The 110558-nt window shown below is 50.9% G+C and carries 131 protein-coding genes, 17 tRNA genes and 2 rRNA genes (2 of these 150 running past the window's edge); 24 read left to right on the top strand and 126 right to left on the bottom strand.

Annotation, left to right across the window (positions count from 1 at the left end):
• The 9 genes from tpiA to clpP all read right to left on the bottom strand — a co-directional run.
• Window positions 1-589, bottom strand: the 5' portion of a protein-coding gene (tpiA, locus tag ACZ5FK_RS15115) for a triose-phosphate isomerase (RefSeq protein WP_464805684.1). It extends 173 nt beyond the left edge of the window; only the first 589 of its 762 coding nucleotides appear in the window; its start codon is at window positions 587-589; the stop codon falls past the left edge of the window.
• Window positions 590-604: 15 nt separating this feature from the next.
• Window positions 605-1786 (bottom strand): phosphoglycerate kinase, encoded by a 1182-nt coding sequence (locus tag ACZ5FK_RS15110; RefSeq protein ID WP_464807451.1) that lies wholly within the window; start codon window positions 1784-1786, stop codon window positions 605-607.
• A gap of 187 nt (window positions 1787-1973) precedes the next feature.
• Window positions 1974-2978, bottom strand: coding sequence for a type I glyceraldehyde-3-phosphate dehydrogenase (gap, locus tag ACZ5FK_RS15105; RefSeq protein WP_464805683.1), 1005 nt, complete (start codon window positions 2976-2978; stop codon window positions 1974-1976).
• Between the two features lie 20 nt (window positions 2979-2998).
• On the bottom strand, window positions 2999-4033 hold the full coding sequence (locus ACZ5FK_RS15100; RefSeq protein ID WP_464805682.1) for a sugar-binding transcriptional regulator: 1035 nt from the start codon (window positions 4031-4033) through the stop codon (window positions 2999-3001).
• 112 nt (window positions 4034-4145) lie between these two features.
• Window positions 4146-4376, bottom strand: coding sequence for a glutaredoxin family protein (locus ACZ5FK_RS15095; RefSeq protein ID WP_464805681.1), 231 nt, complete (start codon window positions 4374-4376; stop codon window positions 4146-4148).
• A 108-nt stretch (window positions 4377-4484) separates the two neighbouring features.
• Window positions 4485-5303: a TPM domain-containing protein gene (locus ACZ5FK_RS15090; protein WP_464805680.1), complete on the bottom strand. Its 819-nt coding sequence runs from the start codon at window positions 5301-5303 to the stop codon at window positions 4485-4487.
• Complete coding sequence (locus tag ACZ5FK_RS15085; RefSeq protein WP_464805679.1) at window positions 5300-5878, bottom strand: LemA family protein; 579 nt, start codon at window positions 5876-5878, stop codon at window positions 5300-5302. Before ACZ5FK_RS15085 ends, ACZ5FK_RS15090 begins: the two co-directional genes overlap by 4 nt.
• A gap of 317 nt (window positions 5879-6195) precedes the next feature.
• Window positions 6196-6597: a hypothetical protein gene (locus ACZ5FK_RS15080; protein ID WP_464805678.1), complete on the bottom strand. Its 402-nt coding sequence runs from the start codon at window positions 6595-6597 to the stop codon at window positions 6196-6198.
• 69 nt (window positions 6598-6666) lie between these two features.
• Entirely contained in the window at window positions 6667-7266 is a 600-nt protein-coding gene (gene clpP / locus ACZ5FK_RS15075) for an ATP-dependent Clp endopeptidase proteolytic subunit ClpP (protein ID WP_464805677.1), read from the bottom strand.
• 187 nt (window positions 7267-7453) lie between these two features.
• Between clpP and ACZ5FK_RS15070 the strand changes: the two genes are divergently transcribed.
• Window positions 7454-7525: transfer RNA gene (locus ACZ5FK_RS15070), tRNA-Arg, on the top strand.
• Window positions 7526-7633: 108 nt separating this feature from the next.
• Here the strand turns inward: ACZ5FK_RS15070 and ACZ5FK_RS15065 are convergent.
• The 18 genes from ACZ5FK_RS15065 to ACZ5FK_RS14980 form a co-directional block, all read right to left on the bottom strand.
• Window positions 7634-7891, bottom strand: coding sequence for an HPr family phosphocarrier protein (locus ACZ5FK_RS15065; RefSeq protein ID WP_464805676.1), 258 nt, complete (start codon window positions 7889-7891; stop codon window positions 7634-7636).
• A gap of 31 nt (window positions 7892-7922) precedes the next feature.
• Window positions 7923-8861 carry a DNA-binding protein WhiA gene (whiA, locus tag ACZ5FK_RS15060; RefSeq protein ID WP_464805675.1) on the bottom strand — a complete coding sequence of 313 codons (939 nt, stop codon included), beginning with the start codon at window positions 8859-8861 and terminating at the stop codon, window positions 7923-7925.
• 73 nt (window positions 8862-8934) lie between these two features.
• Window positions 8935-9897, bottom strand: coding sequence for a gluconeogenesis factor YvcK family protein (locus ACZ5FK_RS15055; protein WP_464805674.1), 963 nt, complete (start codon window positions 9895-9897; stop codon window positions 8935-8937).
• A 4-nt stretch (window positions 9898-9901) separates the two neighbouring features.
• Window positions 9902-10789: an RNase adapter RapZ gene (gene rapZ, locus ACZ5FK_RS15050; RefSeq protein WP_464805673.1), complete on the bottom strand. Its 888-nt coding sequence runs from the start codon at window positions 10787-10789 to the stop codon at window positions 9902-9904.
• Window positions 10790-10794: 5 nt separating this feature from the next.
• Window positions 10795-11271, bottom strand: coding sequence for an NUDIX hydrolase (locus ACZ5FK_RS15045; protein ID WP_464805672.1), 477 nt, complete (start codon window positions 11269-11271; stop codon window positions 10795-10797).
• 284 nt (window positions 11272-11555) lie between these two features.
• A complete protein-coding gene (gene trxB / locus ACZ5FK_RS15040) occupies window positions 11556-12506 on the bottom strand; it encodes a thioredoxin-disulfide reductase (RefSeq protein ID WP_464805671.1) in 951 nt (316 codons plus the stop codon).
• A 98-nt stretch (window positions 12507-12604) separates the two neighbouring features.
• Window positions 12605-14128 (bottom strand): tetratricopeptide repeat protein, encoded by a 1524-nt coding sequence (locus ACZ5FK_RS15035; RefSeq protein ID WP_464805670.1) that lies wholly within the window; start codon window positions 14126-14128, stop codon window positions 12605-12607.
• A 92-nt stretch (window positions 14129-14220) separates the two neighbouring features.
• On the bottom strand, window positions 14221-14748 hold the full coding sequence (locus ACZ5FK_RS15030; RefSeq protein WP_464805669.1) for an acyltransferase: 528 nt from the start codon (window positions 14746-14748) through the stop codon (window positions 14221-14223).
• Entirely contained in the window at window positions 14745-15398 is a 654-nt protein-coding gene (gene ppaX, locus ACZ5FK_RS15025) for a pyrophosphatase PpaX (protein ID WP_464805668.1), read from the bottom strand. The genes ACZ5FK_RS15030 and ppaX overlap by 4 nt, the downstream gene beginning before the upstream one ends.
• Entirely contained in the window at window positions 15391-16338 is a 948-nt protein-coding gene (locus ACZ5FK_RS15020; RefSeq protein ID WP_464807450.1) for a nucleoside recognition domain-containing protein, read from the bottom strand. The genes ppaX and ACZ5FK_RS15020 overlap by 8 nt, the downstream gene beginning before the upstream one ends.
• A complete protein-coding gene (gene lgt / locus ACZ5FK_RS15015; RefSeq protein ID WP_464805667.1) occupies window positions 16331-17137 on the bottom strand; it encodes a prolipoprotein diacylglyceryl transferase in 807 nt (268 codons plus the stop codon). The genes ACZ5FK_RS15020 and lgt overlap by 8 nt, the downstream gene beginning before the upstream one ends.
• On the bottom strand, window positions 17121-18068 hold the full coding sequence (gene hprK, locus ACZ5FK_RS15010; RefSeq protein ID WP_464807449.1) for an HPr(Ser) kinase/phosphatase: 948 nt from the start codon (window positions 18066-18068) through the stop codon (window positions 17121-17123). Before hprK ends, lgt begins: the two co-directional genes overlap by 17 nt.
• 659 nt (window positions 18069-18727) lie before the next feature.
• Entirely contained in the window at window positions 18728-19885 is a 1158-nt protein-coding gene (locus ACZ5FK_RS15005) for a DUF4097 family beta strand repeat-containing protein (protein WP_464805666.1), read from the bottom strand.
• Window positions 19886-19971: 86 nt separating this feature from the next.
• Window positions 19972-22845, bottom strand: a complete 2874-nt coding sequence (gene uvrA / locus ACZ5FK_RS15000) for an excinuclease ABC subunit UvrA (protein ID WP_464805665.1) — start codon at window positions 22843-22845, stop codon at window positions 19972-19974.
• A 41-nt stretch (window positions 22846-22886) separates the two neighbouring features.
• Entirely contained in the window at window positions 22887-24869 is a 1983-nt protein-coding gene (gene uvrB / locus ACZ5FK_RS14995; protein ID WP_464805664.1) for an excinuclease ABC subunit UvrB, read from the bottom strand.
• A gap of 285 nt (window positions 24870-25154) precedes the next feature.
• Complete coding sequence (locus ACZ5FK_RS14990) at window positions 25155-25391, bottom strand: IDEAL domain-containing protein (RefSeq protein WP_464805663.1); 237 nt, start codon at window positions 25389-25391, stop codon at window positions 25155-25157.
• Between the two features lie 95 nt (window positions 25392-25486).
• A complete protein-coding gene (locus tag ACZ5FK_RS14985) occupies window positions 25487-26695 on the bottom strand; it encodes an ABC transporter permease (RefSeq protein WP_464805662.1) in 1209 nt (402 codons plus the stop codon).
• Complete coding sequence (locus tag ACZ5FK_RS14980) at window positions 26679-27428, bottom strand: ABC transporter ATP-binding protein (RefSeq protein ID WP_464805661.1); 750 nt, start codon at window positions 27426-27428, stop codon at window positions 26679-26681. The genes ACZ5FK_RS14985 and ACZ5FK_RS14980 overlap by 17 nt, the downstream gene beginning before the upstream one ends.
• 153 nt (window positions 27429-27581) lie before the next feature.
• On the opposite strand from ACZ5FK_RS14980, the gene ACZ5FK_RS14975 reads away from it, so the two are divergent.
• From ACZ5FK_RS14975 to ACZ5FK_RS14950, 6 genes are all read left to right on the top strand, one after another.
• Window positions 27582-28007 carry an HIT family protein gene (locus tag ACZ5FK_RS14975; protein ID WP_464805660.1) on the top strand — a complete coding sequence of 142 codons (426 nt, stop codon included), beginning with the start codon at window positions 27582-27584 and terminating at the stop codon, window positions 28005-28007.
• Window positions 28008-28112: 105 nt separating this feature from the next.
• A complete protein-coding gene (locus tag ACZ5FK_RS14970) occupies window positions 28113-28637 on the top strand; it encodes a tryptophan transporter (protein ID WP_464805659.1) in 525 nt (174 codons plus the stop codon).
• A 135-nt stretch (window positions 28638-28772) separates the two neighbouring features.
• Window positions 28773-29135, top strand: a complete 363-nt coding sequence (locus ACZ5FK_RS14965; RefSeq protein WP_464805658.1) for a YtxH domain-containing protein — start codon at window positions 28773-28775, stop codon at window positions 29133-29135.
• Between the two features lie 295 nt (window positions 29136-29430).
• Complete coding sequence (locus tag ACZ5FK_RS14960; protein WP_464805657.1) at window positions 29431-30048, top strand: HTH-type transcriptional regulator Hpr; 618 nt, start codon at window positions 29431-29433, stop codon at window positions 30046-30048.
• A gap of 51 nt (window positions 30049-30099) precedes the next feature.
• On the top strand, window positions 30100-30291 hold the full coding sequence (locus tag ACZ5FK_RS14955) for a hypothetical protein (RefSeq protein ID WP_464805656.1): 192 nt from the start codon (window positions 30100-30102) through the stop codon (window positions 30289-30291).
• Window positions 30292-30423: 132 nt separating this feature from the next.
• Window positions 30424-31314, top strand: coding sequence for a peptidylprolyl isomerase (locus ACZ5FK_RS14950; RefSeq protein WP_464805655.1), 891 nt, complete (start codon window positions 30424-30426; stop codon window positions 31312-31314).
• A gap of 46 nt (window positions 31315-31360) precedes the next feature.
• Here the strand turns inward: ACZ5FK_RS14950 and yhaM are convergent, their stop codons facing one another.
• The 8 genes from yhaM to ACZ5FK_RS14910 all read right to left on the bottom strand — a co-directional run bounded on the left by yhaM (window position 31361) and on the right by ACZ5FK_RS14910 (window position 39558).
• Window positions 31361-32299 carry a 3'-5' exoribonuclease YhaM gene (yhaM, locus tag ACZ5FK_RS14945; protein WP_464805654.1) on the bottom strand — a complete coding sequence of 313 codons (939 nt, stop codon included), beginning with the start codon at window positions 32297-32299 and terminating at the stop codon, window positions 31361-31363.
• Entirely contained in the window at window positions 32296-35193 is a 2898-nt protein-coding gene (locus tag ACZ5FK_RS14940; RefSeq protein ID WP_464805653.1) for an ATP-binding protein, read from the bottom strand. The genes yhaM and ACZ5FK_RS14940 overlap by 4 nt, the downstream gene beginning before the upstream one ends.
• Window positions 35194-35197: 4 nt before the next feature.
• On the bottom strand, window positions 35198-36415 hold the full coding sequence (locus ACZ5FK_RS14935) for a metallophosphoesterase family protein (protein ID WP_464805652.1): 1218 nt from the start codon (window positions 36413-36415) through the stop codon (window positions 35198-35200).
• A gap of 97 nt (window positions 36416-36512) precedes the next feature.
• The gene (locus tag ACZ5FK_RS14930) at window positions 36513-37781 is read right to left on the bottom strand and encodes an ABC transporter permease (protein WP_464805651.1); all 1269 of its coding nucleotides are present in this window, start codon (window positions 37779-37781) and stop codon (window positions 36513-36515) included.
• Window positions 37774-38673, bottom strand: a complete 900-nt coding sequence (locus ACZ5FK_RS14925; RefSeq protein ID WP_464805650.1) for an ABC transporter ATP-binding protein — start codon at window positions 38671-38673, stop codon at window positions 37774-37776. The genes ACZ5FK_RS14930 and ACZ5FK_RS14925 overlap by 8 nt, the downstream gene beginning before the upstream one ends.
• Window positions 38674-38730: 57 nt before the next feature.
• Window positions 38731-39033 carry a DUF2178 domain-containing protein gene (locus tag ACZ5FK_RS14920; RefSeq protein ID WP_464805649.1) on the bottom strand — a complete coding sequence of 101 codons (303 nt, stop codon included), beginning with the start codon at window positions 39031-39033 and terminating at the stop codon, window positions 38731-38733.
• Between the two features lie 13 nt (window positions 39034-39046).
• Entirely contained in the window at window positions 39047-39358 is a 312-nt protein-coding gene (locus ACZ5FK_RS14915; RefSeq protein WP_464805648.1) for a DUF2178 domain-containing protein, read from the bottom strand.
• A gap of 2 nt (window positions 39359-39360) precedes the next feature.
• Window positions 39361-39558 carry a helix-turn-helix transcriptional regulator gene (locus tag ACZ5FK_RS14910; protein ID WP_464807448.1) on the bottom strand — a complete coding sequence of 66 codons (198 nt, stop codon included), beginning with the start codon at window positions 39556-39558 and terminating at the stop codon, window positions 39361-39363.
• A gap of 187 nt (window positions 39559-39745) precedes the next feature.
• Between ACZ5FK_RS14910 and ACZ5FK_RS14905 the strand changes: the two genes are divergently transcribed.
• On the top strand, window positions 39746-39931 hold the full coding sequence (locus ACZ5FK_RS14905; protein ID WP_464805647.1) for a YhzD family protein: 186 nt from the start codon (window positions 39746-39748) through the stop codon (window positions 39929-39931).
• Between the two features lie 75 nt (window positions 39932-40006).
• Entirely contained in the window at window positions 40007-40387 is a 381-nt protein-coding gene (gene mgsA, locus ACZ5FK_RS14900; protein WP_464807447.1) for a methylglyoxal synthase, read from the top strand.
• Window positions 40388-40412: 25 nt separating this feature from the next.
• On the opposite strand, the gene ACZ5FK_RS14895 is transcribed toward mgsA, so the two are convergent.
• The 6 genes from ACZ5FK_RS14895 to ACZ5FK_RS14870 form a co-directional block, all read right to left on the bottom strand.
• Entirely contained in the window at window positions 40413-41231 is an 819-nt protein-coding gene (locus tag ACZ5FK_RS14895; protein ID WP_464805646.1) for an STAS domain-containing protein, read from the bottom strand.
• 185 nt (window positions 41232-41416) lie between these two features.
• A complete protein-coding gene (locus ACZ5FK_RS14890; protein WP_464805645.1) occupies window positions 41417-42196 on the bottom strand; it encodes an enoyl-CoA hydratase in 780 nt (259 codons plus the stop codon).
• A 116-nt stretch (window positions 42197-42312) separates the two neighbouring features.
• Window positions 42313-43818, bottom strand: a complete 1506-nt coding sequence (locus tag ACZ5FK_RS14885; RefSeq protein WP_464805644.1) for a coproporphyrinogen III oxidase — start codon at window positions 43816-43818, stop codon at window positions 42313-42315.
• Window positions 43819-43922: 104 nt separating this feature from the next.
• Window positions 43923-44273 carry a YlbF family regulator gene (locus ACZ5FK_RS14880; protein ID WP_464805643.1) on the bottom strand — a complete coding sequence of 117 codons (351 nt, stop codon included), beginning with the start codon at window positions 44271-44273 and terminating at the stop codon, window positions 43923-43925.
• A gap of 13 nt (window positions 44274-44286) precedes the next feature.
• Window positions 44287-45429, bottom strand: coding sequence for a DUF445 domain-containing protein (locus ACZ5FK_RS14875; protein WP_464805642.1), 1143 nt, complete (start codon window positions 45427-45429; stop codon window positions 44287-44289).
• A gap of 86 nt (window positions 45430-45515) precedes the next feature.
• Window positions 45516-46163 carry a VOC family protein gene (locus tag ACZ5FK_RS14870; RefSeq protein ID WP_464805641.1) on the bottom strand — a complete coding sequence of 216 codons (648 nt, stop codon included), beginning with the start codon at window positions 46161-46163 and terminating at the stop codon, window positions 45516-45518.
• A 135-nt stretch (window positions 46164-46298) separates the two neighbouring features.
• Here ACZ5FK_RS14870 and ACZ5FK_RS14865 point away from each other — a divergent pair, with 135 nt between their 5' ends.
• The gene (locus ACZ5FK_RS14865; protein WP_464805640.1) at window positions 46299-47315 is read left to right on the top strand and encodes a hypothetical protein; all 1017 of its coding nucleotides are present in this window, start codon (window positions 46299-46301) and stop codon (window positions 47313-47315) included.
• Window positions 47316-47332: 17 nt separating this feature from the next.
• Complete coding sequence (locus ACZ5FK_RS14860) at window positions 47333-48112, top strand: helical backbone metal receptor (RefSeq protein ID WP_464805639.1); 780 nt, start codon at window positions 47333-47335, stop codon at window positions 48110-48112.
• Between the two features lie 40 nt (window positions 48113-48152).
• On the opposite strand, the gene ACZ5FK_RS14855 is transcribed toward ACZ5FK_RS14860, so the two are convergent.
• A complete protein-coding gene (locus ACZ5FK_RS14855; protein WP_464805638.1) occupies window positions 48153-48545 on the bottom strand; it encodes a ferritin-like domain-containing protein in 393 nt (130 codons plus the stop codon).
• A gap of 71 nt (window positions 48546-48616) precedes the next feature.
• Between ACZ5FK_RS14855 and ACZ5FK_RS14850 the strand changes: the two genes are divergently transcribed.
• A complete protein-coding gene (locus tag ACZ5FK_RS14850; RefSeq protein WP_464805637.1) occupies window positions 48617-48820 on the top strand; it encodes a YheE family protein in 204 nt (67 codons plus the stop codon).
• Between the two features lie 47 nt (window positions 48821-48867).
• On the top strand, window positions 48868-49017 hold the full coding sequence (locus ACZ5FK_RS14845) for a hypothetical protein (protein ID WP_464805636.1): 150 nt from the start codon (window positions 48868-48870) through the stop codon (window positions 49015-49017).
• Between the two features lie 141 nt (window positions 49018-49158).
• Here ACZ5FK_RS14845 and ACZ5FK_RS14840 read toward each other — a convergent pair whose 3' ends face one another.
• The 4 genes from ACZ5FK_RS14840 to ACZ5FK_RS14825 all read right to left on the bottom strand — a co-directional run bounded on the left by ACZ5FK_RS14840 (window position 49159) and on the right by ACZ5FK_RS14825 (window position 54424).
• Complete coding sequence (locus tag ACZ5FK_RS14840; protein WP_464805635.1) at window positions 49159-50412, bottom strand: MFS transporter; 1254 nt, start codon at window positions 50410-50412, stop codon at window positions 49159-49161.
• A 153-nt stretch (window positions 50413-50565) separates the two neighbouring features.
• The gene (locus ACZ5FK_RS14835) at window positions 50566-52317 is read right to left on the bottom strand and encodes an ABC transporter ATP-binding protein (protein ID WP_464805634.1); all 1752 of its coding nucleotides are present in this window, start codon (window positions 52315-52317) and stop codon (window positions 50566-50568) included.
• A 1-nt stretch (window position 52318) separates the two neighbouring features.
• Window positions 52319-54058 (bottom strand): ABC transporter ATP-binding protein, encoded by a 1740-nt coding sequence (locus tag ACZ5FK_RS14830; protein WP_464805633.1) that lies wholly within the window; start codon window positions 54056-54058, stop codon window positions 52319-52321.
• 123 nt (window positions 54059-54181) lie between these two features.
• A complete protein-coding gene (locus ACZ5FK_RS14825) occupies window positions 54182-54424 on the bottom strand; it encodes a hypothetical protein (RefSeq protein ID WP_464805632.1) in 243 nt (80 codons plus the stop codon).
• A 444-nt stretch (window positions 54425-54868) separates the two neighbouring features.
• Between ACZ5FK_RS14825 and ACZ5FK_RS14820 the strand changes: the two genes are divergently transcribed.
• The gene (locus tag ACZ5FK_RS14820; protein WP_464805631.1) at window positions 54869-56191 is read left to right on the top strand and encodes a hemolysin family protein; all 1323 of its coding nucleotides are present in this window, start codon (window positions 54869-54871) and stop codon (window positions 56189-56191) included.
• Between the two features lie 56 nt (window positions 56192-56247).
• Here ACZ5FK_RS14820 and ACZ5FK_RS14815 read toward each other — a convergent pair whose 3' ends face one another.
• Window positions 56248-57792 carry a GNAT family N-acetyltransferase gene (locus ACZ5FK_RS14815; protein ID WP_464805630.1) on the bottom strand — a complete coding sequence of 515 codons (1545 nt, stop codon included), beginning with the start codon at window positions 57790-57792 and terminating at the stop codon, window positions 56248-56250.
• A gap of 128 nt (window positions 57793-57920) precedes the next feature.
• Between ACZ5FK_RS14815 and ACZ5FK_RS14810 the strand changes: the two genes are divergently transcribed.
• The 3 genes from ACZ5FK_RS14810 to ACZ5FK_RS14800 are packed head-to-tail and all read left to right on the top strand — an operon-like array spanning window position 57921 to window position 59685.
• Complete coding sequence (locus ACZ5FK_RS14810) at window positions 57921-58346, top strand: disulfide oxidoreductase (protein WP_464805629.1); 426 nt, start codon at window positions 57921-57923, stop codon at window positions 58344-58346.
• 2 nt (window positions 58347-58348) lie between these two features.
• Complete coding sequence (locus tag ACZ5FK_RS14805; RefSeq protein ID WP_464805628.1) at window positions 58349-58837, top strand: thioredoxin family protein; 489 nt, start codon at window positions 58349-58351, stop codon at window positions 58835-58837.
• Complete coding sequence (locus ACZ5FK_RS14800) at window positions 58834-59685, top strand: RluA family pseudouridine synthase (RefSeq protein WP_464805627.1); 852 nt, start codon at window positions 58834-58836, stop codon at window positions 59683-59685. Before ACZ5FK_RS14805 ends, ACZ5FK_RS14800 begins: the two co-directional genes overlap by 4 nt.
• 37 nt (window positions 59686-59722) lie before the next feature.
• Here ACZ5FK_RS14800 and ACZ5FK_RS14795 read toward each other — a convergent pair whose 3' ends face one another.
• Together ACZ5FK_RS14795 and ACZ5FK_RS14790 are read right to left on the bottom strand one after the other, a co-directional pair.
• A complete protein-coding gene (locus tag ACZ5FK_RS14795) occupies window positions 59723-60667 on the bottom strand; it encodes a methyl-accepting chemotaxis protein (protein ID WP_464805626.1) in 945 nt (314 codons plus the stop codon).
• An 88-nt stretch (window positions 60668-60755) separates the two neighbouring features.
• Window positions 60756-61586: an aldo/keto reductase gene (locus tag ACZ5FK_RS14790; protein WP_464805625.1), complete on the bottom strand. Its 831-nt coding sequence runs from the start codon at window positions 61584-61586 to the stop codon at window positions 60756-60758.
• Window positions 61587-61728: 142 nt separating this feature from the next.
• On the opposite strand from ACZ5FK_RS14790, the gene ACZ5FK_RS14785 reads away from it, so the two are divergent.
• Window positions 61729-63027 carry an NCS2 family permease gene (locus tag ACZ5FK_RS14785; protein ID WP_464805624.1) on the top strand — a complete coding sequence of 433 codons (1299 nt, stop codon included), beginning with the start codon at window positions 61729-61731 and terminating at the stop codon, window positions 63025-63027.
• Between the two features lie 251 nt (window positions 63028-63278).
• Here the strand turns inward: ACZ5FK_RS14785 and trmL are convergent, their stop codons facing one another.
• Window positions 63279-63764 carry a tRNA (uridine(34)/cytosine(34)/5-carboxymethylaminomethyluridine(34)-2'-O)-methyltransferase TrmL gene (trmL, locus tag ACZ5FK_RS14780; RefSeq protein WP_464805623.1) on the bottom strand — a complete coding sequence of 162 codons (486 nt, stop codon included), beginning with the start codon at window positions 63762-63764 and terminating at the stop codon, window positions 63279-63281.
• 3 nt (window positions 63765-63767) lie between these two features.
• Window positions 63768-64907: a tRNA epoxyqueuosine(34) reductase QueG gene (gene queG, locus ACZ5FK_RS14775; protein WP_464805622.1), complete on the bottom strand. Its 1140-nt coding sequence runs from the start codon at window positions 64905-64907 to the stop codon at window positions 63768-63770.
• Between the two features lie 52 nt (window positions 64908-64959).
• On the opposite strand from queG, the gene ACZ5FK_RS14770 reads away from it, so the two are divergent.
• Window positions 64960-65649 (top strand): B3/B4 domain-containing protein, encoded by a 690-nt coding sequence (locus ACZ5FK_RS14770; protein WP_464805621.1) that lies wholly within the window; start codon window positions 64960-64962, stop codon window positions 65647-65649.
• A 287-nt stretch (window positions 65650-65936) separates the two neighbouring features.
• Here ACZ5FK_RS14770 and ACZ5FK_RS14765 read toward each other — a convergent pair whose 3' ends face one another.
• Window positions 65937-66734 (bottom strand): helix-turn-helix domain-containing protein, encoded by a 798-nt coding sequence (locus ACZ5FK_RS14765; protein ID WP_464805620.1) that lies wholly within the window; start codon window positions 66732-66734, stop codon window positions 65937-65939.
• 45 nt (window positions 66735-66779) lie between these two features.
• Complete coding sequence (locus tag ACZ5FK_RS14760; protein ID WP_464805619.1) at window positions 66780-67157, bottom strand: hypothetical protein; 378 nt, start codon at window positions 67155-67157, stop codon at window positions 66780-66782.
• Window positions 67158-67311: 154 nt separating this feature from the next.
• Here ACZ5FK_RS14760 and ACZ5FK_RS14755 point away from each other — a divergent pair, with 154 nt between their 5' ends.
• Together ACZ5FK_RS14755 and ACZ5FK_RS14750 are read left to right on the top strand one after the other, a co-directional pair.
• Window positions 67312-67521: a helix-turn-helix domain-containing protein gene (locus tag ACZ5FK_RS14755; protein WP_464805618.1), complete on the top strand. Its 210-nt coding sequence runs from the start codon at window positions 67312-67314 to the stop codon at window positions 67519-67521.
• Between the two features lie 97 nt (window positions 67522-67618).
• Window positions 67619-68263, top strand: coding sequence for a hypothetical protein (locus tag ACZ5FK_RS14750; RefSeq protein WP_464805617.1), 645 nt, complete (start codon window positions 67619-67621; stop codon window positions 68261-68263).
• Window positions 68264-68335: 72 nt separating this feature from the next.
• On the opposite strand, the gene ACZ5FK_RS14745 is transcribed toward ACZ5FK_RS14750, so the two are convergent.
• From ACZ5FK_RS14745 to ACZ5FK_RS14485, 53 genes are all read right to left on the bottom strand, one after another.
• Window positions 68336-69070: a peptidoglycan recognition protein family protein gene (locus ACZ5FK_RS14745; RefSeq protein ID WP_464805616.1), complete on the bottom strand. Its 735-nt coding sequence runs from the start codon at window positions 69068-69070 to the stop codon at window positions 68336-68338.
• Window positions 69070-69318 (bottom strand): phage holin, encoded by a 249-nt coding sequence (locus ACZ5FK_RS14740; RefSeq protein WP_464805615.1) that lies wholly within the window; start codon window positions 69316-69318, stop codon window positions 69070-69072. Before ACZ5FK_RS14740 ends, ACZ5FK_RS14745 begins: the two co-directional genes overlap by 1 nt.
• Before the next feature lies 1 nt (window position 69319).
• Window positions 69320-69721, bottom strand: a complete 402-nt coding sequence (locus tag ACZ5FK_RS14735; RefSeq protein ID WP_464805614.1) for a hypothetical protein — start codon at window positions 69719-69721, stop codon at window positions 69320-69322.
• A gap of 343 nt (window positions 69722-70064) precedes the next feature.
• On the bottom strand, window positions 70065-70367 hold the full coding sequence (locus ACZ5FK_RS14730) for a hypothetical protein (RefSeq protein ID WP_464805613.1): 303 nt from the start codon (window positions 70365-70367) through the stop codon (window positions 70065-70067).
• Between the two features lie 66 nt (window positions 70368-70433).
• Window positions 70434-70571: a CD1375 family protein gene (locus ACZ5FK_RS14725; RefSeq protein WP_464805612.1), complete on the bottom strand. Its 138-nt coding sequence runs from the start codon at window positions 70569-70571 to the stop codon at window positions 70434-70436.
• Complete coding sequence (locus ACZ5FK_RS14720) at window positions 70571-70759, bottom strand: hypothetical protein (RefSeq protein ID WP_464805611.1); 189 nt, start codon at window positions 70757-70759, stop codon at window positions 70571-70573. Before ACZ5FK_RS14720 ends, ACZ5FK_RS14725 begins: the two co-directional genes overlap by 1 nt.
• Window positions 70756-72861, bottom strand: a complete 2106-nt coding sequence (locus ACZ5FK_RS14715) for a DNRLRE domain-containing protein (RefSeq protein ID WP_464805610.1) — start codon at window positions 72859-72861, stop codon at window positions 70756-70758. Before ACZ5FK_RS14715 ends, ACZ5FK_RS14720 begins: the two co-directional genes overlap by 4 nt.
• Before the next feature lie 2 nt (window positions 72862-72863).
• Window positions 72864-73526: a hypothetical protein gene (locus tag ACZ5FK_RS14710; RefSeq protein WP_464805609.1), complete on the bottom strand. Its 663-nt coding sequence runs from the start codon at window positions 73524-73526 to the stop codon at window positions 72864-72866.
• Window positions 73519-73821 carry a hypothetical protein gene (locus ACZ5FK_RS14705; RefSeq protein WP_464805608.1) on the bottom strand — a complete coding sequence of 101 codons (303 nt, stop codon included), beginning with the start codon at window positions 73819-73821 and terminating at the stop codon, window positions 73519-73521. The genes ACZ5FK_RS14710 and ACZ5FK_RS14705 overlap by 8 nt, the downstream gene beginning before the upstream one ends.
• Window positions 73822-74499 carry a hypothetical protein gene (locus ACZ5FK_RS14700; RefSeq protein ID WP_464805607.1) on the bottom strand — a complete coding sequence of 226 codons (678 nt, stop codon included), beginning with the start codon at window positions 74497-74499 and terminating at the stop codon, window positions 73822-73824.
• Complete coding sequence (locus tag ACZ5FK_RS14695) at window positions 74496-75677, bottom strand: baseplate J/gp47 family protein (RefSeq protein WP_464805606.1); 1182 nt, start codon at window positions 75675-75677, stop codon at window positions 74496-74498. Before ACZ5FK_RS14695 ends, ACZ5FK_RS14700 begins: the two co-directional genes overlap by 4 nt.
• Window positions 75670-76026 carry a contractile injection system sheath initiator gene (locus ACZ5FK_RS14690; RefSeq protein ID WP_464805605.1) on the bottom strand — a complete coding sequence of 119 codons (357 nt, stop codon included), beginning with the start codon at window positions 76024-76026 and terminating at the stop codon, window positions 75670-75672. Before ACZ5FK_RS14690 ends, ACZ5FK_RS14695 begins: the two co-directional genes overlap by 8 nt.
• A 3-nt stretch (window positions 76027-76029) precedes the next feature.
• Window positions 76030-76548: a Gp138 family membrane-puncturing spike protein gene (locus ACZ5FK_RS14685; RefSeq protein ID WP_464805604.1), complete on the bottom strand. Its 519-nt coding sequence runs from the start codon at window positions 76546-76548 to the stop codon at window positions 76030-76032.
• Complete coding sequence (locus ACZ5FK_RS14680; RefSeq protein WP_464805603.1) at window positions 76545-77330, bottom strand: phage protein; 786 nt, start codon at window positions 77328-77330, stop codon at window positions 76545-76547. Before ACZ5FK_RS14680 ends, ACZ5FK_RS14685 begins: the two co-directional genes overlap by 4 nt.
• Window positions 77323-77643: a phage baseplate plug family protein gene (locus tag ACZ5FK_RS14675; protein ID WP_464805602.1), complete on the bottom strand. Its 321-nt coding sequence runs from the start codon at window positions 77641-77643 to the stop codon at window positions 77323-77325. The genes ACZ5FK_RS14680 and ACZ5FK_RS14675 overlap by 8 nt, the downstream gene beginning before the upstream one ends.
• A complete protein-coding gene (locus ACZ5FK_RS14670; RefSeq protein ID WP_464805601.1) occupies window positions 77640-78170 on the bottom strand; it encodes a phage baseplate protein in 531 nt (176 codons plus the stop codon). Before ACZ5FK_RS14670 ends, ACZ5FK_RS14675 begins: the two co-directional genes overlap by 4 nt.
• Window positions 78170-80386: a phage tail protein gene (locus ACZ5FK_RS14665; RefSeq protein ID WP_464805600.1), complete on the bottom strand. Its 2217-nt coding sequence runs from the start codon at window positions 80384-80386 to the stop codon at window positions 78170-78172. Before ACZ5FK_RS14665 ends, ACZ5FK_RS14670 begins: the two co-directional genes overlap by 1 nt.
• A gap of 200 nt (window positions 80387-80586) precedes the next feature.
• Complete coding sequence (locus ACZ5FK_RS14660) at window positions 80587-80874, bottom strand: hypothetical protein (RefSeq protein WP_464805599.1); 288 nt, start codon at window positions 80872-80874, stop codon at window positions 80587-80589.
• A 24-nt stretch (window positions 80875-80898) separates the two neighbouring features.
• Window positions 80899-81297: a phage structural protein gene (locus tag ACZ5FK_RS14655; RefSeq protein ID WP_464805598.1), complete on the bottom strand. Its 399-nt coding sequence runs from the start codon at window positions 81295-81297 to the stop codon at window positions 80899-80901.
• Window positions 81294-82319: a DUF3383 family protein gene (locus ACZ5FK_RS14650; protein WP_464805597.1), complete on the bottom strand. Its 1026-nt coding sequence runs from the start codon at window positions 82317-82319 to the stop codon at window positions 81294-81296. The genes ACZ5FK_RS14655 and ACZ5FK_RS14650 overlap by 4 nt, the downstream gene beginning before the upstream one ends.
• Complete coding sequence (locus ACZ5FK_RS14645; protein ID WP_464805596.1) at window positions 82306-82821, bottom strand: phage neck terminator protein; 516 nt, start codon at window positions 82819-82821, stop codon at window positions 82306-82308. Before ACZ5FK_RS14645 ends, ACZ5FK_RS14650 begins: the two co-directional genes overlap by 14 nt.
• Window positions 82808-83077, bottom strand: a complete 270-nt coding sequence (locus tag ACZ5FK_RS14640) for a hypothetical protein (RefSeq protein ID WP_464805595.1) — start codon at window positions 83075-83077, stop codon at window positions 82808-82810. The genes ACZ5FK_RS14645 and ACZ5FK_RS14640 overlap by 14 nt, the downstream gene beginning before the upstream one ends.
• A gap of 71 nt (window positions 83078-83148) precedes the next feature.
• Window positions 83149-83607 carry a hypothetical protein gene (locus tag ACZ5FK_RS14635; RefSeq protein WP_464805594.1) on the bottom strand — a complete coding sequence of 153 codons (459 nt, stop codon included), beginning with the start codon at window positions 83605-83607 and terminating at the stop codon, window positions 83149-83151.
• Window positions 83607-83999: a head-tail connector protein gene (locus ACZ5FK_RS14630; protein ID WP_464805593.1), complete on the bottom strand. Its 393-nt coding sequence runs from the start codon at window positions 83997-83999 to the stop codon at window positions 83607-83609. Before ACZ5FK_RS14630 ends, ACZ5FK_RS14635 begins: the two co-directional genes overlap by 1 nt.
• Window positions 83977-84240 carry a hypothetical protein gene (locus tag ACZ5FK_RS14625; protein ID WP_464805592.1) on the bottom strand — a complete coding sequence of 88 codons (264 nt, stop codon included), beginning with the start codon at window positions 84238-84240 and terminating at the stop codon, window positions 83977-83979. Before ACZ5FK_RS14625 ends, ACZ5FK_RS14630 begins: the two co-directional genes overlap by 23 nt.
• A gap of 46 nt (window positions 84241-84286) precedes the next feature.
• On the bottom strand, window positions 84287-85477 hold the full coding sequence (locus ACZ5FK_RS14620; protein WP_464805591.1) for a phage major capsid protein: 1191 nt from the start codon (window positions 85475-85477) through the stop codon (window positions 84287-84289).
• Between the two features lie 21 nt (window positions 85478-85498).
• Entirely contained in the window at window positions 85499-86149 is a 651-nt protein-coding gene (locus ACZ5FK_RS14615; protein ID WP_464805590.1) for an HK97 family phage prohead protease, read from the bottom strand.
• Window positions 86150-86164: 15 nt separating this feature from the next.
• On the bottom strand, window positions 86165-88186 hold the full coding sequence (locus ACZ5FK_RS14610; RefSeq protein WP_464805589.1) for a phage portal protein: 2022 nt from the start codon (window positions 88184-88186) through the stop codon (window positions 86165-86167).
• Between the two features lie 13 nt (window positions 88187-88199).
• On the bottom strand, window positions 88200-89762 hold the full coding sequence (locus ACZ5FK_RS14605) for a terminase large subunit (protein WP_464805588.1): 1563 nt from the start codon (window positions 89760-89762) through the stop codon (window positions 88200-88202).
• Window positions 89755-90282, bottom strand: a complete 528-nt coding sequence (locus tag ACZ5FK_RS14600) for a P27 family phage terminase small subunit (protein WP_464805587.1) — start codon at window positions 90280-90282, stop codon at window positions 89755-89757. The genes ACZ5FK_RS14605 and ACZ5FK_RS14600 overlap by 8 nt, the downstream gene beginning before the upstream one ends.
• Window positions 90283-90502: 220 nt before the next feature.
• On the bottom strand, window positions 90503-90859 hold the full coding sequence (locus ACZ5FK_RS14595; protein WP_464805586.1) for an HNH endonuclease: 357 nt from the start codon (window positions 90857-90859) through the stop codon (window positions 90503-90505).
• Between the two features lie 12 nt (window positions 90860-90871).
• Complete coding sequence (locus ACZ5FK_RS14590) at window positions 90872-91096, bottom strand: hypothetical protein (RefSeq protein WP_464805585.1); 225 nt, start codon at window positions 91094-91096, stop codon at window positions 90872-90874.
• A complete protein-coding gene (locus ACZ5FK_RS14585; protein ID WP_464805584.1) occupies window positions 91089-91376 on the bottom strand; it encodes a hypothetical protein in 288 nt (95 codons plus the stop codon). The genes ACZ5FK_RS14590 and ACZ5FK_RS14585 overlap by 8 nt, the downstream gene beginning before the upstream one ends.
• Before the next feature lie 176 nt (window positions 91377-91552).
• Complete coding sequence (locus ACZ5FK_RS14580) at window positions 91553-91999, bottom strand: hypothetical protein (protein WP_464805583.1); 447 nt, start codon at window positions 91997-91999, stop codon at window positions 91553-91555.
• 1 nt (window position 92000) lies between these two features.
• Window positions 92001-92222: a hypothetical protein gene (locus ACZ5FK_RS14575; RefSeq protein ID WP_464805582.1), complete on the bottom strand. Its 222-nt coding sequence runs from the start codon at window positions 92220-92222 to the stop codon at window positions 92001-92003.
• Window positions 92222-92617 (bottom strand): RusA family crossover junction endodeoxyribonuclease, encoded by a 396-nt coding sequence (locus ACZ5FK_RS14570; protein WP_464805581.1) that lies wholly within the window; start codon window positions 92615-92617, stop codon window positions 92222-92224. Before ACZ5FK_RS14570 ends, ACZ5FK_RS14575 begins: the two co-directional genes overlap by 1 nt.
• Window positions 92614-92916 carry a MazG-like family protein gene (locus ACZ5FK_RS14565; protein ID WP_464805580.1) on the bottom strand — a complete coding sequence of 101 codons (303 nt, stop codon included), beginning with the start codon at window positions 92914-92916 and terminating at the stop codon, window positions 92614-92616. Before ACZ5FK_RS14565 ends, ACZ5FK_RS14570 begins: the two co-directional genes overlap by 4 nt.
• 387 nt (window positions 92917-93303) lie before the next feature.
• Entirely contained in the window at window positions 93304-95529 is a 2226-nt protein-coding gene (locus tag ACZ5FK_RS14560; protein WP_464805579.1) for an AAA family ATPase, read from the bottom strand.
• A 495-nt stretch (window positions 95530-96024) separates the two neighbouring features.
• Window positions 96025-96159, bottom strand: a complete 135-nt coding sequence (locus ACZ5FK_RS14555; RefSeq protein ID WP_464805578.1) for a hypothetical protein — start codon at window positions 96157-96159, stop codon at window positions 96025-96027.
• Window positions 96156-96317 (bottom strand): hypothetical protein, encoded by a 162-nt coding sequence (locus ACZ5FK_RS14550; protein WP_464805577.1) that lies wholly within the window; start codon window positions 96315-96317, stop codon window positions 96156-96158. The genes ACZ5FK_RS14555 and ACZ5FK_RS14550 overlap by 4 nt, the downstream gene beginning before the upstream one ends.
• Window positions 96314-96490, bottom strand: a complete 177-nt coding sequence (locus ACZ5FK_RS14545) for a hypothetical protein (RefSeq protein ID WP_464805576.1) — start codon at window positions 96488-96490, stop codon at window positions 96314-96316. The genes ACZ5FK_RS14550 and ACZ5FK_RS14545 overlap by 4 nt, the downstream gene beginning before the upstream one ends.
• Entirely contained in the window at window positions 96490-96783 is a 294-nt protein-coding gene (locus ACZ5FK_RS14540) for a hypothetical protein (RefSeq protein ID WP_464805575.1), read from the bottom strand. Before ACZ5FK_RS14540 ends, ACZ5FK_RS14545 begins: the two co-directional genes overlap by 1 nt.
• Window positions 96780-96956, bottom strand: a complete 177-nt coding sequence (locus tag ACZ5FK_RS14535) for a hypothetical protein (protein ID WP_464805574.1) — start codon at window positions 96954-96956, stop codon at window positions 96780-96782. Before ACZ5FK_RS14535 ends, ACZ5FK_RS14540 begins: the two co-directional genes overlap by 4 nt.
• Complete coding sequence (locus ACZ5FK_RS14530; RefSeq protein WP_464805573.1) at window positions 96953-98539, bottom strand: DEAD/DEAH box helicase; 1587 nt, start codon at window positions 98537-98539, stop codon at window positions 96953-96955. The genes ACZ5FK_RS14535 and ACZ5FK_RS14530 overlap by 4 nt, the downstream gene beginning before the upstream one ends.
• 18 nt (window positions 98540-98557) lie before the next feature.
• Window positions 98558-99157: a hypothetical protein gene (locus ACZ5FK_RS14525; protein ID WP_464805572.1), complete on the bottom strand. Its 600-nt coding sequence runs from the start codon at window positions 99155-99157 to the stop codon at window positions 98558-98560.
• A 22-nt stretch (window positions 99158-99179) separates the two neighbouring features.
• Window positions 99180-100280 (bottom strand): ATP-binding protein, encoded by a 1101-nt coding sequence (locus tag ACZ5FK_RS14520; RefSeq protein ID WP_464805571.1) that lies wholly within the window; start codon window positions 100278-100280, stop codon window positions 99180-99182.
• Window positions 100280-101578 carry an AAA family ATPase gene (locus ACZ5FK_RS14515; protein ID WP_464805570.1) on the bottom strand — a complete coding sequence of 433 codons (1299 nt, stop codon included), beginning with the start codon at window positions 101576-101578 and terminating at the stop codon, window positions 100280-100282. The genes ACZ5FK_RS14520 and ACZ5FK_RS14515 overlap by 1 nt, the downstream gene beginning before the upstream one ends.
• A 20-nt stretch (window positions 101579-101598) precedes the next feature.
• Window positions 101599-102351 (bottom strand): hypothetical protein, encoded by a 753-nt coding sequence (locus tag ACZ5FK_RS14510; protein WP_464805569.1) that lies wholly within the window; start codon window positions 102349-102351, stop codon window positions 101599-101601.
• A gap of 5 nt (window positions 102352-102356) precedes the next feature.
• Window positions 102357-102779, bottom strand: a complete 423-nt coding sequence (locus ACZ5FK_RS14505; RefSeq protein WP_464805568.1) for a hypothetical protein — start codon at window positions 102777-102779, stop codon at window positions 102357-102359.
• A gap of 67 nt (window positions 102780-102846) precedes the next feature.
• On the bottom strand, window positions 102847-103161 hold the full coding sequence (locus tag ACZ5FK_RS14500; RefSeq protein ID WP_464805567.1) for a hypothetical protein: 315 nt from the start codon (window positions 103159-103161) through the stop codon (window positions 102847-102849).
• A 332-nt stretch (window positions 103162-103493) separates the two neighbouring features.
• Complete coding sequence (locus tag ACZ5FK_RS14495) at window positions 103494-103829, bottom strand: hypothetical protein (protein ID WP_464805566.1); 336 nt, start codon at window positions 103827-103829, stop codon at window positions 103494-103496.
• Window positions 103826-103999 carry a hypothetical protein gene (locus ACZ5FK_RS14490; RefSeq protein ID WP_464805565.1) on the bottom strand — a complete coding sequence of 58 codons (174 nt, stop codon included), beginning with the start codon at window positions 103997-103999 and terminating at the stop codon, window positions 103826-103828. Before ACZ5FK_RS14490 ends, ACZ5FK_RS14495 begins: the two co-directional genes overlap by 4 nt.
• A gap of 1 nt (window position 104000) precedes the next feature.
• The gene (locus tag ACZ5FK_RS14485; protein WP_464805564.1) at window positions 104001-104327 is read right to left on the bottom strand and encodes a DUF771 domain-containing protein; all 327 of its coding nucleotides are present in this window, start codon (window positions 104325-104327) and stop codon (window positions 104001-104003) included.
• A gap of 60 nt (window positions 104328-104387) precedes the next feature.
• Between ACZ5FK_RS14485 and ACZ5FK_RS14480 the strand changes: the two genes are divergently transcribed.
• Entirely contained in the window at window positions 104388-104738 is a 351-nt protein-coding gene (locus ACZ5FK_RS14480) for a hypothetical protein (RefSeq protein WP_464805563.1), read from the top strand.
• A 20-nt stretch (window positions 104739-104758) separates the two neighbouring features.
• Here the strand turns inward: ACZ5FK_RS14480 and ACZ5FK_RS14475 are convergent, their stop codons facing one another.
• Both ACZ5FK_RS14475 and ACZ5FK_RS14470 read right to left on the bottom strand, forming a co-directional pair.
• Window positions 104759-105022 (bottom strand): GIY-YIG nuclease family protein, encoded by a 264-nt coding sequence (locus ACZ5FK_RS14475; RefSeq protein ID WP_464805562.1) that lies wholly within the window; start codon window positions 105020-105022, stop codon window positions 104759-104761.
• 89 nt (window positions 105023-105111) lie between these two features.
• On the bottom strand, window positions 105112-105360 hold the full coding sequence (locus ACZ5FK_RS14470; protein ID WP_464805561.1) for a helix-turn-helix domain-containing protein: 249 nt from the start codon (window positions 105358-105360) through the stop codon (window positions 105112-105114).
• Between the two features lie 150 nt (window positions 105361-105510).
• Here ACZ5FK_RS14470 and ACZ5FK_RS14465 point away from each other — a divergent pair, with 150 nt between their 5' ends.
• Both ACZ5FK_RS14465 and ACZ5FK_RS14460 read left to right on the top strand, forming a co-directional pair.
• Window positions 105511-106158 (top strand): LexA family protein, encoded by a 648-nt coding sequence (locus ACZ5FK_RS14465; protein WP_464805560.1) that lies wholly within the window; start codon window positions 105511-105513, stop codon window positions 106156-106158.
• 78 nt (window positions 106159-106236) lie between these two features.
• A complete protein-coding gene (locus ACZ5FK_RS14460; RefSeq protein WP_464805559.1) occupies window positions 106237-107334 on the top strand; it encodes a site-specific integrase in 1098 nt (365 codons plus the stop codon).
• A 148-nt stretch (window positions 107335-107482) separates the two neighbouring features.
• Here the strand turns inward: ACZ5FK_RS14460 and ACZ5FK_RS14455 are convergent.
• The 18 genes from ACZ5FK_RS14455 to ACZ5FK_RS14370 form a co-directional block, all read right to left on the bottom strand.
• Window positions 107483-107563 (bottom strand) — tRNA-Leu (locus ACZ5FK_RS14455).
• A 31-nt stretch (window positions 107564-107594) separates the two neighbouring features.
• A tRNA-Cys gene (locus tag ACZ5FK_RS14450) sits at window positions 107595-107668 on the bottom strand.
• Window positions 107669-107676: 8 nt separating this feature from the next.
• Window positions 107677-107751, bottom strand: a tRNA-Gly gene (locus tag ACZ5FK_RS14445).
• A gap of 3 nt (window positions 107752-107754) precedes the next feature.
• Window positions 107755-107826 (bottom strand) — tRNA-Gln (locus tag ACZ5FK_RS14440).
• Window position 107827: 1 nt separating this feature from the next.
• Window positions 107828-107903 (bottom strand) — tRNA-His (locus ACZ5FK_RS14435).
• Window positions 107904-107937: 34 nt separating this feature from the next.
• Window positions 107938-108013 (bottom strand) — tRNA-His (locus ACZ5FK_RS14430).
• A 24-nt stretch (window positions 108014-108037) separates the two neighbouring features.
• Window positions 108038-108111 (bottom strand) — tRNA-Trp (locus ACZ5FK_RS14425).
• A gap of 7 nt (window positions 108112-108118) precedes the next feature.
• Window positions 108119-108203, bottom strand: a tRNA-Tyr gene (locus ACZ5FK_RS14420).
• 7 nt (window positions 108204-108210) lie between these two features.
• Window positions 108211-108286 (bottom strand) — tRNA-Thr (locus ACZ5FK_RS14415).
• A gap of 11 nt (window positions 108287-108297) precedes the next feature.
• Window positions 108298-108373 (bottom strand) — tRNA-Phe (locus tag ACZ5FK_RS14410).
• A 9-nt stretch (window positions 108374-108382) separates the two neighbouring features.
• Window positions 108383-108458: transfer RNA gene (locus ACZ5FK_RS14405), tRNA-Asp, on the bottom strand.
• Between the two features lie 3 nt (window positions 108459-108461).
• A tRNA-Met gene (locus ACZ5FK_RS14400) sits at window positions 108462-108536 on the bottom strand.
• Between the two features lie 17 nt (window positions 108537-108553).
• A tRNA-Val gene (locus ACZ5FK_RS14395) sits at window positions 108554-108629 on the bottom strand.
• A 159-nt stretch (window positions 108630-108788) separates the two neighbouring features.
• Window positions 108789-108863, bottom strand: a tRNA-Glu gene (locus ACZ5FK_RS14390).
• Window positions 108864-108882: 19 nt separating this feature from the next.
• Window positions 108883-108973: transfer RNA gene (locus tag ACZ5FK_RS14385), tRNA-Ser, on the bottom strand.
• Between the two features lie 6 nt (window positions 108974-108979).
• Window positions 108980-109054 (bottom strand) — tRNA-Asn (locus ACZ5FK_RS14380).
• Between the two features lie 45 nt (window positions 109055-109099).
• Window positions 109100-109215, bottom strand: a 5S ribosomal RNA gene (gene rrf / locus ACZ5FK_RS14375).
• A 253-nt stretch (window positions 109216-109468) separates the two neighbouring features.
• Window positions 109469-110558: ribosomal RNA gene (locus tag ACZ5FK_RS14370) — 23S ribosomal RNA — on the bottom strand; it runs 1845 nt beyond the window's last position.

The following is a 110558-nucleotide window of genomic DNA, read 5'->3' as shown; positions in this document are numbered from 1 at the left end:
GCTTGCGGATGACGCCGCGGATTTCCCGGCAGACTTCATTCGCATCCTCGCTCGTCGCGGTCTTCCCTGTGCCGATCGCCCAAATCGGCTCGTACGCGATGACCGCTTGTGCAGCCTGCTCCGCATCGATTCCGGCAAACGCTTTCTCCACTTGGCTTGATACGCGTTCGACCGTCTTTTCCGCTTCACGCTCCTCGAGTGATTCGCCGACGCAGACGATCGGCGTCAAGTCATGGCTGAACGCGGCTTTCACTTTCCGGTTCACCGCTTCATCCGACTCGTTGAAATATTGCCGGCGCTCCGAGTGGCCGAGGATGACGTAGCGGACGCCGAGATCCTCCAGCATGACAGGGCTCACTTCCCCTGTGAATGCGCCTTCCGCCTCGTCGTGCATCGTCTGTGCGCCAATTGCGAGACTTGTGCCTTTCGCATGCTTTACGAGTTCATTCAGGAAAAGAGCAGGGGGACAGATGACCGCGTCGCAAGCCGCCGATTCCGGCAGACGCCCCTTCACCTGTTCCACAAATCCCAGCGCTTCTCCAAGCGTCTTATACATTTTCCAGTTGCCTGCGATGATCGGTTTACGCAAAACCCATCTCTCCCTTCACTTATCGTTTAACGCTGTGACGCCCGGCAAGTCCTTGCCTTCCATGAATTCAAGGGACGCGCCGCCGCCAGTCGAAATATGGTCCATCTTCTCTGCCACGCCGAATTTCTCGACAGCCGCTGCCGAATCGCCGCCTCCGATGACCGTATAGGCAGGTGTTTCCGCCATGGCGTCCGCTACCGCTTTCGTCCCGCCTGCAAACGGCTCCATTTCAAAGACGCCCATCGGCCCGTTCCAGATGACGAGTTTCGATCCCTTGATGACATCCGCATATTGCTGCGCAGTCTTCGGCCCGATATCAAGCCCCATCCAGCCGTCCGGAATCGAATCGATCTCGACCGTCTGCACGTTCGCGGACGCTGAGAACTCATCCGCGACAACTGCGTCGACCGGCACGAGCAGATTCACGCCCTTTTCCTTCGCTTTTGCCAGGAATGAAGCGGCAAGCTCGATTTTGTCCTCTTCGACAAGTGAATTCCCGGTGCTGTATCCTTGCGCGCGTGAGAACGTATAGGACAATCCGCCGCCGAGCAGAAGATTGTCGACTTTATCCAGCAAATGGTCGATGACGCCGATCTTGTCTTTCACTTTTGCGCCGCCGATGATTGCCGTGAACGGGCGCTGCGGATCGGAAAGCGCCTTGCCCAGGACATCCAGTTCCTTTTCCAGCAATAAACCGGATACCGCCGGCAGATGTTCCGCAATGCCAGCTGTGGAAGCATGGGCGCGGTGTGCGGCTCCGAACGCGTCATTTACGAAGACATCCGCGAGTCCCGCGAATTCCTTCGCAAGCGCCGGATCGTTCTTCTCCTCGCCCGCATGGAAGCGGACGTTCTCAAGGAGGATCACATCGCCGTCCTGCATCCCGGAAATCGCCTCTTGCACTGTTGCACCCGCCGACTCATCGAGCTTCGTGACATTCTTGCCGAGGAGCTCGGACAGGCGCTCGCCCGCCGCCGTCAAACGGAATTCCTCTTTCACTTCACCTTTCGGCCGGCCGAGATGGCTTGCGAGAATGACTTTCGCCCCTTCGCCGATCAAATGCTCGATCGTCGGAACAGCGGCCCGGATGCGTGTATCATCGGTGATCCGTCCGTCCTCCATCGGCACGTTGAAATCAACGCGGCAGAAGACACGCTTGCCTCTAAGTTCAATATCCTTCATCGTCTGTTTTGGCATCATGGAAAACAGCGCACCTCCATATGTAATATGTAAATCCGGCGCCTTCCGGAAGCATTTTCCGGAATACCGCCTGTCCGCCCTATCATACCATATTGTGTTTATCCGTTCCCCAGAAAACGTCGGGGAAAATTCATGCAATATGAAAACAAGCAGGCGCCATCGATGCGGCGCCTGCTTTCATTGATTACAAACCTTGTTCTTGCATATAGAGCGCGAGGTCGATGCAGCGTGCAGAATAGCCCGATTCGTTGTCATACCAGGAAACGACTTTGACCATATTGTTGTCAAGGACCATCGTCGAAAGGCCGTCCACCGTGGATGACGCCGTGTTGCCGTTATAGTCGCGGGAGACGAGGGGGATTTCATTGTAGAACAAGAATCCTTTGAGTTCCCCTTCCGAAGCCTCTTTAAGCGCTGCATTCACGTCGTCGACCGTAACGTCTTTGCCGAGGTCAGCAACAAAATCGACGAGGGATACGTTCGGCGTCGGCACGCGGACCGCCATGCCGTCGAGCTTCCCTTTAAGCTGCGGAATGACCTTTGTCACCGCAGAAGCCGCGCCAGTTGTTGTCGGAATCATCGACTCGGCAGCAGCACGCGCACGGCGGTAATCCGAATGCGGCAAGTCGAGGATGCGCTGGTCATTCGTATACGAGTGGATCGTTGTCATGAGACCGCGCTTGATGCCGAATGTGTCGTTCAGCACTTTCACGACAGGCGCAAGGCAGTTTGTCGTACAGGATGCGTTGGAAACGACATTATCTTCTTTCGGATTGTAATCCGTATGGTTGACGCCCATGACGAGCGTTTTCACGTCGCCTTTCGCAGGGGACGACAGGATGACTTTCTTCGCGCCCGCCTCGATGTGCTTCTGAAGGCCTGCCGCATCGCGGAACACGCCTGTCGACTCGATGACGACGTCGATACCGAGATCTTTCCACGGAAGGTTCGACGGATCTTTCTCAGCGAAGACGCGGATCTTCTCCCCGTCCACGATCAGATGGTTCTCATCCGAGCCCACTTCCGCATCGAAGATTCCGTGAACCGAGTCATACTTCAGCAAGTGGGCCAGCATTGCGCTGTCTGTCAAATCGTTGACCGCAACGACCTCGATACCATGCTTCTTCGCCTCGCGGAACACAAGTCTGCCAATACGTCCAAATCCGTTAATCGCCATTTTCAATGCCATGTTAATGACCTCCACATAATTTATTTTAGTAACAGCCGCTTCATTTCTTCCGCAGCTCCTTCATCTGTAATCAAAATCGTCTGCTTCGGCGCACTCGCAAGATAGGAAAGGATCGCTGCCGCTTTATCCGATCCGCCCGCCACCGCCATGATGAGAGGCACATCCTCAAGCTGTTCCAGCTGGATTCCTACTGTCCGCAGTCGATGGACAACTTCTCCGTGCCGGTTGAAATAATAGCCGAACGCCTCGCCCTCCGCACAGCGATCACGCAGAAGCGCAAGCTCCGCATCGGCGGAATCCCGGACCGCCGCCATTTTCAGCGCGTCCCCGATCCCGTGGATGACACAATCGGTCTTTTCATACAATGCCAGCATCTGTTGCGCCTCCGGTTCTCTCTGGACCACTTCATGCGCCTCCGCACTGAGCGTCTCAGGATAGTAGAACGTCTTATACGACGCGCCCGTGCGCTCCGCGAACTGCGCCGCCAGGATATTCGCCTGCAGGCCGATATCATCGCCGACGCCGCCCCTAGCTGCGATGAAACGCAGATGCTCGCTGCCTGGAAGCTTCCCCATATACGGCGGAATGGAAGCGACCGTGCTGCCGCCGGTGACTGCGACGATCCGGCCATCCGCAATCCCTTTTTTGAATACGGCCGCCGCCTCCTGGCCAATCGCGCTGCGCACCGTCTTGTTGCTCCGGCAATCACCAGGCACGATCCGGACATCCCGGATGCCGAGCGTCTCCCGTAAGGAGCGGGCGGCTGAATGGCGGAGCGACCAATTGTCCATACTGGAACGGAGCTCAGTGAGCACCGCGGCGCCTTCCTCCGTGATCCATGCGCCTTCCTTGTCGATCCGGATGAGAAGACTGTTTCGGAGCGTATCAAGCGCACTTCTCGCTTCCCTCTCCGACAGCCCCGCCAGCTGGCCGACCTGCCGCCTCCCAATCGGCCCGTTCCGCTCGATCAGTTTCAACACATCGTAACGCTGCTGCATCACTTCCATCAGTTCCGGAACGAGTTTCCGTTCTGCTTCAAACAAGTTGGAATCCAATGAAAGCACCTCTTCCTCGCTTGCTGGGTAAATATCGTCCCGCCTACTAAATTTATGTCCCACCTAAACCAAAAAAATATACTATGCGTTTAGTATATACCCAATCCGTTTATTATTCAAACAGATTGAGTATATCCACATAGCCGATCGATCCGTACAGCACCGGATCCCCATTAATCTCGATGACAGGAATCATCAGCATATACTTTTCATGGCTCACGTCGTCGTCGAGAATATTGACCGCCGTCCACGATAGCGGCACATCTTCCGCGGCCAGCTTCATCATCGACTCCGCCTCGTCACAGAGCGGACAGCCAGGCTTCGTATAGAATGTCACATGCATCGGTTTTCACCTCTTCAGTTGGATTATATGCCGGCTTGCGGGCGTTCGCAAGGCGTAGAGGCAAATGAAAAGCGGACATCCGGGGAATCCAGGATGTCCGCTTTCTATTCACCAGCTTCTGCCGGCGCCGCCTCCTCCTCCGGAACCGCCGCCTCCGCTGAAGCCTCCGCCGCCGCCAAAGCCGCCTCCGCCTCCGGAACCACCGCCGAAGGAGCCTGGGAAGAAGATCGGGCCGCCGCGTCCGCGTCTCGTGCCGTTTCCGCCGCCTCCGCCGCCTCCGCGGCCGCTGAAGAACATGCGGTAGAGGACATAGATGATGATGAAGACGATAATCGGATTAAAGCCGATGCCTGTGTCATTTTCAATTTCCCGCACTGGCGCAACATCTCCGTCAAAACCGTATTCTGCCGCAATCTCGTTATAGAACATTTTATAGGCTTCTGTAATCGCTACATTCGGCTGCGGGTTGCCGCCGTCCAGATAAGCTTCTTTCACGGTATCAATGATCCGACCGACTTTGCCGTCAGGCAAGGCGCCCTCGAGGCCGTAGCCGACCGACAGATAGAAGTAACGCTTGTCGGTGTTATCCCTTTTTTCTGTCGTGACGACAAGCAAAGCCCCATTGTCTTCGCCTGCTTTTCCAAGTTTGTATTTCCGCAGCGCTTCCACTGCATACTCCTCGACGGCTTCATCCCCGATATTCGGGATCGTCAGCACGGCGAGCTCAGCGCCAGTCGCATTATCCAACGATTGGCCATACCGGTTCAATTCCGCTTTCTCCTGCGCCGTTAAAACGCCTGAATGATCCTGCACATACAAATCACTACTGTTCCACGGAGGGATATCCGCTGCCGATGCCGCTCCGGGTAAGATGGCCGTCAGCAAAACGGCCAGCAGTGCGATGAAGCCGAAAGCCCGCCGTCTCACTTATCGCCGTCTCCGAAGTCCACTTTTGGCGCTTCGGATGCAGCAGGATCCGCTCTGAAATATTCCTTCTTGTCGAAGCCGAAGACGGAAGCGACGAGACGCCCCGGGAACCGCTTCGTCTGGCGATTGTAATCCGCCACGACATCGTTATAGTCTTTTCTGGCGACAGTGAGCCTGTTTTCCGTTCCCGCCAGTTCATCCATCAGCTGAGTGAACTGCTTATCTGCCTTAAGATCCGGATATTTCTCCTGGATGACGAGCAAGCGGCCAAGCGCCGTGCCTAAATTGTCATTTGCTGCAGCCTGCTCTTCGGGTCCGCGTGCGCCCGCAAGCCGGGAGCGTGCATCAGCAATATCTTTGAATACCTTCTCTTCGTGCGAAGCATACCCTTTTGCTGTACTCACGAGGTTAGGGATCAGATCCATCCTCCGCTGCAACTGGTTATCGACCTGGGCATACGCCTGATCGACGTTCTCCTCAAGGTTCACGAACTTGTTGTAGCTTGGCACCAGTATGATGGCCAGCACCACAATGATTCCGATAATGATTGCTAAAGGTCCAAGCATCTTTTTCATTCATACCCACTCCTTCTCCGTCTCTATAAATTCAATGTACCCGCCCGTGTGCTCACGCGAAACGTTCTTACTAGTGTATACCGTTTAGCGGGCGAAAAAGTTTCATGGAATTTTCACGGCGCGGAAAGACGAAGGGACCCCCCTGCCGTTTTCCGCCGCGATTCATGCACTTTGCAAATTAAAAGCAGTTCATCAAAAATAGCCGCCGCCCGGTAGAGTGGCATTGCTTCGTTCGGCAAGGCGATTGCTTCGTTTCCAGCATCGATTGCTTCGTTCGCCGAGGAGATTGCTTCATTCCAGGCACCGATTGCTTCGTTCTAGAGCCTGATTGCTTCTTTCCGGCCCCTTATTGCGCAAAATCGCATCAAAACGGCTTCCAGCACACCGTTATATGGCGTTGCTTCGTTCGGCAAGGCGATTGCTTCGTTTCCAGCATCGATTGCTCCGTTCGCCGGGAAGATTGCTTCATTCCAGGCCTCGGTTGCTTCGTTCCTGGGCCTGATTGCTTCTTTCCGGCCCCTTGTTGCGCAAAACCCCGCCGTTTCAGCTTCCAGCACCCCGTTACACGCCGTTGCTTCGTTCGGCAAGGCTATTGCTTCATTTCCAGCACTGATTGCTTCGTTCGCCGGGGAGATTGCTTTATTCCAGACCTCGATTGCTTCGTTCCAGAGCCTGATTGCTGCATTCCGGCCACTTATTGCTTCGTTCGCGGCCACCATCACACACGTCCTCTTAACCTGCGGCCCCAAACAAAAAAGCATCCCCTAGTAAGAGGATGCCCGAAAATCTTATTTCATGTCTTTCATGTCGCTGCGCGTGATGATATGGTCGATGAGACCGTATTCTTTTGCGCGTTCCGCTGTCATGAAGTTGTCACGGTCTGTATCTTTCGCAATGACATCGATCGGCTGGCCTGTGCGTTCTGCGAGGATGCCGTTCAATTTCTCGCGCAAGAACAAGATGCGTTTTGCCGCGATTTCAATTTCTGTCGCCTGTCCTTGTGCTCCGCCAAGCGGCTGGTGGATCATGACTTCCGCGTTCGGAAGCGCATAGCGTTTTCCTTCTGTTCCTGCGGTGAGGAGGAACGCACCCATCGATGCCGCCATGCCGATACAGATTGTCTGGATGTCCGGCTTGATGAACTGCATGGTGTCATAGATCGCCATACCCGCAGTGATGCTGCCGCCCGGGCTGTTGATGTAGATGGATACGTCTTTCTCCGGATCTTCCGCTTCCAGGAAAAGAAGCTGCGCGACGATCGAGTTCGCAACGTTGTCGTCAATCGCACTGCCGAGCATGATAATCCGGTCTTTCAGCAAACGGGAATAAATGTCATACGCGCGTTCTCCGCGATTCGTCTGTTCAATGACTGTAGGAATTAGGTTCATTTCATTTCCTCCTTCAGGGTGTATACTAATCGGTCTGTTGAAATTGTATTTCAACCGTGTTCTAATCATACCTATTATAGTCAACAATGGTCAAATATAATGCTTTTAAATTCCCTATTGCATTCTTTCCACATTGGCGCTATAATAAAACTTGTCCGCTAGAGAAGCAGACAGCAACTATTGATTTGCCCTCGTGGTGCAATGGATAGCACGCAAGATTCCGGTTCTTGAAATGTGGGTTCGACTCCTGCCGAGGGCGTCCTAAGACATCTTGTCCTGATTCAATCAGGGCGGGATGTTTTTTTATTCCCTGATTCATATGAAATAAAAGGCTGCAGTCGACAAAACCCCACAGCCTCTCCTCTGATCAAATTTCCTTTTCCACCATCGCGGCGAGCATCTCGACCGCTTTTTCCTCGTCCGAGCCGTCTGCGATCAATGTGATCGTCGTCCCTCTTGCGATTGCGAGGCTCATGATGCCCATGATGCTTTTCGCATTCACCTGGCGCTCGTCCTTCTTCAAGAATACATCCGCCATGAAGCGGTTCGCTTCCTGGACGAATAGGGCGGCTTGGCGTGCCTGCAAGCCTGTCTTCAATTTCACTTCTACTGTTTTTTCCTCCATGCCTACGTCTCCTCTCATTTCCTTCTGGCTCTCAAATGCCTCCGCCGCGCAGTTTATCCGCGATTTCCTCAATCTTGCGGAGCCGGTGGTTGACGCCCGATTTACTGACAGGCCCTCCTGAAACCATTTCCCCGAGTTCCTTCAGCGTGACATCCTGGTTCTCGACGCGCAGCCGCGCGATTTCCTGCAGGCGGTCAGGCAGCTGGCCGATGCCGATCGTTCTTTCAATATATTTGATGTTCTCGACTTGGCGCTGCGCCGCGCCGATCGTCTTGTTCAAGTTGGCCGTTTCGCAATTGACGAGGCGGTTGACGCTGTTCCGCATATCCCGCAAGATGCGGACATCCTCGAACTTCATCAGCGAGACGTGCGCGCCGATCAGTCCGAGAAAATCGGAAATCTTCTCCGCTTCCTTCAAGTAGGCGATAAACCCTTTCTTCCGTTCAATCGATTTCGCATTCAAATAGTAATTGTTCATCAAATCGACAAGCGCTTCACTATGCTCTTTGTAGAAAGAGAACACTTCCAGATGATAGGAGGACGTCTCCGGATTATTCACGGAACCTCCCGCCAGGAACGCGCCGCGCAAATACGCGCGTTTGCAGCAATCCTCCCGTACGACCTCTTCCGCGATATCGTGGTTCACCTGAAACGCGCCCATCATAATATGCAAGTCCTCCAGCAGGGGTTTCGCCCCCTCCCGTATCCGGCATATGTATACATTATTCTTCTTCAGCCGCATCTTCTTCCGCACGAGCAGCTCGACCTTATAAGGATACAACCTTTTCAAATTGGAATACAGCCGCCTCGCGATCGCCGCGTTTTCCGTCTGGACGTCCAGGCTCAGCTGCCTGTTCGAGAAAGACAGCGCTCCATTCATCCGGATGAATGCTGATATCTCAGCTTTCACGCAGCAGTCATCCGACTCGATCTGCGTCAATTCCTTCTTCACTTCTGCCGCAAAAGACATATTGTTCCCCTTTCCCGGCACTAAGTCGCTCTACTTGAACGCCGTTACATTCTTTATCGCACTCTTCACCATCTCATTCCGAAATACGATCCATGACCCAGGCGGCCACCCGGTCCGCGTCATGCATCACCCTGTCCTCTTCCACGATGGAAATGGGTTGTACGCAAATCTCCGGAACCAGTTGGCCAAGCTTGTCAATATCATTCTCCACTTGCCATACTTGCTTCGCCAGCCCGGCTGCAGCCAGTTCATCGGTCAGATCGGTCCCGTTCAGCAGGACAATATCAATGAACGGCTGTCCGGCATGCGCATGCAAAGCTGCCACATGCTCGGATGCAGTATACCGGTATGTCTCCCCCGCTTGCGTTGTCAGATTGGAAATATAGATCTTCTTCGCCCGCGCTTCAAGGACCGCTTTCCGTATATTCGGGACAAGGATCGTCGGGATGATGCTCGTGTACAGACTGCCCGGTCCAAGCAGGATCAGATCGGCGTCCAGGATGGTCTTGACAGTCTCAGGAAGCGGTTCCACTTCTTGAGGCGACAGGTAGACACGCCTGATTTTGCTTCCATAGACAGGTATTTTCGATTCGCCTGTCACAATCGTCCCGTCATCGAGCTCGGCATGCAGCGTCGTCCGCTGATTCGCCGCCGGCAGCACTTTCCCTTTAATGTTCAGGACGCGGCCCATCTTCTCGATTGCCCGGGCGAAATCCCCCGTGATATCGGTGAGCGCGGCCAGCATCAGATTTCCGAGTGAATGGCCTTTCAGGTCGTCCGAAGTCGAGAAGCGGTACTGGAACATCTTCTCGATCAATGGCTCAACATCTGAAAGCGCTGCCATAACTTGGCGGATATCACCAGGTGGTGGAATATCGTACAGATCCAACAATCGGCCCGAGCTGCCCCCGTCGTCCGCCACCGTCACGACGGCTGTCAGATCGACGGGATACTTCTTCAATCCCCGGAGCAAAGTGGACAATCCGGTTCCGCCACCGAAGACGACAATTTTTTTCATTTTACCGGATTGCTTCATGTTGTCAACCCTTTCTTTTCTCAACATCCCGGTGCGTGATGAGCGTGCGATACTCCTCTTGGAACCGTTTCCCGAAATACTCGGCGAGTGTCACGGACCGGTGCTGGCCGCCTGTGCAGCCGAACGCGATGACCACCTGTGATTTCCCTTCGTTCTTATATTGCGGGATGAGGAACTTGAACAGATCGTACAATTTGTCGATCAGCAGTTTTGTATCGTTCCACTTCAGGACATACTCCGACACTTCGCTGTCAAGCCCGGTCAATGGTTTCAATTCCTGTATATAGTACGGGTTCGGCAGGAAACGCACATCGAACACGACATCCGCATCGATCGGCATCCCGTGCTTGAAGCCGAACGAGATGAAATTGACCGTGAACGCAGCGCCGCCCTTTGTGGAAAACTCCGCGATGATCTTCTCCCGCAATTCGCGCGGCTTCAGCAAGGATGTATTATAGATCGAACGGGCGCGCCCTTTCAGCTCCTGCAGCAGGCCCCGCTCCATCTGGATGCCGGACAGCGGCAAACCGCCTTCCGCAAGCGGATGCGAGCGCCGCGTCTCCTTATAGCGCCGGACGAGCGTCGCGTCCTCCGCATCGAGGAACAGCAGCTGCGCCGTAACCCCTTCCCGCTGATTCAAATCATCCAGCGCGCCGATGAGTGCTTCAAACAGGCTGCCGCCCCTCGTATCCATGACAGCCGCAATCCTGCGCATCTTCATATCCGATTTCATCATCAGATCGAGGAACGTCACCATCAGTTCGGGCGGGAGATTATCGATGCAATAAAATCCGAGGTCCTCAAAGCTTTGCATGGCGACGGTCTTCCCGGCACCCGACATCCCTGTGATGATGACGACTTCGACGTCGCTGTTCGGCATTTCATTTCCCATGTATCTCAATCACCCTCCGTTGAATTCTGCAATTCGGCCTTCAGCAGCCGGAATTCTTCTGTATAATAAAACGTCCCGTACTGGGTGCCTGCCTCCTGGACCGCAAACAGCAGATTCATGCGGTCGCCTTCCGCCATCGGAAGGGTGTGCAGCGCCTCCACCGGATGCCATTCGAGAATCCCCTCGCGGTTTGATTCATACGGCACGCCCGTGAGATCCTTTGCGAGGAATGTGAACAGCATCCACTCATCCTTCAGATCTGTCCCACTCTCGTCCATGATCATCATAGTGAAAACGCCCTTCAGATGCGGATCGGTCGGCACAGCGCCGGTCTCCTCCGTGAATTCACGGATTGCCGCACCTTGAACTGATTCACCCGGATCCATCTTGCCGCCCGGAGCGACATACCAGCCTCTGCGCGGTTTCTTCAGTAATAAAACTTGCCCGTCTTTCAGAACAAGCAGATTTGCGATTCTTTGCATAATAAATCCTCACTTTTCCCGCGATGCATAGTTCTAGTATACAACGTTTTCAATTGAAACGACAAAAAAAGAAGGCCATCCGCGGACAAGCCGCCGGATCGCCTTAAAGAATATAGTAAAAAGGGGGGTCAATTGAATACTATTATCATAGCCGATTCGTATGTCATTCCCATTACAAGCATATTAAGGTTTGATTAAGATGGGCCCCCCACCCGCCAGCAAAACAAAAAAAGCACAGGCAAAGCCAAAACGCCGCTCTGCCTGCACTGAGATGATTCATCTACTTATACTTGTGCACCGATTTCATCGGCCAGCTCTTCCACGTACTTCTGCACGTTCTGCGCGGCGATACTGCCGTCGCCTGTCGCTGTGACGACTTGGCGGAGCGTTTTCGCACGTACGTCGCCTGCCGCATAGATGCCAGGGACTTTCGTCTCCATCTCTTCATTCGTCACAACATAATTGTGTTCGTCCAGGATGCCGAGGTCTTTGAACGGCGCTGTGAGCGGGTCCATACCGATGTAGATGAACATCCCTTCCGTCTCGAATTCGCGTTCCGAACCGTCGACAGTCGAAAGAAGTGTGACCGAACCGATCTTGCCGTCCTTCTCGTTAACGGATTTCACGGTCGTGTTCCACATGAATTCGATCTTGTCGTTTGCGAAAGCACGGTCCTGCAAGATCTTCTGCGCGCGCAATTCATCGCGGCGGTGGATGATCGTCACTTTCTTCGCGAAGCGGGTCAAGTAGACGCCTTCCTCGACAGCGGAGTCTCCGCCGCCGACGACGATGATTTCCTTATCTTTGTAGAACGCCCCGTCACATACCGCACAGTAGCTGACGCCGCGGCCTTGGAGTTCCTTTTCGCCCGGAATGCCCATCTTGCGGTATTCAGCACCTGTTGTGATGATGATGGAACGTGTCTTATATTCTTTCTTTCCTGCTTTGATCGTCTTGTATTCTTTGCCGTCGATGATCTCTTGCACGTCGCCGTACGCGTATTCAGCGCCAAAACGCTTCGCGTGGTCGAACATCTTCTTCGACAGATCAGGTCCCAGGATCGATTCGAATCCAGGATAGTTCTCAATCTCTTCCGTATTCGCCATCTGGCCGCCCGGAATGCCGCGTTCCAGCATCAAAGTGGACAGATTTCCGCGCGATGTATAAACAGCAGCCGTCATGCCCGCAGGCCCGGCGCCAATAATGATGACGTCATAAATCTTCTCAGTTGTCATGTCGTATAATTCCTCCTCCGATACTAACATACCCTGCACAAATGATATAAGATTGTTCCGCTGCCTTCAAACTTTCTGCCTGATTCGACAATTTCTGCTCACGAATTGAAATGGGGCAGGAATTCAATTAGCTCCCCAACATATTTTGTGAGAGTCGAGACGGAAATACCATAGCGCTGGGCAACCGACGTCTTCGTCACACTTTCATGCCGGGACGACAGGAACATATAGTCAGCCGCCGCAGCAAGCGCCGCCGGGTTCTTGAACGGATATGCCTTGACGAGCGCCATCTCGCAGAGCGTGAACCACATCTGCAGCAGATGGGTCCCCTGCTTATCAAGCGGCATGTACTGCTCATACAGCAGATCAGTCGCCTCCAGCGCCCGCAGGAACGGTTTATCGAACCCGCTTTCATCCGTGAACTGGTATTGCAGGCTGTGCGCGAGGAAAAGCTGCTCATAGACACTCAGCTTCGCTACATCGATATAGCTTGGGTGGGAGATGATCTCCTGTTTATGCGCCGACTTGCCGAGCAAGTAAAACCCGAGCATCCGCTCGCTGCGGTATTTATTGCCGATTTTGCTTAGCAGGAATTCACGATCCTGCTCATACGAATCCGGACGCACGCCGGCCTCGACATCCTTCCACGGCTCAAATCCCGCCTTCGTCGGATCCAGTTCCACAAGCTTCGCATACGCCTGCTTCGCAACTTCTTCGTGACCTGAGAAATACGCGGAATGCGCCAGCCAGAAATAATAGCCCGCATCGCCCTCGAATCCCCGCTTCTGCAAGCTCCTGAGCCAGTTGTACGCCTCTTCATGCCTGCCGACAAGCGCGAATGTCGCTCCGAGCTTATACCGCTGCTCGAACTGGTACGGTTTGATCTTCAGCAGAAGGTTGAGCATCGAATCGAGCTTCTCCTTATCTTTTTCATAATAATAAAAGACAGCGAGATTGCACAGCGCATGCAAGTTCCCCTTGTTTTGCCTCAGCACTTCACCAAGCAGCTCCTTCGCAGGCTCGATCTTGCCGATATAGAAATACGCCAGCGCCAAGTTGTTGTAAGCGGCCCAAAACTCCGGATAGTCGGTGATGATCGCTTCCAGCATTTCGACCGCTTCCTCGAACTCGCCTTCTTCCATGAGGCGCCTTGCCTTCTCCTGCAGGAAATACACTTCGCCGTCCTGCATTTCTTCGTCGTGAAAGAACGCTTCCTCCTGCTCCGCAAAGTCGATGATCTCCATCGACTCATCCGCGAGCGGACCGTCGGGAGCGAGGGCGATATACTTCTCTGCATAGATCTTCGCGTCCCTTAGCAAGCCGAGATGCGCATGGACCTCCGCGAGATAGAAGACGATCTCCTCCTCGTCCGGGTCAAGCCCGTGCGCCGCCTGCAGCAGGTCGTACGCCTCCTCGAACTGCCCTTCTTCCATGACAAGCACGCCGTAATGCATGAGGATCGCCGGATCATTCGGATTCAGTTCCACCGCCCGCTTGAAATACTTATGGGCATCGGAGAACTTTTCACGATTCATCGCCTGCAATCCCTTTTTATAATAAAATTCACCATCCGGGATAAATGAAATGACTTTACGATTCATGTTGCCTCTTTTCTTTTCCAATCAGATTCCTCCGAAAAAAGCAGAAGGAACGTCCATTATGCCGTCCCTTCTCGCAAACTCGTTCCATTATATCATAACTTCTGTACGCGTCATCATTTATTGACATTTTGCGCACGCCTCCGCTCCGCCATCTGTTCCGCCGTATAGATGATGCGCACCGGGTTGCCCCCCGCAAGCGCACCTGCCGGAATGTCGCGGTTCACAAGGGACGCCGCCGAGACGATCGCCCCGTCGCCGATCGAGACGCCGGGCAGGATCGTCGTATTCGCACCGATCATCACGCGGTCACCGATCTCGACATCACCGAGACGATACTCATCGATCAGATACTCATGCGCCAGGATGGTCGTATTGAAGCCGATGATCGAGTTCTCGCCGACCGAAATGCGTTCCGGAAACATCGTATCCGGCACGACCATGAGCGCAAACGACGTCTTCTTGCCGATCTTCATGCCCAGAAACGTGCGGTAGAGGAAATTTTTCATTGGAATGAACGGCGTATACCTGCCGATCTGGATGATGATGAAATTCTTGGCCACCTTGAAAAAGGAGACCGTCTTGTAAATATGCCAGAGGGAGTTTGCATCGCCTTTTGCGGGATACCGCTCCGTCCGTCTCACATCGCTTCACCGCGTGCGATTTTCAGCAGTTCCTCCATATGGTGGACGATGTAATCAGGCTCCAGCGCCTGAAGGAAATCGACACCTTTCAGCGACCATGCAACACCCGCCGTCCGGACGCCTGCATTCTTGCCGCCTTCGATATCATGGGAATTATCCCCGATCATGATCGCTTCGTCAGCTGACACACCGAGCCTTTTCAGCGCCAGCAGGACCGGTTCGGGATCCGGCTTCGGATTTCTCACATCATCGAGCCCGATCACCGTATCGAACAGCTCCTCGATCCCGAGCAGCTTCAGCCCCCGCATGACCATGTCATTCCGCTTCGTCGACACGATCGCAAGCTTCATGCCCATGTCTTTAAGTGAGCGGATCGCGTCGGACGCCCCTTCGAATTCCTCTACTAATTCATCATGATGCTCGATATTCCATTCACGGTATTCCGTCACAAGCTGCTCCGCCTTCACGGGATCGACCGTGCCGAACGACTCCATCAGCGTAGGTCCCATGAACGGAAGGATATGCTCCCGCAAATACTTGCCGGGATAATGCCTGTCGAGCACCGACTGGAATGTCTGGATGATCAATTCATTCGTGTCCATCAATGTTCCATCAAAATCAAATAAAAACGCCTGTAGCGGCTTAGCCATTTGCAACTGCCTCCTTCTCCCCAATCGGCGCCCGCTCTTTCCAGGCGAACGCCACGATGACCGTCAGCAACACAGCGACCGCAAGCCGTATGAGCAAGAGCGGCCAAACCGGAATGCCGAGGGGAATGAAAATTAATGTATCTTCAATAACCGCGTGACAAGCGACCAGGAAGATGAACGAAAGCGTCGCGTCCCTCTTGCTGACGCCGTCTTCCTGCACCGCCTGGATCATGATGCCTGCGCCGTACGCAAGGCCGATGACAAGACCTGCGACAAGCGTCATCGAAGCATTCGGCTTCACGCCGATCAGCCTCGTCAGCGGCGCTAGGCCGCTTGAAAATTTCTGCAAGTAATTGCGGTCTTTCAGGAATTGCACAATGATCATGAGCGGAATGACGATCATCGCAAGCTGCAACACGCCGAAAGACGCTTTCTCAAGACCGAGCAGCCCGATCTGCAGCCAGCCGTCCGGTGCTTCGGTCGCGACCGGCGCCATGCCATACTTCGCAATCTCCCCGCCGCCTTTCCACACAAGGTTGATCAAAATGGCGGAAACCGAGGCAAGCCCGAAGCGGACGACGAGCACAATCCACAGCTTGACGCCCGTCTTCAGCGCCACACCCGTCTCTATGAACATATTGTGCGCAAAACTGAGCATGACCGCCAGGATGAAAACTTCCTTCACTGTCAGATCGAGTGACAGGATGCCAGCGATGCCCGCGTAAAGATTCAGCGCGTTGCCGAGGACAAGCGGAATCGCCGCCTCACCGCTCAATCCGAAAAGCCCCATAAATGGGGAAATCAATTTCACGATCCACGGCAGCACAGGGGTGTGCTGCAAGATGACGAGAATGATCGTCACCGGAAAAATGATCTTGCCGAGGGTCCAGGTCGTCTTCAGACCGGCCCCTAATCCATTTTTCAAAGTCCCTTTAAGCATCTTCATATCTCACTTTCACTTTTTGAATGAAACGCCTATACACAAAGAGCCCGATGCCGGCGAGCACTGCGATGATCGAAACGATCTGCGCCGCCCTGAGGCCGCCGCCGTACAAGCTGTCCGTCCGCATGCCTTCAATGAAATACCGGCCGATCGAGTACCAGACGAGATAGAAGAAGAACACCTCTCCCCGCTTCAGATTCAGCCGTCTTAAGACGAGCACGATGATGAGACCGACGACATTCCACAGCGATTCGTACAGGAATGTCGGATGATACGTGACACCTTTGATCGTCATTTGATCCATGATCCAATCAGGGATGATCGTATTTTCCAGGAACTTCTCGGAAACCGGGCCGCCATGCGCCTCCTGGTTCATGAAATTCCCCCACCTGCCGATGATCTGGCCGATCAAAATGCCGGGAACCGCGATATCCGCCACTTTCCAGAACGAAATCCCGCGTTTCTTCGTATAGATATATGTCGTCAAAAAGGCACCGATCAGCGCCCCGTGGATGGCGATGCCGCCCTCCCAGATCTTAATGATGTCGCCAGGATGATCCTTATAAATATCCCATTGAAAAATGACATAGTAAATCCGCGCCGAAATGATCGAGATCGGAACAGCCCAAATGAGCAGGTCTGTCAGGAAATCAGGGTGCATCCCCCGCTTGACCATCTCCCGCTGCACGACGATAAACGCCAGCACAATCCCTAATGTTATTAGTATTCCATACCATCTGATCGAGATGGGGCCAAGTTCAAACGCTACCGGATTTATTTCAAGTAGATGAAACATCGCCTTCTCCCTCCTTCCGTGAAATCTCCTGCGCCAGCCGGTTCGTAAAGTCTTCCGCCGCATTGAAGCCAAGCCGTTTCATGCGGTAATCCATCGCCGCCACTTCGATAATGACGGACAAATTCCGGCCCGGCCGCACAGGAACCGTCAGCTTCGTCACCTCAGAATCCATGATAACCAGCTTCTCTTCATCAATTCCAAGGCGGTCGTACATTTTCTCAGGATCCCATACTTCGAGATCGATCGCGAGCAAAATCCGCTTGTCATCCTTGATGGCACTCGCCCCGAACAGCATCATCATATCGATGATCCCGACTCCGCGAATCTCCAGCATATGATGCAGCAGCCGCGGCGCATTGCCGATCAGCACATTCTTCGCCACCTGCCGGATCTCCACGCTGTCGTCCGCCACAAGCCGGTGGCCCCGCTTCACTAACTCAAGCGCCGTCTCGCTCTTGCCCACTCCGCTTTTCCCCGTCAGCAGCACGCCGATGCCATAGACATCCACCAGCACGCCGTGGATCGTCGTCATCGGCGCCAGCCGGCCCTCCAGGAAATTCGTCAGCATCCCCGAAAACCGGGTCGTCGGATTATCCGTTTGCAAAACCGGAATCTGCTTCAGCTCAGCCGCTTCCACCAACTCAGGCGGCGCCGGCATCCCATGAGCGACAATGATCGCAGGCGTCTCATCCGAACAAAGCTGCGCCGTCCGCATCGACCGCTCGCCAGCAGTCAGCTCACGAAAAAAAACAAGCTCCGTCTTGCCAAGCAACTGCACCCGCGCCGCCGGATAATACTCAAAAAAACCGGCCAGCTCCAGCCCCGGCCGCGATATATCACTCAACGTGACAGGCCGATCCAGCCCAGCCGCCCCCGCTAAAAGTTCAAGCCCAAACCGCTCCTGAATATCCCGCACAATCGCAGTCACAATCCTCACCCCTCCATAAACATCTACGCACCATTTTACCACGAACCCGGCCAATAAGTATGGATTCCACTTGAAATGATCGAGCAGAACATTCAGCAGGCAGGCGCAATCGACTGGCACGGCCGAACACGCTTTGGAATAACGGGGCCGCCGTTCAAAGCAATCACCTTTTACATGGACAATCAAACAGGCAGCCAGCCGCGTCCAGCCAATCCAAGCAATCCCCCGGCCAAACGAAGCAACAGCACCCGCTTTCGAAGCAACATCACACGCTTATGAAGCAACACCACAGCCGTTCGAAGCAATAGCGCCCGCTTTCGAAGCAACCACGCACCTGTTCGAAGCAATCACTCAGCTAAACGAAGCAATCCCCTCCTGCCACTGATAATCAACAAGGCATGCAGCCTCGTCACCTCAATATAAGCAATCCCCCAGCCAAAGAAGCAACAGCACCCATTTTCGAAGCAACACCACACGCTTATGAAGCAACGCCCCAGCCGATCGAAGCAACAGCGCTCGCTTATCAAGCAAACTCTCGCCAAAAGAAGCAATCCCCCGGCCAAACGAAGCAATCACGCCCACCGCTCCCTCTCAATCCCCCCACCGCGCCACACCAAAAAGCCGCCTGCGGATTGATCCGCGGCGGCTTGCCGGTCTTTTTATCAGTTAACGTTATAGCACACAATGACCGAACCCGTCTTCGTTTCGCCTGCAATGCGAAGAGGCGCGCGTTCTTCGTCGGTCCCTTTCTGGAATCCGATGGAACGGTACATGAACTGCTCGTTGGTCGTCGAGCGGTGGACGTCCTGCAGCTGCAGGTCTAGCCGGCCCATGTTCGTCGTGATTTCACCAGCGAGCGGAATGTCGGACGGCACGTAGATTTCCACCGATCCGCTGACCGTTTTCGCATCGAGCAGCCGGGCATTACGGTTGGTCGTCGTGATGACGACGTGGCCGTTCAATGACTTGCCCTCTGCGTTTTTGATATCACCGCTGATGTACACACGACCGTTCATCGCTTCCGCAGACAGTGTCTCGCCTGTAATATTCTTCGCTTGGATGGCGCCGTTTCCTGTCTCCAGCTCTGCTTCCTTGAAGTTGGAACCGGAAATATCGATTTTCCCGTTCCCTGTCTTCGCATACAGGTTTGCCGCATGGAGGCCGGATGTCTGGAGCGTTCCGTTCAGCAGACGAACTGACAGTTTTTCATAGTCTTTCTCCGGCACGTGAACTGTCACATTCACTTGGATGAGCTTCATATCGCTGACGAACCGAAGCTTATCGTCGTCTTTGACGAAGATCATCTTCTTCAGGAATTCATCCTTCGCTTCGTCTTCGGTTTTATTGTTGAATGACTTCACCGCGAACTCCGCTTTCACTTCCTGCTCTTCGGTCGGAATGATCGTGAAGCTGCCGTTGCTGATATCGACGATGATCTCTTCGATGCCTTCTGCCGTTTTTGTAGAAGAATGCGTGAAGGACACACCGCCGCTGAACGGCGTTTCGAAATCGAAGGACTTCACACGCTCGACAGCTGTCTGCATGAACTGCATGAAGCGCTCCCCGACATGGCCCATATCGTTCCGCAAGTTCTCGATGAACTCTTCCGCCGATTCCTCTTTCGATCTCTTCCGTTCCTGTCCGAATGAGGTGCCGCGGTTATCGTTTCCGCTCTGATTCGTGAAAGAGCCCTCAGACGGTTCAGCAGCTTGGCCTGATGCGGTTCCCTTTTCCATCGCTTCCAGAAGCGTCAGTGCCTCTTCCACGGTGATTGTCCCGTTTTCCACCATCGTCAAAACCCGTTTACGTTCGTTTTCCATTCTTTCCGCCTCCCTATTTTGGGCGGATCGACCGCCCGTCTTAAACAATTTCCTGTTTATCTATACGTTTCGAGTGGGCAGAAGTTTCATTTGGAAGCAGATCCCGCTTTCTCGATCAAGTCCTGCATCCGCTTTTTATCCCGCTCTAGGATCGGCTTCAGATAATGGCCGGTATACGATACATCCGACTCCGCCACTTTCTCAGGCGTGCCTGTCGCGATGATCTGCCCGCCGCGGTCTCCGCCTTCCGGTCCGAGATCGATAATATGGTCGACGGTTTTGATGACATCCAGATTGTGTTCAATGACAAGGACGGTGTTGCCCGAGTCGACTAGACGCTGAAGGACAAGGAGCAGTTTCGAGATATCATGCACATGAAGGCCCGTCGTCGGTTCATCCAATATATAGAAGGATTTGCCGTTCGAACGCCGATGCAGCTCGGACGCCAGCTTCACGCGCTGTGCTTCCCCGCCTGACAGCGTCGTTGCCGGCTGGCCAAGCTGCACGTAGCCGAGGCCGACATCCACGATCGTCTGCAGCTTCCTTGTGATTTTTGGAATGTTTTCGAAAAACACAAGGGCATCCTCGACCGTCATCGACAGCACATCAGCGATATTCTTTCCCTTGTAAGTCACTTCAAGCGTCTCGCGGTTGTACCGTTTTCCGTGGCATACTTCGCACGGCACGTAGACGTCCGGAAGGAAATGCATCTCGATCTTGATGATTCCGTCGCCGCGGCACGCTTCGCACCGGCCGCCTTTGACGTTGAAGCTGAAACGGCCTTTCTTGTAGCCGCGCACTTTCGCCTCATTCGTCATGGCGAAGACGTCCCGGATATCATCGAATACGCCCGTATAGGTGGCCGGGTTGGAACGCGGCGTCCTGCCGATCGGCGACTGGTCGATGTCGATCACCTTTTCCAGTTCCTCCAGACCCTCGACCGACTTGTAGGCACCCGGTTTCTGCTTCGACCGGTTCAATTTCTGTGCCAGCACTTTGTACAGCACTTCATTCACGAGCGTACTCTTTCCGGAACCCGAAACGCCCGTCACTGCGATGAATTCACCGAGCGGGAATGTGGCTGTAACATTTTTCAAGTTGTTTTCGGAGGCTCCTTTGATCACAATCTTCCGGCCGTCCGATTTCCGCCGTTCAAGCGGCAGCGGGATGAATTTCTTTCCGCTCAAATACTGTCCTGTCAGTGAAGCCGGATCGTCCATGATGTGCTGCGGAGTGCCGGCAGAAACGATTTCCCCGCCCGCGACGCCAGCGCCGGGACCGATGTCAATCAAGTAATCCGCCGCCATCATCGTGTCTTCGTCATGTTCCACGACGATGAGCGTATTCCCGATATCCCGCATGCTCTTCAGCGTATCGATCAGGCGGTCGTTGTCCCGTTGATGAAGACCGATCGACGGTTCATCCAAAATGTACAGGACGCCAGTCAGCCGAGAACCGATCTGCGTTGCGAGGCGGATCCGCTGGGCTTCTCCGCCGGACAAGGTGCCCGCCGCCCGGGACAGCGTCAGATAGTCGAGGCCGACATTGATCAGGAAGCCGAGACGTTCCGCAATCTCGCGCAAGATCATATCGGCGATCTGCCGGTCTTTTTCCGACAGTTCAAGATGCGCAAAGAACGCTTCGGCTTCCGTGATCGACAGCTCGGTCACCTGGCCGATATGCCGGCCGTTCAATTTCACCGCAAGCGTCTCGGGCTTCAGGCGGTAGCCATGGCACGTCGGGCAAGGCCGCTCCGCCATATACTTCTCCATCTGTTCCCGGATGTAATCGGATGTTGTCTCGCGGTACCGCCGTTCGACGTTCGCCAGCACACCCTCAAAGTAAATGTTATTGACACGGGTCGTGCCGAATTCATTCGTATATTTGAATTTGATCAAATCATCACGTGAGCCGTAGAGGATCTTATGCAAATCCTCCTCAGGCAGTTCGTTCACCGGATCTTTCATGGAAATGCCGAAGTGCTTGGCGACCGTCTTCAGGAGTTCCGGATAGTACTGCGAACTTGTCGGCTCCCACGGCGCTATCGCATTGTCTTTTAGGGCAAGCGAAGGATCGGGGATGACGAGCTCCGGATCGACTTCCAGCTTCATGCCGAGGCCGTCGCAATCCGGACAAGCGCCGAACGGGCTGTTGAACGAGAACATGCGCGGTTCGATCTCCCCGATGGAAAAACCGCAGATCGGACACGCATGGTGTTCGCTGAATAGAAGCTCTTCCCCGTCGATGATGTCGACAATAACTGTTCCGTCCGCCAAGCGGAGAGCCGATTCCAAAGAGTCGCTCAGACGCGGCTCGATCCCTTCCTTCATGACAATCCGGTCAATGACGACTTCGATCGTATGCTTCTGGTTTTTATTCAGCTCGATATTGTCGTCGAGATCCATCGTTTCGCCGTCCACCCGGATCCGGACATATCCTTGTTTCTTAATATCTTCAATGAGCTTGGCATGTGTCCCTTTCCTGCCAGACACAACAGGCGCCAGTACCTGGATACGCGTGCGCTCCGGCAGCTCCACGATCCTGTCGACCATCTGCTCTACCGTCTGCGAGGCGATTTCGATGCCGTGCACCGGGCATATCGGCTTCCCGACCCGCGCGAACAGCAGCCGCAGATAATCGTAGACTTCCGTCACCGTACCGACAGTCGAACGCGGATTCCGGCTCGTCGTCTTCTGGTCGATCGAGATGGCAGGGGACAGGCCTTCGATCACATCGACGTCCGGCTTATCCATCTGCCCGAGAAATTGGCGCGCATATGCGGACAAGGATTCCACGTATCTCCGCTGGCCTTCCGCATAAATCGTATCAAAGGCAAGAGACGACTTCCCCGACCCCGAGAGCCCCGTCATGACGACGAGCTTGTCCCGGGGAATCGTGACGTCGATGTTCTTCAAGTTATGCGCCCTGGCGCCTTGGATGACAATTTCGTCTTTTTTCATGTGCATTTCACCCTTCAGACTTCAATTCTTGAAGCTCGTACTCATGCTTCAGCTTTCAATTCCAATATCGTATCGCGCAGCTGGGCAGCCCGTTCGAAATCAAGCGCTTTTGCAGCGTCCTTCATCTCTTTCTCGAGCGTGACAAGAAGACCTTCCTTCTCGGCTTTCGTCAGTTTCTTGCCCTGTGTCGCCTTTTCAGCGTATGTTTCCGTCTCTTCGGCGGCATGGGTCGCGCGGATGACTTCACGCACTTTCTTCTGTATGGTCGTCGGCGTGATACCGTGTTTTTCGTTATATTCCATCTGGATTTCGCGCCGGCGCTTCGTCTCCTCGATCGCTTTCTTCATCGAATCGGTATAACGGTCCGCATACATGATGACCTTTCCTTCCGAGTTCCGCGCAGCCCGGCCGATCGTCTGGATCAGCGAGCGCTCTGAACGCAGGAATCCTTCCTTATCGGCGTCAAGGATGGTGACAAGGGAGACTTCCGGGATATCCAGGCCTTCCCTGAGCAAGTTGATGCCGATCAGGACATCGTACGTGCCGAGGCGCAGTTCCCGGATGATCTCGATCCGTTCAAGCGTCTTCACTTCCGAGTGCAGATATTGCACCTTGATGCCGATTTCCTTCAGGTAATCAGTCAAATCCTCCGACATCTTCTTCGTCAATGTAGTGACCAATACCCGTTCGTTGCGCTTTGTACGCTCATTAATCTCATCGATCAAATCATCGATCTGCCCTTCGATCGGGCGCACTTCTATGATCGGATCCAGCAGGCCGGTCGGACGGATGATCTGCTCCACCATTTCCGGGGAATGCTCGATTTCATACGGACCGGGCGTTGCCGATACATAGATCGCATTCTTGCTGTAGCCCTCGAATTCATCGAACGTAAGCGGGCGGTTGTCAAGAGCCGACGGCAGCCGGAACCCGTGGTCGACAAGCACTTGCTTGCGCGCCTGGTCGCCGTTGTACATTGCGCGCACTTGCGGCAAGGTGACGTGGCTCTCGTCGATGACAAGAAGAAAATCATCCGGGAAGTAGTCGAGCAGCGTATACGGCGTTGCACCCGCGGGACGCAGCGTCAAATGCCGGGAATAGTTCTCGATGCCCGAACAGAAGCCCATTTCCCTCATCATTTCAAGATCATAGCGTGTCCGCTGTTCAAGCCGCTGTGCCTCAAGCAGCTTATCCTCGCTGCGCAGCACTTTCAGCCGCTCCTCAAGCTCCGTCTCAATATTGGCGATCGCCTTCACCATCTTATCTTCGCCGGTGACAAAGTGGGATGCCGGGAAAATGGCGACATGGTCGCGTTCGCCGAGGATCTCGCCCGTCAGCGAATCGACTTCCCGCATCCTGTCGATCTCGTCGCCGAAAAACTCGATGCGGATGCATTGCTCATCCTGGGATGCCGGGAAAATCTCGACGACATCGCCCCGGACGCGGAATGTCCCGCGCGTGAAATTGATATCGTTCCGGGAATATTGGATATCGACGAACCGTCTCAGCAGCTCATTGCGGCCGATCTCCATCCCTTTGCGGAGCGAGACGACGTGCTTCCCGTATTCTTCCGGCGAACCGAGGCCGTAGATACATGACACCGAAGCGACGATCAGCACATCGTTGCGTTCGAATAAAGCGGACGTCGCCGAGTGCCGGAGCTTATCGATCTCGTCGTTGATCGTCGCGTCCTTCTCGATATACGTATCCGTGTGCGGCACATAGGCCTCCGGCTGATAGTAATCATAGAAACTGACAAAATACTCAACAGCATTATTTGGAAAAAACTCTTTGAATTCACTATATAATTGCCCTGCCAGCGTCTTATTGTGCGCGATGACGAGGGTCGGTTTATTAATCTCTGTGACGACATTGGAGACGGTGAATGTCTTCCCTGTCCCGGTCGCCCCCAGCAAGGTCTGATGCCGTTTGCCCTCTTTGACACCCGCGACCAGCTTCTCAATCGCAGCCGGCTGGTCGCCTTGCGGTGTGTAAGGGGCCTGCAAATTGAACGTTTGGACCATTCGAGTCCCTCCCTGATTGAATTATTACCATTTTATCATAGACAGCCGCAAACCAAAAGAAATAAGCGAACGTACGTTTTTCAGTTGGAATGAAAGGCATATTGATACGGGCTATGCAGATGATGGTGCAGATGGAATCACCGCATTCCCCTTCATAAGCTCCACACTATGAACGGAAGCTCCCAAACACCTCGCAAGCGGCCTCTCACTATCAATTTCCCTCTCACGTCCCCGCAAAAACAAAACGCCGCGCCAGTTTGAGCCGGCACGGCGTTTCCATTCATTTCAATTCGTTTCATCCAGCTTCAGCAATTCCTTCGCATATAGCGTGAATGCCTGTTCGTCCCGCTCATCGAGAGCCCGGTCGATCGATTCGAGGAGCCGCCGCTTTGTCTGCTCCCGGTGAAGATGGTTGAGGAACAGGTCCATGTAAATTTCATTCAGCAGCTTCTCCGCTTGCAGTGAAGAACTGTTCTTTCCCACGGCTTTTAAAAACTCGGCATATGAATAGTGATTTTCCAATTCCCTCACCCCTATTGCCCTTTTTCCTATTATACATAATCAGGCAATGAAGTTTCAATGTTTTTGGGAATATTCTATTTTTTGAGCCGTTTTGACTATGCGTTGTTCTCCTTGGAGGAAGAACGGATGGTGACTTCCGAAACGGCAATCACCAGCAGTCCGAGTCCCGCTGGCAAGAGGGAAATCCCGCCTGCCGCAAGCCCCGCGATCAGCACCAATGCCGCCTGCAGCCATTGCGCGGAGCGGACCGTTTTCACGATTGCATTTGTCCGGGCGCGCTCGGGCACTGGGAACAGCATATCCATGCGGAAGTCGTCTCCCATCTTCAGCGCGTTGACGAGCTGCACCGCTGTCGCAAACGCGAGGGCTGCCGTGAAGATCGCCGAGACGGCCGGGAACGGGATGAAGACGACGCCGAGCACCGCGAGTGCCGTCAGCCGGACCCATAGCCAAAACATGTCATCCGTCCGGATCAGCGTGCGGCTCACGAGGAACCTTTGCGGATCCGTCTTGCCTAGCACAGCGGATTTCATAAACGCGCCCGCCCAGCTTCTTCTGCTCACAGAACCCTTCAGATGGGGCACATCCGTGAAGTAATTGGCGAACCGGTAAAACCGCATCATCCGGTTCTGCTCCATGCCGATGAAGTGCTCATACGGGAACGGCTTCCTCCTGCTCTGCTTCTTCCAATACAAATTGTAAAACGCGCCGACGACTCCCGCCGCGATCAGCAGGAGAGGGATTTCAGCCAGCACCCCGTAGAGCGCCGCAAAAGCGATTGTATATCGCGCCAGCCGGTCCATCCAGACGTCCTCGCCGTCTTTCGCGCGGTGGAAGGAATATTCGGTTTCCACGTAGATCCATTTCAACAGGACGATCACCACAGCCGCGAAAAGAAACATGATGCCTGAGCCGGTTCCGGTCGCGGACAGCAATGGAACCGCTACGATGAACAGCAGGAGCGGCACAGGAAGCTGCGCGACGAATGAATACCGCAGCGCCCGTCCCATATACGTGCCGAGCTGATTTTCCAGCGGCAATAAAAACACGGCATCCGCGGGCTTCAGCAACGTGGCCGGCGCGGAAAACGCGAGCGGCACACTGAGGATCAAAGCTGTCAGAAGGGCCGCCGGGAACGTATCCGGCACTTCTTTCAGCCAATTGCTGTATGCATATCCGCCGGCGCCAATCGTGAAGACGAGCACAATCGCCAGATGGCCGGTGAACACGAACCGCATATAGCGCTGCACTTCATTCACATAATTGACGAACCGGACGCTCCAAATATCACGCAAACTTTTCATCGTCTTGTTCCTTTGTCATCGCAATATACAGCTCGTCGAGAGTGGCGCCCGGCTTGCCGAATGCGCGCCGCAGATCGTCCATATTCCCTTGCGCGCGCACTTTCCCTTCGTGGAGCAGTATGATCCGGTCGCAATATTTCTCAGCCGTCGACAGGACGTGCGTCGACATGAGCACCGAAGCGCCGCCCTGCTTCCTTTCCGACATCTGGTCAAGAAGGGACTGGATGCCGAGCGGGTCAAGCCCGACAAACGGTTCATCGATGATGTACAAAGACGGTTCAACGAGGAACGCGCACATGATCATCACTTTCTGCCGCATCCCTTTTGAGAAATGTGCCGGAAACCACTTCAGCCGCTTTTCCATCCGGAATTCCTTGAGGAGCCGCTCCGACCGGGCTTCAAAGACCTCACGTTCGATGCCGTACGCCATCGCGGTCAGCTCCAGATGCTCCTGCAGCGTAAGCTCCTCATACAAAATCGGCGTCTCCGGTATGTATGTGAACGCTTTCCGATATTGCTCGCTGTTTTCTTTGAACGTCATGCCGTTGATCAAAACCTCGCCCGCATGGGGATTCATCAGTCCGATGATATGTTTGATCGTCGTACTTTTGCCGGCCCCGTTCAGCCCGATGAGGCCGACGAGTTCGCCGCTTTTTATTTCAAATGATAAATCATGCAGGACCGGTTTCCGCGTGTAGCCGCCCGTCACATGATCGACTTTCAAGATTGACATGTTCCCCCTCCATTCTCATTCCATTTTAGCAAATAAACCGCCGAAATGCTTCTCCGCCAGACGTCACTTTGGACAAAATATGCTACACTATTGAAAATGATGAGTCCGCCCCTTGCAAACTCGCGGATTCCAGACGAAAGGATGTAGATCGCATTGACTTCTTGCATATTCTGCAACATCGCAAACGGCTCCATTCCAGGAGAAATCGTCTATGAGGACGAGCATGTCGTCGCCTTCATGGATATCATGCCCGTGACGAAAGGACATGTCCTGCTTGTGCCGAAGAACCACCGGGAGAATATCTATGACATGACGGAGGAAGAGGCATCGCATCTGTTCGCCGCCGCTCCCCGGATTGCGCAGGCGCTCAAAGACGAATTCGAACCGGCGGGCTTGAACCTGCTCCAGAACAACGGGGCAGCTGCAGGCCAGGCCGTCTTCCACTTCCATATGCACTTCATCCCCCGCTACGATCAGACGGATGGCTACAATTCGCATTGGGATCCGAAAGTGGATGACTTCCCGCAGGAGCGCATTGCTGAAATCGCGGTCGGCATCCGAGAAAAACTGCAAAAGTGATTGTGGATTTTTCTGATAAGTGATAGACTGTTAATACGTTTTCGCTGCCGATCACGAGGATACGGCAGGAGAACCAAAATAAGAATAGCTGAGGAGAGATGAGTTATGAGCACGAAGAATCTGATGCTGATGGCATTGTTAGTCGCTGTCGGTGCCGCTTTGTATTTGGTGATTCCAGGTTACGGTGAGGGCATGAAACCCGATTTCATGCTGACAATGATGATCATCGGCATTTTGCTGTTCCCCGATGTACGCAGCGTATTTTTGCTCGGCGCATCGACAGGTGTCCTGTCCGGAATCTTTACGAGTTTCCCAGGCGGGCTTGTGCCGAACATCATTGATAAGTTCATCACGGCGTTTGTCGTGTATGGCGTAATTCTGATCCTTGGAAAAGCTGCAAAAAAACTGGCGGTCAGCACGGTGATTGTCTGCATCGGCACGATCATCTCAGGCGCCGTCTTCTTGACAGCTGCCATCTACATTTTCGGCGCGAACGTGCCATTCGGCCTGTTGTTCGCAACAGTCGTCCTGCCGGCAGTCGCCATGAACGGGATCGTATTCTTCATCATGTACCCGATCATGACCAATCTGCTGAAACGCACGACGTTCAGAACCGCACTTTCCAGTTGAATGATCACAAGCCTTCCGCCCTTGCGGAAGGCTTTTTCTTTTGTCCTCCCGCTTCTGTATTGCCGAAAGAAACCCCTCCATGTTTTAATGAAGCTATGAGAGGAATACTATTCATATGGAAAGGAGTGTTTCGCAATGAAAGCATCGACATTTTTCTTAGGGCTCGCTGCCGGATCAGTGACAGCTGCCATCACCGTTCTCTATTCCACACCTAAATCAGGCCAGGAGATCAGAACATCCGTCAAACATGCTTCTGCGGACTTGAAATACAAAATGCGCGACGTCAAAGGGAAACTCGCCGACCTTAAGGAGTCCATCACCCACATGACAAAAGAAGCAAAAGAAGTCATCCCCGACACCGTCGAAGGCATGAAAGGCTCCATCATGAAGTGGCAGGAATCCACCGCCTCCAACCAGACCAAACTGCAGAAGGAAATCATGGACATCCAAGCATCCTTGGAGGAACTTGAAAAGACGATTGCAGCGCAGATGAAATAATAGTATCAGGGCTGTCCAGAAAGTATAAAATTCATTACAAGGACCTTTTAAAAATTTCTTATGAGGACGTAGAAAATCGCCAGAAACGGCCGACTCCTGCGGGAACAGCACGAGTCCGAGACCCCGCAGCGAAGCGAGGAGGCTCGGGCCGTGCCCGCGGAAAGCGAGCCGGTTCTGGCGATTTTCGTCTTTTCGGACAACCCCTTTCTTTTTGCAAAAACCAATATTTCTGAAATTCCAACTTCTTTCTTTGTTATTTTCCTGCTATAATGAAAGATAGCTCTAGTAAATAGCAATGGAGGGGTTCATATTGGAAGAACGTTTTTCGCGCAAAGAAGCGATGATCTATAGCCAGCGGGTCGCCCAAATGTCAAAGGCCCTATGGAAGGCGGTCGAACGGGATTGGCAGCAGTGGATCAAACCTTATGACCTGAACATCAATGAACATCATATTTTATGGATTGCCTATCACTTGCAAGGCGCCACCATATCGGATGTCGCAAAGTTCGGTGTGATGCATGTATCCACTGCTTTCAATTTCTCTAAGAAATTGGAGGAACGAGGATATTTAAGTTTCTTCAAAAAAGATGACGATCGCCGCAATACATATATTACGGTGACGGATGAAGGGAAAGTTCTCCTGCAGGAAATGAACGAAAATTACTATGATGTCGATCATGAAATACTGGAAGGATCTCTTCCGATCAAAAGCATTTACGGTAAGTTTCCTGAATTTTTGGAAGTGATGTCAGTCATCCGGAACATATACGGCCAGGACTTCATGGAGATCTTCGAAAAAGGTTTCCAAAACATTGATGAAACATTCAAGGAAGAGAACGGAAAAATCGTTGCGGTGGACTCTCCGAAACAGGATCACAAGGAGTTTGAACTTCACGGTGCCAAGGAAAAATGATTTCCTTTTCCCTACCCTTCTGTTATCATTAAATGGGAACGAGGAGGAGGAATGGATTTGATCCTTATTGTTACAGTCCTATTTTCTTTATTTTATTTATTCCAGATCAACAAAATGACGTTTGCGCTCTGTCAAACACGTGAAATCCCTGAAGAAAAACAGCCTAAAATATATCGGACGGTTAATATTCTCATTACCATCCTGATTTTGTCCTTTTATCTGGAAGTCCTACTAAAGGTATGATTTCTTTCGAAGCGTCCATTCCCTGTTACAGGGAAATGGGCGTTTCATTCGTAATAGGAAACCTTTTTGTCTTCCATACGTTTTTATGGTATAGTATCAACTGTTGTAAAGAAAAGTTAGGAGAGAACGAATATGAAGAAAACACTAGTAGCTTTAACTTTAGCCACTTCCGTATTTGCGTTAGCGGCTTGCAGCGACAAGGCGGCAAACGACGATGAAGTCATCGCATCCACTAAATATGGCGACATCACGAAAGAAGATCTTTACAAAGAGATGAAAGATGCGATCGGCATGCAAGTCGTTGAAAATATGCTCTTGCAGAAAGCGATTGAACATGATTACGATATTCCTGAGAAGGATTTAAAAGCCGAAATCGACAAGCAGAAAGAACAATATGGGGACAACTTCAACATGTTCCTTCAGCAGCAAGGCATCACGGAGGAGTTCTTCGAGAAGAACGTAAAGACGCAGATGCTTCAGAAGAAGCTGGTCGATTCCCTCGCAGTGTCTGATGAAGCGGTCAAGGAAGGCGTGGAGCACGCGAAGACTGAACTTCATGCACGCCATATCTTAGTGGACGACAAGAAGACGGCAGAAGAAGTGATCCAGAAGCTGAAAGACGGCGGAGACTTCGAGAAGCTGGCGAAAGAATATTCCACTGAGCCGGTAGCACAGCAGACAGGCGGAGATCTTGGCTGGTTTGGACAAGGCAAGATGGTCCAGGAATTTGAAGATGCCGCGTACAAATTGAAAAAAGGTGAAATCAGCGAACCGGTGAAGACAAGCTATGGCTACCATGTCATCGAATTGCTTGATACACGTAAAGCCGAGTCTGAGAAGTCCGATGAGGAGATCAAAGCTGAAGTCGAAGATAACTTGAAAGCGAAAGAATTCGAGCAAGTTTTGAACAACCTCGTTGAAAAAGCGGATGTCAAAATCAAAGACAAAGAGTTCGACCATGTCATGGATGTCTATACAAAAAAAGATGACAAGGCTGAAGCAGATAAAGAAGCTAAGAAATAACGATAAAGCAAAAGGCTGCCCCGAATGCGCGGAGGGCAGCCTTTTGTCATTCAAATGTCGGCTTATAGAACGACCGGTTATCCAGCGGGAAGATCCGCTCGGAAAATTCACCGGGCGCCGTTTTCGACATGGCGCGGTTCAGCATATTCATCTTCGCATCGATATTATCGATGTAATGGATCATTTCCGCTTCCTTCAGCATCGGACGTTTCGGGCTGCCCCACTCTTCCTTGCCGTGATGCGACAGGACGAGATGCTGCAGAAGCATGACTTCCTCGCCTTCGATGCCGAGTTCTTCTGCTGCCTTCGCAATCTCATTCACCATAATTGTAATATGGCCGAGCAGATTCCCTTCAACCGTATATTGCGTGCCGACCGGTCCCGACAGTTCGACGACTTTGCCGACGTCATGCAGGATGATGCCTGAATACAGCAGATCCTTGTTCAATGTCGGATACAGTTCAGCCAGCGCTTTGCCGAGTTTCAACATGGAGACGACATGGTCAAGCAAGCCTGATACATAATCATGATGGTTTCGTGTTGCAGCCGGATAGACCATGATGTCCGCCTGGTGCTTTTTCAATAAATGGCGGGTGATCCGCTGAATCTGAGGGTTCTTCATCTCAAAGAAGTATTGCAGAAGCTCTTCGAACAGCGCTTCTTTGCTCTTCGATGCGGACGGCACAAGATCCGAAATGGAAATCCCTTCGTCTTCTTTCGCCGGACGGATGCTCTTGATGCGGAGCTGGTTCTTGCCCCGGTATTCATGGACTTCGCCGCCGACTTTGACGATGGTCGCAGCTGCGTACATCTTCTCCTGCTCTTCGCCGGTATCCCATAGCTTCGCTTCGATATCCCCGCTCTTATCTTGCAGGATCAGCGTCATGAAAGGACTTCCCTGCTGCGTGATGCCTTTCGTCGATTGTTTGATAAGCAAAAATGTATCCACCGCTTCACCGACTTGGTGCTCCAGTATTTTTTTCATTGCAGTACCGCCCCCTTGCCGATTCCTATTTCGGAAACGTCTATTCTTTTCGCTTCAGCTATAGATTCCGCCATTGACTCATGGCATGTGAAATAAATGAACTGATGCACACCTTTCAATCTCTCTATCAAGTTTACCATACGCGCGAGCCGGACGCCGTCAAAATGGACGAACGGATCATCCATGACGATCGGGAAAGGGGCCGCCTGCCGCAAGGAACCTGCAAGGGCGAGGCGCATCGCGATGTATGCCTGCTCTTTCGTCGCCTGGCTCAGTTCTGAAATCGAATACCGTTCACCGGCCGCTGTCACTGCGTGGAACCTTCCGTCTTCGTCAACGGACAGCGCCTCGTATCTGTCTCCCGTCAATTCGGAGAAGAAATCGCCAGCAGCGCGCAGCACCGCAGGCAGCGTATCCTCCTTCAGGTCGGACATTGTACGCCGGATCGCTTCCACGACCGCTTTCTTCTCCGCCCATTCTTTGGCAAGATCCGAAAACTCAGCCCGCTTCATTTCGAATTGCTGCAGCAGCCGCTCATACGTATCCTGATGGACGAGTTCATCCGTCAGATGGACAAGCTCCGCCTTCTCCTCCAGCAAGGACAGCCGTTCATCCGTCAGCTTCGTGATCGCATTCTCTGCCTGAACCGCCTTCTCCTCGATCTCATTCCGCGTGACTCGCGTATCAAATGTCACATGCCGATAAGCCTTCAGCTGACTTCGAATATCTTCCAGCCGTCCCTTGATCTCCGATGTCTCTTCATGGACATCATACGCCTTGTAGAACGCTTCCTCTGTCTTCGCGCCTGCCTCCTGGAAAAGCCCGGACACCTGCTCGCGCAGAGAACCGGCAAGCGAAGCGGCTTCATCCAGATCAGCCCGCAACCTGCTAAGCTCGTCAAGCAGCGTCCGGCGTCTCATTTCGGCTTCTTTCCGCCTTCCCGCCTCTTCCCGCAGCTCCTCGTACAAGGACTCTTCCGCCACAGGACGCCCAAGAGCCTCCACCGCTTCCTCGTGGCGCCGCTTCATCTGCTCTGCCACGTCCGCCCGTCTCGATTCCGTCTCTTTCAGTTCATGGGTTACGTCTTGATAACCGCGGATCATCTTGAACAGATCAGGAACAATGGACGGATCGGGCAGCTCTTCAAACCCGTATTGGCGCAGGAAGCCATGCAGCGCATGCTCTGCGTTCTTCTTCTCTATGAGCCGTTGATCGAAATCAGACAGCGCTGCCGCATATTTCCGTTCTGCAGTCTTCCGCTCCGCGTCAAGTGCTGCCAGGCTGCGTTCATAGGCTGCCACTTTCGAAAAGATTGCTGCCGAACGCCGCTCTTTTTCTTCATGCCTCTGAATAAAAGCTTCCCGTTCCCGGATTGCTGCATCACCGTTTTGCGTACGCGCCGATCGCAGAAGAAATATGCCGAGCCCGGCGAGCAGCACACTTCCGGCCGCAATCACCCACTGGCTGCTGACGATGCCATATACACCAAAGAGGAGGGCAGCCATGAACAGGACGGCAGGAATCTTAGAACCGGTTGCTCTCGGCTCCTTATGGAACTGGACATACGCCCGCGCTTCCGCAAGTTTCTTCTCGATTTCCCGCCAGTCCGCTTGAAACGCCATCTCTTCATCGGATGGGGCTTCCGCCGCCAGCTTTTGCCCGCCATGCTCAAGAGACTCCAGTTCCATCTCAAGCCCATCCAGCTGGCGTTTCGCAAATTCAGCCCTTCCAGCCGCCTCGTCATGCTCACGCAGAATCGTCCGCATCCGCTGCTCCTGCGCAAGAGACACATCCGCCGCTGCCAGGTCCGCAAGCAATCTCTCTTGCGGCAGACCAAGGTCTGCAAGCAGGCGGCGCCTCTTCTCCTCGAGCATGCGCTTCTCATCCGCCAGTGATTTCGCAGCCGAGCGCCAATCATGCCACTCAGATTCCGCGAATAGCAGCCTCTCCACCTCATGGACGGGCAGAAGAGGCAGCTTGCCCAACTCCTCTTCCATCCGCGCCGCCTCTTTCTCAAGCCGTTCATGACGCACAGCCGCTTCCGCGATTCTTTCCTGCAGCGATTCATACCGGCGCTTGCCGTCCGCTGGAAAACCGCCGGTGCCGCCCCCGAGGGCATGGAGCCGATCCGCGAGAAGGGACTCTTTTTCGAATAAAGGCTGCAGCTGCAGATGAAGCGAAAACTTTCGCCGCTCGTCCGCCAGCCCCTTTTCTTCCTCATCGATGGCCCGTAGACGCTCGCCAATCTCCTTCAGCCGATTCATGGCGGGTGCATAGCCTTCCGCCCTCTCACGTTCTTGCTTCACTTTTTGTTCCAGATCTTTCAATTCCGCCAGTTTGACGTTCATCACAGGCACCCGGCCGTTCTTTTTGAACAATGCGCCCATCTCTTTCTCCAGCCGTTCCTCAAGCTTCAGAACCGTATCCACGCCTGTCGTGCCTGAGGCGAGCAGGGTTCTGCTCAATTCGTCCTCATTCATCGATTCGAAGCCTTGCAATTGAAGCAGCGAGAAGGAAAAGACCGATTCGAAAGAAGCCCTGTCATAGCCGCGGAGCAAGGTGCGGACAGCTTCTTCTCCGCCCGTTTTGCCGTCTCCAAAGCGGACAGTCACATCCCCTGCCGCCTTGCCCCGTACGCGTTCGATCACGCATTTCCCGTACTCCGGATCCTCGATGTGCAACTGCCCGCCATATGTACCGCCCTTTTTCGGCTCATACCGCTGCCAGGTGCTGTTTTTCTGCGGGAACCCGAACAACATCTGAAGGATGAACTGCTGGATCGTCGTCTTCCCTGCCTCATTCATCCCGAAAAAGACCGACAGCTTGGAATCGAGATCGATCGTGACATTCTCATGCTTGCCGAATCCATATATCACAAGTTTCCGGATGATCACTGCCTCACCTCATTTCGCTGAGTCCGCCGCGCAGCATTTCATCCGCTGCACGCCGGATTTCGTCATAATCGTCGCCTTGCAAGGGATCCACATATTTCGCCGCCCGTGAATGTCCATAGACATCGCGCAGCACAGTTTTCCATCCTTCCTCATCCCAGCTTTCAAGCTGATCGGCAATCATCTCCACGAGCAGGCTGCCTGCCCTTTCTTCGGATAGGTGCTGCCGGACAAACTTCAGCCGGTCCACCCAGATGAAAGGCTCCTCTTCACCGAGTGCTTCCCGGATCAGTTCCAGCCACTCGTGCGGCTCAGCGCTTTCCAGCAGGCCGGCCGCTTTCTCATCGATTTCCGTGCACGTCAGCTGGATAATGGCACTGCCCGTAAGTTCCTCCCTATCAATTGCCTCTATGCAGCGAGACACCCACTCATCCGCGTGCATGATGCCTTTGCACGCAACGTTGACCTCTTTGAATTCCAGGACGGACTGTGGTACGAACGTAAGAGAAGCCCCCTCCTTGGAAAGCTCCACTTCATAAACCCCTTTAGGGCCCGGCTCATTCCGGTGGCGTCCTTGCAAGTTTCCCGAGTACACGACCGGCGGCTCTTCGGATAGCAGATGCCGGAGATGAATATGGCCAAGAGCCCAATACTCATACCCCTTGGACAGCAGTTCACCTTTTGTAAAAGGAGCATAGACAGCATGCGTCTCGTCTCCCGCAACGCTTCCGTGCAGCATGCCGATATGGACCGCCTCGTCTCGCGCCGCCGGATACCGGCCGATCATCTTCGTCCTCACATGCCGCTCCGGATAGCTGAAGCCATGGATGACAACCCGCTGCCCGCGGATGTTCACTTCCGCCGCCTCGACTTCCGGGCCGAACACATAGACATTTGACGGCAACTGGAAACGTGTCCATTTACCCGCCAAATGGTCGTGGTTTCCGTGGCAGACGAAAACGGGAATCCCTCTTTCCTGAAGCTTCACCATTCCTTCCCGGAAAACTTGCTGGGCTTTCAGGCTGCGGTCTTCCCCGTCATAGACATCGCCAGCAATCAAAACAAAATCAGGCTCCGTGTCGCATGCGTAGCCGATCATCTTCCGGAATGCCGCATATGTGCTTCCCCGTATCTCTTCAAGCCGCTCCAGAGGCACGCCTGTAATCCCTTTGAATGGACTCCCAAGATGCAGATCCGCCGCATGGATGAATCGGATCGTTTCCATCAATTCCCCTCCCTCTCACGAATGTTTGTTCTTATGTTACCATATTTGGGAAAGAAAAAGAAGCCTTCTCCCTATGAGAAGACTTCTTTTCTTTCAATTATTCCTTCCCAAGCTGGATCGCTTTTTTGATATCCTTCAGCGAACGGGATGGGCCGTACATGAGAACCCCTCCGCGATACACTTTCGCTCCGAACCAGCCGAGAAGGAAGATGGTGACCAGCATGATGCCGATCCCAAGCAGCGGCTCCCACACCGGCAAGTTGAGCATGCCGACACGCAGGAACATGACAAGCGGTGTAAAGAACGGGAAGTAGGATGCGTATTTCAAAAATGTCATCTCCGGATTCCCGAGGCCTGACGCTGCAATGATGAAAGCTGCCACAATCAGCATGGTCATCGGGAAAATCATCTGCTGAACGTCCTCGGCGCGGCTGACAAGCGAACCGAGCAGGGCCGCGAGCATCGCATAGAGGAAATACCCGAGCAGGAAGAATATGACCGCATAGACCAGCGTCATGACGTTCACATCCGAGAAATTCAGCATGCTGAGGAATCCTTCCGCCTGATCTCCCATGGCAGACGTTTTGATTGCAATAAAACCGGCAATGCCATATATGATGATCTGCACGATCCCGAGCGTACCAATGCCGAGCACTTTCGCGAACATATGCTTGACCGGCGACACGCTCGAAATGAGGATTTCCATGACGCGCGATGATTTCTCGTTCGCCACATCCGTCGCAATCATGCTGGAATAGAGGATGACCGCAAAGTAGATGACGAACATGAGCACATAAACAAGGATGCCTGCCTGCATCAATTCCTCTTCCGATTTAGCGGAAGGCGAGACATTCTTCTGGTCGAACTGGATCGGCGTGAAAAGCGTCGACACTTGCTCAGGCGACAAGGACAGCGCCTCTGCATTCATCTGCGTCTGCATCGACTGAAGGGCATCCTGGAACTGCCCCGGCAGATCAAAATCGATCAGGCTTTTTGATACATACTCCGCTTCGATGATCCCTGAGCTGTTCAGATCGAGAGTCAAATATGAATCCAGCTCTCCATCCTTCACCCGTTTTTCAAGCTCTGCACCTGTTTCATCCGACTCAATCAGCTTGATGCCTGCATCTTCGCTTGCCAGCGTGGAATCAAGCAGAGGGTACAGCTTTCCGCCGCTTTGATCGACAACGGCGACCTCCGTCTTGCCGCCGTCACTGCCTGTCAGGTCTTTCACTTTGTCGATGACCGTGCCTAAATTCGCAAGCAAGAAGATAGCTGCAACGACCAGGACAGACGTTATGAGAAACGATTTCGATTTCGCCTTGGACGTAAAGGCCTGTTTGAAGATGATCCAAAACTCACGCATATTCTTTCCCCACCTTTGCGATGAAAATATCCTGCAGCGACGGTTCCTCGATTTCGAACTGGCGGATCGGCCCCGCTTGAATCGCTTTCGCTAGGAGAACTTGCGCCACTTCGTCATCCGCGACTTGGAATAGGCCGCCTTCGACCGAATGGGATGCCGCCGTAACGCCTGGGACTTCCGCCAGTCCTGACAAATCATGATCGGACCGGATCCGGACATTCTGCTTGCCAAATGACCGCTTCACATCCCGCAAGGAGCCTTTCACGATCTGCTGTCCATGGTGCATGATGCTGAGCTGTTCGCAGAGCTCTTCGACGTGATCCATCCGGTGGCTCGAGAACATGATCGTCGCGCCGCCGTTCCTGAAGTCGATGATCGCCTGCTTCAGCATCTCGACATTCACCGGATCGAGACCGGAAAATGGTTCATCCAAGATCAGCAGCCGGGGATTATGCATCAAAGCAGCGATCACCTGGATTTTCTGCTGATTCCCTTTCGACAGCTCTTCCACTTTCTTTTCACGGTTCTGCGGGATTTCGAACCGGTCCAGCCATTCGCCGATCGCCCGCTTCGCATCCGCTTTTCTCATCCCTCTTAATTCCCCAAGGAAGATCAGCTGATCCTCCACTTTCATTTTCGGATAAAGTCCGCGTTCCTCCGGCAGATAGCCGATTTCGGGGCTCGTCGAATAGGAAATCGGCTTTCCATTCCACGTGATGGTCCCTTCATTTGCATTCAGAAGACCGAGGATCATCCGGAATGTCGTCGTCTTCCCTGCTCCGTTCGCCCCCAGGAAGCCGTACATCGTGCCATTTTCAACGGTCAATGACAGATCATCCACTGCCGTGAAGTCCCCGAACCGCTTCGTTACATGTTCGATTTGCAAAGTCATTACAAGTCCCCTTTTCTGTTTGCTTAGTTCTGTTTACGGTTCAATCCCCTAGTAGTTTCAAAGTTTTCTGTTCAGGATGAACGCGCTGATGAGATAAGACAGCAGCAGGACACCATATGCCGATAGCACAAGATAGAATGCAAGCTTTGGTCCGTCTGTCAGCAGGAGTGTGATCCACATGCCCGTCAGTGCAATCAAAGTGAGCGCCCAGGAAATATTCCGGGCCAGCGAATGCACCTTTTCATATCGCTCATCGAACATCCGCTTCTTCTGGCCAATTCTCATATACAGGTACAAGACTAATAGAGCAAGGCCTGCCCCCGTCACAAAACCCGCAATTGTCTCCATTGAAAGATCCATACATCTTCTCCTTTCAGTTCTGTTGATCTGCTACGATGGCACCGATCAAATACGAAACCATATGCACGACCCAAATTCCTGTCAGCAGGAAGAACATAAGTCCGGCACCTTCCACTATGATGACAATCATCCAGGCGATCAGGATTGCAGCAGTCGTCACCATCCAGGAAATGGACCGGGCATGCCGCTGGACCGCCGTATACCGTTCATCGAAAGCCCTCTCTCTTTTCATCTTCTTCCGCACAAAATATAAGACTACCCCTGCAATCAGCAGCCCGAGCGGCAAGCCCGCCAGCAGCGTCCACATATCCAGATCTCCATTCATCGTCATTCCTCCTCCGGTATGAATAATTCCTCGATTCGGCACCCGAACAACTTCGCGATCTTAAAAGCGAGGACGAGGGACGGGTTGTAACGGCCCTTCTCCAAAGAAATGATCGTCTGCCTGGAAACGTCCAGTTTCTCGGCAAGATCATCCTGGGTCCATCCGCACTCGGTCCGCCTTTCCTTGATAAAGTTTTCCAGGTCGATATCCTCCCATCCGTTAAATTAGTCAATGTTCCTTTACGTCAAGCAACCTTTACGTAAAGCTTACTTTACCCTATGCGGCATGTCAAGCAACCTTTACAACTTTTTTTTCGAAATGAACGACTGTTCACTTTTTCGCAGTTCATAGTATAATGAAAGAAACCGATAGGGAGGTCTGATCGAAATGCGCACATATAAATTGACGGCTTATGAAAAAGATGGGGAATTGATGGCTAACGAAACATTCACCGCAAGCAATGACGACGAGGCGAAAGAGAAAGGCCGTGCGTTGCTCGAAGAACTGAGTCTTACGGAGCGCACACATCGCCTGGCGTCACCTGCGGGCAAGCTTTTGCTGTTCCATGTGTGATAGAATGGGGAAAAACGAAAGTGGGGACAACGAGTGAATATCGCATTGATCGCCCATGACAAGAAAAAAGATGAAATGGTGAATTTCACCATCGCCTATGAGCATGTCTTCTCGGACTACACGCTGTTTGCGACCGGGACGACAGGCAAACGGATCATGGAAGAAACAGGCCTGGATATCCAAAGGCTCATGTCCGGCCCGCTCGGCGGCGACCAGCAGATCGGCGCCATGATTGCGAAAGGGGAACTCGACCTGATCCTGTTCTTCCGGGATCCGCTCACCGCCCAGCCCCATGAGCCCGACGTCAGCGCCCTTCTCCGGCTCTGCGACGTCTATGGCGTCCCGCTTGCAACAAACATCGCGACAGCCGAGCTGCTCATCCGGGCAATCGAGGAAGGCTACTTCACATGGCGCGAAACAGCCGCCAAATACAAGACAAAAGGACCCGCTCTGTGAGCGGGTCCTTCCTTTATGGTTTCATTCAATTTGTCAAATACGTATGTAATGCCTGCTGCAAGGTGCCGACGGTTTCCGTCTGTGCATCGAAAGACAGGCCTTGCCTGATCATATGGCGCACCACTTCCGGGCGTAGGCCCGTAATGACAGTACGGCATCCCATCATCGCAGCCCCATCGATGATTTTCAGCAATTGATCGATCACCTCGACTTGCATATCAGCGATGCCCGACATATCTAGGAACAATGTACGAATCCGAAGACGGCCCACCTCAAGCAGCACCTTCTCCTCCATCACCTTGGACCGGAAATAATCGATTTCACCGATCAGCGGCAAGATTGCGACGGTCTGTGTGATCGGTATGATCGGAACGGACAAGTTTTCCACAAGCTGGCGCTGGGCTGTCAGCAAGGAATCCTTGTATGTCGAATAATTGATGAAAAACGCATTCAGGAAAAGATCGACACTGTTGTTGATCTGTTTCTCCAGCGTGAAGAAATCGACATCCGCTTCCGATTCCTTCAAAAAGCGTTCCACCAGGACCCACAAAGATCGGCGGATCGCCTGTACCCATTCGAGCTTGAACGCAAGTGTCAGCGAGTAAGTCGCCCAAGCAATCCCTTCCTGCTTGGCGAATGCGCGAAGGTCCTCTTCCCGGTTTTCCAGTATGCATCCGATGAGATGGTGTGCGTTGTTGATCAGGTCAATGTTGCCGATCCGCAAAATATCATCAATCTTATCCCGGACAGTCACCGCCTGGTTCAGCAGTTCCTTCACAAAATCATCTCGGTGGTCATTAAAATAGGCTAGTAAATTCTCATTATCCGATGTTCGGTCCATCATGGGTCTTTCCCTCCCCCTTATGTAGTCCCACCTTATTTTATAACCTTTTTTCAAATGGTTAAAACTATATGCTTTATAGTAAGTTCTGGAATCTCTAAATTACATCCTTCAGGAATTTCCATTGCCTTTTTCATCAAATTTCTAAAAGACCGCTGTCAATGCCGCAGCGGCCTGTTTATACTACTTCATTTCCCCGTGAATGCCGGCTTCCTCTTTTCGACGAAGGCCTGGATCCCCTCCTGGTGGTCCGCCGTCTTGCGCATCGCGACCTGCGCTTCGCTCTCAAGGCGGAGCACTTCATCCAGCTCGTCCAATTTCAATGAATGAAGCAGCTGCTTCGAAGCAATCATCGCCGCGATCGGTGACGACAGCAGCTTTGCTGCAAGCTTCTCTCCGGCAGCATGCGCCTGTCCGCTCGGGACCACTTCGTCAATCAATCCGGCCGCAGCCGCTTTTTCTGCATTCATCACTTCCCCCGACCAGATGAGCTGCTTGGCAGCCGGGATGCCGATGCGCTCCTTCAAGAAGAAATGGCCCGCCCCGTCCGGCACGAGTCCGATGCCGATGAAATTCATCGCCAGCTTGCTGTCCTCTTCTGCAAGCACCATATCACATCCGAGCGCCATGCTGAAACCGAGGCCGGCAGCAGCTCCATGGACCGCCGCAATCGTCACCATCGGCAACCGGTAGAGCGCTTTCGCAAGACGCGACACATCCACCATCACTTTGGCGATGTCCATCGGGCTTTCAGGGTCCACCATTTTCTTAATATCTCCGCCCGCTGAAAAGGCTCTTCCTTTCCCTTCGATGACCAGCACTTGGATATCCGCCTCGCCTGCGAGTGACTCAAACGCCTCTGCCAGTTCCCTCATCATCACATCATCCATCGCATTCATCGCCTGCGGCCGGTTCAGCAGCAGACGCGCGAGGCGTCCGTCCTTCTTCAATTCGATCGTCTTATACATTCCTGTCCATCCCCTTCCCAAACTGAATGACTATTCATTACCTACTATTCGACAAATAGATTGGAACTCCTTCAAAAAATAAATAAAGCCATGGCAACTTACTGCCATGGCCCTCCTCATGTATGCTGAACCGCCGGAAAAATCCGTTCCAGATGTTCAATCTTCTTGTCGATGTATTCCTCGAAAGTCAGTATATATGCAGCTGGGTCCTTCGGGTTCTGGAACTGGGTGATCTTGCCGGTTGCAGGATCCATGAATTTACTGGACGCACCGCACCCGACGCCGATGATGGACTGCACCTCTTCCATGATGAGGATGTTATATAAGCTTTCTTCGCCCGGCTTCGCGTAGCCGACATTCTCCAAGTTGCCGAGGATGTTTTTCTGCCGGTACAGATAATACGGAGCATAGCCGTTCGCTGCGGTCCAGTCCTCGCCCATGCGCGCCATCTGTTCCACCGTCTTGCGGTCCGCGACTTTGTATTTCGTTTTATTGCGCGTCATCTCGGAAGCCCGTTTGAACGACAATGTATGAATCGTAAGGGATTCCGGCTGCATCTTTTCCGTCTCTTCAAGGGAATGGGCGAATTCTTCTATTCCTTCGTTCGGCAGGCCGATGATCAGGTCCATGTTGATGTTCTTCATGCCAAGGTTGCGGCTGAGCCAGAATTTATCGATCGTCTCCTGTACGGAGTGGTGCCTGCCGATCGCCTTGAGCGTCTCATCCGTGTACGATTGTGGATTGACGCTGATCCGGTCGATGCCCCACTTTTTCAGCACTTCGATCTTCTCTGGCGTGATCGTATCCGGGCGGCCCGCCTCGACAGTCACTTCGCGGACAGTTTCCATATGCGGGAACGACTCATGCATCGTCCGGTACAAGGCGTCCATTTCATCCGCCTCGATGCTCGTCGGTGTCCCTCCGCCGAAGTAGATCGTCGTAACATGGATATCCCGGCTCGTGAGCCATTTCCCGATCTCCCGTATTTCCATATGAAGCCCGTCGAGGAACGATTCGACGCGGCCGTTCTTCCGGTGGATGGCATACGCAGGGAATGTGCAGTATGCGCATTTTGTCGGACAGAAGGGGATGCCGATATAAATGCTCACTTCTTCGCGAAGCTCATACAGATCAGGAATCGCACCGAGCTGCACATCCGCAATTTTCGCAAGCAGCTCGCTCTTTTCACGGGAAATGCGATGCCTTTCCATCAGCTGCTGCTGCGCCTCTTCCACCGAAAGGCCTTGCTGGCGATATTTATGGTACAGCTTGGTCGGACGGATTCCCGTCAGGATGCCCCATGCTTGTTTCATCTCCGTCGCCTGCTCAAGCACTTCTAAAAATAAATGGGAATAGACCCTTTTCAATTGTCTCGTCTTCGCTTTGCCGGCCTCGTCCGTCTCCTTCTCCTCGAATTCCGAGCTGAATACGCCGCCCTGCCACTCCAGTGATGCTTTTCCATCTATATGGCCCCGCTCAGCCGTGACACGGAAATCGACAGCAATCGTATCAGCCGCGGGTTCCGCGACAAACTCCGTCTCTTCGAAAAAGAGATCCGCCAAATGCGTGAACATGCGCATCCAGTCATGCGGAAACGGCTGTGTAAGTAATATTGTTTGCAATGAAGTACCAACTTTCCTTTCAAACTTGTGCCTATATTGTATCAGAAATCAATTTGCAGCGCTTCCCAAAAAAAGACGGCCTTCCGCGAGAAGGCCGCCCGATCTTATGAAATCGTCTCGTATAGTTCCTGCACCGGTTTCATGAGGACCCGGTTGATCTCCTCGATGAGGGAGCTCAGCTTCATCTCTGCTTGCAGCAAGTTCATGATCTTTTCGTTCTGCTGTGCGAGCTGGGCTGTTTTCTGTGCGTACTCGAATTCCTCAGGTGCAATGTCTTCCCCTTGCATCTGTTTATCCTGCAGCGTCACTTGAATCTTGCGGAAGCTCTTGAACAGTTCAAGCGCCTGGCCGTCGTTTTGCACTTCAGCGATCGCCTTCTCTACACTTTCGTACTCATCCGTCTTGCGAAGCGATGCTTCCATCCGGTTCACATCATCATAAATATTAACTGCCATTTCAAAATCCCCCTCACGTTGTTAAAAACACGATCAAACCTTGCACGATACCGATCATCCCTCCGAGCAATGCGCCGAGGACGGTGATCATCTTGAATTCCCTCTTAGAAATTCCGAGCACCAGATCTTCCAGGACAGATGTCGGGAATGAATCGACTTGCTCTTTGACGATCTCATCCAGCTTCAATTTGCCGAGCGACACTTCCAATTGCTTCTCGGCCTGATCGAAAGCGAAGGAGACAATCTTCGGAGTGAGATTCTGCTCCACCCACGCTCCGCCTTCCGGCCAGTAATCGCTCACCGTACGGTCAAGCCGCTCTGCTAGCGCCAGTTCCTTTTTAGCATATGACTTGATGGAGAAGAACAGTCCATCCCAGTCAAATCCGCCAATCAGTTCCTCCATCGGCCGCTTCGTCAGCTTGCCCCATTCCTTCTCGAGCAGCGACTGTACAAGTTCGCTTGTCCCTTCAGCAGACAGGAATTTCATCGCTTCCCGCTGCACCTTCTCGACAAGCGAGTTGGAATCGCCGAACAGCATATTGAGCATGCCGCCGAACGTCCCTTTTGATGCGAGGAAATCGTTGATCAGCTTCTGGAACATCACTTTCCCTTCATACGAATCGACAAACCCTTGCGCATTCGTCAGGATGTGCTGCGTTACGCCTGGAATCAATGCTTCCACTTGCCGAAGCCACTTGTCCGGGACGACTTCTTCCACCGTCCCTGTCGTCACCTTGGTGCGGATTGCCCCAAGCTGCCCGTCAATGACGTTCATGATCTTATTTTCGGTTTTCGTTGCAAGTCCAGCCGCTCCTGCAAGAGCGAGCCAATCGTTCAGCGTCTTGTCGCTCTCAAAGACGTATTGATTCACTTTCCGCTGGACAAATTGCTCCGCTTTGTTCTGGACATCCGGCGTCAGCAGCTTCCGGCGGAATGTCTCCGGCGTCAGCAGATAATTCGTCACGGTCTTCCCTAGCTGCACCGCCAGTTCGTCGCGCCGCTTTGGAATCAGGCCGGGCGTGAATGGCAAGCGCCAGTTTCCGATATATTTCGGTTCATGGGGCCGGAACAGCATTTTGATTGCCAAATGATTGGTGAAACCGCCGATCACTGCGCCGATCACCGCCATGAACAGGATGGTCCAAAGAAAATTCACTCGCTTCACCTTTCCCTTATCGCGTTACGCCTCATTATAGCAGAACGGCGGTTGCGAAATAAAGGAAACGCCTCTAGGCAACCCGCTCAGTCCATGTGTTTTCCGCAGCTGTCCACTTTGACGGAAAGGCCGTCCATGACGAGCTCCAGCGGATAGGTGACAGAATCCTTTTTAGAGAAATACCAGCGCCTTCCCGCTGGCACAAGAACGATATACGAATCGCCCGACCCGATGAAGTTAAGTCCTTCCGGATCGATTTCCCCGCCTTTCCTAAGCGGCAGGCCCCGGTCGAGCAGCTCTTCCCCGACTTCCGTCACGTCCGGCGTTACGAGGCCGATTTCACTGATGTTTAAAAAGGAGGCGGATGACAGGTCGCCGAACAGATCACGCTTTCTTCTGCCGATCAGTTCCACGATATTGCCCGCCGGATCCTCAAAATACATTGAATCCGCATCGAAGCCCGGAAAATATACTTCATCCCGCCCCTCTTCCCTGTTCATCTCAACCCTCTCCCGCAGAAAAAACTTCATCATCGAAAATTGATTACCCGGAATGTTGATGGCGTAATGGTAAAATGCCGGCTCATCCGTCTCCTTGAACGTCAAGTGTGATTCGCCGATTTGGAGCGTAAAGTGCCCGTCCCACTGATCGATCACTTGAAGCCCCAATGAGCCGCTATAAAACCGCCTCATCGCTTTTAATTTATTGGTATAAAGCACAGCTGATTGGATCATTTGATTCTTCCTTCCTCCTGTCACCCGGGTGACAGTTTCACGAATTGTTGGTAAACTGGTATGTATTGAATCTACCATAAGTTTCGGCTTCGCACCAATGAAGGTTCCTATTATATGAAGAGGAGTTGGCATGCATTGATTGATTTCAGAGCAGAGGAAGAGTTTTTCACATTCCATGATCCGATGCAGGACGGCAAGCTGATCGACCGCAAGACGGAAGTGCGGTTCGATCCGCTCACCGGCGCATCGTCCCGGATCATTTTCGACCCTGGCGCCCCTTTCGTCCCCGCTGATTTTTCCATGGAGGCGGAGCAGACTGCCGGTGCAAAATGCCCGTTCTGCCCGGAAAATATTTTCACATCGACGCCGCGCTTCCCCGACGAACTTGTCGAAGGCGGGCGGTTCATCCACGGGGAAGCGGTCGTTTTTCCGAACCTATTTCCATACAGCAAGCATAATGCGGTCGTCCGGATGACCGAACAGCATTATGTGACACTCCCGGAGTTCACAGCACAGACGATCAGCGAAGCATTCCGGGCAGCCCATCAGTATCTCGCGGAAGTGGCGGAATTAAATCCGCAGACCGCATATGCATCCATCAATTGGAACTATCTGCCGCCGTCTGGAGGAAGCATTTTGCATCCTCACCTGCATGCCCTGGCATCCGAGCATCCGACGAACTATCAGGCAATCGTCTCTACAGCATGCGGGGCATACTACGGCAGCAACGGAGCGGATTATTTCACAGAGCTCGCAGAACAAGAGCGCGAAAGAGGAGACAGATGGATTGCCTCAGCAGGATCGATCGACTGGCTGCATGCATTCGCGCCGCTGAGCCATATGGATTTTCTCGGCGTCTTTAAGGCCAGTTCCCTTGCGGAGCTCACGGATGATGATTATGATCATCTCGCGGCAAGCCTCGTAAGACTTTTCGCGTTCCTGAAGGAGAACGGCATATCGAGCTTCAACGCGGCGCTGTTCATCCCGCTTACAAGAGGGGAAGGCCAGCGCGTCCATTTCCGGCTCGTCCCGCGCATGACAATCGGCATGCTTGGCACAAGTGACATGAATGTCTTCAATTTCATGCATGCGGAGCCGCTGTCGCTGAAAGCGCCGGAATCGGTCGCCTTGAGAGCGAGACGCCATTTTTAAAGCAAGGAGTGTGCGACATGAAAAAAGAAGTGATGGACCGGCTCGGCCGGAAAGTGGCCTACGAGTATCCCCCTAAACGGATCATCTCGCTCTGCCCCGGGATCACCGACACATTATTCGCGCTCGGCCTTTCCGAGCGCATTGTCGGAAGGACCCGTTTCTGCATCCATCCGGCAGGCAGCGTAAAACAGGTGCCTGCCGTGGCGGGCACGAAGGACCTGAAGCTGGAAGCGATCATCCAGGCGAAGCCTGATCTGATCATCCTCGAAAAAGAGGAGAACACGAAAGAGATGGCGGATACCCTTTCCGAACATTTCCCCGTGAATGTGGCGGAAGTGCAGTCCATTCAGGAGGGACTCGGAATGATTACCGACATGGGAGAGCTGACAGACCGCAAGCAGGAAGCCGAAACGCTCGTCAACGACATACGGGATGGATGGGACGAGTTGCGGGATATCAGCAGCGGACGCGCCGCTTATGTCATCTGGAAAAAGCCGTATATGGCGGCAGGCCGCGATACATATATCACAGACGTGCTGCGGCATCTCGGACTCGGCAACCCGTTCGCCCTGAAAGAGGGACGGTATCCCGTGATCACGGAAGAGGACTTCGAAGAAGCGGGACTCGATCTGATTTTGCTTGCATCCGAACCGTATCCGTTTAAAGAAAAGCAGAAAATACAATTCACCGAGATGTTCCCCGGCATCGATATCAAGCTCATCGACGGGGAGATGTTCTGGTACGGGCCTCGCATGCTCGAGGCCATCCCGTATTTCAAGGCGTTCTTCGGCAAATGACGGAAAGGCCATGGACCGGATTCCGATCGATGGCCTTTCCTCATTTCGTTCCATTGTAAATGGCGGACATCCGGATCGCATGCTCCACTTCGTCATGCATGGCAATGAAAATCGGGTTGTATGCCTGCTGGAATGGAACTTGCAGAAGCATCAGCTTGTAATGCTCCACCGCATCCAGTTCGTCCACAAGCGCCCGCTTTGCACATTCCTTCAAGTCATAGCAGGCGACAGGTTTCCGCGGATTTGGCACGAATGTCCCGGTCATCATATAATGGAGCTGTTGCATCATTTCATAATGGCTCTGCTCATCCTCGTACGCGTGCTGGATGAAATCGCGCCATAGCTGGTCCTTCGTCTGTTCGTACATTAATTTATAAAAATGGTACGACCGGTATTCATCCTCGATGGCCTGCTTCAACTGACTAATAAACACGGCAGCATCCTTTCGCATCATTTCTTCAGTTTATGCGGCTGAATTCTGCCATATGAGAGGAGAGATTTTAGATGCTGCAGCATTTCAAATACGCACCGATGTATGAAGGCGGCGTTCTGCCGGGCTGGACGTTTTCATTCTTCCATAAACAGGAGCGCTACACAGGCGACTATATGCCGGACGGAAACATCGTCTGGACCGGAAACACCCCGCCAGACGAGGAAAACATCAAAAAAATGATCCACGAACTCATGACGTTTCATGTCTATGAATGAAGGGAAGATTTCCACATATACTACGTTTTGACGAGGAGGCGTTTTATATGGATAAAGAGAAATCCACCGAAGAGCTGTTGAAAGAAAAAGAACAGCTGAAAATCCAAGACCAAAAGACTGAAAATGTCTTCGAAGACAAAAGCCGTGTGCCTGAAGAGCAAAATGCCTGGAAGGAAACACAGCGGAAACAGATCTAGTGGATGGAAAAGGCTGCCCGATGAGGCAGCCTTTTTTATGCCAGGTGATCCGGCCCTGTGCCATTTCCCCCACTTCATCCAAACAAAAAACCGGCCATCTCGCCAGTCGAGATGGCGTCTTGACCGGCTTATGCAATGACATCACTCTTCCGCCAGCTTCCGCCGGCCGAAGATGAAGAAATAATAGACTGATGAAACGACATACAGCACCGCCGTGATCGTAAACGCATAGGCATAGCCCCAGTACGTCCCCTGCGACACGACGAGCCCAGTGGCAATCGGCCCCATCGTCGCCCAACCTAGATTGAACACCATCTGGTTCATCGAGTTCGCCAGCCCCTTGTATTTATCCGAAACGACTTCCATCGCAACCGCACTTTGAATCGGATTCCCGGCGTTCATCAGCGCTTGGCGCAGAAGGAAGCCGAGGGAGGCCAAGTATAGCGATGTCGTATATGCCGTCAACAATAAGAACGGGATCGACAGCATCTGGAACAGGATCAGCGCTTTCACTTTGCCGACCTTCCTAGCAAGCCACGGCCCGATCATCGCAGCGACCGCGGTCATGGCGGAACCGAGCGACAGGACGAACCCGATATAGGAGTTGCTGGCGTCAAACCGGTTGGCGAAATACAGATTCAAATACGGCACGACGAGACCCGAGCCGAACCCGATGAGCAGGCTCGCAAGGGAGAAATGGAAGATCGCGACAAGATTCCGTTTCAGGCTGTCCTGTCCCTTTAGCTCCCCATGCACGACGGTCTCCGTCTGCCTCTCCTGTTTCGATGCCTCCCGAAGCTGGAACAGCGGGATGAGCCCTGCCGTGAAGATGGCCGCCCCTGCGAGCAGGGACCAGCGGATCGCTACCGTCGTCTCCAAGTGGAACACGGAGCTGAGCGTATCGGCGATCACGCCGCCGAACAAGCTGCCCAGAACATTGGCAATCGTAATGAACGCAAAATTGACACTGAACAGGTGTACCCGCTCCGAGGGGGACGAATTCTCCGCGAGGAACGGGATGCCTGACACTTGCACGAACGCCATGAAAAGCCCCGTCAGCAATGCGGCGATGACAATCGGCGATTCAGCGGAGACCATTCCCCGGAAAAACAGGGTGAACGCCGTCATGACCGCCCCGCCGATGATGAGCCATTTGCGTCCGAGCTTATCGCTCAGAAACCCCGCCGGCACAAACATGATGGCAGATGCAAGAGCCGTCATCGAAATCACTTTTCCGTTAACCGTCTCCGGCATGCCCAGCTCTTTGATATACAGATTATACATAACCATGAAAACGCCCATCCCTATTTGGAGGAGCACATTGCCCAGCATGAAAAAACGGACATTCCGGTTGAATGACATGAAGCTCCGTTTCCATCCTCTAATCCAATTCATGTTCCACTTCCAACTTTCCGTCAAACTATTTCGATACTCTAAATATACGTGTTTCCGAATAGTTTAGCAAGACGTAATTTGAGTGTTTTTGGAAATTGAGAGACTTGCACAAAGAAAAGGAGACCCGGCCTTATGCCAGGTCTCCCCTCTTCATCAGATCGCTTTAGCTCCATTGCCCGCTTGCAGTTTGTACATTTGTGCATATTGCCCGCCAAGCGAAAGCAGCTCGTCATGCGTACCTTGCTCGACAATTTCGCCCCGGTCCAGCACAAGGATCCGGTCGGCGTTTTTGATCGTCGACAAACGGTGGGCGATGATGAATGTCGTCCGCCCTTTTTTCAGTACATCCATCGCATGCTGGATGATCTCTTCGGTCTCCGTGTCGATGTTCGACGTCGCTTCATCCAGTATGAGGATCGCCGGGTCGAACGCAAGGGCGCGTGCGAATGAAATGAGCTGGCGCTGTCCTGATGACAGTGTGCTGCCCTTTTCGACAACGGGCTCGTCGATACCGCCCGGCAAATGTCTCAATACACGCTCGCCGCCAACCGCGTCAAGCGCTTCCTGGACCTTTTCCCGGGAAATTCTCGGATCGTTCAAACTGATGTTCGACTCGACCGTTCCGCTGAATAGGTATGGATCCTGCAAGACGATGCCCATATGGTCACGGATCGTCTGCCTTGGCGATTCGACAATGTCCATTCCGTCAATCGTGATCCGCCCTTTCGATGGATCATAGAAACGGAACAACAGGTTCATGATGGAGCTCTTCCCTGATCCCGTATGGCCGACAAGCGCCACCGTCTCGCCCTGTTTCGCTTCGAATGAGATGTCTTTCAGTACATACTCCTCATCTTTATACGCGAACCAAACATCTTCGAACCGGACATTTCCCCGGTACCGGTCGATCTTGTCATCGCTGACCGCTTCTCCTGTGCGGTCCATCAGTTCAAACACACGGTCTGCGGCAACAAGCGACTGCTCGAGACGAGCGAACTGGTTAACGATCCCGTTGATCGGGTTGAAAAGCCGCGTGATATAGTCAACGAACGCGTAAAGCAGACCCGCAGAAGCAATTGCGCCGCCTGTCAGCATGGCGCCTCCGAAATACCAGATCAGGAAGACGAATGCCAGGGAGCGGAGTGTATCCACGAGATTATAAGAGGTCGCCGATTCCACTTTCAGCAACTTGCTCTGATAACCGAAGTGCGATTCGTTCACGTCATTGAACTCGCCGTCGATCTGTTTTTCCCGGCGGAACGCCTGGATGATCGTCATCCCATTGATCGATTCGTTGATCATGGCGTTCATTTCACTGTTTTTGCTGCGGATGATATGGTTGACCCGTGCCGCGAACTTCCGGTAGGCCTTCATCCAAATATAAAGGATCGGGAGCACGAGAAGGGCAACTGTCGCAAATTTTGCGTCAAGCGCAAAAAGGGCGATGAAGATCCCAAGCATATACATGCCGCTGATTGCGAACTGGGAGATGACCGTCACATATAAGTTCCGGACCGCTTCCGTATCATTCGTAATCCGCGCAACGACTTTCCCTGCAGGTAAGTTGTCAAAATAGCGAATGGGGAGCGTCTGGACATGCCGGTACAGCTCATTCCGCATTTTTTGGACGATACGGTTCGCCGCCTGCTGCAGCATCAGATATTGGAAGTAGCGCAATACCGCTGTCACGACTGCCAGGCCGAAAAAGATGGCGAGCAGGACGAAAATCGGACTGAAGTCGATCGTCCCTGACGCGGAAGGCGCGATATGGTCATCGATGATCTTCTTCGCGATGATCGGGCCCATCAGATCCGCTCCGACGGCCATCGCCAGGAGGATCATTCCTGGAATAAGGATTTTTTTATAATCAAGCGCATAGCGTACAAGCCGTTTTCCTGTACCCATTTTATTCAACCTCCCCAATCTGCTGGCGGTCGAATTGCTCTTTGTACCATCCGTTCATCGCAAGCAAGTCTTCATGTGTTCCTTCTTCCACGACACGTCCATCGTCAAGGACGATGATCCAGTCCGCATGTTCAATCGCGGACAGGCGGTGTGTTGTAATGATCGTCGTTTTGTCAGCCCGTTCCGACCGGATATTCTCGATGATCTTCGCTTCCGTCTTCGCGTCGACCGCGGACAAGGAATCATCGAGGATCAGAATTTCCGGGTTTTTCACAATGGCCCGGGCGATGGAAATCCGCTGTTTCTGCCCGCCCGATAGCGCGACGCCCTTCTCGCCGACAAGCGTCTCCAAACCGCCAGGCAGCATTTCGAGATCTTTTTCGAAGTGGGACAGCCGAATGGCTTCTGCGATATCCGCATCTGTCGCTTCAGGCCGTCCGAACAAGATATTTTCCCGGACAGAGCGCGAGAACAGGACGTGATCCTGCGGCACATAGCCGATCCAGTCGCGCACTTGGTCTTTTGTAAGTGACTGCATCCCGATTTCAGAGAATGCGATTTCCCCTTCGCCGACCGGATATTCGCGAAGCAGCTGCTTGACGAACGTCGTCTTGCCGCTCCCCGTCTTGCCGACGATGCCGAGAGTCTGCCCTCTCTTCAAGCCGAGGTCGATCCGCTCCAGGTTTTTTACGCTGGACATCGGATACTGAAAGCTGACTTCCTTGAATCCGATGCTGTCCGGACGCTCGACGGACTTCCGATCCGCAGGGTCTTTCACGTCCTCCTCATAGCTGAGAGTCTCCATGACCCGGTCAAGGGAAGCATTGCCCCGCTGAAGGACGTTGATCAGTTCTCCGATTGCGAACATCGGCCACGTGATCATGCCGAGATAGACGTTGAAAGTAACCAGATTTCCAAGTGAAATATCGCCTGTCGACACGAGATAGGCGCCGAAGCCGAGTCCGATGACATACGTCAATCCCGTCAACACTTTGGAGAACGGCATGAACAGCGCATCAATCTTCTCGACATGCATGTTCTTCTTATACACATCTTCCGTCATATCCGCGAACTTCTGCTCAGAAGCGCGTTCCTGCACATATGCCCGGACAACGCGGACGCCCGCCACCGCTTCAAGGACATCGTCGTTCAAATCGCCGAATGCCTGCTGCGCCGTCATGTAGCGCTCATGGATCCGTTTCCCGAGCACTTGTAAAATGAATGCGAGAATCGGCAGCGGCAAAATCGCCGCGAGCGTCAATTTCCACGAAATCGCAAATCCCATCATGATAATGAGCATCCCAAGATACGCCGTCGAATCGACAAGCGTCATGATTCCGAAGCCTGCAGTTTCTGAAATGGCCCTTAGGTCATTCGTCGAACGCGCCATCAGATCCCCGGTCTTGTTCTTTTCATAGAACGTCGGCGTCATCTTCAGGAAATGGCGCATCAGCCGCGTCCTGAGCTGCTTCTCAATGACATACGCACCGCCGAACAACTGATACTGCCAGATGAAGTTCCCGGCATACGATAGCACGGTGACAATCAGCAGCGCGCCGATGAACAGCCAAAGCATCCGGCTCGTCAGCGACTCAGTATGGATCGCATCGATCGCCTGACCGATAATCCACGGCGGCAAAATGACGAGGACGTTCGCCAACAGCATAAGCGTCAGCGCCACAATATACCGTTTCTTATTTTCTTTGAAAAACCAGCCTAACTTGAATAAAACTGAAAACATTGCCTATCAACCTCTTCCCCGTTCGTACTACTAACCAGTTTCTAAAGATTCCTTCTCTAATAGTTTCCTTTGCTGTTTGATGAAAATCATCATCAGCACTCCTTTCCCGCGTTCTTATTTATGCTACGCATGAGGCATGCGGTAACACCTGAAAAAAGACAAAAAAGCACACGCCTCCTGCTTAAGCGTGTGCTTCATAAAGGAATGGCGCTGAGCCGCATGCAGGCTGACATGAAAAATCAGCAGGCACGGCGGCACGGAATATGGATTTGCATAAGACGAATTGTTATCACTTTTTCCATTTTCCGCACCTCCCTCACTATTTCGATTTTCGAATATTTCTACCTTACCATTGCCTTTTTCCATTTGTCAATACAACTTGGTGAAATTGTTTTACAGACAGTGCAGCGGGTACATACTATATAAGCACATGAAATCAGGCTGGTCATGCATAAGACAGGCCTGTTCCGATTATACTGTTATCAATACATCTCAGCGGACGCTACTCCTCTTGCGGACGCCGAGACAGCCCCACGGCAAATGATCGTATACGCCAGGAGTGGATTCCACCGCTCCTGGCCTTTTTTTGGCTTCCTATCTTATGCTTGCCTTTCTTGACCTATGACAGATTGCCTCTCCTATTTTTTAAAACTCAAGCCGGAAATTCAAGCAAAACCATTTGTTTTTTTTCGGTCGATAAATTATCATTGATTGTAACTACCCATTTTATCCTTACAGGAGGTGTGCACTTTGTTCTACCCCTCATTCGGGTGCGGGACAAAGTAAACTTATTTGGACATTGCCATACGATTGGCAGCATTTGCTGCCTTGATCGCACTCACCGCGTTTTTTGTCGCGAGTGAATTTGCAATCGTGAAAGTACGGACCACACGCATCAACCAGCTCGTTGCGGAAGGCAGCCGCAAAGCGATCACCGCCAAACGCGTGATCGGCAATCTGGATGAATACTTATCCGCTTGCCAGCTAGGCATCACCATTACGGCTCTTGGACTCGGTATGCTAGGTGAGCCGACAGTCAAGCTGCTGCTGCAGCCGATCTTCACCCATTTCGATTTGACGTTGAGCGCGTCGACAATCCTGTCTTTCGCCATTGCGTTCACCATCGTGACATTCTTGCATGTCGTCGTCGGTGAGCTGGCCCCAAAAACGATTGCCATCCAGCGCGCCGAAGCGATCACATTATCAGTCGCACGGCCGCTTATCATATTCCATAACATCATGTACCCCGTCATCAAGGGAATGAACGGCTCCGCCCGTCTCATCGCCCGTCTTTTAGGGTTCAAGACGGTTTCCGAATCGGAAGTCGTCCATTCGGAAGATGAACTGCGGATGATCCTGTCCGACAGCCTTAAGGGCGGCGAAATCAACCAGTCCGAGTACAAATTCGTCAACAAGATCTTTGAATTCGACGACCGGGTCGCCCGCGAAATCATGGTGCCCCGGACCGAAATGATGACGATCGAGAAAGACATGACACTCCGCGAAATGTTTGAAATGCTCGGAGTGGAGCAATATACCCGCTATCCTGTAACGGATGGCGATAAAGACCATGTCATCGGTCTCGTCAACATGAAGAACCTGCTGACCGCCTATATCAAAGATCCGGACGCAGGCGATCAGCCTGTCATCGAACATATGCAGCCGGTCATCCGCGTCATCGAAACGATTGCGATCGGCGACCTCCTTCTGAAAATCCAGCGGGAACGGATCCATATGGCAATCCTCATGGATGAATACGGCGGAACATCCGGACTTGTGACGATCGAGGACATCCTCGAAGAAATCGTCGGAGAGATTCAAGATGAGTTCGACATGGATGAAGTGCCGGAAGTCCAGATGATCAACCAGGACCACTACATCCTGGATGCCAAGATGCTCATTGAGAACGTCAATGATGTCCTCGGCATCAAGATCGATGAAGAAGACATCGATACGATCGGCGGCTGGTTCATGTCAGAGCGGTTCGAAGCAGTCCCTGGCGAGAAGATTATCGAGCAAGGCTACGAATTTACTGTGAAAGACGTGGAGGGTCACCATATCCTCTATCTCGAAGCGGTGAAGAATGAGAGTGAAGAAGTGAACGGTTCAACCGATTTATCATACGAGTCATAAGAAACGGCGCCCCCCTTTACGGAGGCGCCGTTTTCATTTTCCAACCCGGTCGGTTATTAATCCCGCAAATACTCCACCTTATACACATCATGCCGCCGGTCCTTAAGCTGGCGCACCGTTCCGCTGATCCGCTGCCTCCGCAAGATCTCCAGGTCGACATCGCCGATCAGCACCATCTCGACGTTCGGATTCGTCTCCCCGACAATGCCGTCCCTCGCGAATTCATAATCGGAAGGGGCAAAGATGGCGGACTGTCCATATTGCACATCCATATTCTCGGTATGCGGCAAATTCCCGACCGTCCCTGAAATCACGGTGTAGATCTGATTTTCGACGGCGCGTGCCTGCGCGCAGTACCGTACGCGCAAATAGCCGTGGCGGTCGTCCGTGCAGAATGGCGTGAAGATGATCTTCGCCCCTTTGTCGACGGCGATTCGTGCAAGTTCCGGAAATTCGATGTCATAGCAGACCTGGATGGCGATCTTCCCGCAGTCCGTATCGAACACGCGGACAGAGTCCCCTTGGCTGATCCCCCACCATTTCCGCTCGTTCGGCGTGACGTGGATCTTGTACTGCTTCTCGATCGAGCCGTCCCGCCGGAACAGATAGGCGATATTGTAGATCTCCTCGTCCTCCTCTTCGACGAAGTGGGACCCGCCGATAATGTTGACGTTGTACCGCACCGCAAGATTTGTGAACATCTCGATATACTGCGGAGTAAACTCCGACAGCTTCCTGATCGCCCGGCTCGGAGACGGCTCGTCAAGGAACGACATGAGCTGGGTCGTGAAGATTTCCGGGAACACGACAAAATCGGAGCTCGCATCCGACGCGACATCCACAAAATACTCGCACTGGCCTGCAAGTTCCTCGAATGATGAAATTTCCCGCATCATGTACTGCACGGCGCAAATCCGGACTGGGAAGCTCGTCTTGAAATGCCGTTTCGTCGTCGCACGGTAGTTGACATTGTTCCATTCCATCAGCGTAGCGTATTTATTGGAAGCTTTATCATCCGGCAAGTATCCCGGGTTGATCCGCATAAGCGTGAAATCATTCAGCAGCTGGAATGTGAGAACCGGGTCGTAGATCTTATGCCGGCTGACCGATTCGACATATTCCCGCGGTGACATTTCCGCCGCATATTTATGGTAATTCGGGATGCGCCCCCCGATGATGATAGATTTCAGATTCCATTCCTCGGCAAGCTCTTTCCGGGCATCATACAGCCGCTGCCCGACTTTCATCCGCCTGTAATCAGGATGGACCATCACTTCGATCCCGTATAGATTGAAACCTTCAGGATTATGGTTCGTTATATAGCCCTCGTCCGATATATCATCCCATGTATGCCGGTCATCATATTCATCAAAATTGATGATCAGGCTCGAGCAGGATCCGATGATTTCGCCATCCAGTTCAGCAACGAACTGCCCTTCCGGAAAGATGTTCAGATGGCTCTCCAATTGGTCCCGTCTCCACGGATCCATCCCCGGGAAGCAAATCCCCTGTAGTTTTAAGATGCTGTCAATATCCCTTTTCTCCATTTGACGGATAATCATGCTGATCTCAAATGAAGACAAATCAAATTCTTCGCTCACTATTATCACCCTTTCCTCTCATGTTTACCCACTTAGCGACCATCTGATTCCCCGAAAGGTCGAACATTTTACATACAGCAGCCCTTCACTCTATAATCATAGTGATTCTATTTTTGGAGGTTGGCTGCATGGACAAACGACAGGAGAACGGTCTCCTGCTTATTTTTGCCGTCTCGCTCATTGCGATGCTCGGTTCTCTGTTCTATTCGGAAGTGCAGAAATTCATACCGTGCACTTTATGCTGGTACCAGCGGATACTTATGTATCCTATCGTCTTGATCACAGGGATTGCCATCTTTCAGAAGAATGCCCAAAGCGCTCTCACAACCGCCGCATTTTCCTTGATTGGTGCATGTATCTCCCTCTATCACTATGGGATTCAAAAACTATCGTTTCTGCGGGACAGCGCACCTGTTTGCGGCACTGGATCATGCACGGCGGAATACGTCAATTACCTGGGGTTCATCACCATTCCGTTCATGGCGTTAGTCGCATTCATTCTGATCTTCATCACCAGCCTCATCATAATGAAACAACCAAAAGGAGAAAACTGAATATGAAAAAGCTATTGCTATTCGGCGGCGTCATCGTCGTTCTTTTCATTGCCATCATCTTCATGACAAACAAGGCCGACGAGACAAAACTGAAAGATAACCCATACGGAAAAGACGATCTGCAGAAATCGACAATCGGACTGATCGGCAATGAGAATTACAGCAATATCGTGCAGCCCGATGAATTGATGGAGAAGATCAAGACCGGCGAACCGGTCACTGCCTACTTCTTCTCACCAGAATGTCCATACTGCATGAAAATGACACCGATCATGATGCCGATCGCCAAGGAAAAAGGCATCCATGTATACCAATATAACATGCTCGAGTTCGATAAAGAGGCCGCGCCATACGGCATCACGGCTTGGCCAGCTCTGATCCAGTACGAGGACGGTAAGGAAGTCGGCAGGATCGTCGGCTTGCCGGAAGGCGACGAAGAAGACGTTGAACAGGCCATCAAAGACTTCTTTAAGGAGCATGCAGGCAAATGAGAGGCGCAAGCTTTCAGTACAAAGTCGAAGAGCCGGGCCTGACAGTCGAGGCGCTGCTGCGTGAACGATGGGCAGCCGGAAAGAAAACCGTACACCAGCTGAGGATGGATAAAGGAGTCCTGCTGGAGGACGGAACCCCTGTCCTGGATTGGAAGGAACCTCTGGAAGCCGGAACGGTGCTGACCCTCCAGTTTCCAGGCGTCTGCTCCTCCTATACGGCAACAGAGCATGCGGATATACAGATCCTGTTTGAGGATGAACACCTGATCGCCGCCGTGAAGCCTGCGGGCATGGCGACACATCCGGATCGAGAGGGCGGGACCGGCACGTTCATGAATGAAGTGATGGGCTGGGTCTCCCGAAACGGGGGCTGCTATGCGGAGCATATCCAGCGGCTCGACAAAGGGACGAGTGGACTGATCCTCGTCGCCAAGCATCCGATTGCCAAGGCCCTCCTGGACCGGGCGCTCGAGCGCAATGAAATCAGCCGCACCTATATTGCCGAGGTGGACGGCATCGTCAAGCGTCCGCGAGGAACTCTATCGTTCGCGATTGGCCGGGACAGGCACCATGCGACCAGGCGCCGCGTCTCCCCTTCCGGCCAGCCCGCCGTCACCCACTATCAGGTGATGGAGAAGAAGCAGGATTCCACGATTGTGGAAGCGAGACTGGATACGGGCAGGACCCATCAGATCCGGGTTCACTTCTCCCATATCGGACATCCTGTAAAAGGGGACACGGTATACGGCGGCACCCTCACGGACGACGGCGAGTATCGCCTGACTGCCGTTGCAGTATCGTTTATCCATCCTTTTACCGGAGAGCAGATGAATGTAGCAATGAAGTAAAAAAGAGCCGGGGACGAGTTCCCGGCTCTTTCATTATTTATGGCTGAAGCGCCAGCTGGCGGATCCCATTCTCAAGGCGCATATCGACTTCTTTCGCATCCTCGATATGCTCCATGATCAAAGCATGCGCTTCCGCAAACAGCGTTTTTGCTTCTTGAAGCTCACGCGTCACTTCATCCGCAAGTGCTTTCTGGTCCTCGATCTTCGACTGGACAGACGTGATATCGGACTTGCTTTCCTCTACAGTTGTCAGGATCCTCTCGATCTTCTCCTCTGTCTTCAGGCTTGCCGCGATTCCCTTCTCGACGAGTTCGGCGCTTTTGCGTGTCGCCGTAAGTGCCTGCTCGATCTCTTCCCGCAGCGCGTTCGTCAGTGTCTGGATATTTGCAGTACTGTCCGATGTGCTTTCCGCAAGCTTCCGGACCTCCTGTGCGACGACTGCGAATCCTTTTCCGGACTCACCCGCACGTGCAGCTTCTATCGACGCATTCAGCGCAAGCAGATTCGTCTGTGCGGCAATGTCTTCAATGACACCTACAATCGACTGGATTTCAACGGAGCGCTCGCTCAAATTCGACATATTCTTCTCAGAAGACTGGATCTGTGAGCCCAGCTCTTTGATGACGCCTGCAGTACCGTGAACAGCCTTTGTCCCTTCCTCTGCTTCAGTCACCATCGTTTTTGCATTATCCGCAAGGGAACGGCCCTTCTCGTAAAGATCTTCCGAGTTTTGATACGTGCGTTCACTGAGCGTTCCGACGTTCTCGAACTTGATCTCAATCTGATGAACTGCACTGCCGAGCACGTCATGCTGCCCGTTCACTTTCTCATGCTGCGAGACGGCGGCATGCAATTCCTCTTTCAGTTCGTGCAGCCGCACTGTCTCCATTTCCTCTTTCAACTTCTGCTCGGTCTTAAATTGTTCCAGTTCCGCAAGATGCGTATTGGTTTCTGCCGCCGCAGCCCTTCTGCTTCTGAACATCCCAATTCCCTCCGGTTCTCTTTTCTTTGCCTTTATCCCTTATATCGGAATTTTATGAGCAAAGTCACAGAGACTTAAGAACTAATTATTACGAATCATATTTCTCTGGATTTGTCCCTGTCCGTTCGTTCCGGTTCAATTCACCGATGCGGTCCATCTCCTCTTCGGAGAGAGTGAAATCCGCCACACTGCCATTCTCAAGGATTCTCTCCGGCTTCACTGATTTCGGGATGACGACGAGCCCGTTTTGGATATGCCACCGGACAATCACCTGCGCCGGTGTTTTCCCGTGCGCCTCCGAGGCCTCCCGAAGTACAGGATCATCCAGGAAGCGGCCTCTTGCAAGCGGAGACCAAGATGTCACCTGGATGTCATGCTGCCTGCAAAACGAGCGCAATGGCTCCTGTGAAAGCCATGGATGCAGTTCCACCTGGTTGACCATCGGACGCACCTCCGCCACTTTAAACAGCTCATTCAAATGGTGCTCATGGTGATTGGAAACGCCCGGCACTCGGATCAGTTTCTCTTCATACAGCCGTTCGATCGCCCGGTATGTATCGATATAGCTCCCCGCAACCGGCCAGTGGGTCAAATAGAGATCCAGCTGATCAAGACCCAGTTTTTTCAGCGACGTTTCAAATGCCCGTAACGTGGCATCATATCCTTGATCGTCATTCCATACCTTTGATGTGATGAACAGCTGATCCCGCGGAATGGCTGAATGCCGGATCGCTTCCCCTGTCACTTCCTCATTTCCATAGATCGCTGCTGTGTCGATGGCCCGGTAACCGGCGCCGAGTGCGTACGTGATCGCATTGAACGTCTCTTCCGGTTCCGTCATCTTATAGACGCCGAGCCCAAGCTGCGGCATGGCGACTCCGTTTTTGAGCGTCACCTGGCCGTTATACATCTCATTCATCCTAATCCCTCCAGTCGTTTTGTGAATTGATTGTACTATATAATCGATCTGTTGAAAATGCAGCCGCCTCTTGCATTCTGTGATAAAAACGAATATTATTAAGTAGTTGTTTATAAACGTTCGTGATTTGGAGGGTATTGCTTTGTTTCATCTCAAAAAGAATGATACGACTATAAAGACGGAAGTCCTTGCCGGCATGACGACCTTTTTGACAATGGTCTATATCGTCATCGTCAACCCGATCATCTTGTCGGATGCAGGTGTCCCGTTTGACCAAGTATTCCTGGCGACTATCATTGCGACTGTCATCGGCACCCTGTGGATGGCGCTCGCTGCCAATTATCCGATTGTCATTGCACCGGGCATGGGCCTTAACGCGTATTTCGCATCTGTCGTCATCGCATCTGACGGCACTCTCGATTATATGACCGCTTTTTCTGCCGTCTTCGTAGCAGGACTGCTGTTCGTCATCTTATCTTTGACATCGTTCCGTGAAAAACTGATTGAATCCATTCCCGAAAATCTCAAGCATGGCATCACAGCAGGCATCGGCTTATTCATCGCATTCCTGGGGCTGCGGCTCTCCGGCCTGGTCGTTTCCCATGAATCCACCTTAGTGAAACTGGGCGACCTGACATCTCCGCCTGTCTTGCTTACAATATTCGGGCTGCTGATCACAATTGTGCTCATGACGCTGAATGTCTATGGCGCCATATTCATCGGCATGATCGTAACGGGGATCACTGCTTTCTTTACGGGCCAGCTGAAATTCAGCGGTGTGCTGAAAGTGCCCCATCTCCCTGACGGAATCATTGTCTGGAACCCCGTGCAGGCAGTGGGAGACATCATTTCACATGGATTATACGGCGTGGTCTTCGCTTTCCTGATTGTCACCCTGTTTGATACGACTGGCACGATGATCGGCGTAGCGAAACAAGCTGGCCTGATGAAAGGCAAATCGCTTCCCCGGGCAAGGCAGGCACTGCTCGCCGACTCCCTCGCCGCAACAGCCGGTGCCATGGTCGGCACAAGCCCTACGACAGCATATGTGGAATCGTCTTCAGGCGTCGCTGTCGGAGGCCGCACAGGACTCACTTCATTAACGGTGGCCATCCTCTTTATCGGCGCAGCCTTTTTCAGCCCGGTCGTAGGAGCGCTATCAGGCGTTTCCGCCATTACCGCGCCAGCACTCATCATCGTCGGCAGCCTGATGATCGGCGTCGTGAAACAAATCGATTGGGATTCCTTTGACGAAGCATTCCCCGCGTTCCTGGTCATTCTGACGATGCCTTTGACATCCAGCATCGCGACAGGCATCGCACTTGGTTTCATCACATATCCACTGCTCAAGATCGTAAAAGGCAAGTGGCGGGAAATCCCGATGCTCTTGTATCTGTTTGCAGTGTTGTTCGCTTACCAGCTGCTATTTCTGCCCCACTAAGCGGCGTTTGTCCCTTTCTTGTAACAATTGCCGTCGACACGGATTTCATTTTGCTTCCGTTTACGGTATACTAGAACAAGGACTCAGACTAAACAGGAGGTATATCCAATGAAACTTCTCCTAATCATGGCTGTCAGCTTTGCTTTCCTATCGGCGATCCTTACAGGCGGATACGAAGACAAGCCAGGCAAAGTGAAAAAATGATAGCATAGAAAAACGGGACAGCCTCTATTTGATGGCTGTCCCGTTTTTTATTCCTGCAAGCGATGCAGCCCTGGATAATCTTGCTGACGAAGCGCTTCATATACAAGGATTGCTGCGGTATTCGACAAGTTCAGTGAACGGATATTGCCGTTCATCGGAATGCGCAGGCAATTTTCTTCATGGCGCGTGATCACTTCATCCGGCAATCCGGTCGTCTCTTTGCCGAACACGAAAAAGATATCCTTCCCGCGATCCGAGAAATCGAAGTCGGAATACGTCCGCTTCCCGAATTTCGTAATCAAGTAGAACTCCGCACCCGGATAGGCTGCAAAAAATTCTTCAATCCCATCATGGTACGTAATATCAACATGCTCCCAATAATCAAGGCCGGCCCGCTTCAGCATCTTATCGTCCGTCGAAAAACCAAGCGGCTTGATGAGATGCAGCTTCGCCCCCGTACCTGCGCATGTCCTTGCGATATTTCCCGTGTTCGCCGGGATGAGAGGTTCAAACAAAGCAACATGTATTGCCATCTGTCACACTTCCTTACAATTGGTCTCTAGTGCTTTCGCAAGTTCCTGCAGCACATAATCATCCGTCTCTTGTTTCAATGCATCTTCCAGGGCACGCCTGCCTTCTTCCGTGATCATTTCACCAAGCGCCCATGCAGCCGTCCCGCGGATCATCGGCCGAGGGTCACCCACCAGCAAGTTGGCCAAGAGCGGAATCGCAGTAACCTCTTTAAAGTGAGCGAGTGCAATGACCGCATTCCGCTGAATCGGATTTTTCCCGCGCCACGAGCCGGACATATGCCCATAGGTCTCTTTGAACTCACGGTTTGTAAGTGTAAGCATCGGGGCGAGCAACGGTTTTGCCAGCTCCGGTTCCGGCTGAAACGCTTCCTGGATCATATTGTACTTCCCTTTATTTTTCGGGCAGACCGTCTGGCATGTATCACATCCATAGATCCGGTTCCCGATTTTCGTCTTAAATTCATCAGGAAGCGGCTTTTTCGTCTGTGTCAGGAAAGCGATGCAGCGCTGGGCATTCAGCTGGCCGCCTTGGATCAGCGCTCCTGTTGGACAGGCATCGAGACATAACGTACAATCACCGCATTGATCTTCCATCGGGGCATCCGGTGCAAACGGGATATTTGTGATCATTTCACCAAGGTAAACATAGGAACCGAACTCCGGCGTAATGATCGAGCAGTTTTTTGCGGACCAGCCAATGCCAGCCCGTTCGGCAACCGCGCGATCTGAAAGTTCGCCAGTATCCACCATCGATTTGCAACGTGCATCCGGTACCCGTTCGGCGATGAATAGTTCGAGCAAACGCAGCTTCTCACGCAGCACTGTATGATAATCCATCCCCCAAGAGGCACGGCAAAAGAGGCCTCGCCGTTCGCCTTTCTTCCCCTTTGGCGCACCCTCCATTTTGGATGGATAGGCAACCGCAATCGAGATGATGCTCTCAGCATTCTCCAGCAGCAATGCCGGCTCCGTCCTCTTCTCCACATCACTCTCTTCAAAGCCGGACTGATAGCCGAGCTCCTGCTGCCGTTTCAACCGGTTTTTGAGTTCACGGAAAGGGGCGGCTGTCGTAAAGCCGATTTTATCGACGCCAATCTGCGATGCATATTCACGTAGTTCTTCCTGCAACTGAGCGACTTTCATACCGGATCGCCTCCCTTATGGTAAGATGGACAAAAAGACTAGGGGGATATCATTGCTAGTAAAAATGGATCCACAACTGTTCCACGTAATGCCTGATCTTAAAATCGGCCTTATCCATTATACCAAAATAACGGTCTCCGAATCGCCCCAAATGCTGAAAGGCCGACTCCAATTATTCCAAGAGCAGCTCTTCTTTGAATTGGAGGAGAGACCCCTTGACGAGATTTCCGGCATCCGGGAGTGGCGCCGCGTCTGGAAAGCATTCGGGGCCGATCCAAATCGATACCGGCCGTCCCAGGAGGCGCTGTACCGGCGCATCCGGAAGCAGAACTACATGCCATCGTATCACAGTGCGGTAGACCTGAACACATTCTTCTCATTGCAATATGCAATTCCAGCCGGTATCTATGATGAAGGGACACTAGTCGGGGACGTGACACTGACAATAGGCGGCGAACAGGATGGGTACGAAGGCTTGAACGGCCGGTTTAACAGCATGCGCCAGATGCTATTGCTGAAAGATGACTACAGCCCGTTCGGCAGCCCATTCGTGGATTCCTTGCGGACCGCGGTCACGGAGGAGACAACGGACGCCTTGCAGGTCTTATTCCTCCAGCCATCGCTCAGCGAAGAACAAGCACGGAAACTGACAGCAGCATGTGCGCAGATGTTCACATCCGTGAACGGCGGGGAGGCAGCGGTTGACGTGTTATCAAAGGAACAGCCCACCCTGGAAATGTAAATCCGCAAGAACGCCCTTTCCCTGCGGCTGCCGAGGAGAGAAGGGCGTTCTTCTGCTGGGTGCCTGTTCCCAGAAAGACGGGGTGGCATGGAGGGATATGATCAAAAAGAGGGCAAAAGAAAAAGCACAACCGAAGTTGCGCTTTTGATGGATACCCGAGGCCGGTTTATTTATGGCCCTGTAAATACAATTGTATCAATACTTCAGACGTGTCTTGTGTAAAATTTGTGTAAAATAATCAGGTGTGTAAAATTATTTTAGGGAGCCTTCGTGCTCTCTTTTTTCATTCACCACAACAACCAGTTTGGCGCCTTATAATTCTGCTGACGATAAATTTGCGCAGTCGTCTCTTGTGCTGCAGTAAACAACACAGCAAATATATTCCGTACTTTGCCACGCTTGTACGCATTGATAACCGACAACACAGTATCCGTAAACAGTTCCTCATTTCCCTCGAACATGATTGATTTATCGATGTTTTCCTTGCCGCGTATAAGCGCTCCATAGGCCTGGTAGAGGTCGTCCAAGTCAAAGTACGGGGATAGCAAGTCATAGATATATGACGGCATCTTATCCCGCAGTCCGCGCTTTAGATCCGCCTTTACTTCTTCTGCATCCTTGACTACTTCTTTATCCACAGAATCTGCATTTCTAGTATCTAATGTATTATTTGATTTTGAATTAAGAGTATCGGAAAGAGCTTCTTTGGTGTGACATTCCGGTGTGACATCTTCTCTTTTCGTGGCAACAAACACGATTGCATTGCTGGATTGGCGCTTATCTCCATTGTGTCGTAATAACTCATGCTGTTTGATAATGCCTAACGATTCAAGCGCATTGCAAGCACGTATAACCGTCCTACGTGTTACCCCTACCATTTCCGCTATCTTGGATTTGGACAGATAGCAAACACCTGGATACTTGCATGAATAACGATGCAGCACGTCCAGCACCACAATTGTGGATGGCGTGAGTTGATCGCTGTATTGAGCACGAATAGCAATCGTGTTTTCGTTGAGATCGTCCAAACTGCTGAACGGCTGCAGAGACATATATGTAGTTTCTGTGTTTAGCAATGTGGACATAGCGATCATCTCACTTTCATTCCTGGTTATTTAGTAGAAGGAATTTCAAAAATGTTTCATATTAGCCACTTCGACTTCTGTCAATAATTTGTGATAACGCATTATGCGTGCCAGTCTCCGTGAATACTTATGGGCATCAGTAATAGTGTCTAGCTGCCTGCCCTTTCGGCTGATGTACAGTTGTCGCTGATGTAGTGCTTCCACACTTGTTGATCTAATGGCATTATGTTTCGCCCATGTTTTGTCTACCCACACCCTTGCACCGCACTGGCAACACCCATAAAGATATTCATTGTAGGATTCGTCTGCGTTGCTTAATTCCACGACGTTTTTCTCGCCCGTAAATTTAGCAAGTGACAATTCATATCCGTGTGGATGGCAGCCAGGGCAGATTTCATTGATGAATCGACTTGGTTTGAACATGGTGTCTCCTCCGCTTCATGTTAATTTATCAACATATCGACATGTCGTTATAAGCATATTAATACTTATATACCGATATGTCAATATTTATTTCCTATATAGCGATATGATGATATAATGAATAATAATAAACAAACTAAGGATGGTGGATAGTTTGGAAATACGGATAAAATTGAAAGAAGTATTGAATCAACGGGGTATGTCTCAAAAGGAATTAGCGAAAAAGACAGGATTGAGGGCAAACGCAATAAGCGAAATGGTAAACAACCAACGATCTACTATTAATAGAGAACATGCCGCATTAGTAGCTAAGGTGTTGAATATTACCGACATGAATGATCTATTTACTATAGACGACAGATGACTATTTACTAGTTATCTGTTTTTTATTGTGATTACGTATAGCCAAATTCGATTAGTTATCGTACTATGGAACTATCATTGAATAGGGGGAGCGTATTATGGGAAAGGTAAAAAAACCGTTTTATAAACGTTGGTGGGTTGTCGTACTGGCAGCATTCTTTATTTTAGGGGGGATTGGTGCTGCACTGGATAAGGGAGAAGAAAAGGCAAAAGAAGAACCCGACAAGGTAGAAACTTCTGCACCTGCTAAAGAAACTAAACCGGACACCGAAGAGAAAAAAGAAGCTGTTACTGATGACTCAGAGAAAGATTACTATATTAATGAAGTACTACCTTCTATAAATGCAGCAGTAGAAGAATACGACAATATATGGTCTGCCCTATGGACACCCACGTTCACTGGATTTAGCGATGGAACGGTAGATGCGTATTCCGCTTACGAGAGCATAAAACAATTAGAAATCAAGTACACAGCCTTAATGAAACAAATTGACCAGATTGATGGTAAGAAACTAAGCAAAGAAAATTTGAAGCTACTCAAAGAATTCAAGGCAGAGTTTAAAGATGCTGCCTTGATGAGAAAGTCCAGTGGAGATAAAGCGATGAAGATGATCGATAAAGGTACATTCTCACCTTCCGACATGGATGATGTTCTGTCCACTGTTGAAATCTCTGATCGTTCTGCTTTGCGGGCAATGGTTAGTAAAATTGAAATTGAGTCCGATTTAGGTATAACAGAGTAAATATAAAGGCGCCCCAATCCATAACGGACGGGGCGCCTTTTACAGTCATCTATCTGATGTGTGGATATCGTATCACTTTGCCAACCGGTTGTCGACTGTCACCTTGAGCGCGATCGCGTCATCGAGTGACAGCTTTCCAGCTCGGAAATCCTTGAGCCATTTGTCGGACAGGTGTCCGGCTTTGACTGACTGCTGCAGAAACGCTTCATATTCGCTTCTGAGTGTGCCGCTGCTTGGTTCGAACATTCGAACTCCCCCTTTCTCAACATGCTCTTGTGTGGATGCAACAGGGTTCTTGAGTGCTGCTAACCTTGCGGCAATCCGTTGCTTCACTTCATTCGCTCGATCCTCGTCCAAAATGCGATGCGGGCAGTTCTTCCGATAACCGTCTTTCGGTCTCGGCCAGTCATGGTGCCATTTTACGCGCTCCACTCCCCAGCCGTACTGGTGTAACACATGCGCGACATACTCAATCGCATTGGCTTCCGCCTGCTGATAGCGTTCTCCTCCTGATTTGGAGTAGCAGATTTCAACTCCGATTGATTTGCGATTACCCGGACCGCTGCCGCCGTCCCCGGAATGCCAAGCATTACGGTTAAACGGGATAGCCTGTACTGCATGTTTGTCATCCACAGCGACATGGTAGGATGTGGCCTCCTTGTTACGTTTCATGTAGGCGATTTCGTTGAGCGCTGTCGCGTCGTTGGCGGTGTTGTGGATGGTGATATACTGCGGGCTCATACCATGTGGCGCTTTTAGTGGATAGAGCGATTTGTCAATATAGTCGTTGATGATTGCGTAGGCCATTATTTCAGCCCCCTTCGCTTCAATTCCCTTTCCTGGCGTTGGGCACGATCCGTCACAATGTATGAGTTTTTCCATACACCGTAAATCAATAAAGCGAATGGCACGAACGCAACAAGTACTGCAACAAACGCATCGATGCTCTCCATGGTGAACCACTCAAACGAGACATTTAGTGTGCCAAAAAATAAAAGGATGGCCGACAGCCACCCTCCCAAAAGCGCAATATATTGCTTTAATTTATCATCCATATTACTGTCCTCCCATTCTCTCTAAAAAGTGTTGTACAATTAAATATCCGATTCCACCCGCCGCGGTTAGGCCGGCAAGTACTTTTAAAAAGACGTTTGTCCAAGTGTTAATTCGATGCATGCGCCATTCGTGCTCCTGCTTGTCATTTGTTGCTTGGTAAGCCATTGCACCCTCCACAATAGAAAACATCCTGTCACCCTGTTCCTTGGATACAGATTGCATTTCCCGGCTCTCCTTCATGACTGTTACTTGCAGATCCGCTTGCGATATCTTAATTTCCTCGACTTGTCGGCTGAAGTCTAGCTGTGCTTTCTCTACTTTTTCAAGCCTGGGCAAGATGTCTTGGTGAATTATCTCTTCATGTTTGTTGAGCATACCTTGCTCCTCCTCTTGTTGTGTCATCCCTGACCCCCTCCCTTTCTCTTCATACAAAAATAAAGAGAACGCCCCCGATGGACGTCCTCTGAATTTTATGTTATCTAGTTATAACCGTGCTCTTGGCTCTGTTCAGTTCTTTTATCGAAATCATTTTTACATCTTCGAGATTAAATTTGTAAAACGACTTATCTCGACCTCGGAAGCTAACTATGACTGATTGACCGAAATCTTTTTTTGATTCCTCTGCTTCTCGCTCATCTGTTATTCTTTCAACTACTATATTATCTGAAATATGATATTTAACTAGATACTTGTTACTCACAGAACATCCGCCTTTCTATTTAATAGTATTGGACGTTCTTAACTGTCAATCTAGCATTTCGTGCAATGCTTTCAAGTTAGCTTGCAAATTTGAAATACTACTTTGATACTTTTTAATCTCAGGAGCCAGTGCGAACCTATCCGAGGTCATTAACTTGATATCTTCTACATTCAATATACGAGGAGTGCCTTCTAACTTCTCGTCCAGAGCTTCTAATACAGCAAGCCTATCAGTCATATACTCAAATTTTCGTTTGATTTCAGCCAGCTTTTCCTCATATTCATCAATTAGAGTTTGGCAAATTTTAATTTCTTGTAAAATCGCTTCTCTTTTTAATGTGAGTTCCATGTTATCACCTCCTCTACCTACCAATATTCGACAGGAAGAGAGGTTTATCCTTCTATTTACCCAAAACTATTTTCCCTCTTTTTCGACCTCAGCGGCCAAATACTCCCCCACCGGCACCTGGTACTGCTTCGGCAAACTCTCAATCTCACGCGCACCAGCTTTCACTAGCACCGCGTATACAGGAATCATGTATTGAAAAACCATCACTCCGCACCTCCCTTCAACTGTTTAATTTCTACTGACTGCTCCACGACTTGTTCTTGCAATCCCGCGACCGCCTCAAAGAGGACGAGAAACTTCTCATCTAGCGTCTCCGGCACTTCCGGAAACGCCGGCTCAAGCGGCCCTAGCGAACCGTCCGGCTGTCTGCGTCTTACCATAGGTATGCTCATTGCTGTAACGCCCCCGATACTTTAAATATTGGCTTGTCGCCTGTCCAGGACAGTTTGATGGCGATCTTCTCGCACGGAAGGGCTGCACGGAACTTGAAGAAGTCCTCTGCCTTGCCTACATCGGTCGGTCCGCTGGAATCAAACGTCATCGCCGCGAACTGCTCCTGCTCCGTCCCGTTGGTCATGCTGATCTCCGCCGTTACTGGCTGCTCCTCATCTCGTTCTATCCATAGGAAAACGCCTTGTGCTGTTCCGGCAGGGGGCTCAATTGTTCCCCGATAGACGGATTTCGCTAAAGGCGTCAGGTTGGCTGTCTTATGGATTGTCTTGGTCACACTCGTCTTGAAGTTGTAGGAATCGACCGTTTCGACGACCAGCGTGTTATCGCCGTTTTTGAGTAACTTGGTCAGTAAATCAAACGACCATGCAGCATCAGGCCCGCGATAGATTTCAGTGGCAAGACCATTGTTGAGCTTGTATGAAACGACCGTGTCGTTGCCGTCCGGATCGGATGTTGTGCCGGTTACTGTCAACTTGTCGGCATCGATTAGGTCGGACTGCAGGGTGATAGGATTGACTGTCAACTTGGGTGGTCGGTTCGGAACGACATAGAAGGTGCGTTCCTCTACTACTGATTTGCCGCCTTTGTCATCCTCTGCCCATACTTTGAGTGTGTGAGCGATGCCCTCTGCTAAATTGCCGGTAATGGCTGTTTCGCCGAGGTATAGCTTGCCGCCTTTAAACGTCAACTGACGACTGAACGGGATAGGTGTTGTACCATCGCTAATGCCGGTTGCAATGGCTGTTGGTGTGCCGCTGTTGATTTGATAGCGGACGTTTACGATTTCACCGCTGTCTGTGTCGGTTGCTGTGCCGTTGATTGTTACTATGTCGTTTTCGTAAAGTGTTGAATTGTTTAAAGTGGTTAATACAATGTCGGGAACAGTGTTTTTCGTTAAACCGCCAACTCCTATTGTGGCCTCTGTATCTATGAAAATCGTTGGATATATCTTAGCGTTATTTCCTGGATAATAATTTTCCGACAATAACCCACGTTGGGTAGACCATGTATATTGACCACCAGGAACAACGTTTCTTAACCACATCGCCCCCGCGGCACTAAAAAAAGAACCATTTCCATAATGTGAACTGTATTTCCTAATGTCAGACACCGACATTAGGCCGGCATACGCAAATACCTGGTAGCTGTTTTCTTCCGCCTCCATCTGCGCGATGGAATATTGAGGCTTATTTGCTCCGCTACCTGCTTGTAAATATGTCAATCCTCCACTCGCAAACGTGCCTTTTTTTACAAACGCCTTGTCATCTTCGGGGAAACCTTGGAAATAAACTTTTTGCAAATAACTGGCTATATTGGTGGTGACTGTCGTGTCAAAAGAAGCATATCCCGATGAATCGAACGGCATTTCTCCGATATGCTCTTTTTTTACACAATACCCCTTAGATGGATCTAACAAAATCCATTGCTCGCCAACGAAATCAAATTCTGTTCCCGGCTCTTGATCCTTCACTTTGCCGCTCTTTGGTTTCGGGTCAAGCGTTATCAATAAGTATGGTTTGTTTTTGACATCGACTGTACTGTTTTCTCTTGAAGCGAATGAGATACCCATTTGGGTATCCTTGTTTGCAACATAATCAACCGTTTCAAGGTACACGCCGTAATAACTGGTTGGATTTTCAACGCTACTTTTTATTGTTTGCGTCACATCTATCTTGTTCTCTACGTTTCGCGATGATGTTGAAAATAACTTTGTTTTCAACTCTCCGGTCGCTGATGTTCTTGGAATTTCTGTAACACTGAATCCTTCAATCCAGTCAGTTGTTATGCGTGATGGTACAACCTCTATATTATCCACACCGTAACCTTGTCCACCATACGCAACGCCCCACAAAACGATTTCTGCCTTTATGATTTCGTTAGCGATCAAATCATTGGGAAGGGGAAAATACATACCTACATCCCTGTGTTGACCATTTGAATTTCTACTTAACTCAATGAGTTCGCCTAATCCGTTTCCTGGTAAACCGTGCGAATGAAAATACGCATCTTTTGTGGCGTATATTCTTTTTGTTACCGCCATTGTTAAACCACCTCCCCAACCGTATAAGTACCCCAACTACCAACAACCATCCGACCATCCGCAATCGCCGCATTACTCCGAGCTATCACCGCGCCTTTTACATACGAATTAACCAACGGCTGGACGGTAATCGTAGAAGCCGTGACATCCGTGATCAGCACGTCCTCGCTGTTGGTCCCGTCATAAATCGTGCACTCCGTAAACGCCTTGAAGCCGTCTGTATTGTCAACATTTAGTACTGTCGTCCCAGCCGCACGTGGAGCTGTGAGGACAGCTCTCGCAGTCTGACGGACAAGCTTTGTAGGTGCTCCGTCAAACGTATCACTAAACGTCCCACTGTTACCAGGCGTCTTGCCGTCGAGTTCCTGCTGGATCTGCAGGCGCAGGATGGCGTTGTCGTGGTCGTCTAAACGCTTATGGGACATTGCGATGCCCTGCTCCTGGTGATTCTCCCGCTTGGCAGAGTGCTTCGTACCAGTCTGCAGCCGTTTGTACTTCGGAATCGGCTTTTTAGTGATTGGATCCAAAATCAGGCTGCCTGCCGGTCCTCTTTCGTAAACGACATCTCCATTCTCGTCTTTCTCCGGAATCGGGTTTCCGAATTCATCCAATTCAAGGATATCGTCTTTCCATAAAAACGGATCGTACTTATACGGATCAGCCACTCGTAACACCCTCCTTTATCTCCAATTGAAAAAAGAACGTGACCATCAGCCCGTTCTCGTCCTTGCGAATATTCATCGACTTCTCGCGGATCGGCCGACCGTGCTGATCATGGATGTACGCATGGGTGACGTGGCCGGGTTCGTCTTCGAGGTACACGAATTTCTTCAGCATGTTCCCCTCGATGTACGAAGACGGGTGAATCGGATATGCGCGCTCTACGCCGTCGATCGTCACCTTCGCGCCGACCAGGAGCCGGTCCCAGAAATTCAGCGTTTCGGTCTGTAGTAAATCCATCTAGCTCCCTCCTTCGGGTGTACAATAAAAAGTCCCGGTCACCGGATAGATGACGGGATTGCTATAAGTCCGCACGTCCGCCTGCGCTTTCGTCTTAGCTGCCACACCATTGATTGGTGCGGTGTGGAAGGTGCCGGTGGTCGGGTAGGGGACGGGGAAGGTGTATTGTTTTGAGGTGGCAATCAGTCGATCCGGTTCAAAGTTCAGCTGAAAATAAACCTTGACACCTCCGCCTTTGATTCGTCTGATCGCACTGCCATCCAAGGTCTGCAAGTTATCATTCAAGCATACGAGCAAAGCCGCCGGTTCGTAATTCAGCTCTGGCTTGTACCACACTTCCTCAATTCCAATCAACCCATCACCGAATATCAGCCGACCAATTTCGTTGAGCGTTTCAATCTCGCCAGCGCTTCGATTGAGACGAATTCGCAGCTTAATAAAGTCGCGAAACTTCTCATCTTCCTTTTGTCCACGCTCCTCACCGGCACGCTTTGCCAAGTCATCCAGGGGAACACCTTGCGCCTTGTCAATATCCTGCCATTCCTCTATTTTCACAAACGCATTCCGTACCTCTTCCAGCTGTGAAAATATAAGTTCGAAAACTTTGCCGACATTGCTGTCCCTGCCCTTTTTATAGTTATCCGTCAGCTTGTCGAGAGCATCCTTGAGCAGCTTCATGTAACCACGACCTTGTCGAGTGAAGTTGATGCAATTTTGTCAAAGGAAATCGGCACATTGCCAATCAAGGAAACATCTTCTGCAGACAAACCTAGCTTCAAATCAATATCCTCAATTCCGTTCGTCTGATGAATTGCCGCAATGAGTTTGGTAAAGTTTACACTTTGCCCGATCTCCAAGCCTGGAGTCTCATCACCTTGCCCGTCGATGCCGCCAATATAATGGATGATGCTGTCTCTGACTCGGTCCTGCCCATCAATGGGAAACTTATCATTTGTCGTCAATATAACCTCAACAAAAATCTCAACCGTGCCTGGCCTTGTGAAACCGATCCGATGAGTAATCAAGTTGCTATCGATCACCTCAACGACCGAGGAACCGAACGACTGGATGCCTCCCGTTTTCGCAATAAAGATTGTCTTTGCAATAACATCCTCTTCCCCTCCATGAACAAACGGAGCTATGCACTTAGGAGGCAACCCATCGACTTCAACCATTTCATCATTTTCAAACACAAAGGCGTCAATCACGCCAGGTGCATCCAACAAGTTCGAACGGACAGCATCAACATTGGAGGCACCACCTCGTGTAGCTGATATTGCATTACGAGCCCGGAAAGATTCATCATCCTCTTCATCCCTGCCAAGGACAAGTTGCTTCAAAGCGGTGACACCATAAATGCCAGCGCTTGGATTAGTGATCTGATTGATCGCTGCTAAGCTGACATTACCTAGAGAACCCGCTTGTATTGCCTCGATATCAACTGAAGCTATACCGCTTTCGCTTGCCCTAACAGGAGAGAGAGTCCGAAACAAAATGGCGCCTTCTGTTTGTACAACAAAATCACTTGCAATGGAAACACCGGGATCCGTTTCTATCTCCGCCTGATACCTCGCAGCAATTGCACTTTGCCGGGTCGTGCCAATGAACTTAGCAGTCTTATCCAGATTGATCCCTTCAGCGGTATCAGGAGCCATGCTGTTATAAACCTTCTCAGCAAGCATCCAGACAATCGCTAGGAACCACGAGAACAGCCGAATGAACAAACCTAAAAAGGAGCGTTCGGACAGATTGATATTCTCTCCGAACAGCTCCCGCGATTTCATTTCTAGATCCTCAATCAAATCGGCATATTGCTTTCGCCTGAATCCCTTCTTGGTCAAACCGTATTCATCCAATCGGAACCACCTCCTCAATCACATTGCCACTCTCCATGCGGACACGAATAAATATTTCAGCAGTACGATGTGGTTGATCAAGACGGAATTCGACCGACTCCACCTTGTCCACGCGCTCGTCTTGATGGATCGTCTCAATGATGGCCAGCCTTGAACGCTGCTCATCAAACGGCTTTGCGAAAATGGTAGAGTACATAAGGCCATGCAAGACGTTGAGGAACCACTCTTCTTTATTGGTCGTCAATGCCCGGCTAAGTGATTGGCCTTCTTCGGCTTTCCCATCCACTATAACGAAATTGCCATGAGAATCAATGACCAGATCTCCATCATCTATCTTCAAAGCTTTCATACTTTACCAACTCCCACTGGATGTCCGGCCGGAAATATTTACATTTCCTAGACTTGAAGAAATGTTGATATTGCCTTGTTCGCTAGACAAATTGATATCCTGCTTTTTAGTTGCTATGATGACTTTTCCGCGCTCATCAATGATGATCTTCGTCTCCATATTCTCATGGGCAATCAATAAGTCCTCTTGGTGCTCAGCAGGCATCACGGTCTCAGACAGGCCAGAAACAATCATGGCGTCGGTCAAGTGATGACGCCGCTCCCCTGCATCGTCAAGGGGGTAATCATTGAAGACAACAATCACTTTGTCACCTTTCTTGTAGGGCATCCGAATGAAAAATGCTCCTGCTTTTTGCAATGAAACAGGAACGTCAACGATTGGAGGGAGCCCGCCTTGAAGAGGCTGGATATCCGCCTTCATGGTCGCATGATCAAAGCTTAGTATTTCCGCCTGCATAGCGACTCGCAGCCCCTCAACAAGATCGCCTGTCAGTCCGTCAAAAAACTTTACCGCATTGCTCATACGGCCTTCACCTCCATTTTAGTATGCCAAGAAGAGCCATCATGACTACCCTTCAACACACGGAAATCTCCATTCGCTGTGCGGCTTTCAATACGGATCAGGCTATCTTCTCGGATTCGATGATTCAGAAGACAAGTCACGCTGTAATCCGCATCCTTCCCATCCAGCTGTTCTGGGGTGCCGACAAGACCTGAGCTTGAATTAAGCAAGAAACCAGTGCTCACCCCTTTATGACTAGGACGAACAGCAAGAACACTATTGGTGATGAGCAGCTTGCTCTTACAATCTTTCACTACGATCTGCCGCAACTCCCGTTGCAAGGGACCATGTAGCGTTTTGCCTTTCTTGTATACGATGTCATTCTCCAGCTGAATCTCTCCTACTTCTAAACCAAACAAACCAGCAGTCCCGCGGACAATCTGCGATGCACGGGTATTCGGCTTAAATGTCTTGGACACCTTCGTATTCATCCATTCGGCTGCGCCATCACCGATTGATACAGTCGTAATCTTATCGACTCCCTGCCAGACCGTCTTTGCGGTAAGAATACGGCCGAGAAGAATGGTGCCACTGTTCGATTCATAGCCAGCATTCAGAATGACCGCAGTCCCTTTTTTTATTTTGGATATGGTGTCTTTCGATAGGTTGTAAATTCGGACTTCCGCTGTGTTCGGTTCCGGCTCGTCATCGAAATCCACTTTGAAATCAAAATGAAGATCACCATATTCGATCGTCTTTCCCGCTACAAGCAAAGAAGCTTTACGAATCCACAAATTATTCATCCTCATCCACCTCGTAGCCAATCAGATACAGGAACACGCTGTTCTCCAGATCGGTCCATCCAACACGCTTGGCATTTCCGGATTCGTCAAATGGAACGATGCTGACAGATGGTTTTGTCTGGACATTCTCAAACAGCGCTTTTCCATACACCAGCTTTTCACCGGCACTGATCAACACCCCATTTCGGAACAGTTCAAGAGTAAAAAAATCAAAGTCGGCATTGTACCGGACTTCGAATTCCCATGTCACATTATCAAGTTGTATCTCGAATGAATAGGGAATGGCATCCTTGTCAATTTCAATATAGTTCATAGACCCAACCTCTCAATCCCGTTACGAGATGACTTGAAGTTCTTTTGTGTAGTCGGCTTTGGCTGTTTCGGTTTCTTCTTCTTTGGCTGTTGTTTTCCTTTGCTCGTCTTCTTCTTGACCTGTGTCTTATTCACAGATTTCTTAGGTACGGCAATGGCAGCCTTCTTTAATTTAGCAACCCGGATTTCACGTAATTGAAGGGAGAACTCAAAGCCGTCACCGATCTGGGCAGACCTGCGCCTTGTCAAACTTGCAATCACCACTTGCTCTGCTGTTTCCACTCCAATGAACGTGAGAACTTCCCTATCATGTTGGAAACGCAGAAGCTGAGCGAGTTTTTCGCTCGCCCGCTCTCCTGTGATAATGCCGCTGATTGGAATTGTATCCGGTTTTGCTTGGATGTGATCCGCGATATCGGCACCCTCGTCTACGGGATGCTCCGTTACATCACTATCCGTTGTGATGGATTCATCCAGCACAGCGTCGAACTCGACTTCTCCACTTCTTCCAACTAATTTGGACAGCATTATACAAGAGCACCCCCTCTCTTAGCAGCTAGTAACTCAAAAAATTCTTCCATCAATTCCGGGAAGTATCGTTGCAGAACTCGCTTGATTTCCTCTCCATCCGCATTCCCCTGAATTAGGATTTCAATAATCGGATTGAAATGGACACCCTGCACAGTCGACGTTTCATTCGTTGTGTGTTGTGGTGACGGTTCTCCTCCGCCTGAAGTGTATTGATATGGTATATCAGGATCGAACGAATCACCGATTTCACGTGCTGCATCCTCGGCTGCCACGTTCGCGTTTTCAGCTTCATTCTCGAACCCGATCGTATAGCCCATCATCGTGTTTTCACCAAATTCACGGAACAGACGGGATGGCGAGAAGATCTTTAATACGCCTTTGAACTTGTCGGCTATGCCGCCGGCGATATCTTGAACCTTTGTCCAAACTGCACTGGCCATACTAGAAATCCCGTCAATCAAGCCTTGCAAAATGTTTTTTCCGATTTCGTAGAGATCTACCCCTTCAAAGAAACCGACGATATTATTCCAGATATCCACGGCGATTCCCTTGATTCCTTCCCAGGCACCGGACCAGTCTCCTTGCAGGAGAGACATGGCTACGCCAATAATGCCAAGCACAATATCCAGAGCTGTTTGAATGACTGCTTGAATCAGCCCCCAGGCAATCTGCACAACTCCACTTATGATTGGCCAGACAACTTGGAAGATGCCTTGGATAATGCCCATGACCATCTGAATGGTACCGACAATGCTATTGAACCGTTCCTGGATCATCGTCATGATGAAGTCACCATGTTCGGTCCAGAACGCAGTGAGACGTGAAAGGATGCCTCCTAGAAAATCAGTGACCGAACTCATCACGTTAACAATGATGCCCCTCACCCATTCAAATGCGATGGCTGTTGCATCCTTGATCCAAGTCCATGCTGCATCAATAGCAGTACTGAACCACTCCAGCCTATTGTACGCCATAACCAACGTACCCACGATTAAACCTATTGCCAAAACGGCAAGACCTATAGGATTAGTAAGCAGGCCAAATACACTGCCTACTCCTTTGACTACACCCGAAAATTGAGTAATTAACGTAATAGCAGGGGATATCTTAGAAATTAGACTACCAACCATCATTAAAACGGGTCCGAGCCCCACGAGAAATGCAGACCCGAACAAAGCACCCTTTTTAATCAGCTGCTGCATGGATGGAGACAGTTCATCGAATGCTGTTTTCGCAGATTTTACCTTCTCCATGGCTGTCGTGAAGTATTCACCGAACTTCACGCCCGCCTTCTCTGCGATCCCGCCTAAATCGTCTATACGTCCGGTCATATCAGAAATCAAGGGCTTCAGCTGCGAAAAGAATCCGCCGCCTTTTCCGCCTGCATCGAGGAAAGAAGCACCTAATCGCCCGGCTGCTGACCACATGTTAGCCATGCCTGCAGTGAACGATTCTTCGCCTATCGTTTTCGCTGCACCGCCGATGTTCTTTTCGATAGCACTCATTAACATTTCGGACGAGACTTTCCCCTTTTTGGCAAGATCGAAGACGGCACCCTCCGCAACACCAGCCTCTTTTGCTAGCCATTGATAAATGGGAAGCCCTCTATCTGATAGCTGTTGCAATTCTCCGTTCGACGCCTTGCTTGCTGTTTGGACTTTGTTCAGAATGGAGCCCATCTCATCCATACCCATGTTGGCAATCGCTGCGGCATCCCCGGTGAGAGTGAGATACTTAGTCAATTCTTTGCCAGGTTTGACGCCTGCCGCAGTGGCATTGGCCGCGGTCGTCGCTGCTTCCGCCATACCGAAGGAAGTGCCTTTTACAGAATCGAGCGCAGATGTCATAATCGCATCGACGCCTGCTGTATCATGACCTAAGCCTTTCAACTTGGCACGCGCTGTGTCAATGCCGACTAGTCTGTCAAACCCTTTGTACAGCGCGATACCGCCCAAAGCGGTAGCCGCACCGACAATCGGAGTCGTCACCCATTTAGTCATACTCCTGCCTACTGACAACATTTTACTTCCAAGCCCATCTAAGCTGGATAACATGCTTACACTAAAATCGCTCGTTGCTTTGCCTAAGTCATCAATACCACTTGAGGCGCCAATCGCACCATCTCGCAGATCATCCACTGCGCTGTTTACAGACATTAACTTACCGGTATCGGTGTTGAACGCAATATCAATGGCAAGTGATCGTAAGCTCATTTAATTCACCCGATTCCCGTTCTGACATAAAGAAAAAGAGACACCCGTTAAGGATGTCTCACGTCTGCTTACGTTGTTCTTCCAGTTTTTCAATGTAAAGATCAAGCGCCGCATTTGCTTCAAGCAGCTCGTCCCAATCCATTTGTGAAGCTTCGGTATAGGTGAGCTTCTCTTCCATGATCAGGCGCCAGAAGAACCATTTATTCTTCGCTGTCTCCCGGTAGTCCGCTGTCTTCGTCGTCGGTCTTTCCGAGTTGAAATCGGGTCGCTTCGCTCATCAGCTCTTCAAATTCCTCAAGGTTCTCGAAATCATCCATCTTCCGTTTTGGATCCACTACGATATGCTTCAGGATATCCTTGTAAAAGTTCTCTTCTTGCGCGACGCCATGTTGATTCTTATTCTTGTCTTTCATTTTGTACCAGGCACTTGGGAATACCTTCTGCAGGGTATATTCCGTCCCGTTGATTGTCACTTTTTTCTGTTGCATGTTTATGTCCTCCGCTTCGTTTTATTATTCGTCAATCGTCAGTTTGGGAACGACAAAAACCCATTCCCGATTCGTGATTTCCTTCCCATATTCAACGCCAGGATTCTTTAGAATCCAGCTGTCATTCCCACCGGTTGTCATGCCGAAGTTCTGATCGACGACATTGACAGGAAAAACGTCTTTCCCTTTTTCAAGTTTCGACAAGTACGCATTCGAAGGGCTGTCCATCGAGAGGGTGACGGTGATCTTCCCCATTTCATTCGCATTGCGCGCCCTTGCCACTTCACCTTTCGTTCCGACTTTTGCCGTATACCTATCTTCGTCCTTCTCTACCTTTATCATGGTTCCATCCGCGTAACCTGTCAGGATGGCACCACTCACCACCACGTTGACATCCTGTGGATCATACGTGTTTACGCTCATGCTGCTTGCCCTCCTTCGTCATACGTCAACGTGACGCGTAGTGTTGTTTCATGGATCGCCCCAGCGAGAGGCACCATAATGACGAGACCGTCATAGACGCGATTTGCGATATCGTTCGGCAGGCTATTCTCCCGGCTTCTCGCAGTAATCGTATATAAGCCATTACCAGCATCATCCTTTAGAACAATGCCCATTTCAGTAGCAACTTCACAGACGGACTTGGATGCCGAAACGAGCAGTGCGATTCCGCTGTTCTCGTAGGACACTTTGTTTTGGGTCATAAACACACGGGAAACTTCTTCCGTCAAACGAGCATCAAAGAAGTCCTGCGCCTGCATGACATCGATATATTCGCCGCTTGTCGTCTTTCCTTCGCTCGTCTGGAGGATGCCGAACTTGCGAAGATATGTGTTTCCGTTGTCTTTGTGAAGCTGTGAAACGTCGCTCGTACGGATTTCGGCCTCTTTCACGCCGTTCACCGTCTTGAACTTCCATGTGATACTGCCCGGCTTTTCAGGAGCGCAACGGCCAATCAAACCTTCCGCAACGTATGCCTCTGGATCATGGTGATAATATAGGAATGTCCGATCGGATTCGATCTGTTCGAAAAGCTTCATATTCTGCGTAGTCGCCCCGTATAGCTTCTTCTGTGTATCAATCCATGCGGACAATGCAATAATCTCTTCATCGCCATTTTGATCGCATTCGAGATAGTACCAGTCGTTCTTCGTTTCGATGAGTTCATTAAGAAACTCAACTAATGCTGACGGTGTCAAACCGTCATACGACGTACCAGCCATCGCAATCATTTTTGGCTTTGGCGTCTGTCCGAACAGACGAGCAGCAATCTTATATGCTTCTGTATCGACTGGATAATCGACAGCCACATCCTGGATGCCCAAATACTCGTTGTATTCTTTTTCGCCGTTTGTTGCCAAAACAAAAGGAAGACCAAAGCCTTGTTGGGTTAAGGCAGCGGTCTCCCTCGTAATGACAACTTCGACATCTTTAATATTTGTCAATGCTCTTCACTTCCCTCGTGAATGGTTTGTTATTGATCGTGCCTTTTACCACTTTGATTTCTTCGACTGTTCTACTCTGCTGATGAACGAACCGGAGCGTCACATCGAAACCCCGCTTCCGCTCATAATCATCAACGATCAAACTATCGCGGTTCATGATAGATTGAAGACCGGTAACCACATACCCGACTTCCTTCAGCTCCCGGTAGCCATCGAAAGAAAACCAATCATGCGCTTCCTGGGCCAAGGCATTCGTTTCGACCAAATCCCTACCGAATGCCGTTATGCTAAGGGACATGGTCGGTTGTGAAGTCGCGACCCGTCTGATATCCACCGGCTGATCTTCATCCTTCAGGGAGGCATGCCCACGAGCAGGAATGAAGGAGACCAACTCTTTGATAGTAAGATAGGGATATTCAGGACGTTTGGCAGCCTGCTCTGCAAAAACAACCGGACGGGTCATGCTGCCTTCCAGACCACGAAAAATATCAATGGCTCGCAACGCCTTCCCTCCTTATCACGTACATCCGAAGACCATTTCCATAAGATGAGTAATCACGCTCTTCCATCACCGTATAGACATTGCTCCGTACAGTGACGGACTGACCACGTTCCAGTCTCCTATAGGTGAATAGTTTTTCATCGTCCGTTGTATAGGTTCCCCCGTCGCCGAGCTGCAGAACATCGTCTGTGAAGTTGGCGACTGCTGCTTTGAATGGCGTTTCTTCATCCATTCCGGGTCTCCATATGCCATCCACATATTTTCCCTCCGCACGCTCGTTCAGGTAAACAGTAATCATATATGGACGTAAAAAAGATCTGAAGTCCATTATTTGCGCACCACCCTGAAACCAACCGCATCTTTCAAAGCTCCGGTCTTCACAAGTCCCACACCTTGGACATTGTCCCGGATCTTGTCGGCTGCAAACTCACCCAATTGATCATTGAATGTCCGGGTAGTAATGTCCCCTTCAAACAATTGGCTGAGGAGCTTTTCGGCTTCTACATCGATGCTGTTCTTATTGGCGTCAAATCCCGAACGGAAGTAAGCCCGCTCAGGAATACGGATAACCGTTTGCTCCTTCCGAAGTGGCATCCCCTGAGCCAGAAACCAATTACGCATCTTCTGATCCACTTTGATATCAAAACCGAATTCATGGACCCAGGCAACAGTGTAAAGTTTGTCGCCGCTTGGGGCGTTGATGCCGAGTTGAATCTTATTGCGACTCAAAGAAGAAAGCTGCTTGGCGAGTTCCGGAATATGATTGTTGTCAGTGACCTTCGCCATCAGCCATACACCATATTCCGATAAGGATCGAGCAGAGCCAGAACGGATGGAGGAGCTGGAATTGCCTTACCTTCTATATGCTGCAGTGCATAGTTCTTCTGACCAAGACCATCAATCCGCTCACTGGATACCCCCATATTGCCGCCTGTATTGAATCGGTATGTGCACCAGAGAATACAGGCGTCTTCCACATCATATGGAAGGCGAGGGACGACTTCTGACGGTTCATCACCAGGCAACGTATATTCACTGGAGAAGCTTCGCCTGCAATACGTCTCGATTGCTTCCGATACGGAACGGATGATTCGCTCAAGTTGCGGATCTTCTTCAGTCTCTTCCACGGGAATGAATAGCTGCCGTTTCAATTCGTCAATTGTTGTCAGCAACGTCATCACCCTTTTTCTTCTTTGCTGTAACCTTCTTAACCGTCTTCTCGGCTGCTGCAGGAGGAGAATCAGCTACCACTTCAGCAGGTGGAGCCGCCGTCGTTTCCTTAACCGGTTCAACTTTCGCTTTCTCCGCAATCCCATACTTCACAAATTCAGCAGCGCGTTCTTTCGTGACATCGACCACTTGCCCGGCCGCATAGCTATAACCGGGCGAAGCGATCGACTGTAGGATTTTCACTTTCATCGTCACACCTCCCCATAATGTAAAAAGAGCAGCCGTTTGACTACTCTTACACGCTTGCATGCGTGATTGTTTTGACCGCCTCAGGGACTAGCAGCTTGCCGTCATGACGGAACGTCACACGGAATCCAACCTGTCCTGTCTCTGCATAGAGCTCATCCAAACGCTGAATAGAGATGCCAAGGCGATCCATGATCCGGTAGCGACCGATATCACCAAAGGCCACAGATTTTGCATCTGCTCCAATTTCCGGCATGAAGTCGGAAGTCGTCACTGGACGCCCGAGAATTCGATCCGGCTCGCCCGCCTGCAGACCTGGCTGCCAGAGGTAATCATTATCGCCTGTTCGTTTCATTTTGCGGATTGCCTTGATAGAGGAATCGCCCATCAGGAATGTTCCGCGCTGACGATATGGACGTTTGACGGAGTAGAAGAGATCCACTAGGTTATCCGCCGTGACGCCACTGACTGTCGCGTCGACGCCCTTTAGTGCATCAAGCAATAAGCCTCTCGGTTTCTCGACACCGTCACCGTTCAGGAAGCTGTTCTCCTCAAGCTCCGACTGCGCCTCAACTGACTGGGAACGGATCTCGGTTTCCAAGTTGAAGAAAGCGTCCTGCAATAGCTCTTCAGAAATCAGGATAATGCCGCCCGCTTTATACGCGCTCATGTGCTGCACATCGAACGTCATGCCCGTCTTTCCGTAAGTACCTTTTTCTGCAATGTAATTGAATTCCGGGCGATCCACGACCATCGGAATCCGGCGATCAGTGGAAGACTGGACGACCGTCGCCAATTGACGCATGACGGACACTTTGTTCAAGTCACGCAGAAGCGTCGTCTCAAATTCCTCTGGCGCCAGGTATCCGCCTTTTGCATCTTCCGCTTTGAATAGATCCCGCATTTCTCGCGGATCCGCGTTACGTCCTTCCTTCAACACATTCCAGAAAGAGTTACGATATTCTTTCGACGCACGAGGGCCGGAACGCTCTTCCTCGTCATCGGCAATCGTCGGTTCAGTATTGCGTTGTGTGAATTCACCCTCGATTCCCGCCAAACGCTCTTCCCGCTCGATCTGCGAACGCAGGCTATCCACGTCCTTCATGATCTTCTCATAATGTTCCACTTCGTCGGTCGCAAGGGAACGCTTCTCCTTCGTTTCCCGCTCCAACACTTCACGCGCTTCCTTAACAAGGGCCGCACGCTTATTACGCAATTCCTGTACTTTTGCAATCGTCATAATCAATGACCTCCAATTTTCTTAATAGTTTTCTTCCAATTCGAGTCGCCGCATCATGCTGTCGAGAGAGTATGCAGGAGGCGATTCCTTCGGTGGGGTCTTGCGTTCTTCTTGCAAGACATCTTTGATCGCGGAACGTAAGATTTCTTTGAAATCCACTTCCTCGATTGCTTCCGTTACAGATCGCGCACTCACATTGGTTGCCGGGTATGCAGGGAACGGCGTCGGGCTAATTTCAATCAAGTCGACATCTTCCAGCGTCCGGATGGATTGGTCTGGATTCGTGTTATCCCAGCTGTCCTTTTTGACTGAAAAACCGAAAGACACGCCATCAACATCCTTCCGTTGTATGGCAATACCGGCATCACGCCCCCAGCTGTTATCCGGCAGCTCCAATTCAAAAAGCAGCCCCCTCTCATCTTCTTCAAGTTTGAGAGTGCCGCCGTTTGTCGAGCCAAGAGGAAAATCAGAGTTATGATTCCACAAGGCCTTTATATTGTTCTTCGAAAGAGATTCAGCGAATGCGCCTTTTTGAATCTTTTCACGGAATCCATAGAGCGGAACTGACAGCTTATCGAATACAGCCGCATATCCGCGGATAGTGGTCGGCTTGCCTTCCTCACTTCTCACTTCCATATTGGTGATCGGATAATTCCTACGCTCAATTTTCAAATTCTCACCACCTTTCTAATCAGCTACAATCTGACAAACACATCCGCCATGCAACGGTGGATGTGAAGCCGGTTTCCGCACATGCATCGTGCCGTCTTCACTTTCAAGGCTCTGATCCTTGCTTACGAAATTCTGTTCAATACCGACAACCATGCCATTCAGTTCCTGGCAATATGGGCAATTGTCACTCCCGAGCGCCATCCATCTGAGACGGCTGACCCCAAGTGCAGCAAAAGCCACCTTGGCGATCGCTCCGCAAATTTGGACAGTCTCATTCATGGCGACTTTGTCCGGCCGGCGCTCTTCCCACTCAGCAAGTCGGACATCGATTTCATCAACTGGGTCTAGCCCTTCGTCATAAGCCTTCTGGACAATTTTCCGTAGCTGTCCTTTCGAACTGCCGGAATACCGTTCCGCAAATGAGTCCAGGTACTTGTCAATGAACTGGCGAGCATCATCAGTGAACGTCATTTTGTCGCCAACCTCTTTGCTCGCTTCCTCATAGATGATTTCAGCAAGTGATAGGAAAGCCGGTTTCATACGTTTTTTCAACGCCTCATTATTCCTATAGTATTCATCCAGCCAGACATCAAAAGTTGCCGAATCACGTTCGTTCAAATGGTTATGAACTGCTTCCCGAACATCTTTCATTTCCTGCTCCAGATAGCGTTTCAGGGCATTAGAAAAGACCTGCTCATATCGCTTAGCAAGTCTGGAACGGTTATGTGCAGCCCTGACCTGCCGCTGTTCTTTTGTGGATTTCTCAAATGCTCTTAGCTCTGTATTTTCGATACTTCGTTGAAAGCGCGGCTGGTATTCAATGTTGCCTAGGTCAGCAGCATTGATCATATTAAGAGGCACAAGATAGATATCACCTTCCGGGCCAATCGGATCCATGTTCTCTTTCCGTAAAATATCGTTCGCGCTCATCCATCCCCACTGCCGCGCAGTAGCATACGCACGATAACGACTCTCCACATCACCGCGAAGAATACCGTCAACGAGAAAGCTGGCATAGAACCGTTCTTGCATGAATTCAGGAATGAGCTGCATCTGAATGGTCTGCTCCCAAAGAGAGAACCAATATAAAAGCGTGTCTGTATAGAATTCCTGTGCCTGGTGCTCGATATTGGAGAATGTCGCGTTCTCCATGGATCCAATCTTATGAGGAGGTACGCCGAAAATGGCCGCCATCTCTTGCCGCTGAAATGCGCGTGTCTCTAAGAACTGAGCGTCTTCCGGGGGAATGCCAATTTGCTTATATGACATACCTTCTTCCAAGATGGCAATACGATGGGCATTACTGAGACCGCGGTGAATATCGTTCCATTGCTCACGCAGTGCTTCGATCTGGTCTTTGCCCTTTAGCTTCCCGGGATGTTCCAAAACGCCGCCCGGCTTCGCTCCATTGCCGAAGAACCTCGCACCATACTCGGTCACTGAGATCCCCATGCCGATTGCTTCACGGAACATGCGAACAACCGAATACCCTTTCAAGCCGTCAAAGCCTGGACCGACCAGATGAAACATCCGCCATTTCGGCAAGACGACAGTGCCACCATTCGGCAGCGTGACCAGGTATTCAATTTCATTGTTCTTTTTCGCATATCGGGGAGTCACACAATCCGGCGTCAACGGCCAGAGTGCGACTGGCATTCCGTCCGCACCGTATTCAATCTCGGCGTATCCGTTCCCCCACACCAGCAGATGCGTATTCAGCGCATCACGGAAGGAAAGACTTGTCATCATCGGGTTCGGATTTTCATGCAGCAGTTTATAAACAGGATGGCTGTATGCACGCTCACGGCCGTCTCCTGATCGCTCATAGAGATGCAATGGCAATGAAGCTATCGGTTTAGTGATCGCTCGCACGGCCGCCCAAAAAGATGAATATGTGATTGCAGTCCGTTCATTGACACGTGCTCCAGAAGATGTGCTCCCTCCGCCAACCATGTCCACAAACCAGCTTTCCACCGCTTGGTCAATCGGTGTAGTCAACCAATCCCTCGCACGCTGGATAATTCCTCTTTGTTTCAATCTCTCACCTCCTTCAAATGGACAACAAGCCACGGCGATCATAAACGGACTCGATGTCTTCCTCAAACAACATGGCTGTCGCCATTGCGTTGATCAGTGCAACCGTCAAGTCAATCCGCTCATGTGATTTGTTCTTCATCGGCTTGATATTCTCGTTGCCGTCTATAGCAATGACGGTATTTCCCCAACACCAACGAGCAAGTGGATTCTTCTCATGACTCATCTGTTTCGACTTCATCAGCCGCTCAATCATTTTCATTGCTGGACTCATATGCTTCATGTTCTGTGCGATTTCCACGACCTCAATTCCTTCGTTCATCAGCCGCTGGGTCAGCATCCGGCTGTTCCATGGATCCGTCCCGAGTGCCGCGATTTCATACTGTTGACTCGCGGACAGCAATCTGGTTTCCACGAATTCATAATCAACTACGTTGCCTGGCGTGGCATGCAGGAATTTCTGATTGGCCCAACGATCATACGGCACTTTATCGCGATGAACCCGCTCTTTCATATTTTCATCTGGAATCCATGCATCAAAGATGAACCGCCAATCCTCAAAGTCATCTTGTGGAGGGAACAAATAGCATGCAGCTGTGATATCTGTAGTGCTCGACAAGTCTAGACCGGGATAACACCGCTTGCCCACAAGATCGGACAACGACCAATCCCCGTTCGTGGAATCCCACAAAGTGAGGGGCTGCCAGCTATGCTGTTTAAGTGATACCCACTGATTCAACCGCAACCAACGAAATAGCTTTTCAGATGCTTCGCTATTGCGTGCGGATAGCGCCTCCTGACGGACGGACTCTATGGGAATGGTATGACCGAGCGAAGGATTCGCTTTATACCAAGTCGCCTCGTCCCAAATGTCATCGTCCTCTTCAGCTCCATACACTTTCACATACCAGGTAGGATCCACCAGTTCTCCATCTCGAATCTTCAATGCCTTCTCGTGAATCTCCCAACCGATTGAATTCCTGTCCGGGTCATCCCCGGCCGTTGTGATGACCCACCACAAAGGCTCTTTCCGGGCCGCACCGGCGCCGAATGTCATGACATCCCATAGATCCCGGTTGGGCTGCGCATGCAACTCATCAAAAATGACGACTGTTGGGTTGATACCGTGCTTCGTAAATGCTTCAGCAGAAAGAACCTTCAAGACAGTGCCGGTATGAATATTGGCGATTTCCTTCCGGCTGTCCGTAATTTTCAGAACCTTACCAAGCTCTTCATCCTGCTCGATCATCCCGACGGCCGCTTTATAGACGAGCGTCGCCTGCTGCCGATCAGCCGCACAGCAATAAATCTGCCCTTGCATTCCGTCACATACCAAATGATACACACCGAGCGCCGCAATGAGGGATGTCTTACCGTTCTTTTTCGGCACTTCCAGATAGGCATAGCGATATTGTCGATAGCCAGTTTTATTTACGGTCCCGTATACATCCCATATCGTGTCGTGCTGCCAGTCCAATAATAAAAACGGCTGACCGTAAAAATCGTCAACCGCTTTGAGCATTTGTATAAATTCAATTGGTTCCAGCGCGCGCTGCTTGTCAATTCGTGTTTCAACCATCCGCACCACGACTCTTCAAGAATCTGGCCATCGGTGATTCTTCCTTTTCCTCATTCGGCTTTTTCGGGATGGACCGCATACGAGCGACAGGATTCAAAAACAATCGATCTTCAAGTTTCAGCATTTTATCCCGTACCTGATTCTGCTTTGTGATGATTTCTTTCATGTCATCGTAAAACGCCATTTTTTTGGACATTTGCTTTGCCTTCTCGATCGATTCTCTGACCTGATTATACAGCTGCTGCAGGAAGTCCTCCTGGCCTTTCAGCTGGCAATATCGGTTGATGGTCGCTTGATCTAAACCCTCGATGAATTCGATTTCCTTGTACAATTTCCGCAGACGAAGAAATTCCTTATGGGCGATTGGATCAGCTTTTGTAGCAGGCTCCTCGCGAAACGTCGTGCCGGTCTGCAATTTCTTTTCCATCTTTTCACGATGGTCAAGTTCAGCTTTCGTGCGCCTGTCCTTATTCCCTTCCAACTTGATCAATTGAACGGGTTTGCTTGGTCTTCCTGCCATAAAAGGTCACCTCCCAGAAAAATTTCATTTTGCGAAAAAAATTTACGCTTAGCTGGAGCGCGCTTATGTCGCAAAAAAGTGGTAGAGATTTACACCCCCTACCCCTTAATGATTTCTAATATCATCTTGTTGTGACTTGCTCGATGTAAGAAAAAACAAGTTGGAATCAAACGAACGAACTCTTCAAATCATCTTGATCTTGACGAATGATTGGAGCGCGTCACTGCTTGCGGTTGCCAAAGCCTCCGTCTTCCATTGCCGTCTTGCGGGAGTGACAGGAAGAGCACAGGGCCTGCCAGTTGCGCCGGTTCCAAAACAATTCATTGTCGCCTCGATGCGGAATGATATGGTCGACAACATTAGCAGCCGTGCGGATTCCTTGCTTACGACATGTGACGCATAAAGGGTGATCAAGTAGATAGGAGCGACGGGCCTGCTGCCATCGGTACCCATAGCCCTGCTGGGTGGTGGTGCCCCGGTAGCGGTTGTAGTAGTTCCTATGCTCATCACACCTACCATCACTTGTAATCGTGCGGCAGCCTGGATGGTTGCAGGGACGCCTAGGTTTGCGTACCATCAACACTACCCCCTACTCGATGATTGGCCGTGTCTTCACAATGTCGAGCGCCTGCTCTTCTGTGAAACCCTCTTTGATCAGCTGATCATACTTCGCTTTCAGAAAGTTCGCTTTGAGCTCCCATTCCTGAATGACGTATGGGAAGACCTCTTTCATATCTGCAATACTTTTCTCATACTTATTGCGGGTGTCAAGCTGCTTTACATTATCGATTGCTGATAGGTTAGGTTTACTCATCGTCCATTCCTCCTTTTTCCGCATTAAGATATCGTTCCAGTCCTTGATATTCCATTTTCACAACATGATCCAAACTGATCAATTTAGTTTCGAAGTAAAGAAACTTCAATCTGTTTTTTGTGCTTAATATGGAATTGGCCCAGAAAACAATTGATACAGGAAACTCTTCCTTTTCCCCTGTCGAATATGTAATGACCACAGTGAGGTCTCTTTTCACGTTTTTGTTTTTATGTCTCTCAACGATATTTTCTAATCGTTGATACAAATCTAATTCAGCCATTAATGCCTTCCCCCTTTCCTCAAGTATACCATAAATAAGAACACTCGTTCTAAAAGTTAAAAACCATCCGCATGTTGAACACACGGATGGTTATCAAAGGGGAAATTGTAATGGCTGTAGGTTTTTCTCCTACACTAGCATACTAACCGATTTTAAGAGGCCGAAACGGACATCTTTCACCACAGTCCGAGTTTTTCTGCAGTAGCGACCACAATCATATCCCTTATTCGTCTAGCGTGTCGTTCCGAGTAGCCTGTCTCCTCTGCGATCTTCTGCCATCGTTTCGCATGCCGTGTGAAGTAACGGGATCGAGCAACCTGTTTATATTCATCCGGCAGCATATCCATTACCTGCTCGATCGCCTTGACGTTCAGTTCCAGCGTCAGATACTGCTTATCCTGCCGTGCATACTCTACACGGAAAACCTGCGCAGCTGTCGGATCGCTTGTCAGTCCCTTTGCCTTAATATCCTTATTCATATCTGCCTGCGTCGCGCTGTCCATCTCGATGTCCCGCATTTTCGAAAGCATGTCATTGTAACGGAACCATAGCGATTCCACGTACTTAAAGGTGCTTGATGTGATGTCATATTCCAGCTGCAGCACTTGCCCCACCCCTATCATTTTAGTTCTTCCTCGCTTGCCTGTATACGTCATCTAGCCACTGAAACAGGAACGACATCTGGCCATTGACCAAAGGATTATTACCGTACTTCTCGCAGATGTTGGCCGATGACTGTGTCACCCATTTCCAGAACTCATCGCTGTCCATTCCGTGCTTTGCGGCCAGCTCGTTGCACTGCTCTACCCAGCCGGCGATTTCCGCAAAGAAGGCCCGGTAGTCCATCAGATCGCCTCAATCCGGATCCAGATGCCCGGCATGTCGGCCCAGAACTTCTCGACAATCTCGGAAGCTACCAGGGCGTCATCTGTCCAGTAGCCTAGATCGGACATGCAATCCTTCAGCAGCTTCTGCAGATTGTCCGTGTCAGGCCGCGTGTGCTTGTACTGTCCGTTCTGCCTGTTGCCTGTCGTCGGAAAACACCACTTGACCATGAGCCTGACCGCTGACGTGTATTTCTGTTTCGGTACATGCCGCCCAAGATGGCCAGTCAATTTCGCTCTTGCGGCCTGCAGGTCAGCTGGCTCATAAAATACTGGCTTGCCATTGCGGACCGTCACTTGCTTTTGCTGATGCGTCGTGGTCGGTGGAATCATAGGCATGAAAAATTCTGTAATCATACAAGGTCCTCATCTTTGACGAAAACGCCGTTCACCATCTGCCCCGTCCTATCTTTGATCTCTGCGTATGCAGCAGAAGCACACTCATCCATCGTCGTATCGATTTGCAATGCCAAAATCGTGAGGACAACATACATATCCCCGATTGAGTCAATAACCTGCTCCGGTCTTCCTTTGGCGAACCCCTCGCATAGTTCTCCGAATTCCTCGCCCAACTTTAAAATTTGTTTTGACGGATCCGCGCTGTCTAATTTTCGGTCCGCGGCCCAGCGCTCAATTTTATTGGTAACTTCTAACAAGTAGACAACCTCCCATTTTCTTACTTTTCATTTTTGAGACAATTTCCTTTGTCCAAAGACAAGGGGTCAGGGTTACATGGGGGCATGCTTGACTGCCCCATGTACCTGTCACCCATTTGGACGGTTAGGGACAACGGACATTTACCTATACGTAGTATAGGGTTGTCCCTGTCCCTGTCCCTGTCTCATTTCACAAACTTTAGAAACGTTGATTTAAAGGGATTTTACAGGGACAATCAGTATAGTTTGTCCCTGTCCCTAACTGAGATTGTGAAATTCTACAGGGACAAGGACATTCTGTAGGTTTGTCCCTGTGTCCCTCATAGGGACAGACAGACAATCAGTGGAGTTTGTTCCTTGTCCCTGTGAAGGACGGACAGACAAAACTCACTGATTGTCCCTGTCCCTTGGAACGACTTCCCCTTCGATGACATCATAACCACCATGCTCTTTTATCCTTCTTCTTACAGTTTTCTCGCTGATCGCCATGTATTCAGCCAGGTCATCGGTCGTAATTTTCTCGTCTATACCGCATGCCCCGATAGCAATTTCGAGCGCGTTCTTCCGTTCTTGCTTTGCCTGCTCAGGTGTCTTTTTCTTCTTATCTACGTTCTTCTTCCAAGCAGGAGCATCCCCCTCCGGCTCGATGTCCTTCAGGCTGCCCACAGTGTCCACCGCATGAATCGGATAATCAAACCACATATTGACCGGTTCAAATTTCGGGTACTCCCGCAGCGTGCCCTCGACGCGCCAAGCCGAACGGATCCGCACCTTCTGGACTGCTGCATTGATTTCATCGAGTGCCTCATCCATGTAATGAGGAATGGCACGTTTCGCATGGTCATCCATTGCGGAAACGGTAAGCAGGTCATCCTGAGACACATGCTCATCCAGATAGTCATAGTTGTGCGTCTCGATGTACTTGCGATAGATGGCGCACATCGCCTTGCCTTCTTCCTGCTTCAGCAATGCTTCGGTCAACTCCAATTCCACGAGATCAATGAGTGCGTCCGGGTCACGAGCGAATACGCCGGATCCTGACGCCCGATCCATCGACTTCTTGCCGCCTTGTGAACCTTTCGAGTGATGGTGACAGTAGATGACGGATGAGCCGAGTTCGGTACATATCTTGTCAAATTGGTTAGTGAAGTGAGCCATCTGATCCGCGCTGTTCTCGTCACCGGTCAGTACCTTGTAGATCGGGTCGATGATGACAGCCGTATAATTCTTCTTGGCAGCCCTCCGTATCAGCTTCGGTGCCAACTTGTCCATCGGCACGACCTTCCCCCGCAAGTTCCAGATATCGATGTTTGCCAGATTGCTCGGTGGCAATCCTAACGCCTGGTACACATCCTTGAATCGATGGAGACAGGACGCACGATCGAGCTCGAGGTTGACATACAACACTTTCCCTTGCGCGCATTGCCAGCCTAGCCACTTCTGGGCTTCCGCTATGGCGATAGAAAGCTCGATCAGTGCGAATGACTTACCGGCCTTCGACGGTCCTGCAATCAGCATTTTATGGCCCTGTCGAAGCAATCCCTCTATTAAGGGAGGCGCGAGGTCGGGCATGTCGTTCCAGAAATCAGTCAGGCTTTCCGGATCCGGCAGATCATCATTGATGCCCTCAATCCATTCGTGCCACTCTTCCCATGTTGCTTTTCCGATGTTCGTGTCGATGAGGAATTGCTTCTTGCCGTTTCGCTCGACGCCCGGCATGCGGGACAAGCGGGACGGGTTCCGGTTCTGGTTATCTATGTTGAGTCCGTTCTTTTTGCAAATATCATACAGATAATCGACGCGTTTCCGGTACTCGTCATAGTTGGCCGCTTCCACTTTCACAATCGCGTGGATACTCTTCTTGCCCGAATAAACGAGCGCGGCAATCGGCAGCTCCAACTCGCGGACAATGGCGTTTTGCTTTTCAATCTCCATCGTGTCCGATTCGACGAGCGCGTACTTGTATTCGGTGACGTTTTCGTTTTTGACGCCCTGACCGTCGAGCGGATTGAAACGGATCCATGCGCCTGCTTCTGGATTGTAATCTCCGAGCACGGCTCCGATATCGCCATTTGATTCATTGAGAAGCTGGATCAATTCCCCGGCCGTCCGGTCAAAGTTGCCTTTCGTCGGGAGGAACTTTCCATCGTCGTTCTGCCAGGTGGACGTTACGTAGCCGACGTTTTCGGATGCCTCGAAGAGTGTCTCCAGGTACGTGGTCAGCTCCTTGACAGGATTCCAGAATGCCGGCTCCTGGATCTCTTTTCCCTCGATCCAGTTACGGTCGACGACAACATACTCGTCATTGCCGGTGATCTCATCGCCCCAATCGAGCTCCCTATCTTCGCGGGACCGAGGGAGCCAGCCGTTGTCTTTGGCCATCTGCGTGATTGTCGCGCCGGTGACGGGCGAGCCGCTGCCTTCGAAGCTGGTCCATTTCCGGAAGCATTCGCCCGGCTTGTACCGTGTATCCGCTGCGCTCCACTGGTCCCAGTCGCTCGCCGTATAGCCCTCGTATTTGAGCGCCATCCCCACATTTACCCATTCCTGATACGACAAGCCGGCCGGGTCAACGAATGACAGCAACTCTATGAGATCCAGTTTGTGTTCCACTGTTTTCACCTACTTCTTCAAAAGTTAGATTGCATATTGACATGTATCTCTATACAATTACTGCGTATGGAGAAACTGATTTTAATTCCTTTAGCGGCAGAACATAACTAACTCGAGCTCTAGTTTTGTTCGCTAGCAATTTATAGGAGTTGAATAATATATGGTTTTTGTTTTTACAGTTTTGTTGAGTTTTGTATCAGATATTCTAAAAGGGGTGGTGATCGGATTGATACTTCATTTATTGCTAGGTAATTCTGTTGAGTAATTCTGTCGTCGTGTAAATTTTTGTCCGTCCTCCAAACTTCTTTTCTACTGGCAATGAAAATGCGCATTCATTGCCAGCTCTTTTAGCTATATCGTCGTACTGCTGATTAGTTTGGCTTAAATTTTCTACACCTAAGGCATTGATACGTTCCCAAGTGTCCTCGATAGCACCAGTCGTGACCAATGATTTTACATAACCAATTCATTTGCGCCACCCTCACCGTTATCCGTCTACTGTTCATCCTCAACATGCCGATCAAACTCCCGCAGCAGCTCCGCATCCGTTAAGTTTGCGAAGAAGGATTCATTCCATCCCGTCCAGAGGGCAAGCATCGAAATGAACTGCTCCCGTTCTTCCGCGCTCACTGTGCCACTACCCTGGCTTTCGCTAACGTGGCAACAAGTGAACGGTAGTCCGATTTCTCGACCGGCATACCTTTCACAGTTTCATAGATGCCGAGCAAGTGTAGCTGCTGGATCACATACCAGCGTTTCTGTTCGGCGTTCACATCGACGTTTTTCATTTAGCGTCCTCCATTTCTGCAAGCCGATGACGGATCTCCGAGAAGGCGGTCCCGAGCTGCATGATCTTAGCCATATCCGGGATATTCGATTCAGCTGTCAATTCCCACTGTTCGAGACACCTTTCAAGGAATTCCTTTTCGGTTTCCTCACCGGTAAATTCTACGAATCCCATTACGATTCTCCTTTCAAGGCTTCGCGAGCATATGTTACCGCTGATACCAAATCTTGCTGGTACTCAAACCAAGTACGGTCATTCTCTACCTTCATCTCGGCAATCCGCTCCAACACTTCCCGCAGACGGGCTTCTTCCTGTTTCAGTTCTCCGACTAGGCGGAGGAGTTTCGGAACCCAGTCAGCAGCGTTCATTGGAATCTCAATATCCATATAATCGCTTTCACTCATAGCTGCGATATAATTGTCAAATGCTTCTTGTGCCTGTTGGGTTACGTCTCGTGTTATTATCATTCCGGTTTCCTCCTCAATTGAATTCCCCATACCATCATTGCCGCCATCGTAACGAAACTCGCCATAAAAATTTCAGCAGTTGAAAGTTGATAGCCAAAGAACAAAAACTCTGCAAGCGTCGCCAGCCAGTAACCGGCTGCAATCATAGCCATAATGTAAAGAACTCGCTTCATTGGCCTTCACCGCGATACTCTTTCGGATTGACACCCTGCGGAATCCGCCAGCCGTTCGCGGCGATCCGGTCAATCATCCTTTTTGCCGTATCGAATGACCATGTGCCGACATGCTCGAAGCCGCGCCCCTCGAGGAACCGGATTTGTTTCGGTGTGGTCAAGCCCTGATCGCGCCGGGCATCCAGACGGTCGAGCAGTTTGGACGCCTTCCCTGCATTGTCAATCTCGTCCGGCATGATGCCTAGCTTTTCAAGCGACTTGACCTGCTGTTCGCTCGGCGGCTCCGCTTCCCACCCGAAAGACGGAACGTATTTGGCCAAGTCCTCTGCCTGGATACTCATCTCAAATTGAAGAGGATCAACGAGCTTCCGTTTCCGTTTCTTCATCTCGGCAAGCTGTTTCGCAAGTGCTTCCTCGCGTTGTGCCACAACATCCTCCGTCGCCTGCTTCTCCACAAGTTCAAGATCGAGCGGAATGCCTGCTTCCTCAATCTGCTTGGTCATGGCCTGTGCGATATCGTCGCTGCCTGCAATCAGATGCGCTGGATGACAGAGCTCATGACGATCCGTATGCCAGAGGAAGTCGAGCAATAATAATTCAGTTTTACCAGGATGAAGCCGGGTACCGCGCCCGACCATCTGGGAATAAAGCGATCGTACTTTTGTCGGCCGCAAGACGACCACGCAATCGACTGATGGGCAGTCCCAACCTTCCGTGAGCAGCATTGAATTGCAGAGGACGTTGTACTTGTCGTTCTCAAAGTCCTCAAGCACTTCCGCCCGGTCTTTCGATTCGCCGTTGACTTCAGCTGCCCGGAAACCTTTCGCATTTAGGATTTCCGTGAAGCGCTGGCTCGTCGACACAAGAGGGAGGAACACGACAATCTTTCGCCCGCTCGCGTTCTTGACCATTTCATCCGCGATGGATTCCAAGTAAGGGTCTAGTGCATTGCCGAGATCGCCTACCTTGAAATCTCCTGCCTGCTGCCCGACACTAGTCAAATCCAACTCGAGAGGAATGGTCAGCGCCTTGATTGGGCTCAGATATCCGGATTTGATTGCTTTCGGCAGTGTATATTCATAGGCCAGGCTCTCGAAATAAGAGCCGAGATTTTTCATGTCGCCCCTGTCTGGCGTCGCCGTGACGCCGAGAACATTGGCATCTTCGAAGTAGTTGAGCACCCGCTGATAGCTGTCAGAAATGCAGTGATGCGCTTCGTCGATGATAATTGTGTCGAAGAAGTCCTTCTCGAATTGTTCCAGCCGTTTTTCTCGCATCATTGTCTGCACGCTGCCGACCACGACGCGGAACCAGCTTCCTAGCGAAGTTTCCTGTGCCTTTTCAGTCGCGCATTTCAGACCCGTTGATTTTTCAAGCTTGTCTGCTGCCTGTTCTAGCAATTCGCCGCGGTGTGCAAGGACCAGAACGCGCTCGCCTAGTTTCACGCGATCCTCGATCACCTTGGAGAATACGATGGTCTTGCCGCAACCGGTAGGAAGGACGAGGAGCGTCTTCTTGACGCCCTCTCTCCACTCCTGCTGTATGGATTCTCTCGCTGCCTCTTGATAGTCCCGTAGTTTCATTTTGACAATACTCCCCCTTTAGAATTGGCCCGGCGTGTACCCGCCTTGTCCGCCGGTTGGAAATGGCGACTGGTGTGTTGGCTGTTGTTGTTGTGTTTGCGCCGGTGCTGTGTATGGCTGTTGCACCGGCTGCTGATACTGCTGGGCAGGCTGTTGGTACTGCTGCTGTTGTGGTGGATGATATGATGGCTGCTGTGATTCACCTGGCTTCAGAAACTTTTTCACCTGGTTGTTGGTCCGCTCATCGCCATCCCGGCTTTTGTAAGTGTTCAATTCCAGTTCCAGCCTGCCAGTCGCCCCGACGACTCGGCCCCAGTCCATGCGAAGCGGTTCGCCTTCCCTCTTCTGGCCGATCCCGACAAAGAAATTGGATAGTAGACCCTCTGTCTTCGTATGAAGGAACAGGTTATGAAAAACCGTCACGTCACCGTGTTGCTGCGTGTGGATCGTCAGTTCCAGCTTTGCTTGGTTGCATGCCGGCATCTTGGCGCTTCCGGTAAAACGGGCGCGCTCCATCTTTGAAACAGTGAAATTGTATTCACCCGGATCCAGCAGTATAAAATCGCCACCGTCTTTGACTATCTCGTCATCCCATTGCAATTCTCTTTCTTGACTCATCATCTATTCACTCCCATTTTGTTTAATAAAAAGGCAATTCTTCGCGATACTGCTTCACCATGTCATGAACCTGCGGCCATGCCGAGACAAGCACCCCATCCACAAAGCTAGGATCATAGTTCACGATCGGCGTCTCCATCGGATAGTAGCCTTTCCGGCTGACCACGACCTGGATATCTTCCTCACCAACTCCGTGTTGTACCATCAAATCACGCAAGGACGCTGGAATGTTCGGGTCCAATGGCTTCGATTGTTCGAATGATGCGGTCGTCGTCTGTTGCGGCGCAGGTTCTGCCGGGGGAGCTGGTGCAGGTTGTGGATCAGGCTGCGGTTCTGGTGCCGGCTGTTGAATCGGTTCCTGAACTGACGGTGGAACGGGTTGCTGTATCGGCTGCTGTTGTGCAGGCACCGTCTCAAACACATGTGCAATGCTCGCATAGTCTAGCGGCAACTCGTCCGGCAGGCCTTGCCGGTTCTTCGCGTCCCATGCTGGGTGATGCGTCGTATAGATTACACGGCGGCCGCCTTGGGCTTTGTGTTTCTTGCCAGTCTCGTCTGTCGCGACAGAAAACGTTTTGTAATTGACGAAGAGCAGGAGATCCGCCCACTCCTTGACGAGAGGAGCCACTTTCTTCTCGAGCTTCAGCTGGTATCGATCGTAGTTGCCCATTTCGTCCGGCTGCTCAAATTTCACAATCTGACTATGCGCGACAAGGACGACATGCATGCCGATCTCTACCACATCCGACAACTTATTAAGGAACCGGCCGATGTCCTCAGCTAGATATACGTAGCCCTTTCCATAGCCAAAATCCTCGATTCCGTTCTTACTGTTTTTTGCACAGATAGCGCTAGAACATAACTTCTCCGCCCAGTCGATTGTGTCGATGATTAGCGTCTTGTATGTGCCAATCTGGTTCTTCGCCCAGTCGACTTGCTGCTCGAGCATCTGCCAGCTTGACGGTTTTGGCAATCGATCTACTGATAGTTCCGTAGTTGATCCTTCCACATCGAGAAAAATCGGCTTTGGGAACTGCGCGGCAAGGGACGTTTTCCCGACGCCTTCAGGGCCATAGATAACGACTTTTTTCGCTGTTTGCATTTTCCCGCTGATGACTTGCATCAGAACTCACCTGCTTTCCACGTTTTCGGCTGGGCCGGCTCCTGCGAGGAAACGAAGTCTTGTCCCGCCACATAACCATCTTCGATGATGATGCTGCACTCCTCGCCTGTGCTAACCCGAGTGGCTATGGCCTGCAACCCTTCCTGCTCAAGCCACGCCCCAAACTCCTGCAAAGTCTCCATATCCATCTGTTCTAATTTGTCTAGTAGGATAAAACCGCAAGTCGGTTTGAGTTTCCGCACGATAGCGGTGGATACGCGAAGCTGATCAGCGCCGCTCATGTTGTCCCATTTCTGGCCATTAAATACGAGCTCACCGTCAGCGACTGACAATCCTTCGAGCGGCAGGTTCGCGTTCTGCAGAAGCGCAGTCTTCTTCTTTCTGATTTCAGTTATTTCATTCGAAAGCTTGTCGTACTCGACCCGATATTCGCTCGCATCGCTCTCTGCCTTATCCTTGTCGAGATTCGCCCGCACCTTGCGGTTAATATCATCGATCTGCTGGATATTCTCCTCGAGCTCTGTCGTGGATTCGTCATGCAGATCAAGCGCAGACTTCTTTGCAGTCTCCAAGTCATTTGACGTCTGCAGGAGGGTATTCTCCGCAGCTGCCAGTTGCTGTTTCAGCCGCTCGACTTCCTGTTGTTGCTGGATATGCTTCTGCTCGATGAATGTCAGCTGCTCACGCTTTCGCTGATTCTCGCCATTGCGCGCAAGGATGGCTTGCTGCTGCTGGATGAGCTCCGATACGGAAATCGGCTCCTTTGGTACATCCGGAAAATAAGGCTGTTCCTTCGCGTATTTCTGTTTCTGATCAGCAATCTGACCTATGGCATGCCGCCGGTTGTACACTTCTTGCTCCTGCTTTTCGAGCTGCGCCAGGTCCGCACCGACGCCGATGATACGCAGAAGAATATCCGCCTTCTCCCGACTGGTCGAGTTCATGAATTTCGGCAGGTCGATAGCCAGTTCTTCGATAAAACTATTAAGGAGCTGCTGCCCCGCCTTATCTCCATTCGGATCAATGACTTTCAGTTCACTGTTCTTCCCCTTACGCTCAACCACAAGACCATTTGAAAGCGTGATGTTGAGGTAAGGAGGAATGACACTGCCTTCTCTGTTGGCTTGGCTCGGTCTGTATTTGTTGCCACCCAGTCCCCAGGCGATGGCATCCAGGACGCTAGTCTTCCCTTGATTATTGCGGCCGCCTACAATGGTCAAACCGTTCGTTGTCGGTTCGATTTTGACTGCCTTCACGCGCTTTACGTTTTCGATTTCCAACTTATTGATCTTGATCATTACAATCCCCCTCCCTTTAATTACGCGATAATGGTGATGCGCTTCGCCGCGATTTCCTCATCTAGTTCTCCAACCAAGTAATCACGTACATTAGCGATTGCCTTGTTCCGCCATGCACCGCCGTCAGCTTCAAAAATTGCGCCGCGCGGGCCGTCCTTCATTCGGAAGATGAAATCACTCGCAGGCTGTTCCACTTCCAGAAACGTCCGGTACGGGGCCAGTGTGACTGGATTCGGAACAACGACATCGTCGGTTGATGCAATGCCCGTCTTAATGGTCACGGCCTGTGCGATTCCGGTGTCGCCTGTCTCGCGGACGTTTTCTTCTTTTACGCTGCCTACGACTTTGAGAATGAGATCGCGGTCTTCCGTTTTCGTAAAGATGGATTGGAACGCGATGATCAGTTCCTCTGTTCCATGAAATGCCCCGTATTGGAAGTAAGGAACAATCGCTTTTGCAGTGACTAGCTCTTCGCGCTTGCCTGACGTGTAAAGGGTGCTTTTCAGAACGACAGTCTCCTCATCGATGACATGCAGATACAACTGATTGCCAACACGCTCCAAGTTGGACTTGATGTAGTCGACAAGGCCAGTCAACGTATTCAGCTGGATAGATTCGCAGGCCCGGTTATCGAGGGAATTAATTTCTATCGCGTCGCCGCGGTCATTGATGACCAGATTCCGCTCCATGCCGTCCTTATCCGTCAGTTCGATGACGCGGTCGACTGGATCGATTTTCATATTCAACAGGTATTGCAATGCTTCTTTGATCAAAGTGATTACCCTCTTCCTTTTTGTAAGTTAATTACTTTCCGTTCCTGTTCGCGCTCGATGACATCAATCGGTTCGCCGACATCTGTGCGGGTCGTGCCCTCATCATCGAAATAGGTTTGACCAGGTACAGTAGATTTCAGCTCGCGTGCTTCAACGGTTCCAGATGCAATATCTCGGCCAGTCAGGACGATAGTGGAAACGCCCTCGATGTTGGCGAGCTTCGTCGTGATGTCACTGTTTACTGCGACCGTCTGCCGGTTCTCATCCGGCTGGAACTCGAGCTTGATTGTGATGGATCGTTTGTCCTTCGCTTTCGTGTTCGTGTCATGGATATTGGCGAACACTTTCTTCAGTTCATGGTCTAGCTTCTCTTGGATTGCTCCCCCTGCGAGACCGGAAAGTGGTAGGTCAATTTGCTTTTTTGCCATACAAGTGGCTCCTTTCGTGATATGATGGTTCTGTTATAGGTTTATGAGTGGCCGCTTTGCCGAGCGGTCATTTTTGTTCCCAAGAAACGATGAATTGCTGAATGTGATACGGTACACCGAACAAAGTGCCTTGTTGCAAACCAACCTTTAGCTTTAGCTCACAGTCGTAACTTGCATCAGCGAAGGCCCTTTGAATTACTTTGCAAGCACGAATCTCTTCACGTTTGATATACTTCGTGAAGCCACTCAACCCCTGCAGTGCAGCCTCTTCCATATCGGAAAGAACCGATTTGAACAGCGGACCTTCCAGCACGCTTTTCTCGTACTCGACTGCCGACCGATCCGACAACTCCCGGACTTCTTCCGATTTCATAATCTCCATTGCTTATCTTCCTTTCTCGTGAAAATTCCATCGTGTTCCTAGTCTCCTAGGTAGACCGTACAACCTGCCGACCTCTTCCCGTTCCATGCCGTGCGCCATGCGACAATGAGCTTTGGTAATAAGGCTGCCTATGTGATTACATCCAGGAACAGGACACACTACCGAGTTTCCGTTCTTGCCAAACCAGTCTTCATCCTTCATCTGCGTCACCTCCTCTCAGAGAATACCTTTACGGACAAAGTGGTCGCGGAAGTCCTTGATAAACTTGGCGCGTCGGTAAGATTTCTGCCGAGCTTTCAACCAGCGTTTTCGACGAATCTTCCTACATTTTTTCATACCGGATCCGCCTGCAGCTGCCGGCTGATATACTCAAAATGCTCGGGCATGGTATCAGATAGATCAACCAGCTCGTCCACTTTGAGCATTGTAAAGAACGCCACGCCGCGGATATAGGCAGTCATGATGAAGTATTCGTTGTCGCTCATTAGCTTGGCTTCGTACTCAATGAACTCCGAAAAGAACAGGTCGTTTGACAGATGTGCTCTTATTCCGAATCCACGGTCAACTAAGTACGACAAGATTCCACTTTTACCGTCGCTGCCCATGGAATCGTACTTAATTGCTTCCAGACGATTGATTGTATCTGCCACTTCATTCAGGCTGATCACTTCCGCATCCTCCTCTCCCGCTCCGCCAGGAATATGATTTCATGTGTCGGCTGCTTCGAACTTTTCTGCTCAGGCTCCGCTTTCAGACGTTCCCAGTAGATTCCGAGGCCGAAACAAATGATTGCTGAAGTCGGTATGCCAGTTGCTGCGATTAGTCCCCATTCGGTCATATTAATTCCTCCCTCCGAAAATTAAATGAAAGTTTTTGTCTAGGAAAACGGCCATCTTTCCGGCTTGGAAGCTCCAATTCTCGCCACGCACCTTCGGGTAGTAAACGAAGCCGCCATTTTCGCAATCCAATTCTTTTTTGAACCGCTGCTTGTATAGCAGATTCTCCTTCAGCCATTGCTGGCCTTTGTTCGTCCGTTTTTCCAAGTCTTTCATGGACCAGTAAACGCCGGTCAGTTCTTGCTTCCGTAGATCCTCAAGTTCGATCTTGCTGATTAATACTTGATCAGTAGGTATCGGGATTGAGAGACTAACGTTCAGCTGCTGCATGGTAAGCCTCCTTTCTCTTACTCCCTTCTGATAGAATGTGAGTGAAGGGAGGTGATACGTATGATTGATAATTTTAAAATTAGCGAGTTGCTCGATTACTGTATTGACCTATTCGACAAAACAAGTTCCTTATATCAGAAGACAGTAAGCACTGAAAATCCTTCCCCGATTGTCGGTGTCTATCTATCTGAAATATTCACGATAAAAGAAGTCACGAACTTGTTTCTTTCGAATAACGAAGACATCCAACATTACGAAATCTCTTCATTGCTAAGCTTCTGGAATGATGTATACCGGGAACTCAAATCAGTGATTGAAATGGATGACCATAATACATCTTGGCTAGCTGAACGCTATGACAACTACAAGGGACAACACGAAATTGTAGTAGGCATGCTGCGTGATCTATAACTGCACACGCTCGCCACCTCTTAAAGGGGTGGCATCTTTTTGATTGCCGTTCTTTCGATAGCTTCCATAGTTGTTTTCAGCTTTTCAGAGAACTCCATATAGACCAGACGATCCAGCATGTTATCTAATCCGTTGTCGAGAGACTCAACTTTGCCGTGTTCCCATAATGCTGTATTCAAGTCTTTAAGTGTCTCAGCTTCCTTCATCACTGAAGCAAATAACATCTCAGCTTCAGCCTTCACACAGTCATTTATTGATTTCTTGATTGCATCACTTCTATCCACTTCCTCCACCTCCTTCCTCCATTACATCCGCCAGGTATTTCACGTCCATTCCCCAGCCACCCGTTGATGGGTGTTTCGCCTTTTTAACTTTAAACGGTAACATACATCAAATTTTTTTCGTCCTCATCGTAAACACCATCTTCTACAATGTGAGGACGAATATTCTCTTCGGGAATACCATAAACTGCCGCAGCTTTCTTGAGCACATGAGCTGGTATCACAGTACGGCCACGCTCGTAATTCCTCAGAACTTCAGCTGTTACGCCAATTCGCACTGCTGCCTGTTTTGTGTTCATTCTGGCATTTACTCTCGCTGCTTTAATTGAAATCTGTAACATTTCATCACCTCCTGTCGATTGCTGTAAACCGAGTATATTACCGTTTAAAGTTAAAGTCAACAAGAAAGAAGCAAAAAATATTTTTAAACGGTAAATATTCTATTGAATAATTACCCTAAAACGGTATAATGGAGTCAAGGGGGTGATGAAATGACCGGATCAGAAAAGTTAAAACAAATTATGGCTGATAATATTAGATTCTATCTAGACCGTGAAAGAAAAACGCAAAGAGACTTGTCGCGTGACTTGCAAGTTCCTGATATGACGGTATCAAATTGGGTTAATGCAAAAACGTATCCGCGTATTGATAAGATTCAATTGATGGCAGATTACTTTAAAGTTTCACGATCAGATTTGACTGAAGAAAAAAAGAAAGAGAAAATGCCTTCTAATATCATAGAAGTTGCGCCAGCCACAGTTCGAATTCCTATACTCGGAAAAATAGCCTGCGGAGATCCTATTTTAGCGGAAGAAAACATCAAAGGATATCGCTACGAGTCACCTGACATGCTGCCCTCAGGCACAACGTTTTATTTAGAAGCATGTGGTAACAGTATGGAGCCCACAATTCCAAATGGCGCTCTTGTAATGATAAGAGAGCAGCCAGAAGTAGAATACGGTGAAATAGCAGCAGTCCAACTCAATGGAGATGAAGAGGCAACTTTAAAAAGAGTAAGGAAGCAAGGGGATTTGATTATGTTAATGCCTGATAATCCAGAGCATAAACCATACATAATCACTGAAGACAGCCCAGCAAGAATTATTGGCAAGGCAGTACGAGTTACGCGAGAACTTTGATACTTAACGTTAAGCACCAAAGAGAAAAGAGCAGACTCATCCGTTTGCTCTTTTCTTATATAGAAAGGGGAATTTGTAATGGCATCATTTCAGAAGCGCGGTAAGACGTGGCAGTACACAGTGAGCAATAAAGGAAAGGCAATTCGAAAAGGAGGGTTTGCCACCAAGAAGGAAGCCCAGGTCGCTGCAGCAGAAGTGGAGATGAACCTGCAGCGCGGCATTACCATGAATATGAAGGACGTAGCTTTTGCGGAGTATTTCAGAAAGTGGATCGATCTATACAAGAAGAATATCACTGGGCAGACGATGTATCACTATCAGCGGTCCCTGCAGATCGTGGAAGAATACTTCGGGGATAGGCCATTACAGAATATTTCAAGGCATGATTACCAAGCCTTCATCAACGACTACGGCAGCACCCGAAGCAAAGAGACAGTGGACAAGCTGAACTACCATTGCAGGGCATGTGTACGCGATGCCGTAGAGGATATGATTATCCCCTTTGACTTCACCCGGAAAGTCAATTTGACGTACAGCGTGAAGGCGAAACGCTCTGACGAGAAGCACCTCAGCTATAATGAAAGCAAGGCACTGTTCCAGGAGCTGACGAACCGCCTGAACACCGGCTTGGGCTATTACTTACTACTACTCGGCCTATCGACCGGAATGCGGTTTGGCGAGCTTGTGGGGCTTACCAGAAAGGACTTCAATTTCGAAGACAGCACTATCAACATCGACAAGACTTGGGGCTATTTGAATACGTCTCCGGAAGGCTTCGGACCGACGAAGAACGAGGAATCGATTCGCGTGATCAAGGTGAACCAGTTTACCATGAACCAATTCAAAAGGCTGTTCCTGAAGATGCCGACCAATCTACACCAACTCGTCTTCTTCAGTGCTTCGTCAAAATACAAAGTGATCACCAATGCGAACGCGAACAAGCTGCTCGGGAAAGTGCTGACGGATCTCGGTATCAAGAAAGTGAATTTGCATGGACTGCGGCATACGCATGCCAGCGTACTGCTTTATCAAAAAGTATCCATGAACTATGTCAGCGAACGGCTCGGCCATAAAGACGTGGAGACGACTTGGAAAACCTACTCACACATCCTCGATGAAATGCGCGAGCAGGATGAACAGGAAACAGTCGCAATCTTCGAAGGCATGGCTGTGTAATCGTGTGTAAAATATGTGTAAAAACTTTTCACAAGCTATGCTTTTCAACAACATTCTTAAAAACAAAAGAAAACCCCGCAAACGTTGATTTAACAACATTTACAGGGTTTTCATCAGCCTTTAAAGTCATCTAAAAATGACTAGGGGATACCCGAGGCCGGACTTGAACCGGCACGCCTCGCGGCACCGCATTTTGAGTGCGGCGTGTCTGCCATTCCACCACTCGGGCATATCTTGTAACCTGCAGCGTCATAAAACAATGGAGGCGGCAACCGGAATCGAACCGGTGGTAAGGGTGTTGCAGACCCGTGCCTTACCGCTTGGCTATGCCGCCGTACTAAGTGGAGCGGAAGACGGGATTCGAACCCGCGACCCCGACCTTGGCAAGGTCGTATTCTACCACTGAACTACTTCCGCATACTGGGGTAGCTGGATTCGAACCAACGAATGACGGAGTCAAAGTCCGTTGCCTTACCGCTTGGCTATACCCCAATGGGGCGGACGAGGGGAATCGAACCCCCGAATGTCGGAACCACAATCCGATGCGTTAACCACTTCGCCACGACCGCCACAGTATTAGTTTTTTTGTATACATCGCATGAATGGGGCGGACGAGGGGAATCGAACCCCCGAATGTCGGAACCACAATCCGATGCGTTAACCACTTCGCCACGACCGCCGTAATATGAAAGTGAAACAGTAATGGCAGGGGCAGTAGGAATCGAACCCACACCAAAGGTTTTGGAGACCTCTATTCTACCGTTAAACTATGCCCCTATGTAAATGGTGGTGGGGGACGGATTCGAACCGCCGAACCCGGAGGGAGCGGATTTACAGTCCGCCGCGTTTAGCCACTTCGCTACCCCACCATGAGGATGGTGCCGGCGAAAGGACTTGAACCCTCAACCTACTGATTACAAGTCAGTTGCTCTACCAATTGAGCTACACCGGCATAATAATATATGGTGGCTCAGGACGGAATCGAACCGCCGACACAAGGATTTTCAGTCCTTTGCTCTACCGACTGAGCTACTGAGCCACTATAAAATGGCGGTCCCGACCGGGATCGAACCGGCGATCTCCTGCGTGACAGGCAGGCATGTTAACCGCTACACCACGGGACCTTTTGGTTGCGGGGGCAGGATTTGAACCTGCGACCTTCGGGTTATGAGCCCGACGAGCTACCACTGCTCCACCCCGCGATAATATTAGTTAAATATGGTGGAGGATGACGGGTTCGAACCGCCGACCCCCTGCTTGTAAGGCAGGTGCTCTCCCAGCTGAGCTAATCCTCCGTGTTATAATTGCGATAAGCTTCGCATTACCGCGTCAGCTTCGGTCGATCAGTCAGTCACGTACTGTTGTACGCTCCCTCCTTCTCTCACTCGCTTCCTTGTTCTGCTCGCTTCTCCCAATTCTAACGGGAGTAGCAATGAGTTTTCACTTAAATGGAATGGTGACCCCTACGGGATTCGAACCCGTGTTACCGCCGTGAAAGGGCGGTGTCTTAACCGCTTGACCAAGGGGCCATATATGTTTGAATAAATCTGGCGGAGAGCAAGGGATTTGAACCCTTGATACGCGGTTAGCGTATACACGATTTCCAATCGTGCTCCTTCGGCCACTCGGACAGCTCTCCATATAATGGCTCCGCAGGTAGGACTCGAACCTACGACCGATCGGTTAACAGCCGATTGCTCTACCACTGAGCTACTGCGGAATAATGTTTGGCAACCCTTCAAGACTGCCGGTGAGTGATCTCACAGCCCAGCGATGTCCTACTCTCACAGGGGGAAGCCCCCTACTACCATCGGCGCTGAAGAGCTTAACTTCCGTGTTCGGTATGGGAACGGGTGTGACCTCTTCGCCATCATCACTGGACTATTTTCACAAGACAAGATTTATTATATCAAATCATCGCTTGTTTTGCAAGCTCTTTTTTAAAATAAATCTTTTCTTGTTCACCCAAAACCGGATAGAAGTGACATTGGAAAGCGTAATCAACGTACATTTGTAACTGTCCAGCCTCAGCGGCCAGTCGCTCGGGTCACAAGCCGTCTCGGCTGTGCGGCAGAAAGCGCCGCTTCGCCAATCCGTCTTGTGCCTGTCGCGCCTAGGCGGCCGCTTCGGCATTTTGGTTAAGTCCTCGATCGATTAGTATCCGTCAGCTGCACGTGTCGCCACGCTTCCACCCCGGACCTATCCACCTCATCATCTTTGAGGGATCTTACTTACAGAAGTAAAGGGAAATCTCATCTCGAGGGGGGCTTCATGCTTAGATGCTTTCAGCATTTATCCCGTCCACACATAGCTACCCAGCGATGCCCTTGGCAGAACAACTGGTACACCAGCGGTGTGTCCATCCCGGTCCTCTCGTACTAAGGACAGCTCCTCTCAAATTTCCTGCGCCCGCGACGGATAGGGACCGAACTGTCTCACGACGTTCTGAACCCAGCTCGCGTACCGCTTTAATGGGCGAACAGCCCAACCCTTGGGACCGACTACAGCCCCAGGATGCGATGAGCCGACATCGAGGTGCCAAACCTCCCCGTCGATGTGGACTCTTGGGGGAGATAAGCCTGTTATCCCCGGGGTAGCTTTTATCCGTTGAGCGATGGCCCTTCCATGCGGAACCACCGGATCACTAAGCCCGTCTTTCGACCCTGCTCGACTTGTAGGTCTCGCAGTCAAGCTCCCTTATGCCTTTGCACTCTGCGAATGATGTCCAACCATTCTGAGGGAACCTTTGGGCGCCTCCGTTACTCTTTAGGAGGCGACCGCCCCAGTCAAACTGCCCGCCTGACACTGTCTCCTGCCCGGATCACGGGCAAGGGTTAGAAGTCCAATACAGCCAGGGTAGTATCCCACGGGTGCCTCCACCGAAGCTGGCGCTCCGGCATCTTAGGCTCCTACCTATCCTGTACAGGCTGCACCGGAATTCAATATCAGGCTGCAGTAAAGCTCCACGGGGTCTTTCCGTCCTGTCGCGGGTAATGCGCATCTTCACGCATATTATAATTTCACCGAGTCTCTCGTTGAGACAGTGCCCAGATCGTTACGCCTTTCGTGCGGGTCGGAACTTACCCGACAAGGAATTTCGCTACCTTAGGACCGTTATAGTTACGGCCGCCGTTTACTGGGGCTTCAATTCGGAGCTTCGCTTGCGCTGACCCCTCCTCTTAACCTTCCAGCACCGGGCAGGCGTCAGCCCCTATACGTCACCT

The organism is Sporosarcina sp. GTC18466 (genome assembly GCF_055389225.1).
This window is presented reverse-complemented; position numbering and strand designations above follow the sequence as displayed.

What these genes read in the sequence shown, in the direction of transcription:
- ACZ5FK_RS15110 (WP_464807451.1), bottom strand. Translation starts at nt 1,786, where the DNA reads ATGCCAAAACAGACGATGAAGGATATTGAACTTAGAGGCAAGCGTGTC.
- gap (WP_464805683.1), bottom strand. Translation starts at nt 2,978, where the DNA reads ATGGCATTGAAAATGGCGATTAACGGATTTGGACGTATTGGCAGACTT.
- ACZ5FK_RS15095 (WP_464805681.1), bottom strand. Translation starts at nt 4,376, where the DNA reads ATGCATGTGACATTCTATACGAAGCCTGGCTGTCCGCTCTGTGACGAG.
- ACZ5FK_RS15085 (WP_464805679.1), bottom strand. Translation starts at nt 5,878, where the DNA reads ATGAAAAAGATGCTTGGACCTTTAGCAATCATTATCGGAATCATTGTG.
- ACZ5FK_RS15080 (WP_464805678.1), bottom strand. Translation starts at nt 6,597, where the DNA reads ATGGTGGCCGCGAACGAAGCAATAAGTGGCCGGAATGCAGCAATCAGG.
- clpP (WP_464805677.1), bottom strand. Translation starts at nt 7,266, where the DNA reads ATGAACCTAATTCCTACAGTCATTGAACAGACGAATCGCGGAGAACGC.
- ACZ5FK_RS15065 (WP_464805676.1), bottom strand. Translation starts at nt 7,891, where the DNA reads ATGGAGGAAAAAACAGTAGAAGTGAAATTGAAGACAGGCTTGCAGGCA.
- whiA (WP_464805675.1), bottom strand. Translation starts at nt 8,861, where the DNA reads ATGTCTTTTGCGGCAGAAGTGAAGAAGGAATTGACGCAGATCGAGTCG.
- ACZ5FK_RS15055 (WP_464805674.1), bottom strand. Translation starts at nt 9,897, where the DNA reads ATGAAGCAATCCGGTAAAATGAAAAAAATTGTCGTCTTCGGTGGCGGA.
- rapZ (WP_464805673.1), bottom strand. Translation starts at nt 10,789, where the DNA reads ATGGGAAATGAAATGCCGAACAGCGACGTCGAAGTCGTCATCATCACA.
- ACZ5FK_RS15045 (WP_464805672.1), bottom strand. Translation starts at nt 11,271, where the DNA reads ATGCAAAGAATCGCAAATCTGCTTGTTCTGAAAGACGGGCAAGTTTTA.
- trxB (WP_464805671.1), bottom strand. Translation starts at nt 12,506, where the DNA reads ATGACAACTGAGAAGATTTATGACGTCATCATTATTGGCGCCGGGCCT.
- ppaX (WP_464805668.1), bottom strand. Translation starts at nt 15,398, where the DNA reads ATGGCTAAGCCGCTACAGGCGTTTTTATTTGATTTTGATGGAACATTG.
- ACZ5FK_RS15020 (WP_464807450.1), bottom strand. Translation starts at nt 16,338, where the DNA reads ATGCTTAAAGGGACTTTGAAAAATGGATTAGGGGCCGGTCTGAAGACG.
- lgt (WP_464805667.1), bottom strand. Translation starts at nt 17,137, where the DNA reads ATGTTTCATCTACTTGAAATAAATCCGGTAGCGTTTGAACTTGGCCCC.
- ACZ5FK_RS15005 (WP_464805666.1), bottom strand. Translation starts at nt 19,885, where the DNA reads ATGGAAAACGAACGTAAACGGGTTTTGACGATGGTGGAAAACGGGACA.
- uvrA (WP_464805665.1), bottom strand. Translation starts at nt 22,845, where the DNA reads ATGAAAAAAGACGAAATTGTCATCCAAGGCGCCAGGGCGCATAACTTG.
- uvrB (WP_464805664.1), bottom strand. Translation starts at nt 24,869, where the DNA reads ATGGTCCAAACGTTCAATTTGCAGGCCCCTTACACACCGCAAGGCGAC.
- ACZ5FK_RS14985 (WP_464805662.1), bottom strand. Translation starts at nt 26,695, where the DNA reads ATGAAAAGTTTGCGTGATATTTGGAGCGTCCGGTTCGTCAATTATGTG.
- ACZ5FK_RS14980 (WP_464805661.1), bottom strand. Translation starts at nt 27,428, where the DNA reads ATGTCAATCTTGAAAGTCGATCATGTGACGGGCGGCTACACGCGGAAA.
- ACZ5FK_RS14970 (WP_464805659.1), top strand. Translation starts at nt 28,113, where the DNA reads ATGAGCACGAAGAATCTGATGCTGATGGCATTGTTAGTCGCTGTCGGT.
- ACZ5FK_RS14965 (WP_464805658.1), top strand. Translation starts at nt 28,773, where the DNA reads ATGAAAGCATCGACATTTTTCTTAGGGCTCGCTGCCGGATCAGTGACA.
- ACZ5FK_RS14960 (WP_464805657.1), top strand. Translation starts at nt 29,431, where the DNA reads ATGGAGGGGTTCATATTGGAAGAACGTTTTTCGCGCAAAGAAGCGATG.
- ACZ5FK_RS14955 (WP_464805656.1), top strand. Translation starts at nt 30,100, where the DNA reads ATGGATTTGATCCTTATTGTTACAGTCCTATTTTCTTTATTTTATTTA.
- ACZ5FK_RS14950 (WP_464805655.1), top strand. Translation starts at nt 30,424, where the DNA reads ATGAAGAAAACACTAGTAGCTTTAACTTTAGCCACTTCCGTATTTGCG.
- yhaM (WP_464805654.1), bottom strand. Translation starts at nt 32,299, where the DNA reads ATGAAAAAAATACTGGAGCACCAAGTCGGTGAAGCGGTGGATACATTT.
- ACZ5FK_RS14935 (WP_464805652.1), bottom strand. Translation starts at nt 36,415, where the DNA reads ATGGAAACGATCCGATTCATCCATGCGGCGGATCTGCATCTTGGGAGT.
- ACZ5FK_RS14930 (WP_464805651.1), bottom strand. Translation starts at nt 37,781, where the DNA reads ATGCGTGAGTTTTGGATCATCTTCAAACAGGCCTTTACGTCCAAGGCG.
- ACZ5FK_RS14925 (WP_464805650.1), bottom strand. Translation starts at nt 38,673, where the DNA reads ATGACTTTGCAAATCGAACATGTAACGAAGCGGTTCGGGGACTTCACG.
- ACZ5FK_RS14920 (WP_464805649.1), bottom strand. Translation starts at nt 39,033, where the DNA reads ATGGATCTTTCAATGGAGACAATTGCGGGTTTTGTGACGGGGGCAGGC.
- ACZ5FK_RS14915 (WP_464805648.1), bottom strand. Translation starts at nt 39,358, where the DNA reads ATGAATGGAGATCTGGATATGTGGACGCTGCTGGCGGGCTTGCCGCTC.
- ACZ5FK_RS14905 (WP_464805647.1), top strand. Translation starts at nt 39,746, where the DNA reads ATGCGCACATATAAATTGACGGCTTATGAAAAAGATGGGGAATTGATG.
- mgsA (WP_464807447.1), top strand. Translation starts at nt 40,007, where the DNA reads ATGGTGAATTTCACCATCGCCTATGAGCATGTCTTCTCGGACTACACG.
- ACZ5FK_RS14895 (WP_464805646.1), bottom strand. Translation starts at nt 41,231, where the DNA reads ATGATGGACCGAACATCGGATAATGAGAATTTACTAGCCTATTTTAAT.
- ACZ5FK_RS14890 (WP_464805645.1), bottom strand. Translation starts at nt 42,196, where the DNA reads ATGTATAAGACGATCGAATTGAAGAAGGACGGACGCCTCGCGCGTCTG.
- ACZ5FK_RS14880 (WP_464805643.1), bottom strand. Translation starts at nt 44,273, where the DNA reads ATGGCAGTTAATATTTATGATGATGTGAACCGGATGGAAGCATCGCTT.
- ACZ5FK_RS14870 (WP_464805641.1), bottom strand. Translation starts at nt 46,163, where the DNA reads ATGATCCAATCAGCTGTGCTTTATACCAATAAATTAAAAGCGATGAGG.
- ACZ5FK_RS14860 (WP_464805639.1), top strand. Translation starts at nt 47,333, where the DNA reads ATGAAAAAAGAAGTGATGGACCGGCTCGGCCGGAAAGTGGCCTACGAG.
- ACZ5FK_RS14850 (WP_464805637.1), top strand. Translation starts at nt 48,617, where the DNA reads ATGCTGCAGCATTTCAAATACGCACCGATGTATGAAGGCGGCGTTCTG.
- ACZ5FK_RS14845 (WP_464805636.1), top strand. Translation starts at nt 48,868, where the DNA reads ATGGATAAAGAGAAATCCACCGAAGAGCTGTTGAAAGAAAAAGAACAG.
- ACZ5FK_RS14840 (WP_464805635.1), bottom strand. Translation starts at nt 50,412, where the DNA reads ATGAATTGGATTAGAGGATGGAAACGGAGCTTCATGTCATTCAACCGG.
- ACZ5FK_RS14835 (WP_464805634.1), bottom strand. Translation starts at nt 52,317, where the DNA reads ATGGGTACAGGAAAACGGCTTGTACGCTATGCGCTTGATTATAAAAAA.
- ACZ5FK_RS14830 (WP_464805633.1), bottom strand. Translation starts at nt 54,058, where the DNA reads ATGTTTTCAGTTTTATTCAAGTTAGGCTGGTTTTTCAAAGAAAATAAG.
- ACZ5FK_RS14825 (WP_464805632.1), bottom strand. Translation starts at nt 54,424, where the DNA reads ATGGAAAAAGGCAATGGTAAGGTAGAAATATTCGAAAATCGAAATAGT.
- ACZ5FK_RS14810 (WP_464805629.1), top strand. Translation starts at nt 57,921, where the DNA reads ATGGACAAACGACAGGAGAACGGTCTCCTGCTTATTTTTGCCGTCTCG.
- ACZ5FK_RS14805 (WP_464805628.1), top strand. Translation starts at nt 58,349, where the DNA reads ATGAAAAAGCTATTGCTATTCGGCGGCGTCATCGTCGTTCTTTTCATT.
- ACZ5FK_RS14800 (WP_464805627.1), top strand. Translation starts at nt 58,834, where the DNA reads ATGAGAGGCGCAAGCTTTCAGTACAAAGTCGAAGAGCCGGGCCTGACA.
- ACZ5FK_RS14795 (WP_464805626.1), bottom strand. Translation starts at nt 60,667, where the DNA reads ATGTTCAGAAGCAGAAGGGCTGCGGCGGCAGAAACCAATACGCATCTT.
- ACZ5FK_RS14790 (WP_464805625.1), bottom strand. Translation starts at nt 61,586, where the DNA reads ATGAATGAGATGTATAACGGCCAGGTGACGCTCAAAAACGGAGTCGCC.
- trmL (WP_464805623.1), bottom strand. Translation starts at nt 63,764, where the DNA reads ATGGCAATACATGTTGCTTTGTTTGAACCTCTCATCCCGGCGAACACG.
- queG (WP_464805622.1), bottom strand. Translation starts at nt 64,907, where the DNA reads ATGAAAGTCGCTCAGTTGCAGGAAGAACTACGTGAATATGCATCGCAG.
- ACZ5FK_RS14765 (WP_464805620.1), bottom strand. Translation starts at nt 66,734, where the DNA reads ATGTCCACATTGCTAAACACAGAAACTACATATATGTCTCTGCAGCCG.
- ACZ5FK_RS14760 (WP_464805619.1), bottom strand. Translation starts at nt 67,157, where the DNA reads ATGTTCAAACCAAGTCGATTCATCAATGAAATCTGCCCTGGCTGCCAT.
- ACZ5FK_RS14750 (WP_464805617.1), top strand. Translation starts at nt 67,619, where the DNA reads ATGGGAAAGGTAAAAAAACCGTTTTATAAACGTTGGTGGGTTGTCGTA.
- ACZ5FK_RS14745 (WP_464805616.1), bottom strand. Translation starts at nt 69,070, where the DNA reads ATGGCCTACGCAATCATCAACGACTATATTGACAAATCGCTCTATCCA.
- ACZ5FK_RS14740 (WP_464805615.1), bottom strand. Translation starts at nt 69,318, where the DNA reads ATGGATGATAAATTAAAGCAATATATTGCGCTTTTGGGAGGGTGGCTG.
- ACZ5FK_RS14735 (WP_464805614.1), bottom strand. Translation starts at nt 69,721, where the DNA reads ATGACACAACAAGAGGAGGAGCAAGGTATGCTCAACAAACATGAAGAG.
- ACZ5FK_RS14730 (WP_464805613.1), bottom strand. Translation starts at nt 70,367, where the DNA reads ATGGAACTCACATTAAAAAGAGAAGCGATTTTACAAGAAATTAAAATT.
- ACZ5FK_RS14725 (WP_464805612.1), bottom strand. Translation starts at nt 70,571, where the DNA reads ATGGTTTTTCAATACATGATTCCTGTATACGCGGTGCTAGTGAAAGCT.
- ACZ5FK_RS14720 (WP_464805611.1), bottom strand. Translation starts at nt 70,759, where the DNA reads ATGAGCATACCTATGGTAAGACGCAGACAGCCGGACGGTTCGCTAGGG.
- ACZ5FK_RS14715 (WP_464805610.1), bottom strand. Translation starts at nt 72,861, where the DNA reads ATGGCGGTAACAAAAAGAATATACGCCACAAAAGATGCGTATTTTCAT.
- ACZ5FK_RS14705 (WP_464805608.1), bottom strand. Translation starts at nt 73,821, where the DNA reads ATGGATTTACTACAGACCGAAACGCTGAATTTCTGGGACCGGCTCCTG.
- ACZ5FK_RS14700 (WP_464805607.1), bottom strand. Translation starts at nt 74,499, where the DNA reads ATGAAGCTGCTCAAGGATGCTCTCGACAAGCTGACGGATAACTATAAA.
- ACZ5FK_RS14690 (WP_464805605.1), bottom strand. Translation starts at nt 76,026, where the DNA reads ATGAAAGCTTTGAAGATAGATGATGGAGATCTGGTCATTGATTCTCAT.
- ACZ5FK_RS14685 (WP_464805604.1), bottom strand. Translation starts at nt 76,548, where the DNA reads ATGAGCAATGCGGTAAAGTTTTTTGACGGACTGACAGGCGATCTTGTT.
- ACZ5FK_RS14680 (WP_464805603.1), bottom strand. Translation starts at nt 77,330, where the DNA reads ATGAATAATTTGTGGATTCGTAAAGCTTCTTTGCTTGTAGCGGGAAAG.
- ACZ5FK_RS14675 (WP_464805602.1), bottom strand. Translation starts at nt 77,643, where the DNA reads ATGAACTATATTGAAATTGACAAGGATGCCATTCCCTATTCATTCGAG.
- ACZ5FK_RS14670 (WP_464805601.1), bottom strand. Translation starts at nt 78,170, where the DNA reads ATGCTGTCCAAATTAGTTGGAAGAAGTGGAGAAGTCGAGTTCGACGCT.
- ACZ5FK_RS14665 (WP_464805600.1), bottom strand. Translation starts at nt 80,386, where the DNA reads ATGAGCTTACGATCACTTGCCATTGATATTGCGTTCAACACCGATACC.
- ACZ5FK_RS14660 (WP_464805599.1), bottom strand. Translation starts at nt 80,874, where the DNA reads ATGCAACAGAAAAAAGTGACAATCAACGGGACGGAATATACCCTGCAG.
- ACZ5FK_RS14655 (WP_464805598.1), bottom strand. Translation starts at nt 81,297, where the DNA reads ATGAGCGTAAACACGTATGATCCACAGGATGTCAACGTGGTGGTGAGT.
- ACZ5FK_RS14635 (WP_464805594.1), bottom strand. Translation starts at nt 83,607, where the DNA reads ATGGCGAAGGTCACTGACAACAATCATATTCCGGAACTCGCCAAGCAG.
- ACZ5FK_RS14630 (WP_464805593.1), bottom strand. Translation starts at nt 83,999, where the DNA reads ATGACGTTGCTGACAACAATTGACGAATTGAAACGGCAGCTATTCATT.
- ACZ5FK_RS14625 (WP_464805592.1), bottom strand. Translation starts at nt 84,240, where the DNA reads ATGAAAGTGAAAATCCTACAGTCGATCGCTTCGCCCGGTTATAGCTAT.
- ACZ5FK_RS14620 (WP_464805591.1), bottom strand. Translation starts at nt 85,477, where the DNA reads ATGACGATTGCAAAAGTACAGGAATTGCGTAATAAGCGTGCGGCCCTT.
- ACZ5FK_RS14605 (WP_464805588.1), bottom strand. Translation starts at nt 89,762, where the DNA reads ATGGTTGAAACACGAATTGACAAGCAGCGCGCGCTGGAACCAATTGAA.
- ACZ5FK_RS14600 (WP_464805587.1), bottom strand. Translation starts at nt 90,282, where the DNA reads ATGGCAGGAAGACCAAGCAAACCCGTTCAATTGATCAAGTTGGAAGGG.
- ACZ5FK_RS14595 (WP_464805586.1), bottom strand. Translation starts at nt 90,859, where the DNA reads ATGGTACGCAAACCTAGGCGTCCCTGCAACCATCCAGGCTGCCGCACG.
- ACZ5FK_RS14590 (WP_464805585.1), bottom strand. Translation starts at nt 91,096, where the DNA reads ATGAGTAAACCTAACCTATCAGCAATCGATAATGTAAAGCAGCTTGAC.
- ACZ5FK_RS14585 (WP_464805584.1), bottom strand. Translation starts at nt 91,376, where the DNA reads ATGGCTGAATTAGATTTGTATCAACGATTAGAAAATATCGTTGAGAGA.
- ACZ5FK_RS14580 (WP_464805583.1), bottom strand. Translation starts at nt 91,999, where the DNA reads ATGATAGGGGTGGGGCAAGTGCTGCAGCTGGAATATGACATCACATCA.
- ACZ5FK_RS14575 (WP_464805582.1), bottom strand. Translation starts at nt 92,222, where the DNA reads ATGGACTACCGGGCCTTCTTTGCGGAAATCGCCGGCTGGGTAGAGCAG.
- ACZ5FK_RS14570 (WP_464805581.1), bottom strand. Translation starts at nt 92,617, where the DNA reads ATGATTACAGAATTTTTCATGCCTATGATTCCACCGACCACGACGCAT.
- ACZ5FK_RS14550 (WP_464805577.1), bottom strand. Translation starts at nt 96,317, where the DNA reads ATGAAAAACGTCGATGTGAACGCCGAACAGAAACGCTGGTATGTGATC.
- ACZ5FK_RS14545 (WP_464805576.1), bottom strand. Translation starts at nt 96,490, where the DNA reads ATGGGATTCGTAGAATTTACCGGTGAGGAAACCGAAAAGGAATTCCTT.
- ACZ5FK_RS14540 (WP_464805575.1), bottom strand. Translation starts at nt 96,783, where the DNA reads ATGATAATAACACGAGACGTAACCCAACAGGCACAAGAAGCATTTGAC.
- ACZ5FK_RS14535 (WP_464805574.1), bottom strand. Translation starts at nt 96,956, where the DNA reads ATGAAGCGAGTTCTTTACATTATGGCTATGATTGCAGCCGGTTACTGG.
- ACZ5FK_RS14530 (WP_464805573.1), bottom strand. Translation starts at nt 98,539, where the DNA reads ATGAAACTACGGGACTATCAAGAGGCAGCGAGAGAATCCATACAGCAG.
- ACZ5FK_RS14525 (WP_464805572.1), bottom strand. Translation starts at nt 99,157, where the DNA reads ATGAGTCAAGAAAGAGAATTGCAATGGGATGACGAGATAGTCAAAGAC.
- ACZ5FK_RS14520 (WP_464805571.1), bottom strand. Translation starts at nt 100,280, where the DNA reads ATGCAAGTCATCAGCGGGAAAATGCAAACAGCGAAAAAAGTCGTTATC.
- ACZ5FK_RS14515 (WP_464805570.1), bottom strand. Translation starts at nt 101,578, where the DNA reads ATGATCAAGATCAATAAGTTGGAAATCGAAAACGTAAAGCGCGTGAAG.
- ACZ5FK_RS14505 (WP_464805568.1), bottom strand. Translation starts at nt 102,779, where the DNA reads ATGGCAAAAAAGCAAATTGACCTACCACTTTCCGGTCTCGCAGGGGGA.
- ACZ5FK_RS14500 (WP_464805567.1), bottom strand. Translation starts at nt 103,161, where the DNA reads ATGGAGATTATGAAATCGGAAGAAGTCCGGGAGTTGTCGGATCGGTCG.
- ACZ5FK_RS14490 (WP_464805565.1), bottom strand. Translation starts at nt 103,999, where the DNA reads ATGACCGAATGGGGACTAATCGCAGCAACTGGCATACCGACTTCAGCA.
- ACZ5FK_RS14485 (WP_464805564.1), bottom strand. Translation starts at nt 104,327, where the DNA reads ATGCAGCAGCTGAACGTTAGTCTCTCAATCCCGATACCTACTGATCAA.
- ACZ5FK_RS14480 (WP_464805563.1), top strand. Translation starts at nt 104,388, where the DNA reads ATGATTGATAATTTTAAAATTAGCGAGTTGCTCGATTACTGTATTGAC.
- ACZ5FK_RS14470 (WP_464805561.1), bottom strand. Translation starts at nt 105,360, where the DNA reads ATGTTACAGATTTCAATTAAAGCAGCGAGAGTAAATGCCAGAATGAAC.
- ACZ5FK_RS14465 (WP_464805560.1), top strand. Translation starts at nt 105,511, where the DNA reads ATGACCGGATCAGAAAAGTTAAAACAAATTATGGCTGATAATATTAGA.
- ACZ5FK_RS14460 (WP_464805559.1), top strand. Translation starts at nt 106,237, where the DNA reads ATGGCATCATTTCAGAAGCGCGGTAAGACGTGGCAGTACACAGTGAGC.